Source organism: Neobacillus terrae (assembly GCF_011393025.1).
Taxonomy (GTDB): Bacteria; Bacillota; Bacilli; order Bacillales; family Cytobacillaceae; genus Neobacillus_A; species Neobacillus_A terrae.
On sequence record NZ_JAAOEO010000002.1, the window covers coordinates 57,672 to 173,014 of the forward strand.

Below are 115,343 nucleotides of genomic sequence, written 5' to 3' on the forward strand. Positions count from 1 at the left end.
GTAGCTGGAATGTTTTGCTGCCTTAAATAATAGATAAGCTGCGAATCATAACCACTCCCATTTGGGCCTCCGCAGGCATCAAAAGTAAGAGCAATATATTTGTTTGCTGTATTGAGACTTGTCATAATGCCAGGCAGAAACTCGCCCCAAAGCTTTGGAGTTTGAAATTTATTATATAGGTATGTTTTAAGCTGAGCGTCTGTCATTGTAGTACCTGTATTCATCAAATTAAATTCCTCACTATTTTGGCTGCCCATTTTTTGAGAGTAGTCACTTTCGTTCGGGGGAGGGAGGTTTATTACCTTCTGCGGTTCCGCCCCTAAATCCTTACTTGCTGATGTGTTTTTATTTTTTTGCTTTTCATCTTGAGTACAGCCAGCCAATAATAAAAATACCAGTACAATAATGAAAGTATTCTTACACTTTTTCATTTAAAATTCACCTCTATAGTTATTTTTCTTATAGAGTGGTAAGACTATGGCTAGTAAAAATTTACTGAATACGAAAAAACAGCCTATACTCGTCGCATGGCTGCTCATTAAAGGTTAGCTTTATTATTCCCAAGGTTTTTTTGTGGTTAAGTAATCCGCAAGATCTTTACTCATTTTGCGGTGTGTCTTGCGCTGATCTGCTCTTTCTTTACCTGTTTCATGAAGTTTCTTTTCCTCTTCGGTTTCAGGAATTACAGATGGAACCCTTTTGGGTTTTCCATTTTCATCAAGTGCTACAAAGGTAAAGAATGCAGTTGCCGCAATTCTTCTATTCCCGCCCAGTAGACTTTCTGCAATAATTTTAACAAAAACTTCCATCGAGGACGTTCCAGTGTATGTAACAAATGATTCAAAACACACTGAGGATTCAGGCGTAATAGGACTTAGAAAGTCTACCGAGTCAGTGGAAGCTGTAACGCATTCACTGCGGGAATGCCTTGTTGCCGATATTGATGCAAGCATATCCATATCACTCATCAGTTTTCCCCCAAAAAGGGTATTGTGGTTATTTACGTCGTTGGGAAATATTCTGCTGGTTCTTATAACTCTAGACTCATTGCAAGTTTTTGCTTCCATATGAAATTGCCTCCAAAGCGAGTACTAAACCTTAATTTATTTTATTTTTGCTTCTTCATGAAGCAATTTACTATATCCTTTATCCTAAATATCAAAAGAAAAACCAGATGCTTTCTGCACCTGGCTGCTTACTGGGTTACTATTTTCTAGCTACAGAGCTTAGTGAGTTTTCAGCTTTGTAATGTGCAAAGAGTGTCCATCCCAATCCTCCCTATGATAAGCCAATATCGAAATAGTGCTCCTGCGCCATAGGATATTCGGAGATGCTGCTGATCAGATCGACGCAAAGCTGCTTGATGCTTTTTAAAAGTAGTAATTTTCAGGATGCTATTCAGCATGGGTCTTCGTGTTGTCTAGCTGTAACTCCTAGGGGCTCGTGGCCATAAGCCGTCCTTCGGAAGATTAAAGAACAATCTTCTCACCGGCTCATCTTATGCTTTTGGCCCATGCACAATGTGTTTTCACATTTCATTTTCCCTTTTCATCACCCGAATGGAGGACTGGGCAGGAAGAGAATCAGAAAGGCGTTGCCACAGGAAGTGGCAACGCCTTTCATCAAATCTTAGGTAGCTTAAACAGGCTCTTTGGCTTTTCTCTTATGCCATTACTATTTCATCGAAATTAATTGCTGCTCCTCTAACGATTTCTTCCACTTCAGAGCCTTCAAGTGTTTCTTTCTTCAATAATGCTTCAACCAATTTGAGGTATTGGCTTTGGTTAGATTGAATCAGCATTTCTGATTTTTCAAGTGCTTCCTGGAACAATTCTTGCATCTTTGCTTCCCGTTCGCCTTTGTTAAAGGTGAGGGTAAAGCTATCCTGCAGCATTCCTGTATCAACCATTTGCTCGATCAGGTTTTTAGCCTGTTTTACGTCTCCGCTTACTCCAATACTATGTTCACCAAGGAACATCCGCTCAGCAACCCCTCCTGCAAGTATCATGGATACCCGGTCAAGAAGTTCGCTGGATGTAGACAGGTGCAGTTCTTTAGGAATTGGTGCAACATAACCCAATGCTTCACCACGTGGAATAATGGTGGCTTTCCGGACTGAGCCAGGCTTAGTTAGTTCGGAAACAATAGCATGACCCGCTTCATGAATCGCAACACGGTTTTTCGTTTCATGATCCTGAAGGGCTCTTGAAGAGCTTCCAAGGATTGTCCGATCAAGCGCGTGGTCAAGGTCGCTTTTCTGTATAACTTCAAGACCATTTCGAACTGCTCTTCTGCTTGCTGTTTCAAAAAGCGATTGAAGATCGGCACCGGAAAATCCTGATGTGCTTTCAGCTAAATCGTCAAGTGATCCTTCAACGTCACTGGCAAGAGCCTTGCCTTTTGTATGGATTGCAATAATTTCACGTCTTCCTTTTGTATCTGGAAGAGGGATTTGAAAAGAAAAGTCAATACGTCCGGGACGTAGGAAAGCTTCGTCTAGCATATCTTTACGGTTTGTTGCTGCAACGAAAAGAATTCCATCGTTTGGATAACCGCCATCAAGCTGAACTAGAAGCTCAGTGAGAGTTTTTTCGGCTTCTTCGCCGCCATGCTGTTTACGTCTGCCTGCTAGAGCGTCTACTTCATCAATAAAGATAACAGCGGGTGTCTGCTTGCGTGCATTTTGGAATAGCGCGCGAACACGGCTAGCACCCACACCAACAAAAAGTTCATTAAAAGCAGATCCGCTTGCTGAAAAGAAATTTGCATTCATTTCCTTTGCAATTGCCTGGGCAAGGAGAGTTTTTCCCGTACCAGGAGGTCCATATAAGAGAATTCCTTTAGGAGGTTTTATTCCTAATTTAGCCGATTTTTCTGGCTGTTTTAAAATAGAAAGAGTCTGCATGATTTCCTCTTTTACTTCGTCTCCCAATCCGCCTACATCATGCATTGAGATAGATGGAAGAGGCCTAGCTTTGGACAGGCTGTTTTTCATTGGGTTTGAAAGACCCATGCCGCCGCCTTTTTTATTTTGGAATGCAAGAGCAGCGGCTGCCAATGAAACAAGGACACCGCCCATAATCCATTTACCAAATTTGCTGCTGTTGTTAAACGAATAATCAACATTGTATTTTTCTACTAATTTATCAACCATTTGACTGTTAGGAGGGACATTAGAGACATACTTGCCATCTTTGGTTTGAAGATGCAATGAACCATCTGAGTTTTCTGTCAAGGTAACCGTTTCTCCTTTTTGATTCTGAATTGTTTTCGCCATGGATGAGAAGGGAACAGAGATTTCTTTATTTGATTGTTGGATTATCCAAACAGCTGCACCAATTAACAATATAAATACGCCAATGAGCGGAATAAACTTCGATACTAATTTTGAACTTTGATTCAATGAATTCAGCTCCTTCAAAAGTCTATCTCCATTATATGAAAATCTTAAATACAATAAATAGGTATTATGTAATATTAAACAAGGGAATCGCTGGAAAAGCAAGAAGGCTTGCAGGTTAGTGAGGAAAACTATCTCCGTAAAAGTAGTAATAAAAATAGCAGCCTTAAGGCTGCCAATATTATTTTACTTTACTGATATATTCATATAGGAAGGATTGGCCATTTCGATAAAATCGGGGATCATAAATACCAAGCCTGTGGTGAGTATTAACAATCACCACAAAAGGGCTCCATTGGTATAAGGTTTTCGCCTCAGGTTTTTTTGAAAACAAATTATCTAAATGGGTATTCTCCGCCGAATAAAGTTTATATAATTCCTTCCTTTTTTCAAAAAGGCCGTCCTTGTATATAGTAACATTCGTGTGATCTTTGGCGATAACCGTAAAAGAAGTGGGAACAAAGTCTGCTGAAAGCGCGATTTGTTCGTGCAGTTTTTCATAACTGCTAAATAGAAAATACCCCTGAAGGCTTTGGATAAAAACATGAACGGCAATTAGCACCCAACCAGCCCGGTAGTAGAAAGATGCACGGGTTTGATTCCTTCTAGTTAAAAGAAAAGCCGCCAAAATGATAACCCAAAAAACCAAGTCCACAATCGGAATGGTCCCGAATGATATCCTTTGGTGCGAAAAAGGCTCAAGATAACCGGTTCCCCAAGCGTTGCAGAGGTCACTCGTTATATGTATGAGGACAGCGAGCCACCCGAAGAAAAATAATTTTATATCCCTGGTTTTAAAGAGCCAGATGGCTAAAATATAGAAGAGAAAGGCCCATACAGGTGTAAAGAATAGGGAGTGGGTCAAACCCCGGTGCCACATCTGATATTGGCCATGCAGATCCCATAATTGAGAGACAACATCAATATCCGGAATATGGCTGGCACCGACTGATGTTGCCAGCCAGGCAAGTTTTTGTTTCCGTTCCATTTTCCGTTTATCAACTGAACCATATAAGGCGAGACCGAATAAAGTATGAGTAATTGAATCCATTCAAGGCACCCCTCTTTCTATTATAATCTATCTTTATATGGAAAAAAATAGTTGCTGTTTCCATTAGAAAAATAGTCTGTCTGCTCATTGAAGGATTGCAAAGTTTTGCTTGTAAAGATAAGATTGAAGTTATGGACAAAAATTATTTATTGTCAAAAGAAAGGAAAAGCAAATGAGTAAGAATTTTATAGAAGAAGTAACGTCACGTAGGACGTTTGCGATTATTTCTCACCCGGATGCGGGTAAAACAACACTTACTGAAAAGCTGCTGCTGTTTGGCGGAGCTATTCGTGATGCCGGTACTGTTAAGGCAAAGAAAACTGGTAAATTTGCAACAAGTGACTGGATGGAGATAGAAAAACAGAGAGGAATCTCGGTTACCTCTAGTGTAATGCAGTTTGACTATGATGGATACCGTGTCAACATATTGGATACGCCTGGACACCAGGATTTTAGTGAAGACACCTATCGAACACTTATGGCAGTGGACAGCGCTGTTATGATTATTGACTCTGCCAAGGGTATAGAGGAGCAGACACTTAAGCTTTTTAAGGTTTGCCGTATGCGGGGAATTCCTATTTTTACATTTATAAATAAGCTTGACCGCCAGGGTAAAACACCGCTAGAGCTTTTGGCTGAACTCGAAGAGGTTCTTGGCATTGAATCATATCCAATGAATTGGCCCATCGGAATGGGAAAAGAATTTCTAGGTATTTATGATCGTTTCTATAATCGTGTCGAGCAATTCAGGGTAGATGAGTCAAAAAGATTCATTTCTCTAAATGAAGATGGAGAAATAGAAGGTGACCATCCATTAAAAGTTACTGGCCTTTATGACCAGACTTTAGAAGAGATTATGCTCCTAAATGAAGCGGGAAACGATTTTTCTGCGGAGAGAGTTATGGATGGAAAGCTAATCCCTGTCTTTTTTGGCAGTGCGCTTACAAACTTTGGGGTACAGACCTTCCTGGAAACTTATCTCCAATTTGCGCCACCACCAGCGCCACGCGAATCATCCGCTGGAAAAATTGACCCGATGTCTGATAAATTTTCAGGCTTTGTTTTCAAAATACAGGCCAATATGAATCCTGCCCACCGGGACCGGATTGCTTTTGTAAGAATTTGTTCTGGAAAGTTTGAAAGAGGGATGTCCGTTAATATCCCTCGATTGAGCAAACAGATAAAATTGGCTCAATCCACATCTTTTATGGCCGAAGAACGGAACACGGTTGATGAAGCAGTCAGTGGAGACATTATCGGTCTTTATGATCCAGGCACATACCAGATTGGGGACACGATTACGACAGGAAAAGATGATTTCCAATTTGAACGCCTCCCGCAGTTTACTCCTGAATTATTTGTCAGGGTATCAGCTAAAAACGTTATGAAGCAGAAATCATTCCATAAGGGAATACAGCAGCTTGTACAGGAAGGTGCCATTCAGCTGTTTAAAACAGTAAAGACGGATGATTATTTTCTTGGAGCAGTTGGCCAGCTTCAATTCGAAGTATTTGAACACAGAATGAAAGCAGAATACAATGCGGAAGTTCTAATGGAACGCCAGGGCTCTAAAATAGCTCGCTGGGTTGAAGGAGAAACGGTTGACGAAAATCTTTCAAGCTCACGAAGCCTGCTTGTTAGAGATCGTTTTGACAACTATGTTTTCCTATTTGAAAATGAATTTGCCCTAAGATGGTTCAATGAAAAAAATCCTCAGGTAAAACTATATAACCCTATGGATATGCACGAATAGAAAAGCATTTAAAAACCGGCAAGCCCTAATGGCTTTGCCGGTTTTTCTAACATTCTGGCACATTCAAAGTATCTATTGCTAATGTTTTTTGCTAAAATTATGCAAAATGTAGGTGTTTAGGAGGGTTTTTAAATGAGCTGCATCCAATGTGGAATACCATTTAGTCTTAAAGAAAAAGGTTATTTATATATAAAATCTGCCCAGGATCTAAAAAGGAAGGACTTTTGGGATGCTGGAAAGGGATGGTGGTGCTATGCTTATGAAAGCCATACTGAATTAATTGAAAAAATTGAAGAAATAGGGAACACTTTGCTGGAATCACAATCATCCTTATGCTCCCGCCGAAAGCATCCTTTGTTAACAATAACTCTTGGGAATTTACTTATAAGACTTAAGAATCAAGATATTATATCAATTATTGAATCAGGGGAGCTTATCAGCTATCAGCAGCCAATTATTGATTTACAAAAAGACGAAGAAATCTTTGGATTTGAATCCCTCTTGCGTACACACGGAAACAAACAGATATCTCCCGGGACTCTTTTCTCATTAGCTGAAAAGGCAGGAATGCTTTCCCTGCTGGACCAGCGGGCAAGAGAAGCCGCGATATTAGCGAAAAAACGATTCCTTAAACCAGGAGTAAAAAGTTTTATTAACTTTTTGCCATCAACCATTTATAATCCGGATTTTTGTCTTAGGCATACTTTCAGCCTTGTTGAAAAATATGAGATTGATCCAGCAGATCTTGTTTTTGAAGTGGTTGAATCGGAGGAAATAAAGGATATAAATCATTTGAAAAAGGTTTTAAATACATATAAAAAAGAAGGAATGAAGGTTGCACTTGATGATGTCGGTGCTGGTTTTTCCACCCTCGATGTTCTGAAAGAGCTTCGACCGGATTTTCTGAAAATAGACCGTCAATATATAAGTTACTGTGAGCAGGATGATAGGAAGATGCAGTTTCTCACATTAGTAACTCAATTGGCAAATGAATTAGGTATTATCGTTTTGGCAGAAGGAATTGAAAGATTGGAAGAGCTTGAATATTGCAAGAGCATAGGAGTTAAACTTGCGCAGGGTTACTTAATCGGAAAGCCAGTTTTTGAACCAGCTTACACTCACCCATTTAACGTTGCAAATTTTTAATTTATAAATCGTTTTAGTAATTATCAACTTATAACTATATAGATGCTTTTGCGCTTCTTTGATTGAAGTAAAGGTGAGAGACCGAGCGGGAAAAGGGTTTAAAAGGGACCACAAAGCAACGAAGAGGTCCCTTTTTGCTGCTCCATAGAGACTAGTGTTAGAAGAAGCCAACCTTCAGCTCGTCGCAAAGCAGCAAGTAGCTGTTCGTAATACTTTTCGAAAAGTTATATACAGGCAGTTGCTTGACCGACCAAGGAAAGCGAGCGCCGAGAGTGCAAATTAACATAAATGTTTAACAGCAGCTACTTAAAATAATTTACTATAATAATACTACGGAAAAATTTTTTTGAAAAAAGGCTGAATTTTCTGTCAAAAAATTGACGATTTCTTACTGCTATGGCTAAAATATGAATAACTATTCATTTTTCGGGAGGATTTTCATGGAAAACGGTTATTTTTTCACAGGGTTTCCGGGATTTATTTGTAATCAACTAATTCGCCAAGTATTAAAACAAAGCAACAATCAAGGTTCTGTTTATGTTCTTGTGCTTCCTGCCATGCTACAAAAAGCAGAACTGGAAAAGAAACTAATCATTTCAGAATTTGGAATGCAGGAAGAAAGGTTCCAAATTATTGAAGGGGATATAACAAAAGAAAATCTGGGAGTTTCAGATGCTAAGAGAGAAGAAATATCAGGAAGTATTGCAAACGTCTTCCATCTTGCCGCCATATATGATCTCGCTGTTCCGCGTGATATTGCCTATAAAGTAAATGTAATCGGAACCAAAAATGTGAATGAGTGGATTAGGAGTCTTGCAAATTTAAAAAGGTATACTTATTTCAGTACCGCTTACGTTGCAGGCAATAGAGAAGGCGATTTATATGAAACGGAACTGGTGCTTCCTCAGGCTTTTAAAAACCATTATGAGGAAACAAAATACAAAGCCGAATTGCTCGTAGAGGAAATGAAGCAAGAAGTTCCGGTTACTATTATACGTCCCGGCATTGTAAAAGGGCATTCTAAAACTGGAGAAACAATTAAATTTGATGGACCTTATTTTATCATGAACTTTTTGGACCGTCTTCGTTTTTTGCCTTTAATCCCAACCATAGGACGGGGAGAAGCTGTAGTAAATCTGGTGCCGGTTGATTATATAATTGAAGCTACTACCTATTTGTCATTTCTGGAAAAGGGAGCTGGCAAAACCTATCATTTAACAGATCCTTCTCCTTATACAGTGACTGAACTTTATGCAATGATAATGCAAGAATTAATGAAAAAACAGCCTAAAGGAAGTCTGCCTCTTTCTATGGCAAAGATTGGTCTATCTCTCAAACCAGTGAGAAGATTCCTCGGTGTGGAGAAGGAAGCATTGGATTATTTCACCTGGATGGGAAAATTCGATTGTTCACAAGCACAGGAAGATCTAAAAGGTTCCGGCATTAAATGCCCGGATTTCAGGGAAGGCATTGGACCGATGGTTTCTTTTTATTTAGAAAATAAGACCAATCCAGCTTATCAAATAAAAATCATTTAAAGTTAGGTGAATGAGTATGCATTCAGTTCAGGAAAAGCTTCAAGTATATGCACCGGCAACGGGAAAGTATCTTGGCGCAATTGAAGAGACACCTGCAGAACTTGTAGGGGATTTTTATCAAAGGGGAAGAAACGCTTTTGAAGCATGGAGCCAGCTTTCAGTTCGGGAACGCTTGCAATATTTAAGAAAACTCAAGGAGTATATGGCCGACCATATGGAGGATATTGCAAGGATTATATCCGATGACACCGGAAAAGTGATGACTGAAGCACTTGTTGCCGATATTATGCCTACATTGGATGCAATCAGCCATATATGCTCGCACGGAGAAAAAATATTAAGAAGGCAAAAAGCGGGCACCCCGCTTCTTCTAATTGGTAAAAAGTCGTTTATTGAATACATGCCAAGAGGAGTGGTATTGGTCATTTCCCCTTGGAATTATCCTCTTCAGCTTGCTGTAGTTCCTATGGTTAGTGCGTTAGCTGCAGGTAATTCTGTCATTTTAAAACCTTCCGAAGTTACACCACTGGTCGGGAAATGTATAGAGGAACTGTTTGATAAGATCGGTTTTCCAAAAGGAACCGTTCAGGTGGCACATGGGGGGAAAGAAGTAGGGGCAGCTTTTACAGCCGGGAAACCAGATTATATCTTTTTTACCGGCTCCGTCCGGACAGGAAAAATAATTCAGGAGGCTGCTGCAAAAGAGTTAATCCCTACAACTCTTGAATTAGGTGGAAAAGATCCGATGATAGTTTTTGCAGATGCTAATTTAAAACGGGCAGCAAAGGGTGCAGTTTGGGCAGCATTTACAAACAGCGGCCAGGTATGTATGAGTGCAGAAAGATTATATATCGAACGTTCTGTTTATAAGGAGTTTATGAAGCTTTTAAGAACAGAGGTTGCAGGACTTAAAATGGGGACAGATGAAAATAGTGATATTGGTTCGATGACTTTCCCAGGACAAATACAGATTGTCAGGGAACAGCTTGAAGAAGCGCTCTCCCGTGGGGCATTACTCGAAACAGGAAAACGGCCTGAAGAATGGGAAGAGGGCATGTTTTTGCCGCCAACGGTTGTAACAAATGTTTCACAGGATATGAAGATTATCCAGGAAGAAGCATTTGGACCTATTCTGCCAGTTATTCCTTTTGATACGGAGGAAGAAGCAATTGCCTTAGCAAATGGAACGGAATACGGTCTTAATGCAAGTGTCTGGTCCATGGACATGACAAAAGCGAGAAGAGTTGCATCAAGACTAGTTTCGGGAGCTGTCGTTATAAACGATGCCATTATCACAGTAGCTAATCATGGTCTCCCCTTTGGGGGCGCTAAACAAAGCGGGATCGGCAGATACCATGGTGATGCAGGATTAAGAATTTTTTGCCATGAAAAAGCTATTATCGAGGATAGCGGCAAAAAGGTAAATGAAATCCAATGGTACCCATATGAGGGAAAATACCCGTTATTCTTAAAGCTTTTTAAAAGTTACTTTCAAAGAAAACGGAATTGGACTGAGTTTGGCCGAAATTATTTAAAACTGTTAAAAAAATAGTCAGGGTACAGAGCTGTCCGGAAATGCCTGGGACGGCTTCTTTTTATAAGCTTATTACAAAAATATTGTTAAATCTAACTTGAAATAGTTTTCTATAAAAAGGCTTTAAATTAGCCTCGGAATGGACAACATAGGAATCAGAACAAAAAAACGCCAGGAAAAAAGCAGGTTGGGTCATGAAAAAACTTAGTAAATTAGAAGCCGTGTTATGGAATATCGCTCTGCCGGGATTTAGCCAGCTTTTGGCCGGTAAATATCTCAAGGGAGTTCTATTTATAGCATTGGAGTTTATTATAAATGTTAACAGTCATTTTAATTTAGCCATTCTATATAGTTTTCAAGGACAAATGAAGCTGGCATTTGAGGCTGCCAATCTTCAGTGGCTGATGTTTTATCCTTGTGTATATATGTTTGCGATGTGGGATGCATACCGTTACGCCATGCCACCTGACGAAAAGCTTTCCTTTTTGCCGTTTGTTTTTAGTGCTTATTTTGTAACAGTAGGAACCATATATGGGGGAAAGGCTACTATTTTCGGGATTCAGCCTGGAATAGTCTTTTTCCCTATGCTTTCTTTAATACCTGGCCTTTTATTCGGTTTTCTTATTCGTTCACTTTTACTTAAACGCGGAGTAAAAAAATGGAAGTCTAACACTTAATAAAGTAAATTAACATTATAGGAATGAAGATTCGTACTGTACCTCTCCATTGTGGGGGTATTTTTTTTGTCATTTATTTATTTTTTAAACCCCCACAAACAGGTTTATCTCCTCCGTAATCATTTAGTGAAAAAGCGGCCGCAAAAAATAAATTATGAGGTGAAGGAAATTGAAAAAATTTACAAGCAGTAACGAATTACATAAGATCGCAAAGGGAGCTCTGGCAGTAGTTCTAGCCGGATCCTTTACATTCTCAGCAGGACATGCTTTTGCAGATGAAAATACAACAACTTCTGCTAATACAACTGTTTCTACTAATACCGACAATGTTTCAGCTGACACTGCTGTTACAACTGAAAAAACAGAAACTCCCTCTCTAGTACCTGGTGATTTCTTCTACTTTCTTAAAACTGCTCTTGAGCAAATCAAATTAGCCCTGACTTTTGATGATGCTAAAGAAGCGAAATTACTAGCTGATTTTGCTTCTGAGCGCTTAGGTGAAGCACAAGCTCTTTTTGCAAAGGGTGATGAAGAAGCTGCAGTTAAAACTTTAAAAGAAGCTATTGAAGAAATGAATAGCGCTAATAAAGTTATTGATAGCCAAAAAGAAGACCAAAATAAAGACGAAGATCAAGTGAAAGACGAAGCAAAAACTGAAGACCAAGTAAAAGACGAAGAAAAAACTGAAGACCAAGTAAAAGACGAAGAAAAAACTGAAGACCAAGTGAAAGACGAAGAAAAAACTGAAGATCAAGTGAAAGACGAAGAAAAAACAGAAGATCAAGTAAAAGATGATGAAAAAGCTGAAGACCAAGTAAAAGACCAAGAAAAAACTGAAGATAAAGCAAAAGATGAGCAAAAAACTGAAGACCAAGTTAAAACTGATGATACAGCAGCTATTGAAGATGTAAAAACAGTTTTATCACAAAACATCGTTGCTTTAACTGCTGCATTGGAAAAAGTTCAAAACCCAACTGCAAAAGCTGCTTTACAAAGAAATATTGAAAGAGCTTATGCTCATCTAGCAAAGAAAGCAGATAAGTTAGAAAAACATCTTGCTAAGAAAAATCAAGAAGACACAGTAAAGCCTGAAGCACCAACAACAGAAGAAACTGCACAAAAAGAAGCAGATACTACTACAGCTATTACACCTGTTAATACTGACACAACTGCTCCAACAACAACTACAGCATCTGCAACAACAACAACTACAGCACCTGCAACAACAACAACTACAGCACCTGCAACAACAACAACTACAGCACCTGCAACAACAACTACCGCTCCAGCTCCTAAAGCTGAAGTAAAGAAAACTCCTGTTGTTAAACAACAAGTAAAACAAGCTAAGCAGCAGGTTAAACAAGTTCGCCAGGCAGCAAAACAAGAAGTTAAACAAGTTCGCCAGGAAGCAAAACAACAAGTTAAACAGACTCATCAAGCTGCAAAACAACAAGTTAAACAGACTCATCAAGCTGCAAAACAACAAGTTAAACAAGTAAAGCCTGTTGTTAAACAAGAATTGCATCATGCACACGAAGAAGGTCAGCAAAAAGGTTCAGAACACAGCCATAACTAAGCAGTTGTTTTAAACATGAACAATAAACAGGAAAAGATAGCCTTTCTAGGGGCTATCTTTTCTAAAAGCTTTTACCCCCATAAGTTAATAGAATCATCCGTATGGTATAATTGGGTGATTAGTGAGGTGAGGCAATGCTGGGCTTATTGTTCATGACCAAAAAGAGAAAAACAACATTAGAAGAATCGGTAGCATTAATACAACAGGGAGAAGATTCCCTAAGGAATGAAATAATAGATTCCTATAAACCTTTTATAGCAAAAACAGTTTCGGCTGTTTGTAAAAGGTATATACACGAAACCGACGATGAATTTAGCATCGGCCTTATCGCATTTAATGAAGCAATTGATAAGTATTCTCCAGAGAAAGGCAGTTCCCTGCTGAGTTTTGGAGAAGTCCTGATCAAAAGGCGTGTAATTGATTATATCCGAAAGCAGTCGAGAAACAAAACAATAAGTTTCGAATATAACAGCGACCTTCAGGACGACGATTCGCAAAGTGTTTCGTTTGAAAATGAGCTTTCAATTGATGAATATAATAGAAAAACCGAGCAAGAGCTTCGCAGGGATGAAATTATGCATTTCCAAAAGCTTTTAACCAAGTATGAATTAAGCTTTAATGATTTGCTTGAAAATTCCCCTAAGCATGCTGACGCCAGGAAAAATGCAATAATGGCTGCAAAACTTCTGGTTGAAAAGAAAGAATTGAGGGAAATATTACTTACAAAGAAGAGGCTGCCCATTAAGCAGCTTGAAGAGTTGGTCGATGTAAGCAGAAAAACATTAGAGAGAAATAGAAAATATATTATTGCAATGGCACTTATTTTTACAAGTGATTATGTTTACCTAAAGGATTATATTAAGGGGGTGCTGGAAACATGAAAAAAGGAATCATTATGGAAATAGATGATGTTTTTCTAACATTATTAACTCCTGATGGTGAGTTTTTGCGTGCCCGTAAACAACCAAAACCATATGTTCTTGGAGAAGAGGTACATTTTTATCCTCTTGAAGTGAACGAAGGGAAAAAAAGGTCAATTTCATTAGTAAGATTTTTAAAGGGGAAAGTCTTACTGTCGGCAGCTGCTGCTATATTTCTTCTTGCAGCTTCATACGTACCATTGTACAAGGGCAATCAGGCATATGCTTATATGTCCATTGATGTTAATCCAAGCATTGAACTCGCTTTAAATAAAAAGATGCAGGTTCTGGAATTAACACCGTTTAATAAGGATGGTAAAAAGATCGTAAAGAATCTGAATGACTGGCAAAAAAGGGATGTAGCTGCTGTTGCAGAACAAATTTTAAACGAAATAAAAAAACAAGGTTATACAAAATCAAAGTCACTCGTAGTTATCTCAACTGTGCGGGCTGAAAAAAGCGAAAAGAACGCTGAAATACAGCTGACAGAGAATCTACAGGAAATAAAAGAAACAATAAAAAAAGACGATCTGGAAATTGCAGTTGTCAAAGGAAACAAAAGGGATCTGCAAGCTGCTCATGAGCAGGGGATGACTGCAGGTAAGTACAAGGAAAAAAGTATTCCTATAAGGTTTGAAAAGAAAAAGGATGATAAACCTACAATAAAGGATAAAAGCAAAGAGGCGGCAGTTACCGAACAGCCACAAATAACTCCACCTTCTGTTCCACCTTCTGTCCCAGCTGTTCCTGCTGTACCAGCTCCTCCGCCTGGACAATTAAAGAAAGAACTGAATGCACAGCCACAAACTTCGAATGCGGTTAAGCCAAGTGTACCTGCTAAGGTTAAACCGGTACCACCAGGACAGATTAAGAAGAATAATGGCCAGCAAATTAGGCAGAATCATGAAGTAAATCATGCGCCTGAAAAAAAAAGCACTTTTATCCAAAAACCAAGAAGTAACCCACATACCGCCCCTGGCCAAGTGAAGAAGTATGGCAGTTCAACAGGTGGAGAACATCATCAGTCAGGTAATGCTTTTAAAAATAAAGAAACCCATGGCGGCCAAGAAGGCCAAAAACACGGGAAATAACAAAGTCCGGCTTAGGCCGGACTTTTTCCATTTATATTTAATTTTTATTCTCTTCCTGATAATTGAGCTTGAGCTTGTTGTACCAGTCTCTTTGTGATTTCTCCGCCTACTGAACCGTTAGCGCGTGAAACGGTATCAGATCCCAGCTGAACACCAAATTCCTGAGCAATTTCATACTTTACTTGGTCAAGATATTGCTCAATCCCAGGGACTAGTAGCTTGTTACTGCTTCTTGCCATAAGAATCATCTCCTTTTTGCATTACAGAGAAAATTTCTCTGTATATATATTTTGGTCTTTTATCTTAACTTCATAAGTGGTAATACTTTTCGTTTATGGCAAATCACGTATGCTTAAAAATATCTTAATCTTTCCCGTGACTTACATCCTTGGTCGGGTGCATAAATGGATAAGCCTGAGGTTTCCTTTGGTGTTCAAGAAGATCTCTATTTTCTGCTGAATTCCAGCCGATATCATTCGTTGGATGGACCCATTCCTCTCCTGACATAATAGCTGGGTCTGTCTCACTTGACCAATTTTCCAAAGGGGAATCCGGCGAAGAATAAAGACAGTCCCCGATTTTAACTCCGAACTTGTTTACAAATGGAGGTTTCATGCTAATTCCAGTTCCTTTAAAGCTTGGGGCGTTTATTTGATGCGGAAGGGTTTCATTTAAACTGACCTGATCCTTATTATGCTTCTTACTCATCCCAATCGCTCCTTTTCTTTTTATTTTTTGCTTAATCTTTTGTTTTATGATTAGAAGGAACTAGTAAATCAGGAAGCTGTTTTGGGAATGGTAACTTTCAACCTGTGCAAAATATATTTAGATTTAAATTTTTATGCCTAGGAGGGGTTAAAATGGCGAAACGAAAAGCTGAAAGAAATGCTGTTGAAAAATACACAAAAACACCTCATAAAAATGTACAAGAATCAGAGTTCTCAGCTGAATTTTCACATGGCGAAGAAGCAATAAAGGGTGCAAATCGAAATTCCAAGCTTGGAAAAAAGGGGCGCTCGTAATGAATGAATCGAATAAGGAAAAAGTTCAAAACACCAATGTGGAATTTAGTGTTGAGTTCGGTGATGTAAATGGAATTAAATTATATGAATTACCATATATGAATCAGAAAAATAAAACCAAAAATGAAAAAAGAAAATAAGCCGGCCTGAGCCGGCTTATTTTTATTGGTAAGAAAAATAAAGTTTTACCTTTTAAATTGTCTATCCCCAGCGCCCAGCGAGTTGTCATCCTTGATTAGCTTCCTGGATTATCTTGCATCAAGTATGACCGTTAGGTGATACTTTGGTGCAGCTAGTCCATCCCGCTTCTCCCTACGATAAGTCAACATCGAACTCAAGTGCTCTTGCGCCACAGCTTTTTCAAAGAAGCTTATGTTCAGCTCGTCGCAATGCTGCACGTTGTCTATTCAGAGAAGCCGTTATAGGAAGTTCATTCAGGTAGTTGCTTCGCTGAACGGCGCGTGCGCTTTTCTTACATAGCAAAATTAAATGAAGAGGTTTTCTCATTGGCAGGTTCAAAAAATACTACCAGGCAGGATCTTGTTTTTGAGATTTTTCCTGTTTTTAAATATTTATTAAGGTCAAACGCTAATGACTCTAGCATGGTGTGCTTGTATAGCTCTTTTTCTCCCAGACCTAACTGTACAAAATTCTGACCAGCATTTTCTGGTGTTTCTATTAACAATTTATAAATCCCGGCTCTTTCATCTTTATTAAAGCTTGGCTCCCACCAAGGTTTTCTTGGTTTATATTTTTGGCTTGAGAAATAGTCGTACTTCATTAATCCTTCCGCAATATCCAAGTCCGGAATATTCCGGTACTTTAGAAACTCTAAAAGTCTGCGGTATAAATCTTCAAGCTGATGTCCAATTCTGGACCACCCTTGACTGTCCCAATAGGAACCGAAATCCTGAAAGAAATCAAACGGAGTATCAAACACTTTTGTTACCAGGTATTCAACAGTATAATCCATTCGGTGGTCGTTCCAGTACTTCTCCAACACATCCTCAACCTGTTTGATCTTAATGATATCATCAAAGGAAAGAACATTATTTCCGAGAATTTCATAGGGAGCATTGTCCATAAATGTGTATTGATGTTCATCTGAACGGATCCTTAGCCCCGTGCCTCTTAGCATTTTAAGAAAGCCAAGCTGCAGCTCTTCAGGCCTTAGATCAAAGACATCATTAAAGGTTTTTCTAAAGGAATGGTAATCCTCTTCTGGAAGTCCTGCAATCAAGTCAAGATGCTGATCGATTTTTCCGCCTTCTTTAACCAGGGTTACAGTCCGGGTTAATTTAGTGAAGTTTTGCTTTCTCATGACCAGTTCATTTGTATAATCATTGGTTGACTGAACCCCAATCTCAAATCTAAAAAGGCCTGGAGGGGCTTCAGCATTTAAAAATTCAATTACCTCTGGTCTCATGATGTCGGCAGTAATTTCAAATTGAAAAACGGTCCCAGGAAGGTGTTCATCAATTAAAAAACGGAACATTTCCATGGCATAACTTCTACTAATGTTAAAGGTCCTATCAACGAATTTAAGGGTTTTTGCACCATTAGCCATTAAGAACCGAATATCGTCCTTAATTTTTTCCCTGTCAAAATATCTTACTCCTACTTCTATAGAGGAGAGACAGAACTGGCAGCTAAATGGGCAGCCCCTGCTAGTTTCAATATATGTTACCCGCTTGCCTAAATGGGACAGGTCCTCATCAAAACGATAGGGAGAAGGCAATTCTTTCAAATCCAGCTTATTCATTTGGGGAGTAATACGAATCTTACCTTCATTTCGGAAAGCGATTCCTGGAACTTTATCAAACTGGTTCTCGCCGTCCAATTCGCTAAGAAGCTGTTTAAAGGTTTCTTCACCTTCACCCATTACGATAAAATCTGCACTTGGTACTTTTTCCATCCATTCCAAAGTATCATAAGAAACTTCTGGACCGCCGAGAACTATCTCAATGGAAGGATTAATCTTTTTAATAATATTTATTACTTTGATTGTCTCTTCTATATTCCAAATATAACAGCTGAATCCTATTATATCGGGTTTTTGCTGAATGAGATCGGAAACAATATTCATAACGGGGTCTTTGATTGTATATTCTTTTAGGTTTATTTTGAATTCGGGTTCCGCATATGCTTTTAAATAACGGATCGCCAAATTGGTATGGATATACTTTGCGTTCAAAGTGGAACAAATAATATTCATTTCTATAACTCCTTTTTAGGATAAAACCAATATTCTATTATATCGTTTTTTTTATAAAAAAGAAATAGAGCTCTTTGTTAACAAAAAGAAGATTATTGGAATATTTTCAAGGAATAAGAGATGTTTTTCTTTTCTGTCTATTTGATATTCAGGTATGATTACTAAGAGAGAAGATTCATTGACCACAAAAGAAAACAAATGAAGATTTATGAGGTGAGGAAGATGAAAGTAGCTTTATTTGCTACATGCCTGGTTGATCTTTTTCAGAGCAATGTGGGGAAAGCCACCGTTGAACTGCTTGAGCATCTCGGCTGTGAAGTGGAATTTCCTGAATCCCAGGTTTGCTGCGGGCAGCCCGCTTATAACAGTGGATACTTAAAAGAATCAAAGGAAGCAATGAAAAGGATGATAGAGACTTTTTTGGATGCCGAGTATATAGTTTCTCCTTCCGGGTCTTGCATCGCCATGTTTCGGGAGTATCCTCATATTTTTAAAGGTGACCCTGAATGGGAACCAAAGGCTATTAAGGTAGCTGAAAAATCCTTTGAACTAACTGAGTTTATCGTTGATGTTCTTAAAGTGGAAGATGTTGGTGCTGCTTTTGATGCGTCTGTTACCTATCATACTTCCTGCCATATGACCCGATTGCTGGGGGTCAGGAAAGCACCAATGGTCCTTCTTAAAAACGTAAAAGGGCTTCGTTTCACAGAACTTCCTGGAAAAGAACAATGCTGCGGATTTGGAGGAACTTTTTCAGTGAAAATGGCTCAAATTTCCGAGCAGATGGTAGATGAGAAGGTTTGCCATATTGAAGAAACAGAAGCAGAGTATTTAATTGGCGCAGATGCTGGATGCCTAATGAATATTGGCGGCCGTATACAGAGAAAAGGAAAACCAATAAAAGTTCTTCACATTGCTGAAATTCTAAACAGCCGTTAAAGAATGGGAATGGAGGGAAAGCCATGCCGATGAAAATAGGCTCAAATGACTTTAAAGACAGGGTTGAGGAAGGAATCAATGATTCTTTTATGAGAAAGGCAGTTGCCGGTGCACAAGAAAGGATGGGTTCGAGAAGGCAGGATGCTGCTGATCAGTTGGGGAATTGGGAAGATTGGAGATCCCATGGCGAGGAAATTCGCCAGCATGTATTAGAACATTTGGATTACTATTTGAAGGAATTAAGTGACAATATAGCAAGCAGGGGAGGACATGTCTTTTTTGCCCAAACTCCGGCTGAAGCAAATGAATACATAAAAAACGTGGTGGAAAGCAAAGGAGCAAAAAAGGTAGTTAAATCAAAATCAATGGTAACAGAAGAAATCAATTTGAATTCTTACCTGGAAGAGGCTGGGTGTGAGGTAACGGAAACGGATTTGGGAGAATATATACTCCAGGTTGATGATCATGATCCTCCATCTCATATAGTTGTACCCGCTCTACATAAAAATAAAGAACAGATCAGAGATGTTTTTACAGAAAAACTGGGTTATCAGAAAACTGAAAAGCCTGAAGAATTAGCGGCTCACGCCCGTGCTGTCCTTCGTCAAAAATTTCTTGAAGCAGATATTGGCATTACAGGCTGTAATTTTGCAGTAGCAGAAACCGGGTCCTTTTGCCTTGTTACAAACGAAGGGAATGCAGACCTTGTAACTGCTCTCCCAAAGACACAAATCACTGTAATGGGGATGGAAAGGATTGTTCCTACCTTTGTTGAGCTGGAGGTTCTTGTTAGTTTGCTGACGAGAAGTGCAGTTGGACAGAAACTGACCAGTTATATTACCGTTTTAACAGGTCCGAGGGAACAAAATGAGGCTGATGGGCCGGAGGAATTCCATCTGGTCATAGTTGACAATGGCCGTTCAAATATATTGGGAAGTGAATTTCAGTCCATATTGCAATGTATCCGCTGCGGTGCTTGTATAAATGCATGTCCTGTATACCGTCATATTGGCGGACATTCCTATGGTTCTATTTATTCCGGCCCTATCGGAGCTGTTCTTACACCGCTTCTGGGAGGATATGAGGAAAATAAAGAATTGCCCTATGCCTCAACTCTTTGTGGGGCATGTACCGAGGTATGTCCAGTAAAAATACCGCTACATGGACTGCTTCTGAAGCATCGTGAGCAAATTGTTGAAAAGGAAGGGAAGGCCCCTATCTCAGAAAAGCTTGCTATGAAAGCTTTTGGTCTTGGTGCAGCATCTCCCTTCCTGTATAAACTTGGGACCAAAATGGCTCCTACGGCGATGAATCCATTTGTGTCCGGCAACACCATATCAAAAGGACCAGGACCGCTTAAGGCCTGGACAGAAATTCGTGAATTTCCTGCCCCTCACAAAGAAAGATTCCGGGATTGGTTCAAGAACCGAGAAAAGGATGGCGACGCATAATGACCGGGAGTATTACGAACCGCGAAAAATTTCTAAATCAAATTTCTTCACAGCTTGGCCGTCAGCCTATAACGGGGAAGGTTGAAAGGCCCGTATGGAGGTTTCAGCCCCAAAAAGAAGTTCTAAAGAATGCTTCTCAGGACGAATTGCTGACTATCTTAAAGGATCAGTGCCTCAACATTCATACCAGCCTTTACATTACTGATAAAAATAATCTTTCTGCCGTTTTAAAGAATGAAATTGAGGCATATGGAGGTTCTGTGCTTGCCGGAAAGGATAATAGGTTTAAAGAGTGGGGATTGGATTTCCTTTTAAATTCAGAAATAGAATTTGAAGAATGGGATTATACCCAAGGGCGTGAAAATATTCTCCGGGCTGAAAGAGCAGGGATAGGACTTGTCGTCAGCGAATTAACACTTGCGGAGTCAGGAACAATTGTATTATATGCAGATAAGGATAAAGGAAGAATGGTGAGCTTCCTGCCCGAAAATCTGATTGCCCTAATACCAAAAAGTTCGTTAGTTCCGCGGATGACGCAGGCTGCTGAACAAATGCGGTCAGAACATCTTAAAGGAAATCAGGTATCTTCCTGTGTTCAATTTATTACAGGTCCAAGCAACTCTGCAGATATTGAACTTAATCTTGTGGTAGGTGTCCATGGACCCGTCAGAGCAACATATATCGTTATAAATGATTTATAACTAAAAAAAAGCATGAGCCATTTGGGGTTCATGCTTTTTTAAGTTAAATTCTAAACGTATCAACCATACGGTATACAAATCGCTTGGTCTTTGACATTTTCAATTCAATAAAAGGCTGTGTAATGGAAGTAATAACCTTACTTGAAAGCAGTAAAGTCAATCCAAGCGCCAAACCTGCAAGCAGAATAAAACCTATGCTAGGACTGAAATAATCTTGTAGGTCGCTGTCCCTGAATACCCGTACAAAGAAACCGTGAAGCAAATAAACATATAAAGTATTTTTTCCAAGATTTGTAAAGAAATATCTTTTTTGTGGAATCATAGCCAGAAAGCTTAAAACCATTGCAAAGTTTAAAAGATAGATTCCAAGCCTTTTTAGCATAGCAATTCCCGAAGGTGCACCAAGCTTATCATAAGGCTTCGATCCAAGCAGCCAATCCTCCTGAATTCCTGGAAGGAAGTATAGACCTGCGAATACGATTAAAATCATAACCAGGGAGATTATTTTAATTTTTCGCTGTAAAAGTATATAGACATGTTCTTTTTTCAAGTAGTAGCCAATTAGGAACAATGGGAAAAATACAAAGGTTCTTAAAAGGCTTAGAAAACTGGATGTCCAATCCACATAGCCAATCAGCATTCCTACAGCCAAAGAGATTGAGATGGCTACAGGTGCCTTTAATTTGGTGAAAACGATCAATAAAATGTTCCAGCAGAAAAGGCTGATTAAAAACCATAATGACCAATGCGGATCAAAAGGGTTTACTTCAAATGTAGATTTATGGTGCTGGAAATAATAAAAAATTGAATAGATAAACTGAAATATTAAGTACGGCAAAATGAGCTTTTTGGCAACCTTAGAAATATAACCTTTTTTATTGAAGCCTTTTGAAAAATATCCTGATACAAGAATAAACGCAGGCATATGGAAAGTATAAATTTCCTTGTATACAGCTGAGATGAGATGGTTGTTTTCATTATACGACCATAAAAGATGGCCGAAAACCACAAAAAATATCAAAATGAATTTTACATTATCAAAATAGTAATCCCGCTGCTTCATGTGATCCTCCAGATAAAACCCCTGATTACTTACCTATTTAAATTACCTCTCCATTTTAAAGACAAACAGGAAATACCTTCCAAACCATAGTTTTTCAGAAAATCCCTCTCTGTTATACAACAACTTTATGTCTGTTATATAATTATATATTCGTCTTTAAGCCTTTGTTTTAGGGGGTTTTTGTCACTGGTAAAAAAGTGTTATAAAAATATTTGGTGGAAAATGACTTTTGTCACAGCAGAATAAAAATAGCTGCCATACAATATCAGAGGGGAAGCATTTTTTTTAGAATTTTTTGCATATGTGCAAAAAGCAAATTTGGGAGGGAGAATATGTCTATCTTACCTAGTAAAAATGAACATGGATTTTTTGAAATCCGCCTTGAATCTATCGGTGGATTAGGGGCCAATCTGGCGGGCAAAATGCTTGCTGAATCAGGTGTGCTGGGTTTGGGGTTAAATGGCTCCAACTTTTCATCATATGGATCAGAGAAAAAGGGAACACCAGTGAAAAGCTTCGTACGTTTTTGCGATCCTGATGTAGAAATCAGAGACCATAGTCCAATAGAACAGCCTCATGTTATCGGGATTTTCCATGAAGCACTTTACAAAACAGTTAATGTGCTCAGCGGCCTGAATCCAGATGGAATTGTATTAGTAAATTCGACCAGGGAATCTGATGATATAAAAAAAGACCTTAAGCTTGAATATGGAACATTGGCAGTTATCGATTCTCTGACGATTGCTGTTGAAGAAAAAACAAAGGTAAATACAGCTATGTTGGGAGCTATGTTCCGAATTTGTGATTTTCTTGATCCTGATTCAATGAGAAACGTTATCCGTAAAACATTCGAGAAAAAATACCCTCATCTAGTTGAACCCAATATAAGAACATTTAATAGAGGATATAACGAAGTTAATTTTAAAACCTATAAAAGTCCAGAAGGTGCAGAAGGCAAAAAATTTACCCGGCCGCTACCAAGGCTTGGGTATATGACTCAGGATATTGGAGGTGTAATGGTTGCGCAGGCAAACAGCATCCAGAAGGACTTAAGCGGATCGAGACAGGGATTCCTTCCTGAGTTCAAACAGGAAACATGCATTAATTGTGCCTCTTGTGATACAGTTTGCCCTGATTTTTGCTTTGTTTGGGAAGCTGGAGAAGACAAAAGGGGCAGAAAGCAAATGTTCCTTAAGGGGATTGATTATCAATATTGCAAAGGATGCCTGAAATGCGTTGAGGCATGTCCGACAGATGCACTAAGTGATCTGCGTGAGATGATCGGTTATGCAGATAAACATAGAGTTAAGCAAAACTTTCCTTATGTAGCAGGAGGGCTGGCATAATGGCAATTTTAGAAGAAGATTTAAAAACTATAAATGCAGCGGAACAGGTTTCAACTTTTGAATCAGGAAACGAAATGGCTGCAATGGCTGCTGCGCAGATAAATTATCATATTATGGGATACTTCCCAATTACACCATCAACTGAAGTTGCGCAGTATCTGGATATGATGAAGGCAAGAGGGGAGCACGATATAAAGTTGATTCCTGCTGATGGAGAGCATGGATCGGCAGGTATTTGCTATGGTGCATCTGCAACCGGAGCGAGGGTATTCAATGCCACAAGTGCAAATGGATTTTTATACATGTTGGAGCAAATGCCCGTTCAGGCCGGCACACGTTTCCCAATGGTGCTAAATCTTGTTACACGTGCCATAAGCGGTCCGCTGGATATAAGAGGAGACCATTCGGATTTGTATTATGCACTGAATACTGGCTGGGTTATATTAACGGCTAGAACACCTCAGGCTGTCTATGACATGAACGTTATGGCATTAAAGATTGCTGAACATTCCAAAGTACGTCTGCCGGTCATTGTAGCTTATGACGGTTTCTTTACATCTCATCAAAAGAGACGGGTCGAGTATTTTAAAGACCGTACAGTTGTACAGCAATTTGTTGGAGAATGTCCTGTAGACTACCATTTTGCAAGAGACTTACGTAAACCAGTAACAATTGGCGCCCATATGAATGGTGATGATCTAATCAATAACCACTACCAGCAATCAGAAGCTATTTATCAGGCTGGCGAAGTGTTTAAAGAGGTTGCTGAAGAATATAAAAAATTATCAGGAAGAGAATATCCTGTACTAGACCTATACAAAATGGATGATGCTGAAGTGGCTGTATTCCTTTTGAACTCAGCTGCTGAATCGGCTAAGGACGTTGTCGATCAGCTTCGCGCCAAGGGTATTAAAGCGGGTGTAATCAGTCCCAATATCATTCGTCCCTTCCCTGCTAAGGAAATCAGAGAGGCACTTTCAAATGTTAAAACATTGCTTGTAGGTGAGCGTGCAGATTCTTACGGAGCTAATGGTCCAAACCTCACCCATGAAATTAAATCTTCACTTCAGGATGATAAAGATAATAAAACTGTCGTGTTAAGCAGAGTATTCGGCCTTGGAGGAAAGGATTTTTATGCAAGTGATGCAGAGAAGTTTTTTGAAATCGCCATTGATGCAATGGAAAAGGGATATGCGGAAAAGCCATTCGATTATTATGGCATTGTACCGGGGAATCCTGAAAACATCCTTAAGCCTGTAATAGAGCCACAGCATGGAGACGCATATAAAACGGGGTTAATTGAAGTGGCTATAGATGAGGAAATCAACAAACTTAAGGTGAAACTTCCTCCTCTAAGAGCACTTACCACAAAGCCAAAACGAATTGCTTCTGGCCACGGGGCATGTCCGGGCTGCGGAATTTTTGCAGGACTTGAACTCTTCTTCAAAGGAATTGAAGGAGATATAGTTGTTCTATTCCAGACTGGCTGTGCGTACGTAACGACCACCTCCTATCCGCATAGCTCGCATAAGCAAACCATGATCCATAACTTATTCCAGAATGGAGCCGCTACATTATCAGGTACTCTTGAGGCTTTTATGGAACAGAAACGCCGCGGAGAAATCAATCTATCAGATGATGCAACCTTTGTGATGATCACTGGTGATGGCGGCATGGATATCGGCATGGGCTCGGCAATTGGAACAGCCTTGCGCGGTCATAAGCTGATTATGCTCGAATATGATAATGAAGGCTATATGAATACAGGATCACAAATGTCATACTCCACCCCTATGGGGCATATGACCAGTACGACAAGTATTGGCAAGACACAGAAAGGTAAGGCGTTCCACCATAAAGATACTGCGCAAATAATGGCAGCAACTAATATTCCTTATGTATTTACAGGGTCTGAAGCATTTCCTCAGGATTTGGTTAAAAAAGGCGCCAAGGCTCAATGGTACGCCCAAAATATAGGCACAGTTTATGGGAAAATCCTGATTACCTGCCCGCTAAACTGGAAATCTGAGGACCGATTTGGGGAGAAAATAATGGAAGCAGCGGTTAACTCCTGTTTCTTCCCGCTTTACGAAGTGGAGCAAGGTGTTACATCTATTACTTATAATCCGGACGATAAAAACAAACGTATTGAGCTGTCTGAATGGCTGGAATATATGGGAAAAACAAAACATCTTTTAAAGGAAGAAAATAAACCAATGCTTTCCGAATTTGAAGCAGAGGTTGAAAAAAGATGGCAAAAACTAAAAGCCAAGAATGAAAATCCTTTTTTGTAAAAATAAAAAAGAGAATTAATACTCTAATAGTTTGGCTTAAAAGCATCCTGCGGGGTGCTTTTTTGCTGCCTGCATTTTTCTTAAAAATGAGAGAGTGTTTAACAACTATTAACCGTAAAAATGTTGGTCTGAGATTAGTTTGTTAGAGCTTGAGCTGATTTTTGTCAGATTATGCAATATTATGTTTCCTCATAATTTTTTTTCTATTATAATGAATGAAAAGAATAGTAGAAATATTCAATTTTACATAACTTTAACAGCTTAGGAAACATGAGGGGGAAGTACCAGTGAAGCTATTGCGAAGAAAGTCTGGGACAAAGACAGTCAAGCCCAAAGAGAAAAAAAGAACAAATAGGATTGAAAAAGCAATTGAATCCTTATTTAAGTGGAAATTTTGGCAAAACCTGAAGATAGGGCAGAAATACGGGGCTGCCTTGTTTGTCACAATAGTCCTGTTTGCATTATCGACTATTATTATTTTTGTCCTGTTAACCAGGGTAAGTTCAAGTCTTGACCAGGTGAGAGATACTGGTCAAAGAGCTGTAAAGATTACAGAGGCTGAAGCAATTTTTGAACAAAAGGGCGGGATTATCGGGAACTATATCATTGACTCTAATCCTGGCCACCTTAACCATTTTTATCAACTTACTGCTAAACTCAATACATTAAAAAAAGAGTTTGAAGGATCATTAACATCTGGAAAAAAGAAAAAATTGCTTTCGGAAATTGACAAAAATGACGAAGAATTAAACAAGTTGTTTAAAGACCAAATTATTCCTGGAGTGCGGCTTCAGCATGTCAGGGATTATCGTTCCGGTAAGCTAAGAGCAGACAGATTAATTGAAAATACGATTACTAAACTGGATAAGCTCGGAAATGATTTAAAGCAGGAACAGGAAGGTTCAGTTTCTTCTGCTAAGTCTCAACTGGTGCTTACGATTATTGTGCTTATACTATCAATCTGTATTTCTGCTGCCTTGGGAATCGCATCTATATTAATTATTGGCCGGATTGTTTCCCGAAAACTTGGCCAGATTGTCAATGTATCAAATGAAATTTCATCTGGGAATTTAACCGTTGCTTCTGTCGAATATGATGGAAAGGATGAGGTTGCAGACTTAAGCAGGGCCATAAATACAATGAAAGAAAAACTTCAGGCAATGATTCAGGAAATACAGGGTGTTTCAAGCTATGTAACGAATCAAAGCAGAGAGTTAAATGGAGCAGCAGAGGAAGTTAAAGAAGCGAGCCAGCAGGTTGCTTCCACTATGCAGGAACTTTCAGGGGGAGCAGAAGAACAGGCTAGCACTGCTGCAGACCTTGTTCATTTAATGGAAAAATACCTTTCGAAGGTGGAAGAGGCAGTCCAAAACGGAAATGTCATTCACTCATCTTCAAACCAGGTTCTCGAGCTGACCAACCAGGGTGATCAGCTAATGGAAGCCTCACAGCACCAAATGGTAAAGATTAATGAAATTATGAAACAGTCAGTTGAAAGGGTTAAGGGGCTCGATAATCAGACGAAACAGATTTCGAAATTGGTTCAGGTGATTAATGAGATTGCTGGTCAAACCAATTTGCTTGCTCTAAATGCAGCGATCGAAGCAGCCCGCGCCGGTGAGCATGGAAGAGGCTTCTCTGTGGTTGCTTCAGAGGTAAGAAAGCTTGCTGAACAAGTTTCATTTTCAGTCTCTGATATTACCAAGATTGTTGATGGAATTAAAACTGAGTCACATCAAGTAGTATCTTCGTTGCAAACAGGATATAAAGAGGTAGAGGAAGGTACTGAACAAATTGAGATTACCGGTATGACCTTTAAAAAGATCCATGGTGCAGTCAATTTAATGACAGAAAAAGTTAATGGAATTTCCTCTAATCTTGAGCAGATATCTATAAACTCTGCAAATATGAATTCTTCAATAGAAAATATAGCTTCTGTTTCTGAACAGTCTGCCGCTGGAATTGAACAGACAAGTGCATCCATTTCACAAACCAATTATTCTATGGAAAGCATTTCCGAACATGCCCGTTCACTCTCTGATCTCTCCCAGCAACTGGACGAAATGATATCTAAATTTAAATTATAATCCTATTCTTAACCGCTTCTTATGGGAGCGGTTAATTTATTTACATGAAATTTTATTTTTTGACAAAAATATAAAAGGTTTTTTTTGCAGATTATAGAATAATAGAAATAAAACTTAAGGACCACGGAATTGATACAGGGGAGGGGCATTGTAGTGAGCAAGAACGAGGAAATTGCCATTTTAAAACAAGAAATAGCCCTTTTAAAGCAGGAATATGACGAATTTAAAAAAACGGCACTAGAGAGAGAAATTTCTACTGTTTTTGAATCTGCAGCAGATGCCATCATTTTGTATAAAAAAGATGGTTCAATTGTGGCTGCCAACCAGGCATTTTCCAGGATAACCGATATTCCCCTAGAAGAAATGAAAGGACGATCTCTTAAAGATTTTATTCCAAAAGAAAAAAGATACAAGCTTAAAAGGATTCAAACATTAATAGAACATACCGGAAAGGCACAAGGCATATTACCAATTCAACATTCAAAAGGTACCTTTTATTTTGAAGCAGTGGTTTCCAAGAATGAAAGAATGGATTGCAACTTGGCTATTATGCGTGATGTTACACACAAAAGAATACTCGAGCAAAAAGTAAGAAAAAATGAGCACCTTTTCAAGGAGCTGTTTTTGGAAGCGCTGGATGGAATTATTTTTTGGGATACAAAAGGGCGGATTCTAAATGCCAATTCAGCAGCTTGCAGAATATTGGAATACGATAACTCAGATTTAATAGAAAGACATTTTATGGATCTCCCGATAAAAACTGAAAAAAATCGTTCGCTTTATAAAATAATGGCCGAGTTTAAATCTTCTGGTGCTGTAAGAGATGAGCTTTATTTTAAAGTTCAGGATGGAAGAGAGAAACTGCTTGAATTTACTTGCCGAATGCATTCTGTTGATGGATTGCATATGACCATTTTTCGGGATATTACTGAACGGAACAAAATGGAAAAGGAACTCCGCGAAAGTGAGCAGATTTTTAGAATTATATTTGAAGAAGCTCTCGATGGAATTATTTTATGGGACGAGCATTTTGAAATTATGGATATTAACAGCTCGGCTATTGACATGCTTGGACTGAAAAAGGAGCAAATGGCCGGACAAAGCTTAGTGGATTTAGTCAGCCACTGCGATATAAAAAAAGAGGACCTTTTAAAGCATGTGGATTTGGTTATTCAAAATGGCAAGGATGCCTCTTCGATAAATCTTACCACTTACGATGGCGAGAAACGCCATATTGAATTTTCAACCCAGCATGCCTTGGTAGCAGGATTAAATGTTACTGTTTTTAAAGATATTTCTGAAAGAATTCAAATGGAGGAACAGTTGAGAAAATCCGATACCCTGAATGTACTTGGTGAGCTTGCTGCAGGCATTGCTCATGAAATTCGTAATCCAATGACTGCACTCAAAGGGTTTATTCAGCTATTGCAAGGGAGCATTAAAGAAGAGAACGCCATGTATTATCAGGTTATTACTTCTGAACTTCAAAGAATTGATAGTATTATTAATGAATTCCTCATTCTTGCAAAGCCGCAGGCCGTGAGATTTCAAGAGAAGGATGTTGTGGGAATTATGCAAAAAACAGTTGAACTTTTGAATGCCCAGGCTGTTCTCCACAATGTCCAATTTGAATTGGAACCGGACGCAGGGCTTCCTCCTATTTTTTGCGAACCAAATCAATTAAAAAAGGTTTTTATTAATATCATTAAAAATGCTATTGAAGTAATGCCTAATGGGGGAACAATATCAATAGAAATAAAACAGCAGGAAGATATGGTCCTAATTTCTATAAAAGACCAAGGGGCAGGAATACCTGTGGAAAAAATAAAACGGTTGGGCGAACCATTTTACACAACCAAGGAACGTGGAACAGGACTGGGATTAATGGTTAGCTTCAAAATTATTGAAGAGCACAGGGGAAAAGTAGAAATAGAAAGCAAAATGGGCAAAGGCACTACCTTTCATATTTCACTCCCGATCAAGCCGGCTAAAGGAAAGAAATGAAAACACTTCTTCATGAAGTGTTTTTTGTTTTAGAAGGGTCCTATACTGGGATAATTATTCCAAATTGTGCTTGACGCAAGAAATTTAATTTGATATATATCTAATTAGATGATAATAAAAAAAGAGGTGCACTCGATGCAGTTGGATAAACTAGTGGCTTTTTATAAAACAATGGGAGATCCCACAAGGGTCCGGATTGTATCCTTGCTGGCAAAAGGACCTCTCCATGGCCAGGCAATTGCAGGCAAGCTAGGATTAACTCCGCCTACCATAACTCATCATTTGAAAAAACTACGGGATATCAGTGTGGTTACCGAGAAAAGAGATAAAAACACGATTTATTTTTATCTAAATCAAAAAATGATAAAGCAGCAAGCTAAGGCTCTTACACAGCTGCTAGAGGAAAGAGGAGATGAAATGGAAAATATGGTAGAAGCAAGTCTGGAAAAACAAAAGATACTAGCCAACTTTTTTACAAAAGACGGCAGACTGAAAAGCCTTCCTGCACAGCGTAAAAAAAGACTATATGTATTTGAACATATTGTCAGCGGATTAAAAAAGGGAAAAAAATATCAGGAAAAAGAAATAAATGAGTATATCAAACAATTCCATGAAGATTATGCAACAATACGCCGGGAATTTATCATGAACCATTATATGTACAGGGAAAATGGTATCTATGAGCTTAACCCAGAAGAAATGTGGGCTAAGATAGAAAATTAAAAAGCAGCTGGAGAGGCTGCCTTTTTTAAAAAAATTTAAGGTCTGATTGTTGTTTTAAATTAAGGCTCTTTTCTAAGAGATTGTTGCAAATTGAAGAAACTGTGAGCAAAAATAGGCGAGATCCTCGAAAATGCATTTGCATTTTCTTCGTGCGGTGACGATTCACTGATGCAATCTCAACGTCCTGCGGTAAAAGCAAGCCAGGCAAGACCCCGCAGGTCGTTAGAGACCGAGGAGAAAGAAGAACGGAAGCGCCTTGTTCAGCCCCGACAAGCGCTGGAGGGCCTGACGATGAAGTCGTTCTTTACTTCAAAGTCAGGACTGAAGCGACCTCGAGGGGCTAGGTGCTGAAGTTTGACAGGCTCGCGGATTGCCCGCGAAAAGCGAGTCTATTTTTTGCTTTTATAAACAACAAAGTTTACGAAAAGAGCCTGATTAAATGATTAAGCATAGAATCCGTGACACTCCTCGAAAGTGCATTCGCATTTCCTTCGTGAAGTGTTTATTTGAGGATGCTCATTCAATATTCTAGGGAGATTCTAGTAAATATCAACAATATAGTTAAACCAAAGCCAATAGTTTTAAAGAGGAAAAGGCTTTTTCTTATACAAGCTCCCTTAGCAGCTGGGAAAGCTGTTCGATGCTTTTGATGCTACTGCGATCTTTGATTAATTTTTTTCCTATTTCAAGGGTTTTTCTTTTTGCTGATAATCGTCTTTCATCTTCCGGAATGCTATCCAAATCAGCCACATGAGCAAGTCCTACCGTTCTTCGGATTAATTCGCAACCCGCAAATCCAAGTGAATCAGAAAAGTATTTTTCCAGAATGTAGTTCGAAAATTCATCGCTTACTGCAAAGGCCTCTTTGTTTTCTTCCTTCCACAGGCGGCTGAATTCTTTTACAAATACCTTCCATACTGTTTCAATATGCTGGATGAAAGTATTTCGTTCCTTTTCATTTACGATAACCTGGAATGCCAAATTAGCAAGTACCTGGCCGATATCAAAACCAGCTGGTCCATAAAAAGCAAATTCCGGATCAATTACTTTTGTTTCTTTTAGACCTGCAAAGACACTTCCTGTGTGCAAATCACCATGAAGAAGAACTTCAGCTTCTGTTAAAAAGCTTTTTTTCAAGACAGATGCGTGGAACTTAAGCTCCTCATCATTCCAAAGCTGTTTCACTTCCTTTCTCAATCCTTCTTCGAAAGAGTTATTAGAAGAATTAAAGAATGGATCCGTAAAGATCAGATCCTCTGTAATTTTGCAAAGCTCGGGATTAATAAATTTTTTTGCCCATTCCTTTTTATCGCTTGCTCCAAGGCCGTAATCGGAGGTGTAAAATAAAGTTTTTGCAAGAAATTCCCCCAAGTGCTGTGAAATTAATGGATATGTTTCACCGCTTAAAAAGCCGGTTCTTGCAATGGAAAGGTGCGAAAGGTCTTCCATAATCGTTACAGCCAGTACATCGTCACTGAAATAAACTTCCGGAACATAATTAGGGCAAATCTTTGCAGAAATTTTAAGCGCTTCCGCTTCGATGGTGGCTCTATGAAGTGTAAGAGGCCAGCTTTCTCCGACCACCTTGGCGTATGGCAATGCTTGCTTGATAATTATGCTCTTTCCCGACTGAGAGTCTTTAATTCTAAATACAAGATTTAAATTTCCATCACCGATTTCTTCGCAGGAAAGACTGCTGTTTGGCTGGAAAAGGCCTTTAGAGATTGCAAGATTAAATGCGGCTTCTTCAGTTAATGGTTTATAAGTATTGGCAGTCGTTACACTCATTATAAATTCCTCCTCATTTTTGGAGGCTTTCCGCTGATAAAAGCAAAAAGCCTCTTTCTTATCAGAAAGAGGCTTGAAGAGACGTATCTTCTCACCTCTTATCTTTCAGAAAGAAAATTCTTTCCGTAGGATTTAGCACCGTGCCTTAACGGGATTTTTCCCGGCGCAAATAGCGCCCCATTTCACAATGGAATTACAGTCGGTTGCTGGGCTTCAAAGGGCCAGTCCCTCAGCCAGCTCATAATAAGAGTTTAAAAAAACTATTAATTTCAAACAATGTAAAAATAATAACAGTGAATTTTTGAAACTGTCAACTATTTTTATAAAATTAATAAAATTCAGGTCTTCTATCCGCGAAAATAGGTATAAGTTTTCGAATTTCTCCGACACGGTCAAAGTCAACAGACGCTGTGAGGACTTCCTCAGCTTCTCCAGCCTCTGCGACCACTTCCCCCCATGGGTCAATGATCATTGAATGACCTGCAAATTCGTTATTAGGATCAGAACCAGACCTGTTGCAGGCAATGACAAAGCATTGGTTTTCAATAGCCCGTGCAATAAGCAAGGCACGCCAATGGTTTAAGCGGGGTTTTGGCCACTCGGCTACCACAAAAAGTGCTTCAGCCCCCTGGGAAGTATGGGTTCTGATCCACTCAGGGAACCGGATATCATAGCATATTACCCCGGCTAGCTTTCGGTTTTCTAGTTCAAACATTCCATCTTCTTTACCGGGAACAAGGTAATGATGCTCATCCATCAGTTTAAACAGGTGAAGCTTACTGTACTGTTTTTTTAGTTCCCCTTTGTTATCAATGATGAGAAGAGTGTTTTTTACTTCATCTTGAGTTTGGCCGGCAGCCGAGCCACCAACAAGATGCACATTATATTTGACTGCACTATCTTTTAAAAAGCGGATGGTTTCCCTGCAATCCTGATCAGCGAGTTCATCAAGCCTTGTTAAGTCGTAGCCGGTAGTCCATAGCTCAGGGAGGACCAGAATGTCTGGATTTTCCTTCATAGCTTTCTCAATCAAATCCCTGGCTTTTAAATAATTAGCTTCAGGATCTCCGAAAACAATGTCCATCTGCAGGCAAGCTATTTTGAGTTTCAACGCTCCTCACTCCTTTTGAGTGTTAAAATATTATAGATACAAGTTTTGCTGTATAGTTCATTTACAGCATTGTTTGGTTTTTTTGAAATTTTCACTTTACAAGCCGCCACTATCGTTATATCATTTGTCACTAGATTTTCCAATAAAAAAATGAAAACCAAAGCAGGTGTCGAAATGAAAAACTTTGCACAATCAGATTTACTGAACAGTCTCCCAAAACAATTTTTTGCCTCATTGGTGAAAAGGGTTGGAGAATACATAGAAAATGGACATGATGTTATAAACCTTGGACAGGGCAATCCTGACCAGCCAACACCCGCACACATTGTGGAAAAACTTCAAGAGGCAGCTGCCAATCCGATAAATCATAAATATTCACCTTTTCAGGGCTATAGATACCTAAAGGAAGCTGCAGCCCAATTTTATTTAAGAGAATATGGGGTAAAAGTAGATCCTGAAAAAGAAGTGGCTATCCTGTTCGGAGGAAAAGCCGGGTTAGTGGAAATCCCACAATGTCTTTTAAATCCTGGAGACACCCTGCTGGTTCCAGATCCGGGGTATCCTGATTACTGGTCTGGTGTAGCATTGGCAAAGGCCAAAATGGAGATCATGCCTTTAAGGGAGGAAAACTCCTTTCTGCCGGATTATAACGAATTGTCAACAGAGGTACTTACAAATGCAAAATTGATGTTCCTTAATTATCCTAATAACCCGACAGGTGCCACCGCAACGGCGGAATTTTTTGAAAAGACAGTACAGCTTGCTAATGAGAATGATATTTGCGTTGTACATGACTTTGCATATGGTGCGATTGGCTTTGATGGAGTAAAGCCGCTCAGTTTCCTGCAGATTGAAGGGGCTAAGGAAGTAGGCATAGAGATTTACACTTTATCTAAAACTTACAATATGGCCGGATGGCGGGTAGGATTCGCTGTCGGAAATAAAAGTGTCATTTCTGCTATTGAGCTATTGCAGGACCATTTATATGTGAGTTTGTTTGGGGCAGTTCAGGAAGCCGCTGCAGAAGCTTTAAACGGGTCGCAGGATTGTGTTCGTGAATTGAATGCATTGTACGAAAGACGCAGGAATGCTTTGATCAATGGACTTCAGGATTTAGGATGGGAAGTTAGCGGACCAAAAGGCTCTTTCTTTGCCTGGCTGAAGGTTCCAGAAGGACTGACTTCAGAAGAATTCGCTAATATCCTTCTTGAAAAGGCCCATATTATGGTGGCACCCGGAATTGGTTTTGGAGAATACGGAGAAGGTTTTGTCCGCGTTGGACTGTTAAGCTCCGAGGATAGGCTAAAGGAAGCTGTTGAAAGAATAGGTGCATTACAAATTTTCAAAAAATAGTTGACAGCCTAAAAAATTCTTGCGATAATCCTAATTGAATTTAATTTAAACATTATGAAAATCTAAATAAATTAATTAATTGTTTTCTTATCAAGAGCAGGTGGAGGGACGAGCCCGATGAAGCCCGGCAACCGACTAAACGCTGGTTTAGCACGGTGCTAATTCTTGCAGCAAATAGCTGAAAGATAAGAAGATGTTAGTTTGGTATGCTAACCTCTTCTATCTGAAGAGGTTTTTTTATTGGTTTTGAGAAAGGAAGATTACAACATGAGTGAGTTAATTGCAGTTTATTTATTGCATGATGAAAAAAATCCCGAAAAAAAGGCGGAAGAGATAGCACTTGGTCTAACTGTCGGTTCGTGGACAAACCTCCCGGAACTTGAGAAAAGCCAGCTAAGGAAGCATAAGGGAAGAGTAGTATCGATTGAAGCGGCTCCCTCAGAAAAAGGTGGCCATTCGATTATTAAAATTGCTTATCCTGCCGCTAACTTCTCGGCGGATTTGCCTGCAATCCTGACAACTGTTTTTGGAAAGCTTTCTCTTGATGGGAAAATTAAGCTGCTCGATCTCCAATTTGACAAGAGTCTTAAAAGTAACTTTCCTGGCCCTCGATTTGGAATTGACGGTTTAAGAAAAAAGACAGGTGTTTATGACCGGCCGCTGTTAATGAGCATATTCAAAGGAGTTCTTGGCAAAGATATTGACTTTTTAGTCCGCCAGCTGAAAGAACAGGCTTTAGGCGGGATTGACCTTGTAAAGGACGATGAAATTCTTTTTGAAAATGAATTAACTCCTTTTGAAAAAAGGATTAGCGAAGGAAAAAAAGCTTTGGATGAGGTTTATGAACAGACTGGCCACCGAACCTTGTATGCAGTTAATTTGACAGGAAGAACATCAGAATTGAAGTCGAAAGCACGCATGGCCGCTGAACTGGGAGCCGATTTGCTGCTGTTCAATGTTTTTTCTTACGGGTTGGATGTTCTTCAGGAGCTAAGAGAGGATGATGAGATTGCTTTGCCTTTGATGGCACACCCAGCTGTAAGTGGAGCATTTACCTCATCACCTGTATATGGCATCTCTCATGCGTTGCTTCTTGGAAAACTTCTTCGTTATACCGGTGCTGATTTATCTTTGTTCCCTTCGCCTTATGGATCCGTAGCTCTTGAGAGGGACCGGACATTAGAAATAGCTGAAGAACTAAGAAAACAAGATGAGTTCAAAAGGGTTTTTCCTGTTCCGTCGGCAGGTATTCACCCTGGCCTGGTACCGCTTTTATTCCGTGATTTTGGAATTGACTCTATTATCAATGCTGGTGGAGGGGTTCATGGACATCCGGATGGAGCTCGCGGCGGAGGTATTGCGTTCAGGCAGGCAATTGATGTGAAACTGGAAGGAAAGACTTTAGCTGAAGGGTCACAAAAGTATCCTGAACTGCGAAAGGCACTTGATATCTGGGGAAATGCAGAGGTGAACTCTTTATGGTAAAACCAATTATATATTGTGATTTTGACGGAACCATCACTGAAAAAGATAACATTATTGCTGTAATGAAAGAATTTGCACCGGACGGCTGGGAAGAGATAAAGGACCAAATCCTTTCTCGTCAAATTTCTGTTCGTGAAGGTGTGGGGCGTTTGTTTTCGCTGATACCGAGTTCCAAAAGGGATGAAATTATCAGTTTCGCCATTAAAAATGCCAGAATACGCAAGGGATTTAAGGAGTTTATTAGTTTTGCCAGGGAAGAGAACATTCCGTTATATATAATAAGCGGCGGAATAGACTTTTTTGTATTAGCTGTCTTGGAGGACTTCGGTCCATTTGATGGTATTTATTGCAATGGCTCAAACTTTGAGAAAGAGACTATTGAAATTCTCTGGCCTCATGAGTGTGATTCTTCCTGCCAGAATGACTGTGGATGCTGTAAACCTTCTATTATTCGCGAACTGGGTCATCAGGACGATTTTAAAATCCTCATTGGTGATTCAGTAACAGATCTAGAAGCAGCTAAGCAGGTGGATTTTGTACTAGCCAGGGATCTTTTGCTCGAAAAGTGTCATGAATGGAATATTACCCATGAGCCATTCGAAACTTTTCTTGACTGTATTGAAGTAATAAAAAATAGGATTGAGGTGAAGGAATTAAATGCTAAAGGATAGATGGACTGAACTCGCCGATGTGAAGGATGAATTGTCACAAAGGGATTGGTTTATGGGTACCAGCGGAAACCTTGCTATTAAAGTGAGCGACGAGCCGCTGCAGTTTTTTGTAACAGCTAGCGGAAAGGATAAGCGGAAAAGAACACCTGAGGATTTCCTGTTGGTAGATGAGCATGGCAATTCGGTTGAGGAAACACATTTAAAACCTTCAGCTGAAACCCTCCTTCACGTAGAAATTTACAGAAAGACCAATGCTGGCTGCAGCCTTCACGTTCATACGATTGATAACAATGTAATTTCTGAGGTTTTTGGAGATCGGGGAGAGGTTACTTTTCAGGGGCAAGAGCTAATTAAAGCTTTTGATAAATGGGAGGAAGATGCGGTACTCCGAATACCAATTATAAAAAATTACGCTCATATTCCTACATTGGCCAACGCTTTTTCGAACCATATACACGAAGATAAGGGTGCTGTTCTTATTCGTAACCATGGCATAACAGTGTGGGGGAGAAATGCATTTGAGGCAAAAAAGATATTGGAAGCTTCCGAGTTTTTGTTTAGGTATCAATTACGCCTCCTTGAACATAAGCCGCATCAATTTATTTAAAAAACATATTTATAGAAAGGAAGATAAAAAAATGGCATTTATTAAATTTCAAAGCAGAAAAGAAAAAATTCATGGAACAGAGGAAGTAATTAGCTTTCTAAATAGCCAGGAAGTTATTTATGAAAAATGGGATATTAATAAACTTCCAGAAGCACTTAAGGAAAAATATGCACTTTCTGATGAAGAAAAAGATCAAATTTTAAACGCATTTGAAGTTGAAATTGCTGATATCTCAGAAAGAAGAGGCTACAAAGCCCAGGATGTTATTTCCTTGTCCGAAACTACACCAAATCTTGATCAGCTCTTAAAAAACTTTCAGCAGGAGCACCATCATACTGATGATGAGGTTCGTTTTATTGTAAGCGGCCACGGAGTATTTGTTATTCAGGGAAAAGACGGAGAATTCTTTGATGTATTTTTAGAGCCAGGGGATTTAATTTCAGTTCCTGAGAATGTACGCCATTACTTTACACTTCAGGAAGATCGTAAGGTTGTAGCAATCCGAATTTTTGTAACAACTGAAGGCTGGGTGCCAATTTACGAACAACAGGAAGCTTAATAAAAAAAAAAATCGGCTGATATTCTTATCAGCCGATTTTTTATTATTTAGGAAATGATAGATTTTCACCTTGTGGGTAACTCCGAACTAGGTTATTGTAATCCAGCTCCACAAGGAACGCTTCGTCAGCTATACCTCGCACGAAGAAAAAGCTTTAGCTTTTTCGAGGAGCGCCCAGCCATTTATCCTCTAGAATATTCTTATTTGAATATCTTGTGAGGATCATGACCGATAGGTGATGATTCGAACAGCTCGGCGTCATAAGCCAAATCACTTCAGAAATCAGGGCAAGGAACGCTTCGGAAGCATCCGCCTCGCACGAAGGAAAAGCAAAGCTTTTTCGAGGACGTGGCATTTTAGTCTTTCATTATCTGATCAAGGCGCTTGCGCCTTTTGTTCCGTCAGAGGTATGTATATAAAAAGTAGTTGCCAAAAATATTCCTTTAACGTATTAATAGAAAAACATAATTCAATTTAAACGAACTAGTTTATTTCCTATAAAAGAAAGTTAATTACATATTCAGGAAGCAAAATAGCTAAAATGAATGTCGGAAAAAACATTCTTTTTTTATTTTTGTGTGTCGAAAAATGCTAATTATAGGAAGTTTTGTCTTCTTTTGCGAATGCATTTACAGAGCTAAAAAAAGTTGTCATAATGCATCAGGTAGCCTATTTTTTTCATAGGGCAGGCAATTGGTTTAATTAGGGGGAGAAAAAAGTTGTATCAGAAAAGTAATCGGCGCCTGGGAAGTATGCTATCGGAGATAAACTCCAAAAGAGACGAAATGATAAAAGTGGGAATGAATTATGGTTTTACTGATGAAAAAACTATTAAATGCAGCCAAGAAATAGACCAATTGATTTTTAAATACCAGCAGGCTTCCCAACAATCTTCTTTTGAAGATGTTAAAATGGTTGTACAAAAAATCTTATTCCGACTTTCAAGGGCTGCCTTTTAAAATAAAATATAAGTTTGGCAGAGGCTGTCCGAAATTAAATTGGACAGCCTTTATTTGTTTTTTAAAACTTAAATCTTCAAACCCTTCCTTCAATTATTGGCTTGTTTTTTTTCCCTTTTTGCTTGTCCGCCACTAAAGAAATAATTCTCCTCATTTTTTATGTCCATTTTTTGAAAGTTTTTTGATCTGACGTTTTTCCCTATATAATGTGATTTTTATCATTGTTTATATCTGTATATTTTTTATAGTAATATTGTAGGTTTATTTTTACTATATTTCTCTTCTTCTTCTTTAGACCACAGCATAATGCAATATTAAAAATTCCTGTTTCATGTAAGCGTTATAAGTTACCGCCAGTACATCCTCAGAATTACACAATAAGAAAAAACTTCATAGTTTTGTACTATGCCTATATTGCGATTCATATATCGTAATATCAAGCTTTTTCAAATAAAGGAAAAGAAATCGTTTTCATATTTTTATCCTATTGAGGAGGGAAGTTTAACATGCACATTGTCGTCTGTGTCAAGCAAGTCCCTGATACTAAAATTATTAAAATTAACCCCAAAACCAACACACTCGACCGCCGCAGTGCACCTGCCATTCTTAATCCATACGATGCACACGCGGTCCAGGAGGCAGTAAAAATCATAGAAAAGACAGGCGGAACTATTTCTGTCCTATCCATGGGACCACCCCAGGCGACAGCGGTTATAAAGAAAAGCATCGAAATAGGTGCTGACAGAGGGTATTTAATCTCTGACCGGGCCTTCGCAGGTGCTGACACCCTCGCAACCAGCTATGCGTTATCGAAGGCGCTGGAGAGAATCGGAAAGGACCTTCCTGTGGACATGGTCATTTGCGGTAAACATGCAATTGATGGTGATACAGGCCAGGTTGGACCGGGTATTGCAAGACGGATGGATATTCCTCCTGTTACCAATGTAATTGAAGTAACAGAGGTGAACGAGCAGGAAAAAACAGTTTTAATCAAAAGGAAATCAACAAATGGCAATGAATTGATCCAGGCAGATTTACCTTGTCTGCTGACAGTAGAAAAGGAAATTAATAATATAGAATATTCTCCGCTTCCCAACATGATTAAGGCAGTACGATATGAACCAGTAATATGGACGGTAGCAGATTTGGAAAATGTTGAGTGCACCCAGTTGGGATTAAAGGGCTCTCCAACGATCGTAGGTAAAATGTTTACTCCTCCAAAACCAGAGGGCGGAAAAAGGCTTGAGGGTTCATCAGACGAGCAGGTAAAACAGCTAATGGGGATTTTAATGGAGAAAAAAGAGCTTTTAACTCTTCAATCTTCCAAATAAATTAACAATCGAACTAGCAAGGAGGAGTAACAATGAAACTGGAAGAATACCAGGGGGTCTGGGTATTCATTGAGCAAAACGATAGAGTAATAGAAGGAGTTTCTCTCGAATTGCTTGGTGCAGGCCGAAAACTTGCAGATAAATTAAATGTTTCACTGGCGGGAGTTTTGCTTGGTGAAGGAATAAAGCCTTTGGCTTCGGAGGTTATTACAGGCGGAGCAGATGAAGTTTATGTTATCGATCATCCGGTTCTGAAGGATTACCGGACTGAATCCTATATGAAATGTATAATGCTGCTTGCCGAAAAATATAAACCGGAAATTTTCCTTTATGGTGCTACTCCGAATGGGAAGGATTTGGCCAGCGCAGTAGCGACTGACCTGAATACCGGATTGACAGCAGATACCACTATGCTTGATGTGGATGTAGATAACAGGCTGCTTGAGGCAAGCCGTCCAGCATTTGGCGGTAATATCATGGCAACCATTCTCTGTAAAAAACACCGTCCGCAAATGGCCACTGTAAGGCCCAAGGTTATGAAAGCTCTTGAACCTGATACTGCACGGGCGGGTAAAATTATCGAAGAAACCATATCTCTTGCAGAAGAAGATATGCGGACAAAGGTTTTCCAAATTGTGAAGGATGTAACAAAAAAAGCCAGCCTTGCAGAGGCACATGTCATAGTTTGCGGTGGAAAAGGCATGGGAGACCTCCAAAACTTCGGATTGTTATATGAGCTTGCCGAAACAATTGGTGCTAGTGTTGGCGGAACTCGTGACGTTGTTGAAGCTGGATGGCTTCCTCATCATTTGCAAATCGGGCAGACTGGTGAAACGGTCACACCAAAAATCTACTTCGCTGTTGCCGTGTCAGGGGCAATCCAGCATGTGGTAGGAATGAAAAACTCAGAAATCATTATTGCTATAAATAAAGATCCAAATGCGCCTATATTTGATGTAGCCACATATGGAATTGTAGGAGACGCCATGGAAATCATTCCAAAATTAATCGAGGAATTTAAACAAGTTCCTATCAATCAAGGGGGTGAAATCAGCTATGCCTGAAAAATTTGACGTAATCGTTGTAGGAGCAGGACCTGCAGGCACAGCCTGTGCACTTCAAACCGCTAGGGCAGGGTTAAAAGTTCTTTTAATTGAGAGAGGCGAATACCCGGGAAGCAAGAACGTTATGGGCGGAGTTTTATACCGTAAACAACTAGAGGAACTCATTCCTGAATTTTGGAAAGAGGCTCCATTGGAGAGGCCTATAATTGAGCAGCGTTTCTGGATGCTGGATAAAGAGTCGGTTGTTTCCTTCGGTTATAAAGGATTGGAATGGGGAGCAGAGCCATACAACAACTTTACTATTTTAAGAGCACAGTTTGATCAGTGGTTTGCTCAAAAAGCGGTTGAAGCAGGAGCGCTTCTAATTAATGAAACTGTGGTTACAGAATGTATTGTAGAAAACAGCAAGGTTATTGGGGTTAGGACCGACCGTCCTGATGGAGAGCTCTATGCAGATGTAGTAGTTCTTGCTGATGGCGTAAACTCACTTCTGTCCAAGCAGCTTGGTTTCCATAAGGAATTCAGACCCGATGAGGTAGCACTCACTGTTATGGAAGTTATCAACATGCCAAAAGAAAAAATAAATGACCGGTTTAACTTAGAGGAAAATCAGGGAACAACCATTGAAATTTTTGGTGATTCTACTAAGGGGAATCTTGGTACAGCCTTCCTTTACACAAATAAGGAAAGCTTAAATATTGGGGTTGGAACTACGCTATCGAGCATGATAAAAGCTAGGCTGAAACCGTATGATCTGCTTGATTATCTTAAAAACCATCCATTGGTCAAACCTATTCTTCAGGGAGGCGAGTCAGCGGAATATCTGGCCCACCTTATACCGGAAGGCGGTTTCCGTTCTGTTCCAAAGGTTGCCGGAAATGGTGTCCTCGTAGTTGGGGATGCAGCACAGCTTGTTAATGCGATTCACCGTGAAGGTTCTAATATGGCCATGTATTCTGGTAAATTGGCTGCAGAAGCAGTAATTAAAGCAAAGGAAAGAAATAATTACAGTGAATCAAGCCTGAACAGCTACCGTGAAGCTTTATACGGAAGCTTTATCATGAAGGATCTAGAGAAATATAAAGATGCTGCCCATATCTTTGAAAAGCACCCGCAATATTTTAAAGAATATGTACCAATGATGAATAAAGCAATGAGCAAATTCTTTACGGTAGATGGTACACCAAAACGTGACAAACAAAAACAAATTATGAAGAGCATTACAGCAGAAAGAGGCACAATCCGTGTGATTCAGGACATGTATCGTGCCTGGAAGGCGGTGAAATAAATGTCTACAAAAAACATCGAGGAAAAACAATATCTGCTAAGATTTAAGTGTGATACGAAATCCCATTTAACGATATTGGATCATGATGTTTGCATGACAAATTGCCCCGATAAGCTTTGTACAGTGTTTTGCCCTGCAGAGGTATATAAATGGGAAGGAAAACGTATGCAGGTAGGATATGAGGGCTGCCATGAGTGCGGCAGCTGCCGGATCGGATGCCCGTATCAAAACATCAAATGGGAATATCCAAAAGGCGGACACGGAATCGTTTTCAGAATGGCTTAAAAAACAAAAGGCTTTCCCTCTATAAAAGGAGGGAAGCCTTTTTTGCACACATAAATAACTTTCAGGGAAATACTGAAACGGTAAGAGGGATACGATATTCAAGGTGACTTATTTTCCGGGAAATTTAGCATAAAAGGGGAAAATTGTCATATTAACACTATATGTATGGTTATTCACAAGGAGGTTCAAAAAAGAGGTGAAGCAAGGGGATATTGAAGTGTGGATTAACTTATTTTTTCTTGAAGGCCTGAGGCAAAAATCTCGTCATTTATACTAAAGCTTGCATATGATCTTGCCAGTTCAGCGGCATTATTGAACGAATCAAACAGCTGTGATGAAAAGTAGGGATGTTTCCATGAAAAAGATCCTTCCGAGTCAGCTGGGTATATACTCACCTTCCAATGATAATATTCTGTATCTTCGAACGCTGGCTCACCTTCCAGAGCAATTAGCCAGTGTGTGGAGCGGACCTGATCCGAAGGAGTTATTTCTGCTTCTAAAAGTGCGAGCTGATCTTTTAAGCCAATTGGAATTAATGCTGTCTGATAAAAATCCCGGTAATTAGGATTGTACATAATTTAGCCCTCCCTATAGCTTCTATAACTACATTATATGTGAATTTACAGCATTATTTCGGTTTAAATGTTAAAATTTTAAGAAATTTAAAAACGCTTCCAATGCTTTTGGAAAGGCTTTGTTAATCTTGCCTGTTGATTTCCGCTCCCGGCGCTCGCGTTCCACGGGCGGTCCGGGAGCCTGTCAAACTCAGCGCCTAGCCCCTCGAGGTCGCTTCGGTTTTGACTTTGAAGTAAAGAACGACTTCATTGTCAGGCCTTCCAGCGCTTGTCGGGGCAGAACAAGACGCTTCCGTTCTTTTTTCTCCCCTGGCCCGCTTTTCCCGCAGGACATTGAATAGCTCCCTTGAAATCGCCCCCGCACGAAGGAAATGCGATAGCGTTTCCGAGGAGTCTCGCTCCTTTTGCTTCAATCAAATTAAGGAAAAATCAACAATGAGCTTTACAGAGTCTTTTGTAAAATGTATATCCAATTTTTAAATTTTATTATTAAAGACTTGAAAAGTGACAGGCATCACAACTATTTTTTATTGCCAGCGTTATACTGAGTTCATAAAAGTTTGAGAGGAGCTATATAAATGAACGGCTGTACGAATGCATTTGGCGGTATGCCAACAGGTGAATTATCCGTAGGTTTAAAGCAATTAAAAAGTGAACACCCGTCATTATTAGATAAATTGGAAGTTCAATTTAATCTTGTTCAGCAAATTGAAAAGGATCTAAATAGAGAGAATAATTTTATTGAATTAATTCGCAGGGTGTCAGAGTTTATGGCAGAGCTTGAACCACATTCAAAAAGGGAAGAGGGAGTTCTTTTTCCAATGATGGGTGCCTATATTGGAACCACATCTGGCCCAATTGCAGTGATGGAATATGAGCATGACCAGGCAAAAGGCTATATTGGGTCCTTCCTAAAAACTGCTTTGGAGGATCGTGTCCTATCAATTGATGAAATAAAGGAACAAGCACAATTAATAAAAAGTGCGTATTTCACATTGACCGAGCATTTTGCAAAAGAAGAAAATGTCCTTTTCCCGATGGCGGAAAGAATGCTTTCTGATGAGGAAAAAGAAGAACTTGCAAGGAAAATTAAAGAGATTAAGTAAAGAATGGGACGCCCCATTCTTTTTTTTATTTCTTTATTAAATTTTTCTGAAATTTAAACTATAATTTAACTAATTGGAAGGTATCACCATTCCTGTGAATTAAAAGTAAATTTATTACGCCAAAGGAGGTCAGCAGAGTCTTTTTCTACAGCCTGGCAGTTGCGGGTAATAATTTTCACTACCTTTGTTGCCTGAGAGTACTTTTGCATCTGCTGCAGATGGCAGCTATTTCAGTGGCAGCTTCTATAATACAAAAGGAAGATAGTACAGTAAGAGGGCAGGCCTTAGGTAGCCAGGCTTTTTTTAATCGTTTAGACTTTTTTGTGGGCTTCGATGCAGCGCCGCGGCTTTGCAGGAAACATCTTGCAAGGTATATTGGCATCATGGGTTATATATTTTTATAAGAAGGTAAAGGTGGGGCAATTTGGAAGAAACAGTTGAGAGATTATTTAAAAGTGATATACTTCAAGATTTAATGGCAAGATTTGATGCAGCTGGTGAGTATAAAAAACTGGGAGACTTTGAAAATTATGTTTTTGAAGTTACCTACCGGGGGAAACCTGCTATTCTTCGTGTTACTCACAGCTCACACAGAAAAAAAGAGGAAATCGATTCTGAGCTTGAATGGATGGACTATTTGCAAAAAAACGGAGTCACCTGTCCGGGATGCTTTCGTTCAAAGCAGCAGCTTTTGGTGGAGACTGCTGTAGCTGAGGACGGGTCGAATTTTTATGCCTGCTTATATACTAAAGCCCCAGGTTCTTTGGTTAAAGTTGGATCTGCTGAATTTAATGATAAGCTCTTTTTTTCTTGGGGTGAAGTAATAGGTAAAATGCATGCAGTAACAAAAAATTATAAGCCCTCAGGCCATAAAAGGCCTTCTTGGGACGAAGAAGAGCTTTTGGACATTGAACAATATGTTTCAGAGAATGATATTGTCATGAATACAAACGCCATAATTAAAGAGCTGGAAAGTCTTCCTGCGAATAACAGCAATTATGGGCTTATTCATTCAGATGTACATTCCGGTAATTTTTTCTTTGATGGTGAAACCGTTCATGTATTCGATTTTGATGATTGCAGTTATCACTGGTTTGCTTCTGATATTGCCATTCCACTCTATTATTCTCTTCTTTATGGTTTCACCGGGAACGACGAAGCAGAAGCGAAAAAGTTTTCGGTTAACTTTTACCAGAAGTTCTTAACTGGATATCAGAAACATAACGAACTGCCAGCAGATCTATTCAAACATCTTCCGCTTTTTTTACGGCTCAGGGATATAACCCTGTATTCAGTTCTGGAAAAAAAGATTCCTTTGGAAGAAAGGAATGAATATACCCTTAATATGATGGATAAAATTAGAAATCGGATCCTTTCAAACAGGGCCATCATTGATCTTTCAGAGGATGAAATAATGACGGTAAACTCCTAATCTCAGAAAAAAGTAAAAACCTGCCTTTCATTTGAAGGGCAGCTTTTTATTCTTTAAAGTACTAATTTCCATTAGCAAAGGAGTGGCAGCGAAATAAATACTGTAGTACCCACAGACAGTGTACTTTCAATGGAAATATTACCGCCCATTGATTCAATAATTCGCTTGCAAATCACGAGTCCTAGTCCCGTTCCTGTATCCTTGGAGGTATAAAAAGGATGGAAGATCTTTTCTAAATCTTTTTTTTGTATTCCTTCCCCAGTATCTGCAATTTCTAATTTTGCTTCTTTCTCTGTTTTATATAGGCGGATTGTGAGCGTTCCGCCACTTTTCATTGATTCAAAGGAATTTTTGGAGAGGTTTAAAAGAACCTGTTTAATCTGGTCCTTTATTCCCTCTATCCTTATTGGTTCAGAGGGAACCTCCCAGGAACATACGGAGCTATAGGAATTTCCTTCTGAAATAATGAGAGGCTGCAATTCGCTTACAATTGCGGACATATCGATTATTTCCCTGTTTTGGGCAGTAGGTTTTCCCAGAATTAGAAACTCACTTGCAATTTCATTAATTCGCTGAAGTTCTGTGTCAATGACCTGAAAATAATATTGGTCATTAGCATCTTTATACTTCTCTCCGAGCAGCTGCAGAAGCCCTTTTATGCCTGTAAGAGGGTTCCGGATCTCATGGGCTGTACTGGCTGCAAGTGTGCCAACCAATTCAAGTTTTTGTGCTTCATATTGAAGTCTTTCTTTTTCAGCCTGCCTTTTTAAAAGCACATATTTGATTAATAAATAGAAAACATGGGATATAATTAAAAGAAGAATCAAATTTTTTATTAATGTCTTAATAATCGTACTGTAATCTGGAGCTGGCAGCTGGACATGAATAGTCCAGGGGAGCCTGTTGATTGGTTTTACCAGCCAATCAGTACCTGTAAGCTTACTATCTTTATCAATATTAATCTTAAGAATTGGCTCTTGATCTGCATTTGCTATATAAAGCTTTGCATCCGGAGTTACTAATTTCATAATATTTTTCAAATAGCCTATTCTTAAATAGGCTACAAGAATCGCACTTAGTTCACCTTTATTATCCAAAACTGGAGAAGCAAGCCCGATAATTTCCTGATGATTGCTTATATATTCAGGATGATTCGAAATCACAGTATCTTTGGTCTGTATAAGTTCCTTAATATAATCCTTGTTTGCAAGGAGAGAACTGTCTGGAAGGAAGTTGGAACCAACTAATTTTATTCCTGCACTATCGAGTAAATAAAGTCCGCCATACCGTGAATCTCTTTGCTGAATATCCCTTAATAGTGGCTCGTTTTTCTGAGGAAAACCGCTATTAATTTTGGCGGAAAGGGAGACGATATCCAAGCTGGTATCAGTTTGGGTTATAAACTCGTCCCAGCTTTGCTGATGAATAGTACCTATCCATTCCGCTTTCTCCTTTCGAATCTGCGTATCTTTTTTTAAAAGATCGTGATAAAAATAACCAGTTCCCAGAAGAAAAGGGAGAATCACGAGGAGAATATATACGATAATATTTTTCTGATGTATATTCATAGGTAATATCCTTAGGTCATTAGTAGGTAAATATGAGTCTATTATAGCATTATCAGCAGGTTTAGGGGAGATTCTGTATTGGAATAAATCTGTTCTTTCCCGGTTGATTCCAAGGTAAATTGACAGGATGCATTTATTTTCATATAATAATTTTGAATTCGAGATAATTCTATTACCCAAAAGGATTGATTTCTATGGAAAATGAATCAGTATCACAATCCCTTAAGTTGTTTATCGTATTGTCCAGAGCTTATAAAGCTCTTAATGAACATGTTAATAGATATATACAAGAGCATGGCTTAAACCCTACAGAATTTGCAGTTATGGAGCTTTTATTTCACAAAGGTGATCAGCCGATGCAGCAAATTGGCAGTAAGATCCTTTTAGCCAGTGGCAGTATCACATATGTTGTCGACAAGCTGGAACAAAAGGGAATGCTTAGAAGGATTGCCTGTCCAAAAGACCGAAGGGTAACCTATGCTCAGATAACGGATGAGGGAAAACAATTTATTGAAGGGATTTTTCCTGAACATGCACAGAGAATACATGAATTGATGTCCAGCCTGGACATCCAGGAAAAAGAGGAAGCGATCAGGCTCCTAAAAAAACTTGGGATCCCTGCAGGGAAGTTTTAAAAATACGGTGAAAACCGTATTTTTTTTATTATTTTCGTATATCGAAGGGAATTAGGTGTCTAGTGTCGAATAAGACTCTTGGAACTTAATAAAAGGGGGATTTTAAATGAAATTCGAGGACTATACATACGAACGTCCCAACCTGGAAGAGGTTAGCGAAACTTTCAATGAACTGCTTGTTAAGTTTGAACAGGCTGCTACAGTTGAAGAGCAAAGTGAAGTGATGAATCAAATAAATGGGATTCGTCATGATATTGGAACAATGTTTACATTATGTTCTATCCGCCATTCTATTGATACCAATGATGAATTTTACAAGAATGAACAGGATTACATGGATGAAATTCAGCCAGAGGTAGAAGGTTTGGTAACAAAGTATTACCAGTCTTTAGTAAATTCAAAGTTTCGTGGACAGCTTGAAGAAAAATGGGGAAGACAGTTATTCGCACTTGCTGAAGGACAGCTAAAAACCTTTAAGCCGGAAATTGTGCCACTTTTACAAAAGGAAAATAAGCTCTCGACTGAATATACAAAGCTTGCTGCATCTGCCAAAATTCCTTTTGAGGGTGAAGAGCGGACACTGGCACAGATGGGACCCTTTGCCCAATCCACTGATAGAGAGATGAGGAAAAAAGCTGTTACTGCTACTTCAGGTTTCTTTGCTGAGCACGAAAAAGAGTTCGACCGTATTTATGATGAACTTGTAAAAGTAAGAACAGAAATCGCCTACAAGCTGGGATACAAAAACTTTGTTGAGCTTGGCTATTATCGTATGATGCGTACCGATTATAATGCAGAAATGGTCGCAAAGTTCCGACAGCAGGTGAAGGATTTTATTGTTCCAATCACAACCAAACTTCGTGAACGCCAGCAGCAAAGAATCGGAGTAGAGGAATTAAAGTTTTATGATGAAAACTTTGAATTTCAAACAGGCAACGCTGCGCCAAAAGGAAGCCCTGAGTGGATTATTGAAAATGGGCAGAAAATGTATAATGAATTATCAAAGGAAACCGGCGAGTTTTTCAAATTCATGAATGACAACAATCTGATGGATCTTGTAGCGAAAAAGGGAAAAGCGGGTGGCGGATATTGCACCTATATAGAAAATCATAAATCCCCATTTATTTTCTCTAACTTTAATGGAACTTCAGGGGATATTGATGTTCTTACTCATGAAGCTGGGCATGCATTCCAAGTATATTCCAGCCGTCATTTTGAGATTCCTGAGTATAACTGGCCAACCTATGAGGCATGTGAAATTCATTCTATGAGTATGGAATTCTTTACATGGCCTTGGATGGAGCTCTTCTTCAAAGAAGATGCAGATAAATATAAATTCGCTCACTTAAGCGGTGGTCTGTTATTCCTTCCTTATGGTGTATCTGTTGATGAGTTCCAGCATTGGGTATATGAAAATCCTGATGCTACTCCAGAAGAGCGTAAAAATAAGTGGAGAGAAATTGAGAAGAAGTATCTCCCACACCGCGATTACGATGGTATTGAGTATTTGGAAAATGGTGGCTTCTGGCAGCGTCAAGGCCATATTTACAGCTCTCCGTTCTATTATATTGATTATACGCTTGCCCAAATCTGTGCCTTCCAGTTCTGGAAACGTTCCAGAGAAAACCAGGAGGAAGCATGGAAGGATTATGCACATCTTTGCCAGCTTGGAGGCAGCATGAGTTTCACAAAGCTGGTTGAGGAAGCAAACCTCATTTCTCCGTTTGAAGAAGGCTGTGTAGAGTCTGTAGTAGGTGAAATCGAAAACTGGCTAAGTTCGGTTGAGGATAAAAATTTATAATTAAAAAAAGCGAAGCTATTACCGGCTTCGCTTTCTCTTTTTATTCTGTTCCAAGGCTTTGTTAGGTCAATGGGATTAATTATTTATTTAATTCAACCGGTGCTTTTTCAGTAAAGGTAATTTCATCATTTACAAGCTCAGCTTTTAAGGCAATTGCTTCAGGCTGATCCAGAATAAAATCAGCAATCCTATCTTCAAGCTGCTCCTGGATGACACGGCGTAGAGGACGAGCACCAAAGGCAGGGTGGTAGCCGAGTTCAGCTAAACGTGCTTTCACTCCCTCTGTCACCTCAAGGCATAAACCTTGTTCTTTAAGTGTTTCATGGAGATCACCAAGCATTAGTTCAACAATCTCAAGTAAATGTTCCTTATCAAGAGATTTAAACTCAATGATGCTATCGAAACGGTTTAAAAATTCTGGCTTGAAGAAGCTTCCTAGAGAATCAAGAATGCTTGCTTCTTCGATGGCTTCATTTCGGCCAAATCCTACATGGATAGGTTTAAATGAGGTTCCTGCATTACTTGTCATGATTATCACACTGTCTTTAAAGCTTACTGTTCTTCCCTGGCTGTCAGTTAAGCGGCCGTCTTCCAGAATTTGAAGGAACATATGCTGTACATCCGGATGCGCTTTTTCAATTTCATCCAACAGAATAATACTGTACGGATTTCTGCGCACTTTTTCTGTCAACTGGCCAGCTTCCTCGTGGCCAACATATCCAGGTGGTGAACCAATTAACTTAGATACACTGTGTTTCTCCATGTATTCGCTCATATCAAGGCGGATCATGCTATCCTTTGTACCGAACAGCTCTTCTGCAAGAGTTTTAGTAAGCTCTGTTTTACCGACACCTGTTGGTCCTACAAAGAGGAAGGATCCGATGGGGCGATGCTTCGGCTTCAAGCCTGCACGGCTTCGTTTAATAGCCTTCGCTACCTTTCTTACAGCATCTTCCTGTCCGATTACTTTATGTTTCATTTTATCTTCAAGATTTTTCAATTTAACCTGATCATCTGCCTGAAGTTTACCAACTGGGATGCCAGTTTTATCTTCAATCAGATTTTGAATCATTTCTGCCTCCACTACAGGAAGTCCTGAGGCATTTTCAGTATTTAATTGTTTCTCAATTTTGGCCTCTTCATCCCGTAGTTTTGCAGCTGCTTCGTAATTTTCTTCATTAAGAGCCTTCTCTTTTTCCTGTCCGATTTCCTGAAGACGCAGTTCTAGTTGTTTGCTATCTTTATAATCAGCAGTCAAATTAAGTTTTGAACCGGCTTCATCCAGAAGGTCAATGGCCTTGTCGGGGAGGAAGCGGTCTTGGATGTAACGATGGGAAAGTGTTACACAAGCTTTAATTGCTTCTTCAGAATATTTTACCTGGTGATATTGTTCATATTTAGACTGAATTCCTTTTAGGATTTCAATTGTATCTGCCGTTGATGGTTCATGTACATGAATTGGCTGGAAGCGGCGTTCAAGAGCAGCGTCCTTTTCAATCTTGCGGTACTCTTTAAGAGTAGTGGCACCTAGAACCTGTAACTCACCTCTTGATAAAGCTGGTTTCAGGATATTTCCTGCATCCATAGAGCCCTCAGCAGAACCGGCACCAACGAGAAGATGGATTTCATCAATGAACAGAATAATATTTTTACGCTCTTGCAGCTCTGAGATAAGTTGTTTCATTCTTTCCTCGAATTGGCCGCGGATACCTGTATTTGCAACTAATGAAGCTACATCTAAAAGATATACTTCTTTTTTCTTCAATTTCTCAGGTACATCTCCGGCAACAATTTTTTCTGCCAGCCCTTCAGCTATTGCTGTTTTACCAACACCTGGTTCTCCTATTAAAACTGGATTATTTTTATTTCTTCTATTTAAGACTTCAATCACACGCATAACTTCTTTATCACGGCCAATAACAGGTTCCATTAGGCCCGCTTTGGCCATGTGAGTTATGTTCCGGCCGAATTGATCCAGGAAACCGCCATTACCATTCTGCTGCTGTGCTGCAGGGGATTTTTTAGCGTTACCCATTTGTCCCAGGTTGTTTCCCTTAAATAAATCCTCAAATGGGAAGCCAGAGAACGGGCTCATGCCAGAACCAAAATTTGCTCCGAAAGCTTTCTTTTCTTTCGAGAAACAAGAATTACATATCTGAAGTTCGGTCTTTTGACCATTTATAATCATATTAACGTGAAGGTTGGCTTGGTTTTCATTACACATTTGACATAGCATAAGTAAAAAACCTCCTTAAAATTAAACTAACTTTATAGGTCTTTGTCTTTGACTATATTTGACCTTTATGAACCCAGTATACTCTGACCTTTTTTGACTTTCAAGATATTTGCCTGTGGTATTTTATTCCACGAACAAGATAAAAAGCCATGTCTTTGTTTGTCCATACCTACATATATTGGGAAGGGAGGAGGAATCTATGTGAAGAGAAATTGGGGAGCTGCCTTCCAAGTCGCGGCTGTTTATGTTGGAACAGTAGTAGGTGCAGGCTTTGCAACTGGAAAAGAGATTGTAGAGTTTTTCACGCGATTTGGGCTGGTGGGATTTATTAGTATTTTAGTGAGTGGCTATATACTTGTATATATGGGTTCAAAATTAATGGTGATGTCATTAAGGATAGGGGCAAAGTCCTATCAGGAATTAAATGAATATTTATTTGGCAGGTGGGCTGGCAGCGCCATCAATATAATTATGGGGATTATGCTTTTGGGAGTAACTGCAGTAATGCTGTCAGGAGCAGGGGCAGTTTTTGAGGAACAGCTGGGATTCTCCAAGAATTTGGGTATTATGGTTACCATCATATTATCCTTGCTGACCATGATGGTCGGAACAAAAGGACTTTTTGCTGTTAATTCTTTTGTTGTACCTATAATGATTTCTTTTAGTGTCATGCTGATGTTTTTTTCAGTTGGTAAATCAAATTTTATTGATCAGCTGTTCGTTATTCCGCATGCAGATGATGGCTGGAAATCTGTTGTCGCTCCTTTTTCGTATACAGCATTTAATTTAGGTTTGGCTCAGGCTGTTTTGGTGCCGATTGCAGCAGATATTAAGGATGAATGGGCAATAAAATGGGGGGGGATTCTAGGGGGAGCAGCGCTTACTCTTATCCTGGTTTCAAGCCATTTTACTCTAATTATGCTTCCACGGCTTACATCGTATGAAATTCCTATGGCCATTATGATGAAAGGTGCAGCGTCTCAATTATATTGGATATTTATTCTGGTCGTTTATGGAGAAATTTTTACATCCGTAATTGGTAATATATATGGCCTTGAAAGGCAGCTGAAAAAACATTTTGACATTCCAACTCTTATCACTGTCTCGGCTATCTTTGTTGTCTCATATTTTATTAGCCTGGTTAATTACGGTACATTGCTTTCTTTCCTTTATCCTCTGTTTGGCTACGTGAGTCTTATATTTATCATACTATTATGGATGAAGCCTTATCCTGCCAGATAATCAGGATTATTAAAAAAGCCTCGGTTTTCCGGGGCTTTTGCACATCCTTTTATTATTGTTCAGCAGCCATGGTTTTGGCCATTTCGGTAAAAGCATCCTTGTGGTCAGCGTCTTTTTTAGTATAAATGCTTAATTTGACCTTTAGGTCTTTATTATTAATAAGATAGGAAGTAACGACATCATTATCCTTAGATGTTTCCAATCCGATCGCATTCTGGAATAAACCTTCTGCCGGTGGCTGAACTTCTTTTACATCAGGATTAATGGAAGCAAGCTCTGACTTCATATTTTCCTTTACCATTTTGCTATCGAAATCAGGAGAAAGGGTTTCAATACGCATAAAAATAGAGTCGTCCGACTTAAGAAAAAGAATATCACGATTTGGTTCTTCTGATGATAGTTCATATTCAGGCAGCACATATAGTGAATATGAATTGTTCCCGGACTTCTTTAGAAATGCTGTGTTTTCTTTTTTTGCACCGTTTAACTCATATTGCAGGTTCGTTTCCATTAAACGTACCATAGAATTCTGCTGCTGGGTGTCATCCCTTTTTTCCTCAGGCTTGGCGGATGTATCCTGCTGATCTGCGTTAGCGGTCTGTTTGCTTTGTGAATGTTCCTTGCTTCTGTTATTGCTGGCTGATTTTTCTGCTGTTCCACATCCAGCTAGTATGATAGAAGCAATTCCAACAGATGCCATTAGCCTATTCCATTTCATTTGTACTCCTCCTTGTGTTGCCTATATGTTATATTTGTCGAAAAGAGGAAGTAAAAAGTTACAAGACTTGTTTAAAAGGTTTTATTCAAGTGGATAAAGAACAAAAACCATTGCATCGAAAACAAGGTGAGAGATAATAACAAGAGGCATACTTCGTTTCCATATGTAAAGGAGTCCCCATACTAGACCTGATAGAAATGCTGCAAGGATCAATATCCATTGACCGGAGTAAATATGGACAGATGCATATAATATAGAAGCTGCCGCAACACTTTGAAATTTACCAAAGTATTTACTGACCCTTTTTTGGACAAAGCCGCGCCAGAAAATCTCTTCCCCTGGAACTGCAATTAAAAACAGGGCAAAGTAATGCCAGTACTGATAGGGAGAGAACAAGTTGTACAGTGTATTAACTGATGAGTACACGGGAGGATAGATCCACTGCATGGCCTGAAAACCAGTCCAAAAAAGACCATAAAGAAAAAGTCCTGAAATTATTCCATAAAAAAGATAGGGTATTAACCTAGTTTCATCATCTACTTCTTGCAGAAGGATCGTAAAGGTAATCAAAAGTAAGTACGATGCTGTGAAAATATACCAAAAGACCGACTTGTCCTGAAAAGAAAAATATATAAGGAAGTGAGCTATAAAAAATCCTACTAACAGGAGCCAAAAACTTTTTGTTGCTTTCATTAATTGTAATCCTCCTCTAAGAAACACAAAAATCATTTTATCAAAAAAGAGAAGCAAGCCAAAGCTTTTTGTATTATCGCGTTCCTCCATCCCTAAATGCATTTATGCTTTCAAGGATAAAACCAAATATGATGGAAAAAGCTATTGTTATGAAAGGAGGATTTAATATGAGTAAATCTAAAAGTGAAGAAGAACGGGAATGGACTGTACGCAAACAGGACCAGAAACCGCATGGTAAAGTAAAATCCTTTAATGAATTATCAAAGGATCCAGGTAAAACAAATCGCTAAATCGTAATATTCCCTAAGCCCCGTCAATCTTACTTTGTCGGGGTAAGGGTTCCAAGAAATGTTATGATAAACAAAAAGGAGTGAAACCTAATGGGGAGGACGGCATTAATCCTGGGTGCAACAGGCCTAGTGGGAGGATATTTGCTTGATGATATTCTTGAGAATAATAAGTATGAAAGGGTACGTATTATTAGCAGAAGTGAGGTGCTGAAAAAGCATCCTAAACTAGATACATATATTTTGGATTTATCGCAAATGGAAGATGTAAGGGAAGTTTTTAACGTTTCAGATGTTTTTTGCTGTCTTGGTACAACAATGAAAAATGCGGGTTCCAAAGAAGCATTTAAAAAAGTCGATTTGGATTTTCCGATTTTAGCTGCTAAATTGGCGGCTGAAGAGGAAGCAGAGCAGTTTTTAATTGTTTCTGCAATGGGAGCAAGCCGTAACTCCAGTTTCTTTTATAACCGGGTTAAAGGGGAAATGGAAGAAAGGGTAAAATCTTTTCCATTTAACGGGGTTTATATTTTTAGACCTTCGCTGCTGCTTGGGAACAGGAAAGAATTCAGGCTGGGGGAAAAAACAGCAGAAGTGCTTTCCATTCGCCTTCCCTTTCTCTTTAGGGGCAACCTAAAAAAATATGCTCCAGTAAAGGCAGAACAGGTTGCGAAGTTTATGGCCGAAAAAGCAATCAAAGGAGAAAAAGGCATATTTATTTATGAATCAGACGAAATGAACCGCTTACAAAAACAGGAGCAGTCCTAATGGCTGCTCCTGTTTAATAGATTAATTGGCTTTTTCTTTAATAATTCTATAATTTTTGTGATTGATAACAGTTCTTTGTTCAAGCTCCAAATCCCTGTAATTATCCATATATGTTAAATCTACAATTACCGAGTTTTCATTTACCTTTTCCACAACTCCCTGAAGGCCTTCACGAAATTCTATAATATTTCCCACTTCAGCTTTTTTCATTTTATTCTTTCTCCTTTCCCCTGGAAGCGTATTTATCTTTTATAAGTTACAGTTTGCACTACTTTTTTTCGTTCGTAAAGGCTTTTGTGTGACAATTTTAATAATTTGTTAGTAATTAATCTGAAAATTCTTTTTCTTATATATTTTATTTGTTAGCTTTACCTAAAAAAAATTTTACAATAGTATTAATAGGAAGATAGGGGGAATCCATATGACTGAACAATTCGTAAACGAAGTACTTGACCGGCTGGCTTCAGGTGAGTTGTCGGAGTATTTTGTGAAAAAGGATGACTTTTTGCCATTTCGGCAGGTGATTGTGAAAAGGAACGATTTTAAGCATTTTCGCGGAATTGCCCAGCGCGGAGGAGATGTTTTATATGTTTATTTGGAAACTCCAAGAAGCTAGGTTTAAGCTAATAAAGAGTTAATATGAATTATTCCTAATATATTGTTAATTAATCGATGATATAGTAAAATAGTCATGAGGCAAAGGAGGGGTGAATGGTGAAACGGTTTGATAGTTATAAGTACCTTATTCATGAGATAGAGCAGAAAAGGGAAGAAATGATTCTAGCTGCCTTCTGTACAGGTTTTACAAGTTGTGAAACAGTGAAAAAAAGTGAGGAACTTGATAACCTTTTAAATCTTCATCAACAATTTGCCATTAATACAAATTATGATTATGGATTTAACCATTAATAATATTTCAAAGACGTATTCCAAACAGGCGATGCGTCTTTTTTGTTTTGAAAGACCTTTTTTTGGGGAAATTTAAAAGGATAAATCAGTTGCAAGGGAGGGTCAGACGTATGGTATATAAAAACAAAACAGTAATAGTTACAGGCGCTGCCCACGGTATTGGAAGAGCAGTGGCAGAGATGTATTCTAAGCAGGGAGCCAATGTAATCATTGCGGATGTTGATGAAGAAAGAGGAAGACAAGCAGAAGAGGAACTAAAAGCAGATGGTAGCGGGGCGGTATTTATTAAAACAGATGTAAAAGATGAAGAAAATATAAAGGCCCTTTTTCAAACCGCTGCAGAGAAATTTGAGAAAATTGATATATTAATTAATAATGCTGGTATCTCAAAGTTCATTCCTTTCATGGAACTGACTTCTCCTCAATGGGATGAGATTATTAATACTAATCTTAAAAGCGTATTTTTATGTTCAAAAGAGGCGGCGAAATATATGAAGGAAACCGGAGGTCATATTATAAATATAGCCTCCACCCGTGCCTTTATGTCCGAGCCAAATACTGAAGCATATTCTGCTTCAAAGGGAGGGATTATAGCTCTGACGCATGCTTTGGCAAGAACACTTGGACCAGATAAAATACTTGTTAATAGTATAAGCCCGGGTTGGATCCAGACTGAAAAGTACGATGAATTATCTCGTTTAGACCATGAACAGCATCTATCGGGAAGAGTGGGAAAACCAGAGGATGTTGCAAGATGCTGTTTATTTTTGACCGACCCGAAAAATGATTTTATAACGGCAGAAAATATTGTCCTGGATGGCGGGATGACAAGGAAAATGATCTACGAAGAATTATAAAGCCCTTTCACTTTATTTAATTTTTAATCTATTGCTGGTTTAGTTGACTAAAAAGATGAAATTGTATAAGTTAATGAAGCAAGCATCAATTTATGCAGTAGATTATATTTCATTCATTATAATAAAGGAGTTTGATTAGAATGGAAAAACAATTTAAAGTAACAGCCGAAACTGGAATCCATGCAAGACCTGCTACTCTTTTAGTACAGACAGCAAGTAAATTTGATTCCGAAATTCATTTAGAATATAAAGGCAAAAAAGTAAACCTTAAATCAATTATGGGAGTAATGTCTCTAGGTGTTGGCCAGGGTGCAGATATTACTATCAGCGCTGAAGGCAGTGATGCAGAAGAGGCCTTAAGAACTCTTGAAGAAACTTTGAAAAAAGAAGGTTTGGCAGAGTAATGACTTTTTTACAAGGAATTGCTGCCTCTAATGGCATAGCTATTGCCAAGGCTTACAAACTGGTAGAACCAGATTTGTCTTTTGAAAAGAAGACAGTCGAAAATACCGAAGAAGAGGCCGGACGTTTCCATGCAGCTCTTGAGAAATCAAAAGATGAACTTTCACAAATTCGTGATCGTGCAATGGTGGATCTTGGCGCTGATAAAGCAGCTATTTTTGAGGCACATCTTCTAGTTCTGAGCGACCCTGAGCTTGTAACTCCAATTGAAGATAAAATTAAATCTGAAAATGTTAACGCAGAGCATGCACTAAAAGAAACAGCTGACATGTTTATTACGATGTTCGAACAAATGGACAATGAGTATATGAAAGAAAGGGCAGCTGATATCCGTGATGTCACTAAGCGTGTCCTTTCCCATCTTCTTGGTGTTCATATTGTTAATCCAAGCATGATAGCTGAAGAAGTTATTATTATTGCAGAAGATTTAACCCCATCTGATACTGCTCAATTAAACCGTAACTTTGTTAAAGGTTTTACTACAGATATCGGCGGACGTACATCACATTCAGCAATTATGGCACGTTCAATGGAGATTCCTGCGGTTGTTGGTACAAAAACGGCAACTGAAGATATTCAAAATGGCGACTTAGTAATTGTTGATGGCCTTAAAGGAGAGGTTCATATTAATCCTACTCCTGAAGCTGTGGAAGAGTATCGGCGTGTAAATGACCAATATGAGGCCCAAAAAGCAGAGTGGGCCAAGCTTGTCAATGAGAAAACTGTTTCTTCTGACGGCCACCACGTTGAGCTTGCTGCCAATATCGGTACACCAAAGGACTTGAAGGGTGTAGTTGAAAATGGCGGAGAGGGAGTTGGTCTGTACAGAACTGAGTTCCTCTATATGGGACGTGACCAGATGCCAACGGAAGAAGAACAATTTGAGGCATATAAAGCTGTTCTTGAAGGAATGGAAGGAAAGCCTGTTGTTGTTCGTACTCTAGATATCGGTGGAGATAAGGAATTGCCTTATTTAAACCTGCCTAAGGAGTTAAACCCCTTCCTTGGTTTTAGGGCAATTCGTCTTTGTCTTGAAGAACAATCTATTTTCCGTACCCAGCTTAGAGCATTATTAAGAGCAAGCATTTATGGAAACCTGAAAATTATGTTCCCTATGATTGCAACTCTTGATGAGTTCCGTGCTGCTAAAGCAATCCTCGACGAAGAAAGAACTAAGCTTGAATCTGAGGGCCAACAGGTTTCAGAAAAAATTGAGCTAGGAATCATGGTTGAAATTCCTTCAACAGCAGTTCTTGCTGACCAGTTTGCAAAGGAAGTTGATTTCTTCAGTATCGGTACAAACGATCTTATTCAATACACAATGGCAGCTGACCGTATGAACGAGCGTGTTTCTTATTTGTATCAGCCATACAGCCCTTCAATTCTAAGGCTTGTAAAAATGGTCATTGATGCTGCGCATGCTGAAGGAAAATGGGCTGGCATGTGTGGGGAAATGGCTGGGGATGAAACAGCAATTCCTTTGCTTCTTGGACTTGGACTTGATGAGTTCTCCATGAGTGCAACTTCTATTCTTAAAGCACGCTCACAAATCAGCAAGCTTGGAAAAGCCCAAATGGAAAAGTTAGCAAAAGAAGTTCTTAATATGAGAACAACTGAAGAAGTAATAAACGCTGTAAAAAAAGCAACACAAATGTAATGATTTTGTAACATTAAAAAATGTTTGAAGGATGTTTATAGGGGTAAAGATAAGTAAGCACTTTGAAATGACTAAGTGTATGCTAATCATTCTCATTTTCCCCCAATTTTGGCCGGCTGTGAAAACAGCCGGTCCTTTTTTGTGTTAACAAGAATTTATAACTATAAACGCACGATTGACAGGAAAAGGAAGGCTTCCTAAGATATTACTTCGTACGATGAAAAGCATCTGATTTTCCTAGGATGTCCTAGTCAGGAAAAAGGCTCTAAGACAAGGAAAACTTTCTCAGCTTGGTTTCGCATGAAGAAAAAGCTGTGCTTTTCGATTTTAGCGTGATAAGCCAAACTTGGGCTTCCACCTTGGGGAAAGCCAAGTTTTTCTAAAGTCTAATCAAATTTACAACCAAACCCTTAAAGTTTTGCCAAAGTCAGTTTTCTCTATATAAAGCTTTAAAGGAGGTTGTTGATTGACGGGAAAAATATATGTAGGGAAAGGTTTAAAAAAAGGCGTTATTTTGATGGCTTCTGTATAATAGAGATAACATTTGATAAAGGAGGATACATATGGATTTCAATCTTAAGGGAAAGACAGCTTTAATTGCTGCCTCAAGTCAGGGTTTGGGGCTGGCCATTGCAGAGCAGCTTTTAAAAGAGGGAGCAAATGTCATGCTTTCCGGACGTGTAGAAGAGAAATTAAGGGAAAAGGCAGTTCAGCTGGAGTCGATTGGCAGTGGTAAGGTATCCTATCAAACAACTGATATTACTAAGAAAGAGGATATTCAGCAGCTTGTTGCTAAGACAGCTGAGACATTTGGGCGGATTGACATTCTTGTTAATAATGCAGGCGGTCCTCCTGCAGGATCATTCGAAACAATGACGGATGATGACTGGCAGAATTCCTTCGAGCTCAATTTGCTGTCCTATATTAGGATGATAAGGGAGGCTCTGCCTCATCTGAAGCAACAGGGTGGAAAGATCCTTAATATTGCTTCCTCTTCCATTAAGGAACCTATTCCTGGCCTTATTTTATCTAATACATTCAGAACCGGGATAGTCGGTTTAACCAAGACTCTCGCACAGGAATTTGCTTCTTATAATATTCTCGTTAATACAATTGCACCAGGAAGAATAGCTACAGACAGAGTAAAACATCTTGATCAGGTTAATGCAGACAAAATTGGTATTGAAAGAGAAGAAGTGGAAAGTCGGGTGAAGGAAACGATTCCTCTTAAAAGATATGGCGAGCCAGAAGAGTTTGCAAAGGTTGCTTCTTTTTTAGTCTCGGATGCAAATTCCTATATGACAGGCAGTTCTTTCCTCGTAGATGGCGGTATGGTTAAATCTATTTAATATGACATGTTTTTTCCTTAAAAATATAAAACTTTTTAAGGCTTAATATTGGATTAAAACACCATGATGAGGTTAGAATAGTAAAGTGCATAAATTGGAGATTAGCACTTTGTCCGGGACTTCTGTTCCGGGCTTTTTTTATTTAAAGTTTCTGCCTATTAGGTTCAAAGTGTTAAAATGGAATAAAAAGATGAGGGATGGGATTTTTGTGTTAACACCTGAAAATACTGTTATTGCTTTTATTGGAACTGGAGTGATGGGGAAAAGCATGGCCGGACATTTGCTTGAAGCAGGCTTTCCTCTTATCGTCTATAACCGTACAAAAGAAAAAGCAGAAGAGCTTCTTAAAAAAGGGGCACAATGGGCTGATTCTCCCAAGGAAGCTGCCAAAAAGGCAAATGTAATATTTACAATAGTTGGCTACCCATATGATGTGGAAGAAGTTTATTTGGGAGAAGACGGATTGGTTTCCAATGCTAAAGAAAACAGCTACATAATTGATATGACCACCTCAACGCCTTCATTGGCGAAAAGGATTTATGAGGAAGCCTTAAAGAGAGGCATTTATGCCATTGATGCACCCGTTTCCGGAGGAGATATTGGGGCTAGGGAAGCCCGTCTCGCTATTATGGCCGGAGGGGATAAGGAGTCATTTGATGAGGTAAGGCCTCTGTTGGAAAAGCTGGGGACTAACATCGTCTATCAAGGGCCGGCAGGTTCAGGACAGCATACAAAAATGTGTAATCAAATTGCCATTGCAACGAATATGATTGGTGTTTCTGAGGCACTTGTTTATGCTAAAAAAGCGGGTCTGGACCCGGAAACCGTCCTCAAAAGCATTTCTACAGGAGCAGCTGGAAGCTTTTCTCTGAGCAATTTAGCTCCAAGAATGCTGAAGGGTGATTTTGAACCAGGATTTTATATAAAGCACTTTATTAAGGATATGAAAATTGCATTGGATGAAGCCGAAAAGATGGAAGTAGACTTTCCTGGACTGTCACTGGCAAAGTCTATGTATGAGCAATTGGCTGAAAGCGGAGAATCCGAAAGCGGTACCCAAGCCCTTTATAAATATTGGAAAGAGTAAGAATAAGAGGGATCTGTCCGATTCGGACAGGTCTTTTTACTGTTAATTTTTAGATGAATAAATATTCCCCGAAGAAATGATACTATTTACGATATTTCAGAAGGGAGATTAAAACATGGCAAAAAGAACAAAGAAGAATGACCCACAGCAGAAAAATAAGAAGGGCTTTGATTCCGCAGTTTTAAATGCTGAGTTTGCGCATGAAACAGGAGCAGCGGCAACAAATAAAATTCATAAGGATAAAGCTAAAAAAGAAAAAGCGCCTAAAAATAATGGTGAATATAAAGGCTAAAAAACAGGGTGCCCGTTTAAGAATGGGCACCCTTTAATTTTTATTTCCAGTAAACGAAGATATCTTTAATTTTTCTGTTTGTTAAAGTAATTTTCAATCCGATTTAGACCTTTTTCAAGGGTACTCATAGAACATGCGAAAGAAAGTCTGAAATATCCTTCACCGAGGCTGGAAAAAGCACTTCCTGGAACAACTGCCACTTTTTCTTCCTTTACTAAGTCAAGGGCAAAATCAAAGGAGTTCATTGAAATAAATTCAGGGATTTTTACAAAGAAATAAAACGCTCCATCCGGCTTCACTGTCTCGAGACCTGTTTCAGTTAACCGCTTATGGACATAGTCTCTTCTTTTCTCATATTCATTTCTCATTGGAATGGCATCATTTATACCAGTTGTCAAAGCTTCCAAAGCAGCCACTTGGGATACAGAAGCAGCACAGGTTACGTTATATTGATGAACCTTTAAAATATGCTTTGAAAGGTATTCTGGTGCATATAAAAGCCCAATTCTCCAGCCAGTCATAGAGTGGGATTTCGATAAACCGTTAATAACGATTGTCTTCTCGCGTAAAAATGAAGCAATGGAATAATGTTTATTTCCATAAACTAGCTCGCTGTATATTTCATCTGCAAGAATAAAAACTTCCTTATCCTTAAGCAGAGCAGCAATCTTCTCGAGTTCATCATATGATAGGCTTACCCCAGTAGGATTGGAGGGATAAGGAAGAACGACACATCGTGTGTTATCTGTCAGATAGCTTTCAATTACTTCTGCAGTAAAACGAAAATGATTCTTCCTAATGTCTGCGTGTACTGGAATTCCTCCACATAGGCGAATAATTGGCTCGTAACCCGGATAAACAGGTCCTGGCAGGATAACCTCAGACCCTTCGGTCAAAATAGTTCGGAGAGCAATATCAATTGCTTCACTTGCTCCTGTTGTAACAATAACTTCGGAAGCTGGATTGTAATCCAGGCCATATTTTTGCTTCACAAAATTGGCTGCTGAAGCTCTTAATTCCAGCATCCCGGCATTATGGGTGTACGAGGTGAAATTATCCTCTATAGCTTTCACCCCTGCGTTTTTTACATGCTCCGGGGTAGGAAAGTCAGGCTGGCCAATCGTTAAAGATATCATATCCTCTGTGTTTGAAACCATATTAAAAAACTTGCGAATACCTGAAATTTCTATATTTTTAACTCTCTCATTAATCAAGTGTTCCACGTCACTAATTCATCCTTCCCATTTATCGTAACCTCATTTTATCATTTTTTTCTCAAAGAGTGGAAAGAAGCATGTAAATTAAAAACAGCACAGGAAATCCATGCTGTTTTTAGGGGGAAGGGGAGTGATTTATTTTTTTAGGATTGAATTAATCATTTGTAAGGCTTTTATTTTTTAGTAGCCATAATCCCAGTCAACTTCATCTTCATGCCAGAAGACAGGAGAGACTGATCCAAAATCTACTAATTTATTTTCCAGTCTGCAATTGCAATGACTGCAGCCGCACTGTTCTTTAATTTCCTCAAAAATGGAATGATCAACATTTTCAATAAAGGTAACTGTATCCTCCTGAAAAAGAATAGCCGTTCCTTTCATATCACTGCACCTCTTTTTTTATTTTCTTACTCTTATTTACAGTTTTATTGTAAACCTATAAAAGCATCAGGTCCATGGTTTGTGAGAATGTTCACAAAAAGTTAGATATTTAAACCCTAAGGGCTAAATAACTGATGGGATTTTAATCTCATCAGTTATGAACGAAACTCTTATTTGTTTAAATCATACAAAAAATGAAGTGAGCAAGGTTAATTCTCATGGTATAGTATATGGTAACAGGCTGCTTTTCTCGGTGAAGCATCTAATTATTTACATAGACTAAAGGAGTAACAGCAATGGAAATAGGTAAAGGAATTTTGCTGGAAAGTGGCACCAACGAACTCGAAATCGTCGAGTTTCATATCGGGCCCAATAAATACGGCATCAATGTGATAAAGGTTAAGGAGATTATAAATCCGGTTAAGGTCGTTACAATTCCTCACTCTCATCCACATATTGAAGGGATTATAGAAATGTGGGGAGAGGTTCTTCCGGTAATTGATGTAGCTAAGGCTCTTGGTTTTCAGGGACCTCCGCCAAATCCGCTGCTTGAAAAATTCATTCTGACAGAATTTAATAAGCAGAAGATTGTTTTTCAAGTTCACAATGTCTCCCAAATTCACCGCATTTCCTGGCAGGATATCGAAAAACCATCTGAAATGTATAATGATGGACAAATAGTAGGTGTGGTCAAAATAAATGGAGAAATGTGTCTCCTTCTGGATTTCGAGAAGATTATTGTGGAAATTAACCCTGACTCCGGAATTAATGTGAAGGAAGTAAAGAAGCTGGGACCAAGAAATCGGTCAGATAAGAAATTACTTGTTGCTGAGGACTCACCCTTATTGAGGAAATTGCTGCATGATACCTTATCAGAAGCCGGATATCAGAATGTGGAGTTTTTTGAAAACGGTGCCGATGCTTTTGATTACCTAGATAGCCTTGCAGCAGAAGGCAGAAACATAACGGAAGAAGTTCAATTAATCATTACTGACGTGGAAATGCCTAAAATGGACGGGCATCATTTTACTAAAAAGGTTAAAGAAGACTCCCGGATGGCTAAACTCCCGGTCATTATTTTTTCTTCACTAATCACAGAGGATCTTCTCCATAAAGGTAAAATGGTCGGAGCAGAAGAACAGATCAGCAAGCCGGAAATTTCGAAGTTGATTCTTGCTATTGATAAACATATTTTATAAAAAAACAAAAGTAAAAATTTAAAAGCAAAAGCAAAAAAAAGCCGGAAAACCGGCTTTTTTATTATGGATTTTTTAAAAAATATTAATATCTTTCCCCAAGTTTTTTAAATATAGGTTTTTGGAAGGCTTTTGTGTGATTATGCGCCCTCCGGCTTTCCGGCTCTTGGCTTGATATTCCTGTATAAGACTGTAACAGGCTTTTTGCCATTGGCAGAGAGAGGGAAGATTTCGGGTTCCTGGAAAGCCCGTCCAATTTTCCTAAATGAGGCAGATCAGTAAAGTCGCTTTTTACTGGAGGAATATGAAACGTGTAATTTCCGCATTCCACAAGCACATCCGATCGCTGTTGGCTATTTCCCGGATTCTCTGAGAAATGAAGACCCACTTTTTTAGCCTTGCCTTCACCAATCAATTTGTTAAGAGCTTCTTTTTTTAAATGATATAAGGATTTTGGATTGGGAGCTGTTTTAGCATGTCTGTTGACGACATAGATAGCCTGGGAGAGGTTTTCTACAGTTAAATTTAATTTTGATGGGGGAGTATTGCCTTGGTGTGCCAACATTATAACTCCTTTCATTTTCATTGAATAAGGTCTATTATAACTCGTAACTCTCAAAAATAGAAATTAAAGTAAGAAGAGGTTTTATTAAGCTCTCATTGAAGTCTATTATATTAAAGGCGGACTGAATCCACAAAAAATAAAACAGGCCAGAATCGGCCTGCTTTGCTGCTTTTATTGAACGATATATTGTTGGGATGCCACATTAATTGGGGGTGCATAGGATACAGCACCTTAGATTGCTCCGCCATATGGAACTGCCCCGGGTATTGCACCGCCATATGGAAATGTACCTGGCATAAATCCGCCGTACATTCCGAATCCAGGATAGCCAGGGTAGGCCGGGTATATAGGTGGATAAAAAGGCCTGTTATAAAGAAATGGCAAGGCAAGTAGTCCTCCTGTTGCCAATCCTGCTACGAATGGAAAAAAGGGAAAAAATCTTGTATCTTCCTGGTTGCGGTAATAGGCAGGCGGCAAGTAATAAGGGTTCATCTGCTAGTACCTCCTCATTTTATTTTTCTTCTCCCACTATTTTATGGAATAAGCTATTGATTGAGCCTGTCTATATCAGGATTGGGTGAGCTAGCTGCAGGGATGATAAAATTTTACTATTTTCCTTGCCGAAAAGACTTGGCGAATACCAAGTTTTTCTAAAAAATTATTTTTATTTTGTACCGTCCGAGGTAAAATGAATGAAAGAATTTATATTTTAATATATTTTGCTGCTCTTATTTTAAATCTTTGGAGGTTATGATGAACAATCTAATAAGTCTCCTGGCAACGGAAAACCAAAAGAACTCTAGCTATGAAAAAATGAAATCAATCATATTTGATATAATATTTCAGCATATTCAGGACATGGTTTTTATAATGAAAGCACATTCTTCCGGTTTTACATATATATTTGTAAATGAGGCTGGTCTGCGTAATGCAGGACTCTCAGCAAATGTAATTGGGATGACAATACAGGAGGCACTTCCCTTACATCATGCTCATCTTCTGCTGCCGCATTATAATGAGGTGTTAAAGGAAAAAAAGACATTGGCATTTTCAAGTGAGTTTTTTCCCGATACAGGCGATATTTATTTTGGAGAAACAATTCTTACTCCTATAATAGACGACCAAGAAGTAAGATACATAATAGCCGTTACCAGGGATGTGACCGAGACAGTCAAAGAGAAGCAGGAACTGGTTGAAAGTGAACAGCGTTTTAGGTCAATAGTGGAGAATAATATGGATGCCATTTTTTCTCTAAGTCTTGATGGACAGATTCTTTATTCAAATCCCGCTGCTTCAAAGCTTACAGGATTTACAGAAAAACAAATAGCTTACCGCTCCTTTTATGACTTTATCGCGGACCCAGATATCAGCACGTTTAGGGATCTTTTAGTGAAAGCTGAGGCAGGATATGCCCTTGAAACAATGGACTGCAGGCTTATACATCGAAAGGGCTTTTTACTAACCATGAGCTTGAAAACGGTGCCAATAGTTATTGATGAGGAGGTAAAAGGTCTCTATGTGATCGGGAGAGACGTTACCGAGCAGGCGAGAAATGCGGAAACTATAAAATTTATGGCCTTTCATGATCAATTAACAGGATTATTAAATAGGAGGGCGCTGTTAGAACATCTAAATGAAGAAATTCAATACTGTAAGAAGCAACGGAATGAATTTGCCTTGATTTCAATTGATCTTGACCGATTTAAATTACTTAATGATTCATTGGGCCACTTGGCTGGTGATGAAATACTAAAAAAGGTTGCCGGCCGTCTTATCGATATACAAAATCAGAATTGCAGAATTTATCGCCAGGGCGGTGATGAATTTAATTTTTTGCTGACAAAGACTAACCGGAAGGGAACGGCGCTCTTTGCACAAAAAATTCTTTCTCAGTTCACAGATTCCTTTTATCTTAATTCAAATGAGTATTATATATCACCGAGTATTGGGATAAGTATTTATCCAAACGATGGAAGGGATGCTGAAACTCTTATAAAAAATGCTGATGAAGCCTTGTACCGTGTAAAGAGGAAGGGAAAGGCGCATTATCAGTTTTATCGCTCTGAAATGAATGCAGTTATGACGAATATTGTTAACCTTGAAACCAATTTGCGTAAAGCAATTGATCGGGAAGAATTAAAGCTTTATTTTCAGCCACAATTTGATTTAAGAACACAGGAAACAAAAAGCTTTGAAGCGCTGCTTCGCTGGAACAGCCCTGAATTGGGGAATATTCCGCCTGGAGACTTTATCCCTCTTGCTGAAGATACCGGACTTATTGTTCCTATTGGCCATTGGGTAATTGAAACTGCCTGCAGACAAATTAGAGAATGGAATGATAAGGGATACAAGGATATCCGTGTTGCTGTTAATATCTCTCCTAAACAATTTCAGCAGCCTTCCTTTACAAAGAGTATACAAGCCAGACTCGAAAAATATCGTTTACACCCTTCATCACTTGAAATAGAAATTACTGAAGGAGCCATGAGAGATACAAAAGAAACAATTCCTATTTTAAAAAGGCTGAGAGAAATGGGCGTAACTATCTCAATTGATGATTTTGGAACTGGCTATTCTTCACTAAATTATTTAAAGGAATCCCCGATTGATGTTCTTAAAATAGACCAATCTTTTGTAAGGGATATTTTAATAAATGAAAAGAACGCAGCTATTACCTCCACGATCATCCACTTGGGCCAAAGCCTTGGAATGGAAGTTATTGCTGAAGGGGTGGAAACAAAACAACAGGCTGATTTTTTAATTAATGCTAATTGCCATAAAGTACAAGGCTATTATTATGGAAAACCACTTCCTGAATATGAAGTGGAAAGCAAGTTTTTGAAAAAAAAATAAAATTGCCAAGTCGGTCCCTAGTCTTCTGGATAGGGACTTTATTTATAATGATAGAATATAAAATTTAGAATATTCATATTTTAAGTGGTACAATATAAATGAACAATCATTCACTTAAAGGGGGATTTGTATGAAGGGAAAGGTAGTTATTGTTACTGGCGGTTCCAATGGAATGGGAAAGTATATGGCAAAAAAGTTCTCCGAGGCGGGGGCAAAAGTTGCCATTACAGGAAGGTCAGCTGAAAGACTTGAAGAAGCTAAAAAGGAAATAGAAACAGAAGCGGGCCAGGTGCTCACCATCCAAATGGACGTTAGGGAAATTGAAGATGTAAAAAGAATGGTTAAAGAAACAGATGAACACTTTGGATCAATTGATCATCTCGTTAATAATGCAGCGGGAAATTTTATTTGCCCAGCTGAGAAATTAAGTGCAAATGGCTGGAATTCGGTGATAAATATTGTATTAAACGGGACTTTTTATTGCAGCAGTGAGGTTGGAAAGTATTGGATTGAAAAGGGGATAAAGGGCAGTATTATCAATATGGTAGCTACATATGCCTGGGGTGCTGGTGCTGGAGTTATTCATTCTGCCGCTGCAAAAGCAGGAGTTTTATCCATAACAAGAACACTGGCTGTAGAGTGGGGCAAAAAGTATGGCATCCGAGTAAATGCTATAGCACCAGGGCCCATTGAAAGAACAGGCGGTGCTGATAAACTTTGGGAATCTGAAGAGGCTGCAAAACGGACACTTAACAGCGTTCCTCTTGGCAGGCTTGGCAAGCCTGAAGAAATTGCGGAGCTTGCTCACTTTCTTTTTAGAGATGCAGCTGCATATATAAATGGCGAGTGTATCACAATGGACGGTGGGCAATGGCTGAATCAGCATCCGTTCTAACTTCTAAAAAGGGCTGACTCATTTCTAGAGTCAGCCCTTTTTAGTTAATCAAAATTTATATCCATAAATTCTCAACTCACGACAAGGAGGGCTTCGTCATTTACCACTAGGCATTTGCCGAGCTTTCTTTATTTATAAGAAACAGCTCTTGATTTTAATGCATGCCACGAATTGATAAATTGGCTCTTATTTACACGTACTTGTTTTTTACCAGAAAGCGGATCGTTTAAATAAACAGACTGGCTGTCATATCCAACTAGAAGAACGGCATGCAGGTCTAGTGGCGTCCGAATTAATTGCTGACCGTGATACCAGGATTCCCATCGGTCCGGCAAGCGAAAGTCACCGGTAGTCCATACAACAACAGGACGTCCCGTGGAAACATGAGCCAAAACTTCTTCAAAAGGGCAGCCTGTTAAATTAACAGCTCTGCCTGGAAGGTATTGGTTGACAATGTTTTCAATAGGTTTATCAAACACTGCATATCCAGCCCTTTTTCCAGTCATATCCCCAACGAAACCATCGTGTGGGTTACCCCAGCGTAAAATATCACCATTACGTGACCTAACAAGAGGGTCGGAGTCTTTTTTTACCACCTGAAACAATTCCATTTTATTGGTTTTGACTCCTGCATATGAAAGCATCATGGCCAAACTAGTTATTTCACAGCCATACTTTAGTTCCGGGTTCTGGTTGATTTGGATAACATTGAGCAATTGTCTGCCTTTGACTGGCTCCTTACTAGGTCCCGGTGCCGGAGATTGCTGGACTTCTGCAGCTTTAAAAGGAGCAGAAGTTTTCTTCTCACTCTTTTGAGTTGGGGAAGAAGGGTGACTCGTTTTTATTTCGGGTGTACTTTTAGTGCTATCCTCTTGGGGTTCGCTGCAGCCGATTAAAATTGGAAACAGTAGAGCCAACAGGTACCTTTTCAAAGAAACTCCCCTTTCAAACAGGTCTATCCTTATGTTTTGTTATAGTGTCAGAAATATAAAGCCTTGTTATTGGAAAGGAATGAAATCGAGGTAAATATGTTATAATTAAACATATTTTACGAGTGGAGGTACCGGCCATGGATGCTTTGGACATCCTTACAAATTTGGATAAAGTCGTACCTTACTATCAGCCAATTCTTAGTGCAGATGAACAAATCATTATTGGTTATGAGATTTTAGGACGATATATCCAAGGGGAACAAATAAACAGTTTGGGTCCTTTTTTTAATGACAAGGAAATTCCAGAGGAATATAAATTTGAGGTGGATCAGCTTTTACTTGAAAGAGCGTCCTTAATCGCATCACAGTTCGAACCCGGACAAAAATTATTTATTAATCGGTCAGTAGACCAATTGATGTATCAAGATGGTGAACCGTTTTTGGAACAGCTTCTGGCATTGGAGAAAAAGGGCTTACCATTAAACAAGTTTGTTCTTGAAATTGAATACGACAGCTATTCCGGGGATATACAGCAGGTTGTTCATTTGCTTAGTTATTACCGTACATACGGCATTCAAATTGCGGTATCAAAAAAAGAATTTGAAAAGAGTACTGTTGACCTTTTAGGTTTATTGGAACCTGATATCTTAAAGGTCAATTTGGCTGCGTTAAGATTAACCGGTACATCAGCCTCTTTCCAGGACATAATGTTTACTTTGTCGCTGCTGGCAAGAAAAATTGGTGCAGAGCTTTTATTTGAAAATATTGAAATGGATTATCAGCTTCAGTTCGCATGGAAAAATGGCGGCAGATATTATCAGGGATTTTATTTATCACACCCAGCCCCTAAGTTAGTTTCACCTTTTATGCTAAAGGAGAGATTGAAGCAGGAATTTCATGGATTTATTCTTTCAGAAAAGAAAAAAATTCAGGCTATTTACTCGGCTGCCGAATCTTTTCATCATAAGGTTCAGTCAATTGTTGTTAAACAAAAGAAACCATCCTACGAGGACTTGTTTTTACAAATAAAGCGTGAAATGGACCCTGCAGCATTCAGAATGTACGTATGTGATGAAGATGGTTTTCAACTTTCTGCAAACTACTTTAAAAACCCTGAAAGCGGGTGGGTTGTTCAGTCTGAATATCTTCATAAAAATTGGAGCTGGAGACCGTATTTTCTTGAAAATATAATCAAGATGAGAAATGAAAATAAAGGGATTTTGTCAGACCTGTATAGTGATATTGAAACAGGTGAACCCGTAAGGACTTTTTCTTATCCGGTCAGCTCCCAGGAATTTCTGTTTATTGATATTTCCCATCATTTTCTATTTGACTCCAATCTCATCCTTTGATAGCTGAATATAAAAATCGAACGGGAGGAAGGTTAAAATTAAACGAATTTAAGGGGGATAACCCATGAGTTTAATGTTTCTTTCCGTTGCTGTTATAGGAATTTTGGCCGTTTCGCTTATTTACACCTGGGTCCTGGCTAGACGGCATAATACGGCGGGGAATGGACTTGATACAGAGCTTGCTAAGCCAGTTAAGCGCCACGTATATCTCATTAATCCTGTTTTTTTATCCTATGGGATTTTCTTCGCTTTGCTTTTGCTGATCATTGTTTTTATATTCTTTGGCTGGTCCCGTTAGGTCTCTTTTAAGAGGCCTATTTTTTTGTTGTTAATGTAAAAAGGGAAGTTTTTAAGTTTTTTCCATTTATAAGGTTAAAAGGACAAGGAAGTGGGTATTAAAAATATAACGAAAATTATGTCTAATTGTGAGGTTATTTTACGAACGAAGTATAGAAAACATTAGCAAAAATATTGATAAAATGAAAGAATAACGGCTTGTCCAGAAAGAGAGGATAGAAAATTGAAAAAATTCCTGCTATTATTAATTTTTGCTTGTCTGTTTATACCGATATCCCCTCAAAACCCCCATGCCAATATGGAATTAAAAGACCGTGGAGAAGTTTTTAGCTTTCTGAAAGAAGCATTTAAGGCACAGGCTGCTTTAAGTGAAAAAGAGAGGACAAAAGAAGAAGTTGATGGGATTTTAAGTCCTTATTTTTCAGAAGAATACCAAAAGGCGTTTTTTAAGGAAAATTTAAAAGAGACAAATGGTAAGTATCTTACATACGCTTCTGATTTCGCGAAATATTATATTCCCTTTTACCAATATTCAAATGATACCCGTGTGGTCATTAAACCTGATAAAATTTATGTTTTTGAATATTTCCCTGAAAGTAATGAGGGGCCAGTAGGATATAAAAGCCATTATGAAGGCATACTGCTTGAAAACTTCTCGGGAGTTTGGAAGGTTTCAAAGTATCTTGATGATGAAATTCCTGAAGAAGTTATTAAAGAATCCCTATAAAACAAAAAGAAACCGCTCAGAGGGCGGTTTCTTTTTGTTTTTTAATCTCCAGTTTGGAGAAGTATTCAATTAGTCCCATTGAGGATACGGATAAATCTAAATTAAGGATAGTAAAAAAATCATCATTACTAGGAATGCGTATCTCCCTTAAAGATTCGGATATAAGAGTATAAAGGGAATTCTTGAGCTGCAATGCTCCTTTTTTAGGGTCTGCCATTGATGAAAATACTTTCTGAGTTTCATTAAGAAAAATTGGAAGCCAATACCGGATTTGACGATAAACTTCTTCTGGATTGCTGGTGGCACCAAAATGTCCAAAAAAGATTGACTCCACTTCCATTCCCTCATATAATCCAATCGAATCGAGCATCTTAATAGGATCAAACTGATTTGGGGAAGTAGAAGGAAGAAATAATTCAGCTCCATATTTATTCAGCTGAGGATAGGATACGCCTGCAGTATCTCCGGTGAAAATTAATTTTCTCTTTTCATCATAAATGCTCATATGATGATTGGCATGGCCGGGAGTGTCGAAAAAAGAAAGGATGGAATCTTGGCCAATTTGAAGTGTATCACCATGGTCTTTAATCAGAATTTTTTCTTCAGGAACGGGAAGAACAGGATGGAAAAGCTCATCAAATCTTTCGCCATATACAGCTTTTGCGCCAGCAATTAGCTTTTCTGGGTTTGCTAAATGTCGGGCTCCTTTTGGATGAACAATAATCTTTGCATTTGGACAATAACTTAACAATAGTCCTGCTCCGCCTGCATGGTCCAGATGGATATGAGTAACAATAATATGTTTGACCTCTTCCGGGCTTTTCCCAAGCTCTTTTAGTCCTTCAAGAATATAGGGGATGGACCGGCTGGTACAGGTTTCAATAATTGTTAGCTCTTCTTCAGCCAATACATAACTACCAGTTCTTTGAGGCAGCCCTAAATCAAAGTCATCAATCAAGTATATATTTTCTGCCATAAAAATAGTTTTTTTCAAAAAAATCCTCCTTTTATTTATTTTTACTTGGACAAATACCTGTCATTATTTTATGCTGTTAATATTGGGATGTAAAGAATTCGATTTAAATATTCTGAAAATAATTCATCAGGATAGAAACATGCCAAATGCGAAACCTATGGGTATACGCTTTTTTGTGTGAAAGGAGAGAGAGCATTGTCACAACTTCAAGGAATATTAACACGATTAAAAAACCTTCAGGAACAAGCTAGTTCTGGAGAACCTGCTCAGCGTTATTTCGAGGTTGAGGGTGAAAGAAAATGCCAGGTAACATTCCATCCTAAAACTGAAACGTTTGAATTGGAAGTATACAGCGAAAAAGAAAAGCCAAAACGCTATCAATTTGATAATATCGATATGATCACAATTGAAATCTTTGACTTAATTCAATAAGGAGCCATTATGGTTCCTTATTTTTTTTGCTTTTTACTCTCAGGATTAACGGAAACGGAAGGGTGCCTCCACTTTTGAAGTCCTGCTCCTACTCCCAAAGGGTTTTCATCCTTGCGGCTTATTTGAGTAGCTTACGGCTTAGTTACTAGCAAAACGGCATGATTACTATTTATTAGGTAATTACTATGATGTTACTCAATGGGTTACTTTGCTCCCTCTTTTAATTGAATGTACGAGCGGGGAGTTTGGCATTCTAACTTAAAGAGGTGAATAAAAATGATGCCAATAGTCATTTGTCCCAAATGCCAGAAGACTTCGGAGTTAAAAAATGTCCTTACGGCCCAGTCAAACCAAAATGTCATTTATGAATGTCCAAATTGCCATATGACTTTAAAAAATATTGAAACAAGCAAGGGTTAATATAATCTTAATTAGGACAGTACCCCGGAAACTGTGTTAGAATATATATGTGGTAAAACAAACATTGAGGAGTTTTCGGTGATGATAAGTCTTCATAGTGGGGAATTTTTGGAGGTTAGTCTTCAAGCTCTGATTATTCCTTCAGAACGTGTTGCGCATGTGCAACTCGGCAACAATCTTGAACATGCTTTATTGGTTTTAACAAAGAGTGGTTATACTGCAATTCCCGTTTTGGATCCGCATTATAAACTTCATGGATTGATCAGCACTCCTTTAATTATGGACTCGATTCTTGGTCTTGAGAGAATTGAATTTGAGAAGCTAGAAGAAAAACGGGTAGAGGAAATTATGAACACAAGCGTAAAGCGGGTTAAACTTACTGCATCGATAAAAGAATGCCTTGAATTATTGATTAATCATCCGTTTCTCTGTGTGGAAAATGAAGAAGGATATTTTGAGGGGATTCTTCCAAGAAGCACAGTCCTAAACCAATTAAATAGGCATATCAGAAAAGTAAATAAACATGAAGCTTAGGCTCCCTTTAGGGAGCCATTTTAAATCAAGAGGTGTTGTTATGGGTGCCCCATTAAAAAAGGCTCTTGCTAAAAATGATGAAAAACAAACGAATCGGCCGCTTGTATTAATATCCGTAATGCTTGCTATGTTCATGGGGGCTATAGAAGCGACAATTGTTTCAACTGCCATGCCGGCAATTGTAGGAGAATTGGGTGGCTTTACTCTTTATAGCTGGGTGTTCTCTGCTTATCTGCTTATGAATTCAGTAACAGTCCTTATCTATGGCAAGCTTTCCGATTTGTTTGGCAGAAAACCGATCTTATTTGTCGGAATATTCATATTTCTTGTTGGGTCAATATTATGCGGCTTTGCGGATTCCATGAAAATGCTAATTATTTTTAGGCTGATTCAGGGATTTGGTGCCGGGGCTGTTACCCCAATAGCAACTACCATAGTAGGAGATATTTATACTCAGGAGGAAAGAGCAAAAATCCAGGGATACCTATCAAGTGTATGGGGGATTTCAGCAGTTTTAGGCCCTGCAATTGGAGGATTTCTTGTTCAATACGTGAGCTGGCACTATGTTTTTTGGATCAACATTCCTTTAGGTATCCTCTCAATTGCTGGGTTGTATTTTTTCCTAAATGAAAAAGTTGATAAAAGACAGCATAAGATTGATTATCTTGGTGCCGTTCTGTTAACTGCGGCCATATCTTCCCTTATGCTTATTCTTGTAGAGGGAGGCGCTCACTGGGCCTGGACCTCATTTCAGTCCCTTGCATTATTTACTTTGTGTGCAGTTTCGCTGTTCTGGTTTGTTCTGCAGGAAAATCGGGCTGCTGAACCAATGATGCCATTTAATATCTGGAAAGAGCGATCTATTTTTATTGCTAATCTTACCTCGTTGACAACAGGAATTATACTGATTGGAATTTCGAGTTTTCTTCCGGCTTATGTTCAGGGTGTCATGGGAAAGACTCCAATTATAGCAGGTTTTACGCTTACTGCAATGTCAATCGGCTGGCCTATTGCTTCTTCCTTATCAGGCAGAATGCTTATCACAATAGGCTATCGTATGACTTCTATTATAGGCGGAGGGTTTCTTATAGCAGGCAGCCTTTTCTTTGCATTGATGACAGCTGATTCTGGACCCCTTTGGGCAGCTGCAGGTTCCTTTCTAGTAGGAGTAGGAATGGGGCTTACCTCTACGGCATTCATCGTTTCTATCCAAAGCACAGTGAACTGGCAGCAAAGAGGGATAGCAACAGCATCTAATATGTTTATGCGCAATCTTGGAAATACAATAGGAGCTGCATTGTTAGGCGGAATTTTGAATAGCCGGCTGAGCAATTATTTTTCTGGACATGCTGTTGATGGAGGGAAAAAGCTCCATGTAGATTCCGCCAATCAGCTTCTAAAGGGCAAAGGAAAAAATGAGCTTACCCTTAAGGCAAGAGAAGTACTGCAGGATGGATTGACACTATCGCTTCATACTGTCTATTATGCTGTACTTGCTGCAGCTGTTATTAGTTTAATCTTAATTATGTTCCTCCCAAGAAAAAGTAAGGGCTCCGTTTAAAATGGAGCTCTTTTTGCTTATTAAGTGAACTCCTAAAAGAAATCTTTTATAATTAATGAAAAAATATAAAAAGAGGAATTTGATGTCATCACTAAGTGAATTTCAATTATTATCAGTGCTTGCCCAGGAGATGAATATGAGGAAGGCGGCAGAAAGGCTGTTTGTCTCCCAGCCTGCTTTATCTCAGCGTCTCCAGACGATAGAAAAAGATTGGGGAGCCAAATTATTTATCCGCTCTCAAAAAGGATTGACTCTGACACCTGCTGGTGAGCATGTCATCCAGTTTGTAGACGAAGTCCTTTTCAAGCAGGAAAGAGTAAGGGAAACAATCCATTCCCTTCAGTCGGAAGTGGCTGGCACACTAAAGATTGCAGTAGCTTCAATAGTGGGGCTCAACTGGCTTCCACAGGTTTTAAAAAAATTTATAGAGAGATATCCTCAGGCGAAAATATCGCTTATAACAGGATGGAGCAGCGAAATTCTTAAATGCATATATGATGATCAAGTACAAATTGGCATAATAAGAGGAACTCCCGATTGGAAGGGGAGAAAAATACATTTATTTCAGGACAGCCTTTATTTGGTGGATAAAGAAATAACAAGTCCAGAACAGGTCCTCGAAACTGAACGTCCTTTTATTCAGTTTAAAAGTGATTCCAATTATTTTCAGGAGATTCAGGACTGGTGGCTTCGGCATTTTAAAACTCCTCCAAGAAGAACGGTTGTGGTAGACCAAATTGAAACCTGTAAACAAATGGCTTTCAATGGCATTGGATACGCAATCCTGCCTGCTATTACACTTAACGGAGCTGAAAAAGATATTTTTAAAATCCCGCTTCATGATGAGCATGGTTTGCCTCTTAAACGAGACACATGGCTTTTGGGATATGAATCTTCTTTTCAGCTAAAACAGGTCCAGGCTTTTGTAGAGGTTGTTAAAGAACATATTGAAGAAACAGAAAAGATGCAGTAATTTATCTTGTTTTAACTTCTTTTATTTGTTAAAGTGTTTTTTAGCAAATCAGATTTTTTTACACCAATTGTTGTGAAGAAAAACTGGGTATTTTATACATAATGGAGGGTTTTGCATGAAAATGATGGATGCAAATGAGATAATTTCTTTTATACAAAACAGCAAAAAAGCAACACCTGTAAAGGTTTATGTTAAGGGTGAGCTTGACGGGCTTGATTTCGGAAGTTCCGCAAAAACTTTTATAACTGGAAATACTGGAGTAGTTTTTGGAGAGTGGTCAGAGATTGCTCCGGTTCTTGAAGAAAATCAGTCAAAAATTGAGGATTATGTTGTGGAAAATGACCGCCGTAATTCTGCTATTCCTCTGCTAGATATGAAAAATATTAAGGCTCGCATTGAACCGGGCGCTATTATCCGAGATCAAGTAGAAATCGGCGAAAATGCTGTAATTATGATGGGGGCATCTATTAATATTGGTGCTATAATTGGAGAAGGTACCATGATTGACATGAATGTTGTTCTTGGAGGCCGTGCTACTGTAGGTAAAAACTGCCACATCGGCGCAGGAACAGTTCTTGCAGGTGTAATTGAGCCGCCTTCTGCCAAGCCGGTTATCGTGGAAGATGATGTCCTGATTGGGGCAAATGCAGTGGTACTTGAAGGAGTAACAATTGGTAAAGGGGCTGTTGTAGCAGCTGGTGCGATTGTTATTGATGATGTAGCTCCTTATACAGTGGTTGCGGGTACACCGGCAAGAAAAATAAAAGACATTGACGAAAAAACCAAGTCAAAAACAGAAATTAAGCAGGAACTTCGTCAGCTTTAATAGAAACTAAAATATGGCTTAAGCGAGGGCCAGATAAAGCGTGGAAGCTCTCCACGCTTTATTTTCGTTTAGGAAATTACACATTTTTACCTTGTGGATAACTCCGAACTAGGTTATTGTAATCTAGCTCCAGCGCCCAGCCCCTCGGGGTCATAAGCCAAATCACTTCAGAAATCAGGATTTCCTACGTGATTTGTCTTATGCCTGTTGGGGCTAACCAGGGCGCTTGCGCCTTTTGTTCTTATATTGAAAAATATTTTTAAGGTGCGCTAAACAGCGCCCGCATTTATCTTGAAAGTGGGAATACATATGGACACTTTTGTAAAAATAAGAAGAGACCTTCATCAAATACCGGAGCTTGGATTTAGGGAGTTTAAAACACAGGAGTATCTTCTATCATACCTTCAGAAACTTCCACAGGACAGAATGGTAATTAAAAAATGGAAAACCGGATTGTTTGTTATGCTTCACGGTTTAAAACCAACAAAAACAATTGGATACAGGGCAGATATTGATGGACTGCCAATTGAAGAAGAGACCGGATTATCCTTTTCTTCAACTCATTTAGGCCAAATGCATGCCTGTGGCCATGATTTTCATATGAGCATCGCGCTGGGAATCCTATCCTTTTTCGCTGAAAATCCAATTAAAGACAATCTTCTCTTTATCTTTCAGCCGGCCGAAGAAGGGCCAGGCGGAGCCGAACCGATGCTCCAATCAGATATTATGGATGCATGGAAGCCTGATATGATTATGGCTCTGCATATTGCCCCAGAGTACCCGGCAGGGACCATTGCGCTGAAGGAAGGGCTTTTGTTTGCTAATACATCAGAGCTTTTTATAGATTTAAAAGGAAAAGGCGGACATGCGGCCTATCCTCATCAGACAAACGATATGGTTATTGCTGCTTGTTCACTTGTCACTCAGCTCCAGACCATTGTTTCACGAAATATTGATCCTCTAGATAGTGCAGTTGTAACTGTTGGAAAAATAACAGGGGGCACAGTCCAAAATATTATTGCCGAACGGGCAAGGCTGGAAGGTACAATTAGAACACTATCCCCTGATTCCATGGCAAAGGTTAAAAAGAGAATTGAAGCATTGGTAAAAGGGATTGAAGCTGGCTATGAATGTGAATGTACTATCGATTATGGTGCAATGTATTACCAGGTGTATAATGACCATCAGCTTACCAAAGAATTTATGGATTTTGCCAAAAAGAATCCTGATATGGAGTTAGTTGAATGTAAGGAAGCAATGACTGGTGAGGATTTTGGATACATGCTTAAAGAAATTCCAGGCTTTATGTTTTGGCTTGGAGTCAATTCACCATTCGGCCTTCATCATTCAAAACTGAATCCGGATGAAACGGCCATTGAAAAAGCGGTTGCTTTTATATCCTCCTACTTAATGGACAAAGGAAACTAAGGTTGGGATATGCATATTATTTTCCTATTTTGCCTTAGAGTGGTAGAATTTAAGGGAAATATGTAACACAAAATCTTTCATTTATTTCGTTTATTTAAATTAAAAATAGGGCAAACCAATAAATGGAGTTTTAAATTGTAATTGATAATAAATACTTATTTAAATTAATTATAATTTAATATTGACTCAAAATAATTGTTGTTCTATAATGAATTTGTCCAGTAGTGGTAATCAAATTTGCCATAAAAAATTTTTGGAGGGATAAACATGCCAGAACGTATGGTTGCAAAACAAGCACCAAGATTTGAAATGGATGCAGTAATGCCTAATAAGGAATTTGGAAAAGTAAGTCTTGAAGAAAACATGAAAAACGATAAATGGACTGTATTATTCTTCTATCCAATGGACTTCACATTTGTATGTCCAACAGAAATCACAGCTCTTTCTGATCGTTTTGATGAATTCGAAGATCTTGATGCAGTAGTTATTGGTGCATCAACTGATACTATCCACACACACTTAGCTTGGATTAACACAGACCGCAAAGAAAACGGACTAGGAGACGTTAAATATCCGCTTGCTGCTGATACTAACCATGTTGTAGCTCGTGATTACGGCGTTTTAATCGAAGAAGAAGGTGTTGCACTTCGTGGCTTGTTCATTATCAGCCCAGAAGGCGAACTAATGTATTCTGTAGTTAACCACAATAATATCGGACGTGACGTTGACGAAACATTGCGTGTGCTTCAAGCGCTTCAAACAGGCGGCCTTTGCCCTGCAAACTGGAAGCCAGGACAAGCTACATTAAACGTTTAATTTGTTTTGCTGGGCCTAACCCGAATGTGTTAGGCCCTTCTTTGTAATAAAGAAAGGGAGGGTACAAGATGAAATTACGTGAGCCAATGCCTGAACTTGCCGGAGCTACAGAGTGGCTGAACGGACAAGTGTCAAAAGATGAGTTGATCGGTGAAAAGCCTACATTAATCCACTTCTGGTCTATCAGCTGCCACCTTTGTAAGGAAGCTATGCCTCAGGTTAACCAATTCCGGGATGATTACAAGGAAAAGCTTAATGTTGTTGCAGTTCATATGCCAAGATCTGAAAACGACCTTAACATAGAGGATATAAAGAAGGTCGCTGCCGAGCATGGGATTACACAGCCAATTTTCGTTGACAGCGAGCATAAGCTGACTGAAACCTTTGAAAATCAATATGTACCTGCATACTATGTATTTGATCGTGAAGGAAACCTTCGCCATTTCCAGGCCGGAGGAAGCGGTATGAAAATGCTTGAAAAAAGAGTAAACCGTGTCTTGGACGAATTGGAGAAAACCGAATAAGGATTTTTTAAAAGTTGTCTGTGCAAAACAGGCAACTTTTATTTTTTGTATGGATGTAACTTTCACCCCTTGGTTTCGTCATTATAAATAAATGATAACAGGGGTGCCAATGTGAAAAGACTTTTCTCTATCTTTATTTTGGTGTTTTTAATGCTTTCAGGCTGTAGTTCTAATCAGGAAGATAGTAAAGTATCCACTGAGAAAATGGATAAGGCAGGAAGCAGTTCAAAATCATCATTACAGAATTCTGCACCACCAAAAGAACAGCAGCAGGAAGAAAAAAAAGAAATGCCAAATCGAATGGTCATTTATCATGCAGAATTGGAGCTCCGGGTAAAGAATTTCGAAAAAACTGTCACATGGCTTGAACAACGTGCAACTGCTTTTGGCGGCTATGTCATTGACTCCAATGTATCAAAAGAGGGCAAAGAGCAGATTAATGGCACTCTTACAATTCGAGTACCACAAAAACATTTCCAGGAGTTTTTGAATGATGCCGAGGGTAAATCAGAAGTTCTTAATCGGCAGGTGACAGGGCAGGATGTTTCGGAGGAATATGTTGATCTGGAATCAAGGCTGAGATCGAAGAAGGCGGTGGAAGCCCGGTTGTTGGAGTTTATGAAAAACGCCGCTAAAACGGAGGACTTATTGAAAATATCGTCTGATCTTTCTTCGGTCCAGGAGGAAATAGAAAAACTGGAAGGGAAAATCAATTTTCTTAGAAACCAAACGGATTATTCAACTGTCACCATCACTTTAAATGAATCTAAAGTCATTGTGCCTCACCTCGATAAAAAATTAAATACATGGGAAAGAATTAAAAAACAATTTGTATTGAGTGCCAATGGTTTATTGACAGTGTTATCAGGGCTTGCTGTATTCTTGATCGGGAATATTCCTGTATTTACAGTTCTTTTTATCTTGGTCGCAAGCATGTTTCTCTTTTATAAAAAAATAAAGAAAAAGAATAATTAGAAAACTTATTCTTATTGTTTAGGTCCTTTAGTTTAGCACGACCTTCCGCGGGTATTTCTATACTGGAGGGCCTATTCTTGCTTAATGGACTTGTGAAAGATATCACAGTTGCTAGTCTACATAAGCATTTTTTATGACAGGGGGAATTTGAATATGGAATTGGACAGTGTAAGCCTGAGCAGGATGCTGACTACAATGACGTTGGCGTTCCACATTATTTTTGCGACAATTGGTGTCGGTGTTCCAGTGATGATATCCATCGCAGAATGGATTGGAATCAGGAAAAATGATGCTCATTACACACTGCTCGCGAGAAGATGGGCAAGAGGTTTTACTATTACAGTTGCTGTTGGTGTTGTTACTGGAACATGTATCGGACTCCAGTTATCAATGCTTTGGCCGAGCTTTATGAGAATTGCAGGTAAAGTGATAAGTCTCCCATTGTTTATGGAAACATTTGCGTTCTTCTTTGAAGCTATCTTTCTTGGAATATATTTATATACTTGGGATCGCTTCAAAAAACCTCTGTACCATTGGCTAATTTCAATTCCCGTTATTCTCGGTTCTTCAGCTTCTGCTGTATTCATTACTTGTGTAAATGCCTTTATGAATACACCTCAGGGATTTAAGCTGAAGGATGGAGCTATTGTAAATATCGAACCTTTTCGTGCCATGTTTAATCCCGCCGCACCATCAAAAATTTTCCATGTATTAACATCCTCTTATATGACAGCAGCGTTTATATTAGCTTCAATTGCAGCTGCGGCTATAATTAGAGGAAAAAAAAGTACTTATTACTATAAATCATTAAAACTTTCTTTGGCAATGGGACTGCTCTTCTCCCTTGCAACAGCCTTAGCAGGGGATGAGTCCGCAAAGTTTCTTGCTGAAAAACAGCCTGAAAAGCTTGCAGCTGCTGAGTGGCATTTTGAGACTGGCAAGGGGGCTGACCTTGTTTTATTTGGTTCTCTGGCAGGCGGGCATAGAGTAGAAAATGCTATTAGAATACCAAAAATGCTAAGTTTTTTAGCTGGTGGTTCTTTAAATACGAAAGTAACGGGACTCGATAAAATACCAGATGACGAGCAGCCTCCTTTATGGATTCATTACATGTTTGATCTGATGGTAAGTATCGGCATGTTTGGCATTGGCATATCTGCCCTTTATTTCATTCTTTTGAAATTCGGAAAGAGCTTTTGTGCGAAATGGCTTTTATGCCTGATAATAGCCTCTGGGCCGCTTTCCATGATTGCTGTTGAATTAGGATGGATCCTGGCAGAAGTGGGAAGACAGCCATGGATTTTAAGGGGATACATGAAGGTGGCAGAAGGTGCAACAAAAGCTGATAATGTCGGTTTAACGTTTGTTATGTTCTTTTTGCTTTATTTAGTTCTTGGAGTTATGTCTGTTTATGTACTGATAAAAATGTTTCGTAATAAACCTGCAGAAGAAGAGTTTGCCAGCCGGTATTCGCGTGTTTCCTGATTGGACAGACCTACTGTTGGGAGGAATAGAAAATGAGGCTTCAAATTTTAGGAATAGTAGTATTATGGATATTTTTATACGGTTATTTAATAGTCGCTTCCGTTGACTTTGGAGCTGGTTTTTTTGCATACTATGGAAAATTAACGAATAAAGACCATATTATTAATCATATTATCAGCCGATACCTTTCTCCAGTTTGGGAGGTTACCAACGTTTTTTTTGTTTTCTTTTTTGTAGGGCTTGTCGGTTTTTTCCCTGAAACGGCTTACTATTATGGAACAGCTTTGTTAATTCCGGGAAGCATTGCCTTGATCCTTCTGGCTATCAGGGGTTCATTTTATGCGTTTGGCAATTATGGTCCAAAATCCAATAGATTTTATTTATTTCTGTATGGTGCTACGGGCCTCTTAATCCCCGCGTCCTTATCTACAGCCCTTACCATTTCAGAAGGAGGCTTCCTGAAAAAGAATGGAGATTCTGTTCAATTCCTTACTGGAGAACTATTCAGAAGCCCTTATTCCTGGTCAGTTGTACTTTTGGCGATTGTATCAGTATTGTTTATAAGTGCCTCTTTTCTGACCTATTATGCAGGCAGGGCAAAAGACGGTGGGGCTATGGAATTATTAAGAAATTTTGCGCTGTTTTGGAGTTTTCCTACTATTATTGCAAGCCTGTTAGTTTTTTTATCTTTAAGGGAGCATAATCCTAAACACTTTCAGAACAGCCTTGAAATATGGTGGATGTTTGCTTTCTCTTTTTTATTCTTTTTAGCCGCAGTCTACCTGATTTATAAGAGAAAGTTACTGGGAACAGCATTTATCCTGGTTATGCTTCAGTTTTTCTTTGCATTCTTTGGATATGGCGCATCTCATCTTCCGTATATACTGTATCCGTATATTACCGTATATTCAGCCTACACAAGTGATACGATGGGAATCACTCTTGTAACAGTTTTTATTGCAGGCCTGGCTTTACTGGTGCCTTCATTAATATTGCTAATGCGCCTCTTTTTATTTAATGCAGATTATGTAAGGGGTCAAAAGTAAGATATTTGCATACAATTGTTTTATACTAAGATGGAAGAGTAATAATCATGTCTTTGTTGGGGGAATCCTTGTGAAAAAGAATTTTGCGGTTATTGGCCTGGGCCGTTTTGGCGGAAGTATCTGCCGGGCTCTTTCAGAACAAGGGCTTGAGGTCTTGGCCATTGACAGCGATGAAGATAGAGTAAATGAATACTCTGCTATTGCTTCTCATGCAGTAGTAGGAGATTCAACAGATGAGGCAGTATTAAAAAGTCTTGGAATACGCAACTTTGACCATGTAATTGTTGCAATTGGAGATAGTATACAAAACAGTATCCTAACTACTCTTATTTTGAAAGAGTTGGGAGTAAGGAATGTTACTGCCAAAGCGCAAAACGACTATCATGAAAAGGTATTGAAAAAGATAGGAGCAGACAAGGTGGTTCATCCTGAGAGGGATATGGGGAGAAGAATTGCTAATAACATTGCTTCCAGCAGCGTATTGGACTACCTTGAGCTTTCCGACAAACATAGCATTGTTGAAATTATAGCGAATGAGAAGCTGGGCGGTCATACGATTCTTCAATTGGATATAAGAGCACGTTATGGCCTTAATATTGTTGCCATAAAAAGAGGCAGTAATATTATTGTCTCTCCACAGGCAAGTGAAACTATTCTATCTGAAGATGTCTTGATCGTAATTGGAACCGATGAAGATATTAACCGTTTTGAAAAGAAAGTAATGAAATAAAGAAAAGTGGAGGCGCCCGTTAAGCGCCTAAATAGTCCTAATCTCATCCAAACCACAAAAAAAGAAGCAGGCACGCGGCCTGCTTCTTTTTTTATACCTCCATGATGATCGGAAGGATCATAGGGCGGCGTTTCGTTTTTTCATAAAGGAATGGAGCCAATGTATCTGTAATTTCATTTTTGATTTCGGACCATTGGGTTGTTTTTCTTTCCATAACTTTGTTTAGATGTTTGGTTATTAAAGTTTGTGCGTCATTGATAAGGTCACCGGATTCTCTCATATAAACAAATCCTCTTGAGATAAGATCAGGGCCGGCTGCAATTTTAAAGTCTTTCATATTAATGCTGACCACTACAACCACTAGGCCTTCCTCAGAGAGGATTCTGCGGTCACGCAACACGATATTACCGATATCACCAATACCGCTTCCGTCAATATAAACATTGCCTGAAGGGATTTTTCCTGCAACTTGAGCAGTATCCTGAGAAAGAGCAAGAACTTCGCCATTATCCATTATAAAACAATTTTCTCCAGCAACTCCGCAATCAACAGCAAGCTTTGTATGCATTTTTTGCATGCGGTATTCACCGTGTATCGGCATAAAGAATTTTGGCTTTATTAAACGAAGCATAAGCTTTTGCTCTTCCTGCCCGCCGTGTCCTGAAGTGTGAATATCGCTTAGTTTGCCATGAATAACCTCTGCACCAGCTCTAAAAAGAGAGTTAATGGTACGGCTGACACTGATGGTATTGCCAGGGATAGGAGAAGATGAGAAAACAACTGTATCCCCAGGAATGATCTGGATTTGTCTATGCGTTCCGTTTGCAATTCTGGACAGGGCTGCCATTGGTTCACCCTGGCTGCCAGTACAAAGTATAGTAACCTTATTGGCCGGCAGTCGGTTGATTTGCTGAGAATCAACAAATGTATCTTTTGGAGCCCTTATATATCCTAAATCTAATCCGATTTCTATAGCGGCTTCCATGCTGCGTCCAAAAACGGCAACTTTTCTTCCATTTGTCACCGCAGCTTCTACGACCTGCTGAAGACGGTGAATATTTGAAGCAAAGGTTGCAAAGATAACCCTTCCATCCACTTTCCGGAAAATATCCTGAATGCTTTCACCAACTCGGCGTTCAGACATGGTGAAATCAGGAACTTCACTGTTTGTACTGTCAGAAAGGAGACAAAGAACTCCCTCTTTACCGATTTCAGCCATTTTGGTCAGGTTGGCTGGCTCACCCACTGGTGTAAAATCGAATTTAAAATCTCCCGTATGAACTATTTGGCCAGGAGGGGTTTTTACTACGATTCCGTAAGAATCAGGGATGCTGTGGGTAGTTCGGAAAAAAGTAACAGAAGTTTTTCTGAACTTGATAATGTCATCTTCTTTAATTTCAATCAGCTTAGTCGTACGGAGAAGCCCATGCTCTTCAAGCTTATTTCTAATTAAGCCCAAAGCAAGCTTGCCTCCGTAAATAGGTACATTTATTTGTTTTAGTAAATACGGAATTCCGCCAATGTGGTCTTCATGTCCATGAGTTACAAAAAGGCCTTTAATTTTTTCCTCGTTTTTAACCAGATATGTATAATCCGGTATTACGTAATCAATACCAAGGAGTTCATCTTCAGGAAACTTGATTCCTGCATCAATTAAAATTATCTCGTCCTGAAATTGAACTCCGTAAGTATTCTTACCGATTTCACCAAGACCACCCAGTGCGAAAACGGCAGTTTGATCGTTTTTAACAAATTTCATAAATTATCAAATCTCCAATACTTTAAAGTCTTCATTTTGTTGTTCATATTCTAAAAAAGCTCCTTTGACTGCTTGTACAAATTCAACATTATAGTCATAGTTAGCCAATTTCTTTCTAACATCTCTTTCAGATTCGCCTTCCACGAATACTGATTTTGTGTTTTCTCTTACAGGTACCTGTCTAATGCTTTCTTGAAAATAAACTTTAAAAATCATTTAAATCGCTCCTTAATCCACATAACTTTTTCTATTATATAAAATTTTTATAACTTTTTCATTTATTTTATTTAATAAGGATGATTACCATCAAATGGATAGAGATGAAAATGCAAGCAAAACGGCTGCTGTTTACAAATTTACAATAAGGAAGGAGCCCTTCGCAAGTTTGAAGGGCTCAAAGTTTCAGGCAATCGTTTTTTTTCTGAGCAATTCTTTCCACTGTTTCAAAAGCTTTTCTCTTAGCTTCCTTAACATTGTGGATCATCTCCTTACTTCTTATTTTATACCATCCTTGTCCAATGTAAAGTGGGCAGGATACCGAAAAGAAGTTTTTTAAAAAATAAAAGTATCTATATATCACTATTATATGATGAATCAATTAAGAATTTCATGGGTAAACATGGAAAAACTTGTCCCGTTAATAAATTGACAATTTTAAAGAGAAGGTTTACTGTTTTTGATATTATATAGGTACACATTTAAAAATGAAGTTTTAAAGGCATTAAGTGGCTTTGCTGCGGGCTTATTTAAGCTTCCTCAAAGAAATTATTAAACATATTTTTAAAAAAACACCGGAGGGATGGGGATGAGCAAATTATATGGTGCCTTAATAGTTCTGAGTCTAATATGGGGCACTTCTTTTTTATTTATGAAAATTTTGCTTGAAGCGCTTGATCCAGCTGTTATTGTTTTTGGACGCTGTTTCTTTGGATTTTTAATCCTGGGAATTATTTATATGATAGTGAAGAGAGGCCAAATGAACGGAAGAAAGTTGCCCTGGGGAAAAATAACTTTTGTCGCTTTGATGAATAATGTAATTCCCTGGCTATTTATTTGCTCAAGTGAGACAAAAATTTCTTCTAGCCTTGCCTCCATTATTAATGCCATTACACCTATATGGACTTTGGTAATTGGCTTCTTAATTTTTTCTTCCCCTCTGAGAAAGAATCAATGGGTAGGTATAATAGTAGGCTTTATTGGAATTTTTATATTATCGGAAATAAAACCGGGTGATTTTAACGCGGGTCACTTATCTGGCGTTCTATTAATGTCTTGTGCCACCTTTTGCTATGGAGTAGGTTCACATCTTTCCAAGAAGTTCTTAAGCCATTTGTCTGTATTGGAAACATCATTTTTAACAATGGCCATTTCGGCTGCAATGAGCCTTGTTTGGGTGCTATTAACAGGACCGGGCCGCTTGGCAGGATTATTCGATGCCTCTGTCATTTTGCCCTTTGTAGGTCTTGGTGTCCTGGGATCGGGAATTGCTTACTTGCTTTATTACTTCCTAGTTCAAAAGGGAAGCCCGGAATTTGCATCCTTGGTTACTTACTTGGCGCCTGTTTCCGCAATACTGTGGGGAGCGTTGCTTTTAAATGAAGAGATCCATGCCTCAATGATAATTGGATTGGCTGTTATCTTCGCAGGTGTTTATATTTCTTCTCTTAAAGTAAAAGGGAAAACGGGAAAAAAAGCAGCAGCTTAGTTTTAAATCAACAAGAAAAGGAGCTTTTCATGAAAAAAATTGTCTTTTTTGATATAGATGGTACACTGCTTGATCATGACAAAAATTTGCCCTCAAGTACGAAAGAGGCTATAGAAGAACTGAAAAAAAATGGAGTTTTTGTGGCTATTGCTACAGGAAGAGCTCCATTTATGTTTGAAAACCTTCGTAAGGAATTGGATATTGATTCATTTGTGAGTTTTAACGGACAGTATGTTGTATTCGAAAATCAGGTTATTTATGAAAATCCGCTTAATGAAACAGAAATGGAAAAACTCTTGGAATTATCAATGCACAATTCGCATCCAGTTGTATTCATGAATGAAAAAACAATGAAAGCAAACGTTTCTCAGCACCCCTATATTGAGGAAAGCTTAGGGACATTAAAATTTACTCATCCTGAAGAGGATGCTGGTTTTTATAAAGGCAGAAAGCTCTATCAGTCCCTTTTATTTTGTGAGGAAGGTACAGAAAACCAGTATAGAAACGAATTTTCTTCTTTCCATTTTATAAGATGGCATCCATATTCAGTGGATATTCTTCCTGCGGGTGGGTCCAAAGCAGAAGGAATTAAAAAAATGATTTCCAGGCTTGGTTTTCAAATGAAAGATGTATACGCATTTGGTGATGGTTTGAATGATATTGAAATGTTAAAAGCTGTTGGTACAGGTGTAGCAATGGGAAATGGCGAGAATGAAGCCAAGAAGCATGCAGATCTAGTGACTAGTGACGTTGCAGAAGACGGCATACGAAACGGCTTGATAAAATTGAAATTAATATAAAGCTTTAATGGAGAATAGAAGCGAATTGTAGGAACTTGGCATTAGGCAATTGCTTTTGGCGGAAGCCTTAGTTTTTCTTATAGTATTGATCATGAGCTTATTCAATGTCATGCGGGGTTAGCAGGACTGGCTCAACGCCGCCCCGCGGAAACCGATTGCCTGGTAATGGAAATCAATAGGCCTCTTTACAAAAATAAAGCCGCCAGCTGGCGGCTTTATTTTTGGGATTAAGTATGGTTAAATTTATGTCTTATCTTTCTATCGCAATAGCGTTTTCAATTGGTTTGTAGGGGTCATTCTTATCGATTAGATCATAGAACATAATTCCGTTCAAATGGTCAATTTCGTGTTGAAAACAAATTGCCGGAAGCCCCTTTAAACGAAGTTTCACTTCTTTTCCTTCGAGGTTATAGCCCTTTACTGTAACACGTGCAAACCGAGGCACATATCCCTCTATAACTTCATCAACTGATAGGCAGCCCTCACCTGAAAGTAAATAGGAACGCTCTACTGAATGGCTGGCTATTTTTGGATTGAAAAGAGCATAGCTATACAATACACCTTTATTATCATAGACATGAACGGCGATCATTCTTTTTGAAACATTAATTTGTGGGGCCGCAAGTCCGATTCCTGGCCGCAAACCATATTGAGCTGCAATTTCAGCGTTTTGGCTGTTTTGCACATATTCCATTATATCCAATAAAGTTTTTTTATCTTCTTCCGATGGCGGCATTGGAACTTCTTCAGCTGTTTTTCTTAGTGTTGGATGGCCATCTCGGATTATATCCTCCATCGTTAACATGATCATTTCACTCCTGTATAAAAACTTGCTAATATATGTCTTCCATATTCATAATACTATCAAACAATTTATAAAAAGTTAATAATGGTGAACTATTTCTTGGGAAGGTTAACTCGTTAGGATTTAAATTACGGAGTAGAATTAAAAAGGGAGAAGAATTCCCCTCCTCCCTACTCCTATTATTTCCAGCAGGCACAGCCAACAATAATTAATAAAATAAATAGAACGACAATTAAAGCAAAGCCCCCGCCCAATCCAAATCCGCAGCCGCCTGCAGCTGGGTAAGCGTAACCACCGCATCCACCATAACCACCGCATCCACCATAACCATACATAAGAATAACCTCCTCCTATTTTTCCGCCACCGGTTTTCTATTATGTCTTGCCGGGTCAGTAGTATAAATTATGAACCTAGGCAATAGTCTGTATAGGCCCCTGCCCAGTAATAAAAATAAAAAATATTTATAAAATAAGTTGGAGGGACAAGTATTATTTCAGCGCCGGCTTGTTCAAAAACAGAGGATTGTCAAACAGATTTATAATAGATATAGTTAGAAAGTATTAAATGTTAGGGGGATTAGCTGGTGTCGTTTTTACTGAAATTTCGTTTAGCGTTAGCAATCTTTACAGCTATCATTATAGCCGCGGGCTGTGGACAGCAAAAAACGCCTGAGGATAAAATCTACAGTATACTGGAAAAGGTAGTTACAGCAGAAAAAGGGTTTGAGGATCAGCAGAATCCCCTTACCGCGTTAGAGAAACAGGAGAAGGAACTTTTTGATAAGATCATGGGGCTGGGCATGAAAAAGAATGAAGAAGTTTCTAAGCTGTCTGATCAAGCTCTTTCATTGGCAGAAGAGAGAAAAAACCATATAGATAAGGAACAAAAAAGTATCGAGGCATCAAAAAATGAATTCAAAAAGACAGATGATGTTATAGACGAGTTAAAGGATAAAGAATTAAAAGCAAGCGCATTAAAACTTTCCAATATTATGATGGACAGATATGCTGCTCATGACCAGCTCTACCTTGAATATTTAAATGGCATTCAGCAGGATGAAGATCTATACCGTTTATTAAAGAAAGATAATGTTTCGCTGGATGAACTTGAAGCTCAAATTAATAAAATTAATAAAACGTATCGAAATATACTTGTGATCAACGATAAATTCAATGATTTAACCGAGAAATATAACAAGCAAAAAGAACTTTTTTATAAAAAAGCGGGTTTTAAGGTAAAAGAGAATAGTTAATAAGAAAATCGGCTTCGGCCGATTTTCTTATCGTTTAGGAAATTATAGATTTTTACCTTGTGGATAACTTGAACTAGGTTATTGTAATCCAGCTCCAGCGCCCAGCCCCTCGGGGTCATAAGCCAAATCACTTCAGAAATCAGGATTTCCTACGTGATTCGTCTTATGCCTGTTGGGGCTAACCCGGGGCGCTTGCGCCTTTTGTTCTTTTTGGCTAATCAGAATATATATCCATAAATTCTGAAGGCATAAGAAAAAATAGGGCATCAGCCAAAAGGGCTTAGCGAATGCCAAGTTTTTCTAATAGTTTTTATTACGTTTTTGTTGGCAGGGAATCCGCGACATTCCTCTAAAAAGCATTCGTGTTTACTTCGACCAGTGCCTATTCTAGGAAGCTTGTTAAATGTCCTATGGAAAAAAGGGCTGCCCGGCCTAAAGGCCCTGGAATCGCCGAGTTTTCTATTAAAGAAGTTAACAGATACTAATGCAAAAAAATTGGCAACACAAATAAATGGAATAAAAGCTATTCACAGTTATTCCAGGGTAGAGCCATTTTTTTTAAAACGAGAGTGGGTGTGTTAAAACAGTGAACAATTAGTAATACAGTTTTGTTAATTATTGTAGTACAGTTCACTAAAAAAGTTTATTTTGTTTCCAACTTGGGTATGATGAAAAATTTATGTGCAATGTAATTGACGGGGTTTAACTCTTGATGTAAACTCAGAATGTAAAAAAAACATTGTATTAATATATTTACATAAACTACTGATACAGTATTTTCGGCGTTTAATTCCAAAATTGTGTTTTTGGCGGCATGAAGTGTGGAAAACTATAAAGTGCCGTTTTTTTGGACTACGAGTGCAGGAACGTTAGGGAACAACGCCGCTGCCTGATAAAGTGAGAATCGGCACCATAAAATCTTCAGCATTATTTGCTTTTTTGGGCAATCTAAAAGAGTGTATGTAAATTACTTTAATGTCTTTTAAGAAAGGAAGAGGTGACCCAGATGGCTTCTAATACAAAGAAGGCACAAAAGTTCGATGCGAAAAAGTCGCTCGAGACTGTAGAAGAACAATTTCAGACGCTTCAAATTTTAAACGAGGAAGGCGAAGTCGTTAATGAGGCGGCAATGCCTGAGTTAAGCGATGAACAACTTCAGGAATTAATGAGACGCATGGTTTATACTCGTATCCTTGACCAGCGTTCCATTTCGCTCAATCGTCAGGGCAGACTTGGTTTTTACGCACCAACTGCAGGGCAGGAAGCATCACAGCTTGCATCTCAATTCGCACTTGAAAAGGAAGACTTTATTTTACCTGGATACCGTGATGTTCCTCAGTTAATTTGGCATGGACTTCCGCTTTATCAGGCATTCTTATTCTCACGCGGGCACTTCCAGGGCAACCAGATTCCTGAGGGTGTAAACGTAATTTCTCCACAAATCATCATTGGCGCTCAGTATGTTCAGGCTGCTGGTGTTGCTTTAGGAATGAAAAAGAACGGTTCAAAATCGGTTGCTATCACATATACAGGTGACGGCGGTGCGTCACAGGGAGACTTCTACGAAGGAATTAACTTTGCGGGTGCTTTTAAAGCTCCAGCTATTTTCATTGTTCAAAATAACCGTTTCGCAATCTCTACTCCTGTTGAAAAGCAATCTGCCGCAAAGACAGTTGCTCAAAAAGCAGTTGCAGCAGGTATTCCTGGAATTCAGGTTGATGGCATGGATCCATTGGCAGTTTATGCAGCAGTACGTGAAGCACGTGAACGTGCTGTTAACGGAGAAGGCCCAACACTAATTGAAACTTTAACTTACCGTTATGGCCCTCATACAATGGCTGGGGATGACCCTACTCGTTATCGTACTTCTGAGCTTGATAACGAATGGGAAAAGAAGGATCCACTTGTACGTTTCCGTAAATTCCTTGAAAACAAAGGACTATGGAATGAAGAAAAAGAGAACGAAGTAATTGAAAAAGCAAAAGAAGAAATTAAAGAAGCAATTAAAAAAGCAGATGCGGCACCAAAACAAAAGGTAACAGACCTAATGTCTATTATGTTTGAAGAAATGCCTCAAAACCTTAAAGAACAATATGAAATTTACAAAGCAAAGGAGTCGAAGTAAGTCATGGCTCAAATGACAATGATTCAAGCAATTACTGATGCGTTGCGTACAGAGCTGCGCAACGATCCTAAAACCCTAGTGTTCGGAGAAGACGTTGGCGTAAATGGCGGCGTATTCCGTGCAACTGAAGGACTTCATAAAGAATTTGGGGAAGACCGGGTATTTGATACTCCTCTTGCTGAATCAGGTATCGGAGGTCTTTCAATCGGGCTTGCTTTAACAGGTTTCCGTCCTATCCCTGAAATTCAGTTCTTTGGCTTTGTTTTTGAAGTAATGGACTCTATTGCCGGCCAAATGTCACGTGCGCGCTACCGTTCAGGCGGTCGCTATAATATGCCAATTACAGTTCGTTCACCATTTGGCGGTGGGGTGCACACTCCTGAGCTCCACTCAGACAGCTTAGAAGGTTTAATGGCGCAAACTCCTGGATTAAAAGTAGTTGTACCTTCAACTCCTTATGATGCAAAGGGATTATTGCTTTCTGCAATCCGAGATAATGACCCTGTAATTTTCCTTGAGCACTTAAAGCTGTACCGTGCTTTCCGCCAGGAAGTTCCTGAAGAAGAATACACTATTCCACTTGGAAAAGCAGATGTTAAGCGTGAAGGTACTGATTTGTCAATCATTACTTACGGTGCAATGGTTCATGAATCATTAAAAGCTGCCGAAGAGCTTGAAAAAGAAGGACATTCAGTAGAGGTAATAGACCTTCGTACCATCAGTCCGCTTGATATTGATACTATTATCGCTTCGGTTGAAAAAACAGGCCGTGCGATGGTGGTTCAGGAAGCTCAAAAGCAAGCCGGAGTAGCAGCAAACGTTGTTGCTGAAATTAATGACCGTGCTATTTTAAGTCTGGAAGCACCTGTTTTACGTGTAGCCGCAGCTGACACAGTGTACCCATTCTCACAGGCAGAATCTGTATGGCTTCCAAATTACAAAGATGTAATCGAAACAGCTAAAAAAGTTCTAACTTTCTAATAGCAACTGGGAAATAGGAAACTGTTTCCCTCCTGTTTTTTTACAATCATAAAGAAATTAACGTTAAATAGGAGGATGAATCATAGTGTCATTCCAATTTAAAATGCCTGACATTGGTGAAGGTATTCATGAAGGCGAAATCGTCAAATGGTTTATAAAAGCCGGCGATAAGGTTCAGGAAGATGACGTTCTTTGCGAAATCCAAAATGATAAAGCTGTCGTTGAAATTCCATCTCCAGTAGAAGGTACTGTTATTGAAGTATTAATAGGTGAAGGAACTGTCGCTACTGTTGGACAGGTACTTGTAACCTTCGACGCACCTGGATATGAAGATCTTCAGTTTAAAGGTGACGAAGCAGCAAACGAAGAAAAAACAGAAGCTCAGGTTCAATCTACACTTGAAGCTGGCCAGGATATTAAAAAAGAGGCAGCGGCTCCTCAGGCAGCCGACACAGCAACAGGAGCCGGTGCACAGCCCCAGGCTGACGTTGACCCAGACCGCCGTATTATTGCGATGCCTTCTGTACGTAAATATGCACGTGAAAAAGGCGTAGATATTCGCCTTGTTGCAGGTACAGGCAAAAATGGCCGGGTTATGAAAAACGATGTAGATGCGTTCTTGACTGGAGGGGCTGCCGCTCCAACTGCTCAAGCAGCATCGGCTGAAGCTGCACCACAAACTGTAACTGAAACAGTACCTCCTGCTGCATCAATTCCACAGGGTGAATATCCTGAAACTCGTGAAAAAATGAGTGGAATTCGTAAAGCAATTGCTAAGGCTATGGTTAACTCCAAGCATACTGCACCACACGTTACTTTAATGGATGAAGTAGATGTAACAAAACTAGTTACTCACCGCAAGAAATTCAAAGAAGTTGCTGCTCAAAAGGGCATCAAGCTTACATTCTTGCCTTATATCGTAAAGGCATTAACAAGCGCGCTTCGTGAATTTCCTGCGTTAAATACATCTTTGGATGATGCAACAAGTGAGATTGTCCATAAGCATTACTATAATATTGGTATTGCAGCGGATACTGAAAAAGGTTTATTAGTACCAGTTGTTAAGGATGCAGACCGTAAATCAATCTTCTCCATCTCAAATGAAATTAATGAACTTGCAGGAAAAGCACGTGAAGGTAAACTTGCACCAAACGAAATGAAAGGTGCTTCATGTACGATTTCCAATATTGGTTCTGCAGGCGGCCAATGGTTTACTCCAGTAATTAATCATCCTGAAGTGGCTATTCTTGGCGTTGGACGTATTGCAGAGAAGCCAATTGTTAGAGATGGTGAAATTGTCGCTGCTCCAGTTCTTGCATTATCATTAAGCTTTGACCACAGAATGATTGATGGAGCTACTGCTCAAAATGCATTGAACCATATTAAGCGTTTATTGAACGACCCAGAACTATTGTTAATGGAGGGATAATAAATGGTAGTAGGAGATTTTCCAATCGAAACTGAAACTATAGTCATTGGTGCCGGACCTGGCGGTTATGTTGCCGCAATCCGTGCTGCACAGCTTGGACAAAAAGTAACGATTGTCGAAAAAGCAACCGTTGGTGGCGTCTGCTTGAACGTAGGATGTATTCCATCAAAAGCTCTAATTTCAGCTGGCCATCGTTTTGAGAATGCTAAGCATTCCGAAAACATGGGTGTAATTGCTGAAAATGTATCCCTTGATTTCTCGAAGGTACAGGCTTTTAAAGAAAGCGTTGTAAAGAAATTGACTGGCGGTGTTGGTGGCCTTTTAAAGGGAAATAAAGTGGATATCGTGCAAGGTGAAGCTTATTTCGTTGATTCCAATACACTTAAGGTTATGGATGAAAAATCATCCCAGACTTATACATTTAAAAATGCTATTGTTGCAACAGGTTCCCGTCCGATTGAAATCCCAGCTTTCAAATATTCAAAACGTGTTTTGGATTCAACTGGCGCTCTAAATCTTCAGGAACTTCCAAAGAGCATTGTCGTAATTGGTGGTGGTTATATTGGAACTGAGCTCGGCGGAGCATACGCAAGCTTTGGAACAAAAGTAACAATCCTTGAGGGTGCGGATGAAATCCTGAATGGATTTGAAAAGCAAATGTCTGCTCTTGTAAAGCGTAACCTTAAGAAAAAGGGTGCGGAAGTAATTACAAAAGCATTGGCTAAAGGTGTAGAAGAGAGAGAAGACGGCGTAACAATTACTTTTGAAGTAAAAGGCGAAGAACAAAAAATTGATGCAGATTATGTATTCGTCATGGTTGGCCGCCGTCCGAACACTGATGAGCTAGGTCTGGAACAGGCAGGCGTGGAACTAAGTGAGCGCGGGCTCATCAAGATTGACAAACAATGCCGTACAAATGTGAGCAGCATATATGCAATTGGTGACATTGTTGCAGGACCGCCTCTTGCACATAAAGCATCTTATGAAGCGAAAGTTGCAGCTGAAGCAATTGCCGGCCATACTTCTGAAATCGATTATCTTGCCATTCCTGCAGTTGTATTCTCTGACCCAGAATTGGCCTCAGTAGGTTACACTGAACAGCAAGCTAAGGAAGAGGGCATTGAAATTGTTGCTGCTAAATTCCCATTCGCAGCGAATGGACGTGCTCTTTCCTTAGACGAGCCAGATGGTTTTATGAAGCTAGTGACCCGCAAAGAAGATGGATTATTAATCGGTGCACAGATTGCTGGTACAGGTGCGTCTGATATGATAGCTGAGATGGGTCTTGCGATTGAAGCAGGAATGACAGCAGAAGATGTTGCCATGACAATTCACGCACATCCAACTCTTGGAGAGATTTCTATGGAAGCAGCCGAAGTTGTTCTTGGCAGCCCAATCCACATCATGAAGTAAGAGAAAAAAGCCTTTCCGGCAACGGAAAGGCTTTTTAATTTGTTTGTAAAACTCTCGACACAGGCTGTGTTATCTGTTCTTTTGAAACTGCACCATTTATATTTATCATCACTTGATTTTTATAGATTACCAATAAAGCAGGACGTGTCTGATCATGGTAAGAAGTTATATATTCCTCCTTTTCATCAGCGGGAAGAACCTGCATCGAATGCATTTCTTCTGGGAAGTCCTTTTTTAATTCAAGTAAAGCATCATAATATGCCGCTTCCTGATTAATTTCTTTTTCGTTGGAAAAGAAAATTATCTGTTTTATATCTTTATTTATCTCAATGTTTTTTTCAGTATGTCTTTTATCGCAAGAGGCGTTAAGAACCAATAAAGAAACCATCACAATATAAGGAAGTATTTTCATTACTCGGATAGCCCTCGCTTTGTATTTTTTTAAAATCTGCCACTGCCTTTGGATTAGAAACGAGAAAATTCCAGGGTAAATAATTGACCTAAATTAAATAATTCCCTCTTTTTGTATATTCATTTTATCATGGCAATATTTCTAATTTTGGCTTGTCACCCAAATGTTATATAAATGAAAAATAACTTATCGATTCACAACATATAATCATAAAACATCAGGGTCCGGCAAAGAGATATAAATCCGTGGCGGTGGTATAATGAAAATTTATGTGGTTATTCTTCTGCAATTAATTCTTTGGAGTGGGTATACGCTTACCTCATGGCTATCAAAGCATGACCAGCCCGTTTTCAATATCATTATGTTTTTTATTTTCTTTTACTTGGCTTTTCAGATAGGGAACTCAATTACAAAATCAGCCAGGATGACTTTATTTATAACTGCTTTCAGTCTTGCTTTGTATGGGTCGTTCCATATGACAATGACCCTTATTTCCCATTAAAAAAACACAGCTTATTGCTGTGTTCTGTTTTTCGACAAAACGGGGTTCAGAAAGCTTAATTCCGACCCCCTATTTTAATTAATAAGAAGTAATAAAGTTTTCTCTTTTAAATTGTCTAGCTCAAGCGCCCAGCGAAATTCAGTGCGATGTAAATTTCTGTATGCTTTCCTTGTGCTATCGCATGTCCTTCGTGAGGTGTTGATTCCAGAGGCTTACTCAATGTCCTGCGGGATTAGCGGGACAGGTGAGACCCCACAGGCGTATGCGCCGAGGAGAAAGAAGAACGGAGGTGTCTTGTTCAGCCCCGACAAGCGCTGAATTATGCCAGGCTCCCCGCGCCCCGCGTGGGAATGGAAATCAACAGGCGTCCTCTACTAAAATAAATAGACTGTAGGCAAGCTCGATTTTCATCGAGTTTTTCTACAGTCTGAACCTTACTTATAGCCTGTGTTATTTTTTGTATGGAATATCCTTTTTAAAAAAGCGAATAATGATGCTGATCAGTGAAAATAAAAGAGCAAACAGGATTATAAATGAAATGATAAAAGGCACAAAGCTAAAATCAGTTTTCTTTTTTATAGGGGATTGAAACTTCACTTCCAATGGATATTGTTTATCTACATCAGGAAGAACCACAGTTTGTCCAACAAAAGGGATAGGCCCACCGAAATGAACCGTTTGATTCAAATCTGTAGGTTTCTTCTCAAAATAGCTTTTAAAATAATAGGGAGAAGCAATCGTGAGCCCCAGGCTGATAATAAATACAATGATGAATTTTCCTTTAGACATTAAAATCCTCCGTATTAAAATAACTTAAGTTCTTAAAATAAAGAACAGCCGGCTAGCTGTTCTTTAAAAGAATTTTTGTGGTCTTACTTCTTTCTTGGATTATAATACATTACTCTGCCATTAAACAAATGAAGCTCTGCTTGAAGCTTCTTGCCGAGGAATTTACAAAATTCATTAGCTTTCCCTTTGTCCCCATAGGTACAGCCTTCAGGAAGTGTGACCTGGACGAACGATTGTTCCCGCACTGTGCCGTCTTCATCCTGAACATTTTCCTTATCGACACCTAGAAGAATGGCGTAGTATTTTTCATGGTCGGAGTGAAGATAGAACCACTTACCTTTACCTTCAGCTGTTTCTTTTATTTCATATGGAAAAGCCATTTCACTATAGGACCAATCGACCTGATTGCCAGTTTTACTGGTTATTTGTTTATAATACAAAAAAAGTTCCTTTACTTCATCAACCGATATATCAGTTTTTGCTGATGAAGGTACGAGTTTAATATATGCATTTTCAGCCATGTCCAGTTCCCCCTAAACACTTTTACTCCTTACTTACATTCTAGCACTCTGTAAAAAAGAATGACAACAGGTTGCCAGAAGAAAATCCATAATTATTGCTTTATATTGAAATTTGAATTATAATAATATTCTAACAATTTATAAAGGAGGAGTGAAATGAATTTCTTCGAAAAGCTCTATGACGAGCATGAAAATGTTAAAGTACGCTTTGTCGGATTTGCCACTGATGAAGCAAGATATGACTTTGGGATCGTCTTTACAAATATGTTTTTCGGAAAGCCTCTGGTAGTATGTATGCAAACAGGCCGTTCAACTCTCCTTGACTCCCATGATATAAAAGACACTGAACATTTGCAGAAAGTTTTTAAAATAAATAGTAAAAAACAGGCTGCAGAATTAAGTGAATTTTTCTCTGAAACCATTCCTTCTATCCCATTTGAGACCCAATATGAATAATATTTAAAAAGGCAGACCTTTAAAGGTCTGCTTTTTTAGTATGTTTTATTAAATATGTTATACAATTTAGGCTTGATATTATAATAATGTTATATTATTATTAATATATGAATCATAAAGCGCTTTCAAATAAATCAATTGGAAAAGGGGATTGATAAAATGGGTACTATCGTATGTCAGGCTTGCAACTCTACTATTGATCATTTTGAAGATGAAAAAGTGACCGTCCTATATTCCAACTGTAAAACGTGCAGCAGCCACAACCATTCAGATGAAGAAGATATAATGAATTAATAAAAAACATATTTAAAACAGGGCTCCCATTGCGGAAGCCCTGTTTTTTTAGCGAACGACACTTTTGCTTATTGAATTATCGTATGGCTTTGTATTCTTTAATTACATGTATCATTTTAAGCTCATCATCTTCAGGCCCCTGGACCGGAAGCCCTACTTCAAGGTTTTTCTTAATATAATGTAAATTTTCCTTTGTAATGATTTCACCCGGGATAAAAATTGGAATTCCTGGAGGGTATACCATTACAAACTCCGCAATAATACGTCCTTCAGATTCTGCAAAAGGTATAATCTCTGTTTCCGCATAGAATGCATCTCTTGGTGTGAGTGCCAGAACAGGAATATCAGGGAGTAGAACCTGAAGGGGAGCAACCTTCTCAGCCCGATGGGCACATTCATCTTCAAGTGCTTTTAATGCCTCTACCAGGATATCTCCCTCGCGGTCAGTATCACCTAAAGTGATAATACAAAGAATATTGTAAATATCCGATAATTCCACTTCAATATTAAACTTTTCACGAAGCCAATTTTCCACTTCATAACCAGTGAGACCCAGATCCTTAACTGAAATAATTAATTTGGTTGGATCATAGTCGAAAGCAGCTTTTGAACCCAAAATTTCTTCACCAACACAATAAATATGTTCGAATTCATTGATTCGTTTTCTTATTGACTGTGCCAAATTTATTGTTTTGTCAATCAGCTTACGGCCTTCTGTTGCGAGTCTTCTTCTTGCTACATCTAATGAGGCTAAGAGAAGGTAGGAAGTAGAAGTGGTTGTCAGCATGCTTAAAATGGACTGAACGCGATTTGCTGAGACTAGGCCTTCTCGAACATTTAAAATCGAGCTTTGAGTCATGGATCCGCCTAGTTTATGAACACTCGTTGCTGCCATATCTGCACCTGCCTGCATGGCTGACAATGGAAGATCCTCATGGAAATGAATGTGCACCCCGTGTGCCTCATCAACCAAAACAGGAACACTGTAGGAGTGTGCAATTTCAACTATCTTCCTAAGATCGGCTGAAACACCGAAATAAGTTGGATTAATAACAAGTACCCCTTTAGCATCAGGATGTTGTGAAAGAGCCTTCTCTACAGCATCTGTTGTAATTCCATGAGAAATACCAAGCTCCACATCAATCGCCGGATGAATGAAGACTGGGATTGCCCCTGAAAAAACAATGGCTGACATTACTGATTTATGAACATTTCTTGGGACAATAATTTTGTCCCCAGGTCCGCAGACAGCCATTACCATGGTCATGATAGCGCCGCTTGTTCCCTGTACCGAAAAAAATGTATGATCTGCCCCAAAAGCTTCAGCAGCAAGGTCCTGAGCTTTTTTTATTATCCCTTTTGGGGAATGCAGGTCATCCAATGGGCCAATATTAATTAAATCGATTGAAAGGGCATTATCACCAATAAAATTACGGAATTCAGGATCAATTCCTGCTCCTTTTTTATGTCCGGGTATGTGAAATTGTACCGGTTCTTTTTTCGCATGTTCAACTAATCCGCTAAATAACGGTGTTTCAAATTGTGACAATATAGCTTCACACCTCTTTACATCAAATTGCAATTCATAATAAAAAGTCATAAAACAAATGAATTATAGCATTATTAGCTTTCATTGCATAGAAATATGTTACTTTGTTAACCTGTGTCGATTTTAGTTTTTCTTCTTAAAAGGAAATTTAACCTTGAAAGACGAAATTACAGTAAACCACTAGTTAGCAGGAGGAGAAATATGAACTGGAATACAAGAGTAACAGAACTTTTAAACATTAAATATCCAATTATTCAAGGGGGGCTTGCCCATCTTGCCTATTCGGAGCTTGCAGCTGCTGTTTCAATTGCAGGCGGATTAGGCCAAATTACGGCAATGTCTCTTAATGAACCGGCAGAACTACGGGAAGAAATCAGGAAAGTAAGAAAATTGACAGACAAGCCTTTTGGGGTTAATTTTGCCATTGGCCAGCACGGAAGGCCATTTGAGGACTTTGTTAATATTGCCGTAGAGGAAAAAGTTCCAGTCATTTCAATGACAGGAGGCAATCCTGCACCAGTATTTGACTTGCTTAAAGGAAGTAAGGCAAAAAAATTAGTTTTGGTTGCCGCGAGAAGGCAGGCAATAAAGGCGGAGCAATTAGGAGCAGATGCGGTAATGGTTGTAGGTCAGGAAGGTGGTGGACATCTGGGAAAAGATGATATTGGGACAATGGTTCTTATACCAAGAGTAGTTGATTCCGTTTCTATTCCTGTAATAGCTTCAGGAGGCATTGGGGATGGCAGAGGTTTAATGGCTTCACTTGCACTGGGTGCAGAAGGAATTGAGATGGGTACCAGATTTATTGCTACCAAAGAATGCGTTCATGCCAGCGAGGTCTATAAAAAACTTCTTATTGAAGGTACTGAGTCAGATACCACTATTATAAAACGATCTTTAGGGGCTCCAGCCAGGGCGATTGCCAGCCAATGGACGAATAAAATCCTCGAGCTTGAAAGCGAAAACCGTGGTTATGAAGAATTAAAGGACTATGTTAGCGGGAAAGCCAATAAAAAATTAATTTATGAAGGCAGTTTAGATGAAGGCTTTGGATGGGCTGGCCAGGTTATGGGATTAATAAATGATATTCCCAGTGTCGCTGAACTGTTTCAAAGAACTATAGGAGAAGCGGAGAGAATCAGAGGCAAATGGGGGAATAGGTAAATTGAAATTAGGACTAAAAATCAGTAAAATGGTTTCATTGACTGAAAGCAGGTGAACAGAATGGAATATCAATACCCTATTGATTATCATTGGTCTACAGATGAAATAGTGGATGTAATCAAATTTTACGAAAGCATCGAGAAAGCCTACGAAAAAGGTGTTGGCAGAGAAGATCTAATGGCAGCATACAGAAGGTTCAAGGAAATTGTTCCTGGGAAATCGGAGGAAAAAAAGCTTTGCGGTGAATTTGAAGACATTAGTGGGTACTCTCCGTATCGAACAGTAAAAAAAGCTAAGGAAGCCTCTTCAAACGAGAAAATTATAATGCGAAACTAAAAATATTTATTACAAAAGAAGCTCCCTGGTAAATTTCAAGGGAGCTTTTCTATTTAGATAAAACGCAAAGTCTGTACCATTAGTATCTGCCTAATAATTTGCCAGTATTTATATAAGATAGAAAGTTTCTATTTCAATCCCTTGCTATTTAAGGTTTATGACAATTTATATAGGGGTAATAATTTTCTAAACACATTATCAATTTCCTTGAGCAGCAAAGATGGGCCCATCTTAACAACTTCATCCCGGTCAATTTGCAAACCACAAAGAATCTCAGCTTTTTTGACCGTTTTCAAGCGTTTAAAAAGGGCAGCTAAGTCTTCTTTTGATAGCTCGCTGTGCTTCACAGCTCCAGGCTTTGTATGATCGCTAGACCAGGAAAAGCGGCCCGGTATCTTTGAATATAAGCTATCAATGTGTTTCTCAAAAGCTTCGCCGATTTTCTCCTTTTGTGGAGACTCATAAATGACTGCAAACCATATAAATAAATGAGTTTCCCAAAGGCCGATTTGGAAATGCGGAAGCATCTTATATCCGCGTGGATTATTCGCAAATGCAACCCAGGTGTCTTTAGGAGGATTAACTGTACGACGTGCATGTTTAGCAACATGAACGAACATTTCATCGCCAGCCATTACGGATAAAACAGGTCCGAAGGTATCACCTAAACTTTCAAGCTTGGGACGAATTTTTCCCTTAATTGCATCCATTCTGGCGTCTAATCCATCTATAGTAAAAACATCGAAATCATCATGAGTAAAACCTGTAAAATCCATCTTGTCCTCCTGTATTCGAATTTCATCATTATTTTAGCATAATACAGGACCAACAAGAAATTTTGAAGCATTCAAAGAAATTGGGTAAAAACACAAATTAGTTGCAACCTGGGAGGGTTGCTCATACTATAATAGTAAAAAATCTGAAAAATCAGATTGAAAACTAGGAAAGGGTGCATTTAAATGAAACAATTAATTAGTTCAACCAGAAAGAAAGCAGTGGAGAAAGAAAGGACAACGATTTTACGATTAGAGATGGACTATGAGCTGGCAACATTATTCGAAGCAATGAACGAAAATAATGAAGAACAAAAGAAAAGCTGCAAGCAAAGGCTGGAAAGAATCAGACAGGAACTTCTGAGGTTAAAAGCCCTTTAATATAAAATATTAATATAGGCTCCGCCTTCTTCCAGGATAAAATGGGGCTAAGGGGATTCTGGATTAACATGAATAGAAGTAAACTAGGACACTGTCCATCATAAAACGAACTCTTGCTGATCATCGAGAGTTCGTTTATTATTTTTAGATTTTATTTTTTTCCGGTTTTCTCCAATTCCTTAAATAAAAATGTCGCTTTTTTCATTGCAAGAAAGTAAAAATAAATTAAGCAGGGTAGTATAAAATTTGCCGGGATTATATATTTTTAATAAGCTAAAAATAGACAGTAGCAAATGTTTTTTACATAAAAAGATATAAGAACAAGTGGAGGGCTGGAAATGAATTGGGATAATATTGATACACATGCTAAAAACTGGGTAAAGGAAGCTGGAGAAAAAATTCGTTCTTCCTTTGATAAAACATTAGATATCAGAACGAAGTCCAACCCAAACGATCTTGTTACTAATATAGATCAGGAAATTGAACAATTTTTTATTAAAAAAGTCAGGGAAACTTTTCCGGAACATAAGATCCTTGGTGAAGAGGGTTTTGGAGATAAATTTGAATCACTCGATGGAATTGTATGGATCATTGATCCAATTGATGGTACTATGAATTTCGTTCATCAGCAAAGAAATTTTGCTATTTCTCTGGGTGTATATGAAAATGGCGTTGGCAAAATTGGCATGATTTATGATGTTGTTCATGATGAGCTTTATCATGCTATGAGTGGACAGGGTGCTTACATGAATGGTGAAAAGCTTCCGGTAAGTGAAGACAGAACCGTTAAAGAAGCGATTATCGCCCTGAATGCGACATGGGTTATGGAAAACCGGAGAATAGACCATAATCTTCTTATCCCGCTTGCCAGAGAAGTACGGGGGACCAGATCTTATGGATCTGCTGCTTTGGAATTGGTTTTTGTAGCAACAGGAAGGCTTGATGCTTATATTTCACTTCGTCTCGCACCGTGGGATGTTGCAGGCGGGGCTGTCATAGTGGAAGAACTTGGAGGCAAGGTAACCAACATGCGGGGCGAAAAACTTGATTTCCTAACTCAGGATACCTTGCTTGTTGCCAGGCCAGGCCTGCACGAAACCATTCTAAGGGACTATCTTATGAATGGGCAATGGGAAAAAAACTCGGACTCTGAATGAGGAACAAATACCTTTTCCTTCAACAATCATATTTCCAAAAAAGCTGCCAAAAACTAAAGGTTTTGGCAGCTTTCTTTATTATCCTGAAAAGGACAGGTTATCATTTTCTTATAATTGTCCATTTTCCCTCAATTTCTTCTTTGTTTTAAAACCAAATCCCATAATTAGAATCAAAGCTATAATACAGCCGATTCCACCTAGGATGCTTTTTTCTGCTATTGCAACACCTATACCCATAATTGCACAAGCTGCTAAAATTGCAAACGCGAGCATATTCCATTTAATTTGTTTCATATTAGACATCCCCTTAAAAAAATGCTTTAACGCAAAATAAGGCAAACCAAAAATTTCTAAAAAAATTTTGCTTTCATTAATTTCTATTGTACAATAAAATGATTTTAGGTTTCTACTGTAAATATGGTATAATGTTTTAGTTGTGAATGGGAAGCTTAAAAAATAAGGTTATAACCATTTCATATATAAAAGGTAGGAGTGACATTTTTGAATATTAGAGAAGGTATACGTAACATCGCGATTATCGCCCACGTTGACCACGGAAAAACAACTTTGGTGGACCAATTATTGAAGCAATCTGGAACTTTCCGTTTGAATGAGCATGTTGAAGAGCGTGCCATGGATTCAAACGATTTGGAAAGGGAACGCGGAATCACAATTTTGGCTAAAAATACAGCCATTCAATATAAGGATACAAGAATTAACATTCTTGACACACCGGGACACGCTGACTTTGGCGGCGAGGTAGAACGTATCATGAAAATGGTTGACGGTGTTCTTTTAGTAGTAGACGCATATGAAGGATGTATGCCGCAAACACGTTTCGTTTTAAAGAAAGCATTGGAACAAAACTTAACTCCAATTGTTGTTGTAAATAAAATCGACCGTGACTTTGCACGTCCTGCAGAAGTTATTGATGAAGTAATTGACTTATTCATTGAACTTGATGCAACAGAAGAGCAGCTTGAATTCCCTGTTATATATGCATCAGCAATCAATGGAACTGCTAGTACAAGTCCCGAAAAACAGGACGAAAACATGCAGTCATTATACGAAGCTATCGTTGAGCACATTCCTGCTCCTATCGATAACCGTGAAGAGCCGCTTCAATTCCAGGTTGCATTGCTTGATTATAATGATTATGTTGGACGTATTGGTATTGGCCGTGTTTTCCGCGGTACTATGAAGGTTGGCCAGCAGGTTGCATTAATGAAACTTGATGGTTCTGTAAAACAGTTCCGTGTGACTAAGATATTCGGTTTCTTCGGGTTGAAGCGCCAGGAAATCGAAGAAGCTGTGGCTGGAGATTTAATTGCCGTATCTGGAATGGAAGATATTAATGTTGGGGAAACAGTTTGCCCAGTTGAGCATCAGGATGCACTTCCGGTTCTTAGAATTGATGAGCCTACACTGCAAATGACATTCCTCGTTAATAACAGTCCGTTTGCTGGCAGAGAAGGCAAATACCTAACTTCAAGGAAGATTGAAGAAAGACTTCGTGCACAGCTGCAAACTGATGTCAGCTTGCGTGTAGAAAATACAGACTCTCCAGATGCTTGGATTGTTTCTGGCCGAGGAGAACTTCATTTATCCATTCTTATTGAAAACATGCGCCGCGAAGGCTATGAACTTCAAGTTTCAAAGCCAGAGGTTATTGTTAAAGATGTTGATGGAGTCCGTTGTGAGCCTGTAGAAAGAGTTCAAATTGATGTTCCTGAAGAGCATACTGGTGCAGTAATGGAATCAATCGGTGCCCGAAAAGGTGAGATGATTGATATGATCAATAATGGTTCAGGACAAGTTCGCCTGATATTTAATGTTCCGGCACGCGGATTGATTGGATATACGACTGAATTTTTAACAATGACCCGTGGATATGGAATTATCAACCATACATTTGACAGCTACCAGCCAATGGCACAGGGACAAGTTGGTGGAAGACGTGAAGGTGTACTTGTTTCTATGGAATCCGGTAAAGCTTCTACGTACGGCATCATGCAGGTTGAGGACCGTGGGACTATATTTGTTGAACCAGGAACTGAAATATACGAAGGCATGATTGTCGGACAACACACTCGTGAAAACGACATTACAGTTAATATCACGAAGGTGAAGCAGGCAACAAATGTCCGTTCAGCAAACAAAGACCAAACTTCGGTCATTAAAAAACCTCGCATTATGACACTTGAAGAATCGCTTGAATATCTAAATGAAGATGAGTATTGTGAAGTAACTCCGGAGTCAATCCGTCTGCGCAAGAAAATCCTTGATAAAAATGAACGTGAAAGAATGTCTAAAAAGAAAAAGTTTGCTTAAACGAATTAATCCCAAGGGAGGTTTGCGAAAATGAATGTGACAGAACATCTGTCTTTTTTCGCCGCGCTCTATCGTGTAGAGGAACAGCCAGAAATAGGAATGTGGCTTCTATATCTAACTATTGTGGCTCTTTCGATCGTTGTGTACAAGCTGGGGTTTGCAAAGAAACTGCCAGTGGGACAATCGATTATCATCTATATATTCCTGATTTTAGGCTGTACCCTCTTTACCTTTCTAGGAATTTTCCTTCCAATCGGGGAAGGCCTTGTAGTCGCAGCTGCAATCCTTATTATTTATAAGATTCGGCTGCATCAGCAGAAAAAACAGCAGGCTGAAGCCAAGTAACGGAGGGACCTAAATGAAATCAGTTCAGGATGCTCTTTATAATTGGCTGACCATTAGAGCTGTAGTTGACGCCCGCCCGGAAGATACTGCAGCAATAGAAACAGAAAAAATGTTCTCGGATATATTAAAAAACCAGCATGGAGTCACTGACATTGCAATAAAAAGAGATGAATCCATGTACGAGGTTTCATATAAACAAAATGGTGAAAGTAAATCTACACGCTTCCCAACAGAGCTAATTGAAGTTCTTTTAAACCAGATTAACCTTGAGCCTGAAAAATACGAAAATTATCCTGACGAATAAAAAATACCCTCTGCCCAAAAGGCGGAGGGTATTTTTTTAGTACGGAAAGGATCATCAAGGCTATGAACGACCAAAGTTGGATTAGTTCTACCCTCATGATCATTTAACAGACTGAAAGGCTGAAATATATTCTGGAATACAAAAGGTCTTTGGATCAACAAAGCCCCATAACCAATGGCGAAGAGGGCTTTTTGTGATAGGTAATGTGTTCCTGAGCTGATGCTGAACCCTAGAATCTAGGGTTCGGCTTAACGAAAAGCAGTATCCGGTATTCCAATCAGTAAGTTCATTACGTTTATCAGGCACTTTCCTACCATTCGTCTTCTTCTGATTTGGAGCGGTATAGCCTGAAATTTCCTGTATCGATTCTTTCCTGAGTTTTTTCAGAAATTCTATCATGACAGTCCGAACACATATATGTATGAATAGGCCTGTTGCGAAGTCTTTTGGCCACCAGTGTTTCATCATTAATCGATTCGATTTTATCGCAAATTACACATTTGACTCTCATTTTAACACCTCAATGTCTTTTAACGACAATTATTTTATGAATAATTTATATAATAGTATATCATACCGAATTTTGGATGGTTAGCCATTTCCGTTTAAGTTGATGAAAATTAGGTATAGTAGTAATATGAGTATAGAATTTTCAGAAGAGCTTAAAAGCAAAAGGAGTTGGGAAGATGGCAAACCAGGTTGAGCCAAAATTGATTGAGCCGTTATATAATGCTATGCAAAAAGAACGATTTGTTACATTAGCAACTGTAGACCATGAAACGGGGGGACCTAATGTCAGCGCTATTTCATGGGTATTGGCTAAAGATAACAGCACGATTTATTTTGCTGTTGATAACCGGTCGAGAATTGTACAGAATATCACTAAAAACGATCAAATTATCCTTAATATCATAGCAAATGAATCTACATATTCCATTGGCGGAAAAGCAGCCTTTAAAGAGGAAAAGTTAAGCGGTGTTCCTTTAAAGCTTGCTTTAATTGAATTGAAAATTAGTGAAGTACGTGACGTAATGTTTTATGGTTCTAAAATTACACAAGAGCCCGTATATGATAAAACCTATGATAAAGTTGCTGCGGCACGACTTGATAATCAAGTAATGGAAGCTATGAAAAAAGCTTAGCAAATGCTAAGCTTTTTATTTTTGCTGATTGGACTCTTTTTCCTGCCGTCTTTCAAGCTGCTTTCTTTGACCCTTGTCAAGGGTCTTTTTCGGCTGCTCCATTCCGTTCCTCGGATTCGGCTTGATAATATCGCCCGGCACTTCAGGCATTAAACGGCCTGTAATATCAGCCAACTCGTTTACAATACCCTGAACTGGCCTTCCATTATTAATATCCTGGGAAATCTCCCGCAGCCTTGCTGTTGTATCAGGATCAGCAATTACAATAGCTCTAGCCCCGTGAGGATCCTTTTTTAAGCTTTCGGCAACCGAATATTTTGTGGTGTCTACCTGTGATCTTTCCATGTTAGCATCAACATCAATGCCAACAATGGCATACCTTCCAAGAACCACAGCGGCTGCGTCGTTTACATTTGGCGTCCTGTTGGCCAAATCGACAAGATGTCTTGATATCTCCTGTCCTGATTTTCTGTCAACATCCTGAATATAGCTGTTTTTTACCTTTACAAATTCAGGGTCAGCATTTCTATTTTCTCCTGAATTGTTAGAACTGCAGCCACTTAAAATGAATATTCCCAAAAGAAATAAGCCAAGCTTTTTCATTATTTCCCCCCGATTCATGCTTTAGGTTTAGGCTGAAGCATATTTTGTATTCACCATGTTGATTGGTGCAAAGCCGTGACTCCTCAAAAATGCAATTGCATTTCCTTTGTGCGTGAGCGGCTTCCATGATGCCACCTCCATTTCCAGCGGTAAAAGCGGGCCATTGAGAGACCCTGCAGGCGCAGAATGCAGAGGAGGTTCCCGGGTCGACCGCGGAAAGCGGGAGCCGGAGTGAAAATCAACAGTCAAGAATAACTTCGCCTTGTTTTAAACCGCTATTTTGGAAAAGGGTATAAATAGCAGTTAACAAATCCTCTCATTATTGTGCGGAAATTCTTCTATCTTTATCCCAATAAACATATATTTTACCAATGTCCAATGCCTTTTAAATAAGGGTACCTAAACCAACTAAAAGAACAAGAGAAACAGGAGGCATCAGATTGAAGAAAATATATGTATTAGACACAAATGTCCTGTTGCAGGACCCAAATTCGATTTTCTCATTTGAAGAAAACGAAGTTGTTATTCCGGCAGTGGTCCTTGAAGAGGTCGATTCAAAAAAGAGGTATATGGATGAAATCGGAAGGAACGCAAGGCAGGTATCAAGACTAATTGACAGCTTAAGAACCTCTGGTAAGCTGCACGAAAAAATAAAGCTTGAAAACGGAGGAAGTTTAAAAATAGAAATAAATCATAGGTCGTTCCACGAGCTGCAAGATATTTTTACGGAAAAAACAAATGATAATCGGATTCTTGCTGTCGCTAAGAACCTTTTTCTCGAGGAACAAACAAAAGAAAATGGAAAACCGGTTATTCTAGTTAGTAAAGATGCTCTTGTCCGTGTTAAGGCAGATGCTCTCGGTCTAATATCAGAGGATTTTTTAAGTGACCGGGTTGTGGACTCGGAACAAATTTATACTGGCTTCCAGGAAGTCTTATTATCCGCTGAAAAAATAGCTCAATTCTATGAAAAAGGAGAAATGGTGCTTTCGGAGATATCTAAGGTGCCCTTCTACCCAAATGAATCGCTAATTATGCGTGACGTATTAGGAGGAAAAGCTTCAGCTCTTGGAATGGTAGAGCCGACAGGCAAGAGAGTAAGGAAATTAATTTTTAATCAGGAGCATGTTTGGGGCATACATCCAAGGAATGTTCAGCAAACCCTGGCGGTGGAACTTCTATTAAGAAAGGATATCCCCCTTGTCACACTAATAGGAAAAGCAGGGACTGGAAAAACCCTTTTGGCACTTGCTGCCGGGCTTATGCAGACTGAGGATCTGAGGGAATATAAAAAATTGCTGGTAGCAAGGCCTATTGTTCCGGTAGGCAAGGATCTTGGCTTTTTGCCGGGTGAGAAGCAGGAAAAACTAAAACCGTGGATGCAGCCTATTTTTGATAATCTTGAATTTCTTTTTAATACAAAAAAACCAGGGGAACTGGATGCTATTTTAGCAGGAATGAATTCAATTGAGGTAGAGGCCTTAACATATATTCGAGGCAGAAGCCTTCCGGATCAATTCATAATTATTGATGAAGCCCAGAACCTTACAAAGCACGAGGTGAAAACGATTCTGACTAGGGTAGGAGAGCGAAGCAAAATAGTGCTAATGGGTGACCCGGACCAAATTGACCATCCTTATCTGGATGCTTACAATAATGGATTAACTTATGTTGTAGAAAAGTTTAAGGAGCAATCTGTCTCTGGCAATATCCGGCTGATGAAGGGTGAAAGATCGGGACTCGCAAGGCTTGCAGCCGATCTTTTATAAGAAAAGGGGCGGTCCAGCCGCCCTTTTGGATTAACTAATTACCATTTCTTTGACGCCTTTTATCGGATTGTTTTTGTTGGAGCCATCTCCAAAATAAATATGGACAGGCCCATCTTCAAGGAGTGGCTTGCCGTTATTCGAGAACCCTAGAATTAGGTCAAAGGCAGTTTCAAGCGGAATAGAATACTCTTCCTCAGCTGTCTTTAGAATTAGCACAGATGCATCCTCTTTAGGAGAAGCGTTTTGAAGAAACGGTTTAAGAGCGATTCCAAATGTCCCCGTCATTACTTGTTCCTTTTTAAACTTTTTCTCTGATTTCAAAGTAGGAGGAACAATAGCTCCTTCTATAATTTCCCGATCCCAGTGCTTAGAAATCTCTTTTGTGTACTCCTGGAGTTTATCGGACTCTTTTTTTTCTTCATCGAAGTAAGTAGTTAGGTCAATACGCCTATCATCAAAAATCCATACACTTGGATCAAGTGTAATGGTATATTGTGTGTTCCCCTTAATTGGTATAATTCTTTCCATAGTTGAATCCCCCATTCCATTTCTTCACTAGTAAAGTATAGCCCCAATTTAAAAGAATGTCATACAATCCTTTCGAAATAGTGTATCTTAACCAAAAAGAGCCGTATTTTTTTCTTGCCTGTTATTTTCACCCCATTGGCTCGCTTTCCCAGATTGTCCGAAAGAAATACGATTGTAAAAGCTAATATCCATGAATTTAGTATCATTAACCGGAAGCATAATTGAGCGGTTTCCCACCTGCCGCTTCCATCAAAAGTTGCAAATTAACAATGAAAACTTTAACCCACTAGATATCGCGCTGAATTAAATAGTTTGTTTTAGTTATTCCTTCTAATGTTCTTGCAATTTCGTGTTTCAAACGGTAAAATTTATAGATAAGTTGGTTAAACGCTCGGAAACGGGGGGATCCATGTTGGCGTCTGAAATGATTATTAATCACCAGGAAAAAGCATACGCCTTGCTTCAGGCGGACGCTGAAAAAATATTGAGGCTGATCAAAGTGCAAATGGATAACCTAACTATGCCACAATGTCCTCTTTACGAAGAGGTGCTTGATACGCAAATGTTTGGTCTATCAAGAGAAATAGATTTTGCAGTTCGGCTGGGCTTAATAGAAGAAAAGGATGGAAAAGCGATCCTGGATAAACTCGAGAGAGAATTATCTTCGCTTCACGATGCATCCATAAAAAAATAATTCAAAAACAAATGGCTTTCGCCAAGGCGGGTGTCATTTGTTTTTTCTTATAGAACTATTGGCATCTGTCAATTATTTCTATTACTTTTAAAAAAAACTCAAACAATGCAGCTTATTGTTTGAGTTTTTTTGTTATAGGGTTTAAGGTTATTAAAAAATATTGATAAAATGCCTTTTTCCCCAAGTAATAATCTATTTTTTCTATTATAATGAACCTAATAAGACGAATCAAATTAAGGAAGAGGTCAGATGCTAAAAAAAATTATCAAATCCTATGATTATACTTTGATCATTGCTATCGTACTGCTTGCTTGTTTTGGACTGGTAATGGTCTATAGTGCCAGTATGGTAACAGCCATGCAGCGATACGGTTATGACAGTGATTTTTTCTATCAAAAACAAAAGCTCCATCTTATTCTCGCAGCATTCGTGTTCATTTTAACAGCTCTCTTTCCTTATAAAGCAATGAAAAGTACAAAATTACTATTTCCGATGGTTATCTTTTCTTTAATAGGTCTTGGGGCACTTTTTGTTTTCGGTCATGTTGCCGGAAATGCGCAGAGCTGGTTTAAGGTTGGAACCAGCAGTCTGCAGCCATCAGAGTTTGTAAAACTATGCGTAATCATTTATATGTCAGCTGTATACGCTAAGAAGCAATCCTACATAAATGAGTTTAACAAAGGGGTAGTTCCTCCCTTGGCTTATCTTTTCTTAGTTTGCTTGTTTGTTGCCATTCAGCCCGATTTTGGTACAGCTGGAATCATTTTTCTAATAGCTGTAACGATTATTATTTCTTCAGGGATGAACATGAAGAATATTTTACGACTTATCGTCATAGGGGCTATTACAGCTTTACCATTAGTGCTGATACTTGCAGGAAAGATTTTTTCAAAGACCCGGATGGGCCGATTCCAGGCATATTCAGATCCATTTTCGGTTGAACAAGGAGTTGGCTACCATATTGCAAACTCCTATTATGCAATTGGATCCGGAGGTATAAATGGACTGGGACTGGGCAAAAGTATTCAAAAGCTTGGGTATTTGCCTGAACCGCACACAGACTTTATAATGGCTGTTATAGCTGAAGAGCTTGGTGTTTGGGGAGTTGGCTTTGTAGTAGTTCTCTTAAGCTATATTGTTTTAAGGGGTTTATATGTTTCCATGAAGTGTAAGGATCCT

The 115,343-nt window shown here is 38.9% G+C and carries 117 protein-coding genes and 2 riboswitches (2 of these 119 cut by a window edge); of the genes, 82 read left to right on the forward strand and 35 right to left on the reverse strand.

The window, feature by feature from the left end; all coding sequences use genetic code 11:
* The 4 genes from G8761_RS02765 to G8761_RS02780 form a co-directional block, all read right to left on the reverse strand.
* On the reverse strand, positions 1-431 hold the 5' end (the start) of the coding sequence (locus G8761_RS02765) for a polysaccharide deacetylase family protein (protein WP_166023443.1). The gene continues 508 nt to the left of window position 1, outside the view; 431 of the gene's 939 nt are visible here — the first part of the coding sequence; the start codon lies at positions 429-431; the stop codon falls past the left edge of the window.
* A gap of 123 nt (positions 432-554) precedes the next feature.
* On the reverse strand, positions 555-1,067 hold the full coding sequence (locus G8761_RS02770) for an acyl-CoA thioesterase (RefSeq protein WP_166023445.1): 513 nt from the start codon (positions 1,065-1,067) through the stop codon (positions 555-557).
* Between the two features lie 596 nt (positions 1,068-1,663).
* The gene (locus tag G8761_RS02775; protein ID WP_166023447.1) at positions 1,664-3,403 is read right to left on the reverse strand and encodes an AAA family ATPase; all 1,740 of its coding nucleotides are present in this window, start codon (positions 3,401-3,403) and stop codon (positions 1,664-1,666) included.
* Positions 3,404-3,581: 178 nt separating this feature from the next.
* Entirely contained in the window at positions 3,582-4,451 is an 870-nt protein-coding gene (locus G8761_RS02780) for a metal-dependent hydrolase (protein WP_166023449.1), read from the reverse strand.
* A 172-nt stretch (positions 4,452-4,623) separates the two neighbouring features.
* On the opposite strand from G8761_RS02780, the gene G8761_RS02785 reads away from it, so the two are divergent.
* From G8761_RS02785 to G8761_RS02820, 8 genes are all read left to right on the forward strand, one after another.
* The gene (locus tag G8761_RS02785; RefSeq protein ID WP_166023451.1) at positions 4,624-6,204 is read left to right on the forward strand and encodes a peptide chain release factor 3; all 1,581 of its coding nucleotides are present in this window, start codon (positions 4,624-4,626) and stop codon (positions 6,202-6,204) included.
* Between the two features lie 132 nt (positions 6,205-6,336).
* Positions 6,337-7,350, forward strand: coding sequence for an EAL domain-containing protein (locus G8761_RS02790; RefSeq protein WP_166023454.1), 1,014 nt, complete (start codon positions 6,337-6,339; stop codon positions 7,348-7,350).
* A 440-nt stretch (positions 7,351-7,790) separates the two neighbouring features.
* A complete protein-coding gene (locus G8761_RS02795) occupies positions 7,791-8,888 on the forward strand; it encodes an SDR family oxidoreductase (RefSeq protein WP_166023456.1) in 1,098 nt (365 codons plus the stop codon).
* 16 nt (positions 8,889-8,904) lie between these two features.
* Positions 8,905-10,440 (forward strand): aldehyde dehydrogenase family protein, encoded by a 1,536-nt coding sequence (locus G8761_RS02800; RefSeq protein ID WP_166023458.1) that lies wholly within the window; start codon positions 8,905-8,907, stop codon positions 10,438-10,440.
* Between the two features lie 176 nt (positions 10,441-10,616).
* Positions 10,617-11,099 (forward strand): hypothetical protein, encoded by a 483-nt coding sequence (locus G8761_RS02805; RefSeq protein WP_166023460.1) that lies wholly within the window; start codon positions 10,617-10,619, stop codon positions 11,097-11,099.
* Between the two features lie 169 nt (positions 11,100-11,268).
* The gene (locus G8761_RS02810) at positions 11,269-12,675 is read left to right on the forward strand and encodes a DUF5667 domain-containing protein (protein ID WP_166023462.1); all 1,407 of its coding nucleotides are present in this window, start codon (positions 11,269-11,271) and stop codon (positions 12,673-12,675) included.
* 134 nt (positions 12,676-12,809) lie between these two features.
* Positions 12,810-13,556, forward strand: coding sequence for an RNA polymerase sigma factor SigI (gene sigI / locus G8761_RS02815; RefSeq protein ID WP_166023464.1), 747 nt, complete (start codon positions 12,810-12,812; stop codon positions 13,554-13,556).
* Positions 13,553-14,686 carry an anti-sigma factor domain-containing protein gene (locus G8761_RS02820; protein WP_166023466.1) on the forward strand — a complete coding sequence of 378 codons (1,134 nt, stop codon included), beginning with the start codon at positions 13,553-13,555 and terminating at the stop codon, positions 14,684-14,686. The genes sigI and G8761_RS02820 overlap by 4 nt, the downstream gene beginning before the upstream one ends.
* 44 nt (positions 14,687-14,730) lie before the next feature.
* On the opposite strand, the gene G8761_RS02825 is transcribed toward G8761_RS02820, so the two are convergent.
* Together G8761_RS02825 and G8761_RS02830 are read right to left on the reverse strand one after the other, a co-directional pair.
* Positions 14,731-14,925, reverse strand: a complete 195-nt coding sequence (locus tag G8761_RS02825; protein ID WP_027323152.1) for an alpha/beta-type small acid-soluble spore protein — start codon at positions 14,923-14,925, stop codon at positions 14,731-14,733.
* A gap of 124 nt (positions 14,926-15,049) precedes the next feature.
* On the reverse strand, positions 15,050-15,394 hold the full coding sequence (locus tag G8761_RS02830; RefSeq protein ID WP_166023468.1) for a DUF3905 domain-containing protein: 345 nt from the start codon (positions 15,392-15,394) through the stop codon (positions 15,050-15,052).
* Positions 15,395-15,546: 152 nt separating this feature from the next.
* On the opposite strand from G8761_RS02830, the gene G8761_RS02835 reads away from it, so the two are divergent.
* Both G8761_RS02835 and G8761_RS02840 read left to right on the forward strand, forming a co-directional pair.
* Positions 15,547-15,708 (forward strand): hypothetical protein, encoded by a 162-nt coding sequence (locus G8761_RS02835; protein WP_166023470.1) that lies wholly within the window; start codon positions 15,547-15,549, stop codon positions 15,706-15,708.
* Complete coding sequence (locus G8761_RS02840) at positions 15,708-15,848, forward strand: hypothetical protein (RefSeq protein WP_166023472.1); 141 nt, start codon at positions 15,708-15,710, stop codon at positions 15,846-15,848. The genes G8761_RS02835 and G8761_RS02840 overlap by 1 nt, the downstream gene beginning before the upstream one ends.
* 332 nt (positions 15,849-16,180) lie before the next feature.
* Here the strand turns inward: G8761_RS02840 and G8761_RS02845 are convergent, their stop codons facing one another.
* The gene (locus G8761_RS02845) at positions 16,181-17,923 is read right to left on the reverse strand and encodes a B12-binding domain-containing radical SAM protein (protein WP_166023474.1); all 1,743 of its coding nucleotides are present in this window, start codon (positions 17,921-17,923) and stop codon (positions 16,181-16,183) included.
* A gap of 222 nt (positions 17,924-18,145) precedes the next feature.
* On the opposite strand from G8761_RS02845, the gene G8761_RS02850 reads away from it, so the two are divergent.
* Genes G8761_RS02850 through G8761_RS02860 form a run of 3 tightly spaced genes read left to right on the forward strand, consistent with a single transcriptional unit; the run spans position 18,146 to position 21,014 of the window.
* Positions 18,146-18,862, forward strand: coding sequence for a (Fe-S)-binding protein (locus G8761_RS02850; RefSeq protein WP_166023476.1), 717 nt, complete (start codon positions 18,146-18,148; stop codon positions 18,860-18,862).
* Positions 18,863-18,885: 23 nt separating this feature from the next.
* Positions 18,886-20,313, forward strand: a complete 1,428-nt coding sequence (locus G8761_RS02855; RefSeq protein ID WP_166023479.1) for a LutB/LldF family L-lactate oxidation iron-sulfur protein — start codon at positions 18,886-18,888, stop codon at positions 20,311-20,313.
* Complete coding sequence (locus G8761_RS02860) at positions 20,313-21,014, forward strand: LutC/YkgG family protein (RefSeq protein ID WP_166023481.1); 702 nt, start codon at positions 20,313-20,315, stop codon at positions 21,012-21,014. Before G8761_RS02855 ends, G8761_RS02860 begins: the two co-directional genes overlap by 1 nt.
* Positions 21,015-21,057: 43 nt before the next feature.
* Here the strand turns inward: G8761_RS02860 and G8761_RS02865 are convergent, their stop codons facing one another.
* Positions 21,058-22,077 (reverse strand): acyltransferase family protein, encoded by a 1,020-nt coding sequence (locus G8761_RS02865; protein ID WP_166023483.1) that lies wholly within the window; start codon positions 22,075-22,077, stop codon positions 21,058-21,060.
* Positions 22,078-22,409: 332 nt separating this feature from the next.
* Here G8761_RS02865 and G8761_RS02870 point away from each other — a divergent pair, with 332 nt between their 5' ends.
* From G8761_RS02870 to G8761_RS02890, 5 genes are all read left to right on the forward strand, one after another.
* Positions 22,410-23,423 carry a 2-oxoacid:acceptor oxidoreductase family protein gene (locus G8761_RS02870; RefSeq protein WP_166023485.1) on the forward strand — a complete coding sequence of 338 codons (1,014 nt, stop codon included), beginning with the start codon at positions 22,410-22,412 and terminating at the stop codon, positions 23,421-23,423.
* A complete protein-coding gene (locus tag G8761_RS02875) occupies positions 23,423-25,717 on the forward strand; it encodes a thiamine pyrophosphate-dependent enzyme (protein ID WP_166023487.1) in 2,295 nt (764 codons plus the stop codon). The genes G8761_RS02870 and G8761_RS02875 overlap by 1 nt, the downstream gene beginning before the upstream one ends.
* A 287-nt stretch (positions 25,718-26,004) precedes the next feature.
* Positions 26,005-27,804 (forward strand): methyl-accepting chemotaxis protein, encoded by a 1,800-nt coding sequence (locus G8761_RS02880; protein ID WP_166023489.1) that lies wholly within the window; start codon positions 26,005-26,007, stop codon positions 27,802-27,804.
* Positions 27,805-27,957: 153 nt separating this feature from the next.
* Positions 27,958-29,808, forward strand: coding sequence for a PAS domain S-box protein (locus tag G8761_RS02885; RefSeq protein WP_166023491.1), 1,851 nt, complete (start codon positions 27,958-27,960; stop codon positions 29,806-29,808).
* 135 nt (positions 29,809-29,943) lie between these two features.
* Positions 29,944-30,531, forward strand: a complete 588-nt coding sequence (locus G8761_RS02890) for a DUF2087 domain-containing protein (protein ID WP_166023493.1) — start codon at positions 29,944-29,946, stop codon at positions 30,529-30,531.
* 603 nt (positions 30,532-31,134) lie between these two features.
* Here G8761_RS02890 and mtnK read toward each other — a convergent pair.
* Positions 31,135-32,319, reverse strand: a complete 1,185-nt coding sequence (gene mtnK, locus G8761_RS02895) for an S-methyl-5-thioribose kinase (RefSeq protein ID WP_166023495.1) — start codon at positions 32,317-32,319, stop codon at positions 31,135-31,137.
* Between the two features lie 95 nt (positions 32,320-32,414).
* Positions 32,415-32,569: riboswitch (SAM riboswitch) on the reverse strand.
* A 78-nt stretch (positions 32,570-32,647) separates the two neighbouring features.
* Entirely contained in the window at positions 32,648-33,430 is a 783-nt protein-coding gene (locus G8761_RS02900) for a carbon-nitrogen family hydrolase (RefSeq protein ID WP_166023497.1), read from the reverse strand.
* Positions 33,431-33,604: 174 nt separating this feature from the next.
* Between G8761_RS02900 and G8761_RS02905 the strand changes: the two genes are divergently transcribed.
* The 10 genes from G8761_RS02905 to G8761_RS02950 all read left to right on the forward strand — a co-directional run bounded on the left by G8761_RS02905 (position 33,605) and on the right by G8761_RS02950 (position 43,032).
* On the forward strand, positions 33,605-34,783 hold the full coding sequence (locus G8761_RS02905; protein WP_166023499.1) for a pyridoxal phosphate-dependent aminotransferase: 1,179 nt from the start codon (positions 33,605-33,607) through the stop codon (positions 34,781-34,783).
* Between the two features lie 84 nt (positions 34,784-34,867).
* Positions 34,868-34,975, forward strand: a riboswitch (SAM riboswitch).
* 75 nt (positions 34,976-35,050) lie between these two features.
* Complete coding sequence (mtnW, locus tag G8761_RS02910) at positions 35,051-36,268, forward strand: 2,3-diketo-5-methylthiopentyl-1-phosphate enolase (RefSeq protein ID WP_166023501.1); 1,218 nt, start codon at positions 35,051-35,053, stop codon at positions 36,266-36,268.
* Complete coding sequence (locus G8761_RS02915) at positions 36,262-36,939, forward strand: 2-hydroxy-3-keto-5-methylthiopentenyl-1-phosphate phosphatase (RefSeq protein WP_166023503.1); 678 nt, start codon at positions 36,262-36,264, stop codon at positions 36,937-36,939. Before mtnW ends, G8761_RS02915 begins: the two co-directional genes overlap by 7 nt.
* Positions 36,926-37,546, forward strand: a complete 621-nt coding sequence (locus G8761_RS02920) for a methylthioribulose 1-phosphate dehydratase (protein ID WP_166023505.1) — start codon at positions 36,926-36,928, stop codon at positions 37,544-37,546. The genes G8761_RS02915 and G8761_RS02920 overlap by 14 nt, the downstream gene beginning before the upstream one ends.
* Before the next feature lie 31 nt (positions 37,547-37,577).
* Complete coding sequence (locus G8761_RS02925) at positions 37,578-38,105, forward strand: 1,2-dihydroxy-3-keto-5-methylthiopentene dioxygenase (protein ID WP_166023507.1); 528 nt, start codon at positions 37,578-37,580, stop codon at positions 38,103-38,105.
* A gap of 719 nt (positions 38,106-38,824) precedes the next feature.
* A complete protein-coding gene (locus tag G8761_RS02930; protein WP_243449877.1) occupies positions 38,825-39,064 on the forward strand; it encodes an aspartyl-phosphate phosphatase Spo0E family protein in 240 nt (79 codons plus the stop codon).
* A 506-nt stretch (positions 39,065-39,570) separates the two neighbouring features.
* On the forward strand, positions 39,571-40,395 hold the full coding sequence (locus G8761_RS02935; RefSeq protein WP_166023509.1) for an electron transfer flavoprotein subunit beta/FixA family protein: 825 nt from the start codon (positions 39,571-39,573) through the stop codon (positions 40,393-40,395).
* A gap of 32 nt (positions 40,396-40,427) precedes the next feature.
* Entirely contained in the window at positions 40,428-41,459 is a 1,032-nt protein-coding gene (locus tag G8761_RS02940) for an electron transfer flavoprotein subunit alpha/FixB family protein (protein WP_166023511.1), read from the forward strand.
* The gene (locus G8761_RS02945) at positions 41,452-42,747 is read left to right on the forward strand and encodes an FAD-dependent oxidoreductase (protein WP_166023514.1); all 1,296 of its coding nucleotides are present in this window, start codon (positions 41,452-41,454) and stop codon (positions 42,745-42,747) included. Before G8761_RS02940 ends, G8761_RS02945 begins: the two co-directional genes overlap by 8 nt.
* Positions 42,748-43,032, forward strand: a complete 285-nt coding sequence (locus G8761_RS02950; RefSeq protein ID WP_166023515.1) for a ferredoxin family protein — start codon at positions 42,748-42,750, stop codon at positions 43,030-43,032. It abuts the gene before it with no gap.
* A gap of 224 nt (positions 43,033-43,256) precedes the next feature.
* Here the strand turns inward: G8761_RS02950 and G8761_RS02955 are convergent, their stop codons facing one another.
* Complete coding sequence (locus tag G8761_RS02955; RefSeq protein WP_166023517.1) at positions 43,257-43,607, reverse strand: hypothetical protein; 351 nt, start codon at positions 43,605-43,607, stop codon at positions 43,257-43,259.
* Between the two features lie 578 nt (positions 43,608-44,185).
* Here G8761_RS02955 and G8761_RS02960 point away from each other — a divergent pair.
* Positions 44,186-44,713 (forward strand): hemerythrin domain-containing protein, encoded by a 528-nt coding sequence (locus G8761_RS02960; protein ID WP_166023519.1) that lies wholly within the window; start codon positions 44,186-44,188, stop codon positions 44,711-44,713.
* A 424-nt stretch (positions 44,714-45,137) separates the two neighbouring features.
* Positions 45,138-46,145 (forward strand): phosphotransferase enzyme family protein, encoded by a 1,008-nt coding sequence (locus G8761_RS02965; protein ID WP_166023521.1) that lies wholly within the window; start codon positions 45,138-45,140, stop codon positions 46,143-46,145.
* A gap of 71 nt (positions 46,146-46,216) precedes the next feature.
* Here the strand turns inward: G8761_RS02965 and G8761_RS02970 are convergent, their stop codons facing one another.
* Positions 46,217-47,713, reverse strand: coding sequence for an ATP-binding protein (locus tag G8761_RS02970; RefSeq protein ID WP_166023523.1), 1,497 nt, complete (start codon positions 47,711-47,713; stop codon positions 46,217-46,219).
* 194 nt (positions 47,714-47,907) lie between these two features.
* Between G8761_RS02970 and G8761_RS02975 the strand changes: the two genes are divergently transcribed.
* Entirely contained in the window at positions 47,908-48,348 is a 441-nt protein-coding gene (locus G8761_RS02975; protein ID WP_027323179.1) for a MarR family winged helix-turn-helix transcriptional regulator, read from the forward strand.
* Between the two features lie 106 nt (positions 48,349-48,454).
* Positions 48,455-50,149, forward strand: a complete 1,695-nt coding sequence (locus G8761_RS02980; RefSeq protein WP_166023525.1) for a M3 family oligoendopeptidase — start codon at positions 48,455-48,457, stop codon at positions 50,147-50,149.
* Between the two features lie 79 nt (positions 50,150-50,228).
* Here the strand turns inward: G8761_RS02980 and G8761_RS02985 are convergent, their stop codons facing one another.
* A complete protein-coding gene (locus tag G8761_RS02985) occupies positions 50,229-52,385 on the reverse strand; it encodes an ATP-dependent Clp protease ATP-binding subunit (protein ID WP_166023527.1) in 2,157 nt (718 codons plus the stop codon).
* Positions 52,386-52,586: 201 nt separating this feature from the next.
* Between G8761_RS02985 and G8761_RS02990 the strand changes: the two genes are divergently transcribed.
* Complete coding sequence (locus G8761_RS02990) at positions 52,587-53,627, forward strand: GerAB/ArcD/ProY family transporter (RefSeq protein WP_166023528.1); 1,041 nt, start codon at positions 52,587-52,589, stop codon at positions 53,625-53,627.
* Between the two features lie 52 nt (positions 53,628-53,679).
* On the opposite strand, the gene G8761_RS02995 is transcribed toward G8761_RS02990, so the two are convergent.
* Both G8761_RS02995 and G8761_RS03000 read right to left on the reverse strand, forming a co-directional pair.
* A complete protein-coding gene (locus tag G8761_RS02995) occupies positions 53,680-54,345 on the reverse strand; it encodes a hypothetical protein (RefSeq protein WP_166023530.1) in 666 nt (221 codons plus the stop codon).
* Between the two features lie 81 nt (positions 54,346-54,426).
* Entirely contained in the window at positions 54,427-55,038 is a 612-nt protein-coding gene (locus G8761_RS03000; protein ID WP_166023532.1) for a CPBP family intramembrane glutamic endopeptidase, read from the reverse strand.
* 167 nt (positions 55,039-55,205) lie between these two features.
* Here G8761_RS03000 and G8761_RS26960 point away from each other — a divergent pair, with 167 nt between their 5' ends.
* A complete protein-coding gene (locus G8761_RS26960) occupies positions 55,206-55,328 on the forward strand; it encodes a DUF6254 family protein (protein WP_243449878.1) in 123 nt (40 codons plus the stop codon).
* Positions 55,329-55,418: 90 nt separating this feature from the next.
* Positions 55,419-56,090 (forward strand): NAD(P)H-binding protein, encoded by a 672-nt coding sequence (locus tag G8761_RS03005; protein ID WP_166023534.1) that lies wholly within the window; start codon positions 55,419-55,421, stop codon positions 56,088-56,090.
* Positions 56,091-56,111: 21 nt separating this feature from the next.
* On the opposite strand, the gene G8761_RS03010 is transcribed toward G8761_RS03005, so the two are convergent.
* Positions 56,112-56,300, reverse strand: coding sequence for a YkvS family protein (locus G8761_RS03010; protein WP_166023536.1), 189 nt, complete (start codon positions 56,298-56,300; stop codon positions 56,112-56,114).
* 211 nt (positions 56,301-56,511) lie between these two features.
* Here G8761_RS03010 and G8761_RS03015 point away from each other — a divergent pair, with 211 nt between their 5' ends.
* The 8 genes from G8761_RS03015 (at position 56,512) to G8761_RS03050 (ending at position 62,703) form a co-directional block, all read left to right on the forward strand.
* On the forward strand, positions 56,512-56,706 hold the full coding sequence (locus G8761_RS03015; protein ID WP_166023538.1) for a hypothetical protein: 195 nt from the start codon (positions 56,512-56,514) through the stop codon (positions 56,704-56,706).
* A 95-nt stretch (positions 56,707-56,801) separates the two neighbouring features.
* On the forward strand, positions 56,802-56,999 hold the full coding sequence (locus tag G8761_RS03020; protein WP_166023540.1) for an aspartyl-phosphate phosphatase Spo0E family protein: 198 nt from the start codon (positions 56,802-56,804) through the stop codon (positions 56,997-56,999).
* Between the two features lie 110 nt (positions 57,000-57,109).
* Positions 57,110-57,856 (forward strand): SDR family oxidoreductase, encoded by a 747-nt coding sequence (locus G8761_RS03025; protein ID WP_166023542.1) that lies wholly within the window; start codon positions 57,110-57,112, stop codon positions 57,854-57,856.
* Positions 57,857-57,996: 140 nt separating this feature from the next.
* A complete protein-coding gene (locus G8761_RS03030; protein ID WP_166023544.1) occupies positions 57,997-58,260 on the forward strand; it encodes a phosphocarrier protein HPr in 264 nt (87 codons plus the stop codon).
* Positions 58,260-59,975, forward strand: coding sequence for a phosphoenolpyruvate--protein phosphotransferase (gene ptsP / locus G8761_RS03035; RefSeq protein WP_166023546.1), 1,716 nt, complete (start codon positions 58,260-58,262; stop codon positions 59,973-59,975). Before G8761_RS03030 ends, ptsP begins: the two co-directional genes overlap by 1 nt.
* A 563-nt stretch (positions 59,976-60,538) precedes the next feature.
* A complete protein-coding gene (locus G8761_RS03040; RefSeq protein ID WP_166023548.1) occupies positions 60,539-61,324 on the forward strand; it encodes an SDR family oxidoreductase in 786 nt (261 codons plus the stop codon).
* A 190-nt stretch (positions 61,325-61,514) separates the two neighbouring features.
* A complete protein-coding gene (locus G8761_RS03045; RefSeq protein WP_207789084.1) occupies positions 61,515-62,411 on the forward strand; it encodes an NAD(P)-dependent oxidoreductase in 897 nt (298 codons plus the stop codon).
* A 115-nt stretch (positions 62,412-62,526) separates the two neighbouring features.
* The gene (locus G8761_RS03050; protein ID WP_166023552.1) at positions 62,527-62,703 is read left to right on the forward strand and encodes a hypothetical protein; all 177 of its coding nucleotides are present in this window, start codon (positions 62,527-62,529) and stop codon (positions 62,701-62,703) included.
* A 65-nt stretch (positions 62,704-62,768) separates the two neighbouring features.
* On the opposite strand, the gene G8761_RS03055 is transcribed toward G8761_RS03050, so the two are convergent.
* Together G8761_RS03055 and G8761_RS03060 are read right to left on the reverse strand one after the other, a co-directional pair.
* Entirely contained in the window at positions 62,769-63,926 is a 1,158-nt protein-coding gene (locus G8761_RS03055) for an aminotransferase A (RefSeq protein WP_166023554.1), read from the reverse strand.
* 174 nt (positions 63,927-64,100) lie between these two features.
* Complete coding sequence (locus tag G8761_RS03060) at positions 64,101-64,301, reverse strand: hypothetical protein (RefSeq protein ID WP_166023556.1); 201 nt, start codon at positions 64,299-64,301, stop codon at positions 64,101-64,103.
* Positions 64,302-64,597: 296 nt separating this feature from the next.
* Here G8761_RS03060 and G8761_RS03065 point away from each other — a divergent pair, with 296 nt between their 5' ends.
* Positions 64,598-65,500 carry a chemotaxis protein gene (locus G8761_RS03065; protein WP_166023558.1) on the forward strand — a complete coding sequence of 301 codons (903 nt, stop codon included), beginning with the start codon at positions 64,598-64,600 and terminating at the stop codon, positions 65,498-65,500.
* An 82-nt stretch (positions 65,501-65,582) separates the two neighbouring features.
* On the opposite strand, the gene G8761_RS03070 is transcribed toward G8761_RS03065, so the two are convergent.
* Together G8761_RS03070 and G8761_RS26795 are read right to left on the reverse strand one after the other, a co-directional pair.
* Positions 65,583-66,062, reverse strand: a complete 480-nt coding sequence (locus G8761_RS03070; RefSeq protein ID WP_166023560.1) for a YkyB family protein — start codon at positions 66,060-66,062, stop codon at positions 65,583-65,585.
* 231 nt (positions 66,063-66,293) lie between these two features.
* Positions 66,294-66,554 (reverse strand): hypothetical protein, encoded by a 261-nt coding sequence (locus G8761_RS26795; RefSeq protein WP_207789074.1) that lies wholly within the window; start codon positions 66,552-66,554, stop codon positions 66,294-66,296.
* A 261-nt stretch (positions 66,555-66,815) separates the two neighbouring features.
* Here G8761_RS26795 and G8761_RS03080 point away from each other — a divergent pair, with 261 nt between their 5' ends.
* Positions 66,816-68,915 (forward strand): EAL domain-containing protein, encoded by a 2,100-nt coding sequence (locus G8761_RS03080; RefSeq protein WP_243449879.1) that lies wholly within the window; start codon positions 66,816-66,818, stop codon positions 68,913-68,915.
* A gap of 130 nt (positions 68,916-69,045) precedes the next feature.
* A complete protein-coding gene (gene fadH / locus G8761_RS03085; protein WP_166023562.1) occupies positions 69,046-69,810 on the forward strand; it encodes a 2,4-dienoyl-CoA reductase in 765 nt (254 codons plus the stop codon).
* 128 nt (positions 69,811-69,938) lie between these two features.
* Here fadH and G8761_RS03090 read toward each other — a convergent pair whose 3' ends face one another.
* Positions 69,939-70,742, reverse strand: coding sequence for a C39 family peptidase (locus G8761_RS03090; protein WP_166023564.1), 804 nt, complete (start codon positions 70,740-70,742; stop codon positions 69,939-69,941).
* Positions 70,743-70,879: 137 nt separating this feature from the next.
* Between G8761_RS03090 and G8761_RS03095 the strand changes: the two genes are divergently transcribed.
* The 3 genes from G8761_RS03095 to G8761_RS03105 all read left to right on the forward strand — a co-directional run bounded on the left by G8761_RS03095 (position 70,880) and on the right by G8761_RS03105 (position 73,118).
* The gene (locus G8761_RS03095; RefSeq protein WP_166023566.1) at positions 70,880-72,094 is read left to right on the forward strand and encodes an EAL domain-containing protein; all 1,215 of its coding nucleotides are present in this window, start codon (positions 70,880-70,882) and stop codon (positions 72,092-72,094) included.
* A gap of 64 nt (positions 72,095-72,158) precedes the next feature.
* Complete coding sequence (locus G8761_RS03100) at positions 72,159-72,392, forward strand: hypothetical protein (protein WP_166023568.1); 234 nt, start codon at positions 72,159-72,161, stop codon at positions 72,390-72,392.
* A gap of 297 nt (positions 72,393-72,689) precedes the next feature.
* Positions 72,690-73,118: a DUF3993 domain-containing protein gene (locus G8761_RS03105; protein WP_166023570.1), complete on the forward strand. Its 429-nt coding sequence runs from the start codon at positions 72,690-72,692 to the stop codon at positions 73,116-73,118.
* Positions 73,119-73,134: 16 nt separating this feature from the next.
* Here the strand turns inward: G8761_RS03105 and G8761_RS03110 are convergent, their stop codons facing one another.
* A complete protein-coding gene (locus tag G8761_RS03110; RefSeq protein ID WP_243449880.1) occupies positions 73,135-74,112 on the reverse strand; it encodes an MBL fold metallo-hydrolase in 978 nt (325 codons plus the stop codon).
* Between the two features lie 177 nt (positions 74,113-74,289).
* On the opposite strand from G8761_RS03110, the gene G8761_RS03115 reads away from it, so the two are divergent.
* From G8761_RS03115 to G8761_RS03170, 12 genes are all read left to right on the forward strand, one after another.
* The gene (locus G8761_RS03115) at positions 74,290-74,526 is read left to right on the forward strand and encodes a YkuJ family protein (protein WP_027323203.1); all 237 of its coding nucleotides are present in this window, start codon (positions 74,290-74,292) and stop codon (positions 74,524-74,526) included.
* A gap of 501 nt (positions 74,527-75,027) precedes the next feature.
* Entirely contained in the window at positions 75,028-75,480 is a 453-nt protein-coding gene (gene cbpB / locus G8761_RS03120) for a cyclic-di-AMP-binding protein CbpB (RefSeq protein ID WP_166023572.1), read from the forward strand.
* Positions 75,481-75,520: 40 nt separating this feature from the next.
* Entirely contained in the window at positions 75,521-77,041 is a 1,521-nt protein-coding gene (locus G8761_RS03125; RefSeq protein ID WP_166023574.1) for an MDR family MFS transporter, read from the forward strand.
* Positions 77,042-77,123: 82 nt separating this feature from the next.
* Positions 77,124-78,014, forward strand: a complete 891-nt coding sequence (locus G8761_RS03130) for a LysR family transcriptional regulator (RefSeq protein WP_166023576.1) — start codon at positions 77,124-77,126, stop codon at positions 78,012-78,014.
* Between the two features lie 115 nt (positions 78,015-78,129).
* Positions 78,130-78,840, forward strand: coding sequence for a 2,3,4,5-tetrahydropyridine-2,6-dicarboxylate N-acetyltransferase (gene dapD / locus G8761_RS03135; RefSeq protein WP_166023578.1), 711 nt, complete (start codon positions 78,130-78,132; stop codon positions 78,838-78,840).
* 309 nt (positions 78,841-79,149) lie between these two features.
* Positions 79,150-80,268 (forward strand): N-acetyldiaminopimelate deacetylase, encoded by a 1,119-nt coding sequence (locus G8761_RS03140; RefSeq protein WP_166023580.1) that lies wholly within the window; start codon positions 79,150-79,152, stop codon positions 80,266-80,268.
* A 267-nt stretch (positions 80,269-80,535) separates the two neighbouring features.
* Positions 80,536-81,084 carry a peroxiredoxin gene (locus G8761_RS03145; protein WP_166023582.1) on the forward strand — a complete coding sequence of 183 codons (549 nt, stop codon included), beginning with the start codon at positions 80,536-80,538 and terminating at the stop codon, positions 81,082-81,084.
* A 68-nt stretch (positions 81,085-81,152) separates the two neighbouring features.
* Entirely contained in the window at positions 81,153-81,608 is a 456-nt protein-coding gene (locus G8761_RS03150; RefSeq protein ID WP_166023584.1) for a TlpA family protein disulfide reductase, read from the forward strand.
* Positions 81,609-81,719: 111 nt separating this feature from the next.
* A complete protein-coding gene (locus G8761_RS03155) occupies positions 81,720-82,583 on the forward strand; it encodes a DUF4349 domain-containing protein (RefSeq protein ID WP_338000908.1) in 864 nt (287 codons plus the stop codon).
* Positions 82,584-82,736: 153 nt separating this feature from the next.
* Positions 82,737-84,068 carry a cytochrome ubiquinol oxidase subunit I gene (locus tag G8761_RS03160; protein ID WP_166023586.1) on the forward strand — a complete coding sequence of 444 codons (1,332 nt, stop codon included), beginning with the start codon at positions 82,737-82,739 and terminating at the stop codon, positions 84,066-84,068.
* 32 nt (positions 84,069-84,100) lie between these two features.
* Positions 84,101-85,114 carry a cytochrome d ubiquinol oxidase subunit II gene (locus G8761_RS03165; protein ID WP_166023588.1) on the forward strand — a complete coding sequence of 338 codons (1,014 nt, stop codon included), beginning with the start codon at positions 84,101-84,103 and terminating at the stop codon, positions 85,112-85,114.
* Positions 85,115-85,184: 70 nt separating this feature from the next.
* Positions 85,185-85,844 carry an NAD-binding protein gene (locus G8761_RS03170; RefSeq protein WP_166023590.1) on the forward strand — a complete coding sequence of 220 codons (660 nt, stop codon included), beginning with the start codon at positions 85,185-85,187 and terminating at the stop codon, positions 85,842-85,844.
* Positions 85,845-85,935: 91 nt separating this feature from the next.
* Here the strand turns inward: G8761_RS03170 and rnjA are convergent, their stop codons facing one another.
* Positions 85,936-87,603: a ribonuclease J1 gene (rnjA, locus tag G8761_RS03175; protein WP_166023592.1), complete on the reverse strand. Its 1,668-nt coding sequence runs from the start codon at positions 87,601-87,603 to the stop codon at positions 85,936-85,938.
* Positions 87,604-87,609: 6 nt separating this feature from the next.
* A complete protein-coding gene (locus G8761_RS03180) occupies positions 87,610-87,819 on the reverse strand; it encodes a DNA-dependent RNA polymerase subunit epsilon (protein WP_166023594.1) in 210 nt (69 codons plus the stop codon).
* 589 nt (positions 87,820-88,408) lie between these two features.
* Between G8761_RS03180 and G8761_RS03185 the strand changes: the two genes are divergently transcribed.
* Together G8761_RS03185 and G8761_RS03190 are read left to right on the forward strand one after the other, a co-directional pair.
* A complete protein-coding gene (locus G8761_RS03185; RefSeq protein WP_166023596.1) occupies positions 88,409-89,308 on the forward strand; it encodes a DMT family transporter in 900 nt (299 codons plus the stop codon).
* A gap of 29 nt (positions 89,309-89,337) precedes the next feature.
* A complete protein-coding gene (locus tag G8761_RS03190; RefSeq protein ID WP_166023598.1) occupies positions 89,338-90,108 on the forward strand; it encodes a Cof-type HAD-IIB family hydrolase in 771 nt (256 codons plus the stop codon).
* Between the two features lie 250 nt (positions 90,109-90,358).
* On the opposite strand, the gene def is transcribed toward G8761_RS03190, so the two are convergent.
* Positions 90,359-90,913 carry a peptide deformylase gene (gene def / locus G8761_RS03195; protein ID WP_166023601.1) on the reverse strand — a complete coding sequence of 185 codons (555 nt, stop codon included), beginning with the start codon at positions 90,911-90,913 and terminating at the stop codon, positions 90,359-90,361.
* A gap of 179 nt (positions 90,914-91,092) precedes the next feature.
* Positions 91,093-91,248 carry a YjcZ family sporulation protein gene (locus G8761_RS03200; RefSeq protein WP_166023603.1) on the reverse strand — a complete coding sequence of 52 codons (156 nt, stop codon included), beginning with the start codon at positions 91,246-91,248 and terminating at the stop codon, positions 91,093-91,095.
* Between the two features lie 249 nt (positions 91,249-91,497).
* Here G8761_RS03200 and G8761_RS03205 point away from each other — a divergent pair, with 249 nt between their 5' ends.
* The 5 genes from G8761_RS03205 to lpdA all read left to right on the forward strand — a co-directional run bounded on the left by G8761_RS03205 (position 91,498) and on the right by lpdA (position 98,114).
* Positions 91,498-92,166 (forward strand): YkyA family protein, encoded by a 669-nt coding sequence (locus G8761_RS03205; RefSeq protein WP_166023605.1) that lies wholly within the window; start codon positions 91,498-91,500, stop codon positions 92,164-92,166.
* Positions 92,167-93,172: 1,006 nt separating this feature from the next.
* Positions 93,173-94,291 carry a pyruvate dehydrogenase (acetyl-transferring) E1 component subunit alpha gene (pdhA, locus tag G8761_RS03210; protein WP_166023607.1) on the forward strand — a complete coding sequence of 373 codons (1,119 nt, stop codon included), beginning with the start codon at positions 93,173-93,175 and terminating at the stop codon, positions 94,289-94,291.
* Positions 94,292-94,294: 3 nt separating this feature from the next.
* Complete coding sequence (locus G8761_RS03215; protein WP_166023609.1) at positions 94,295-95,272, forward strand: alpha-ketoacid dehydrogenase subunit beta; 978 nt, start codon at positions 94,295-94,297, stop codon at positions 95,270-95,272.
* A gap of 85 nt (positions 95,273-95,357) precedes the next feature.
* Entirely contained in the window at positions 95,358-96,701 is a 1,344-nt protein-coding gene (locus G8761_RS03220; RefSeq protein WP_166023611.1) for a 2-oxo acid dehydrogenase subunit E2, read from the forward strand.
* A 3-nt stretch (positions 96,702-96,704) separates the two neighbouring features.
* On the forward strand, positions 96,705-98,114 hold the full coding sequence (lpdA, locus tag G8761_RS03225; RefSeq protein WP_166023613.1) for a dihydrolipoyl dehydrogenase: 1,410 nt from the start codon (positions 96,705-96,707) through the stop codon (positions 98,112-98,114).
* 34 nt (positions 98,115-98,148) lie between these two features.
* On the opposite strand, the gene G8761_RS03230 is transcribed toward lpdA, so the two are convergent.
* The gene (locus tag G8761_RS03230; protein WP_166023615.1) at positions 98,149-98,526 is read right to left on the reverse strand and encodes a small peptidoglycan-associated lipoprotein; all 378 of its coding nucleotides are present in this window, start codon (positions 98,524-98,526) and stop codon (positions 98,149-98,151) included.
* A 259-nt stretch (positions 98,527-98,785) separates the two neighbouring features.
* Here G8761_RS03230 and G8761_RS03235 point away from each other — a divergent pair, with 259 nt between their 5' ends.
* Positions 98,786-99,028: a hypothetical protein gene (locus G8761_RS03235; protein WP_166023617.1), complete on the forward strand. Its 243-nt coding sequence runs from the start codon at positions 98,786-98,788 to the stop codon at positions 99,026-99,028.
* 450 nt (positions 99,029-99,478) lie between these two features.
* Here G8761_RS03235 and G8761_RS03240 read toward each other — a convergent pair whose 3' ends face one another.
* Complete coding sequence (locus G8761_RS03240; RefSeq protein ID WP_166023618.1) at positions 99,479-99,817, reverse strand: hypothetical protein; 339 nt, start codon at positions 99,815-99,817, stop codon at positions 99,479-99,481.
* Between the two features lie 83 nt (positions 99,818-99,900).
* Positions 99,901-100,338: a DUF1885 family protein gene (locus G8761_RS03245; protein ID WP_166023620.1), complete on the reverse strand. Its 438-nt coding sequence runs from the start codon at positions 100,336-100,338 to the stop codon at positions 99,901-99,903.
* A gap of 156 nt (positions 100,339-100,494) precedes the next feature.
* Here G8761_RS03245 and G8761_RS03250 point away from each other — a divergent pair, with 156 nt between their 5' ends.
* Positions 100,495-100,794, forward strand: a complete 300-nt coding sequence (locus tag G8761_RS03250; RefSeq protein ID WP_166023623.1) for a DUF3055 domain-containing protein — start codon at positions 100,495-100,497, stop codon at positions 100,792-100,794.
* Between the two features lie 159 nt (positions 100,795-100,953).
* Complete coding sequence (locus G8761_RS03255) at positions 100,954-101,088, forward strand: GapA-binding peptide SR1P (protein WP_166023625.1); 135 nt, start codon at positions 100,954-100,956, stop codon at positions 101,086-101,088.
* 76 nt (positions 101,089-101,164) lie between these two features.
* On the opposite strand, the gene G8761_RS03260 is transcribed toward G8761_RS03255, so the two are convergent.
* Positions 101,165-102,637 (reverse strand): aminotransferase class I/II-fold pyridoxal phosphate-dependent enzyme, encoded by a 1,473-nt coding sequence (locus tag G8761_RS03260; RefSeq protein WP_166023627.1) that lies wholly within the window; start codon positions 102,635-102,637, stop codon positions 101,165-101,167.
* A 201-nt stretch (positions 102,638-102,838) separates the two neighbouring features.
* Between G8761_RS03260 and G8761_RS03265 the strand changes: the two genes are divergently transcribed.
* Complete coding sequence (locus G8761_RS03265; protein WP_166023628.1) at positions 102,839-103,801, forward strand: NAD(P)H-dependent flavin oxidoreductase; 963 nt, start codon at positions 102,839-102,841, stop codon at positions 103,799-103,801.
* Positions 103,802-103,861: 60 nt separating this feature from the next.
* Complete coding sequence (locus tag G8761_RS03270; RefSeq protein ID WP_166023630.1) at positions 103,862-104,137, forward strand: UPF0223 family protein; 276 nt, start codon at positions 103,862-103,864, stop codon at positions 104,135-104,137.
* Positions 104,138-104,292: 155 nt separating this feature from the next.
* Here G8761_RS03270 and G8761_RS03275 read toward each other — a convergent pair whose 3' ends face one another.
* A complete protein-coding gene (locus tag G8761_RS03275) occupies positions 104,293-104,913 on the reverse strand; it encodes a YktB family protein (RefSeq protein ID WP_166023632.1) in 621 nt (206 codons plus the stop codon).
* 183 nt (positions 104,914-105,096) lie between these two features.
* Between G8761_RS03275 and G8761_RS03280 the strand changes: the two genes are divergently transcribed.
* Both G8761_RS03280 and G8761_RS03285 read left to right on the forward strand, forming a co-directional pair.
* Positions 105,097-105,291 (forward strand): hypothetical protein, encoded by a 195-nt coding sequence (locus G8761_RS03280; protein WP_166023634.1) that lies wholly within the window; start codon positions 105,097-105,099, stop codon positions 105,289-105,291.
* Between the two features lie 338 nt (positions 105,292-105,629).
* Complete coding sequence (locus tag G8761_RS03285) at positions 105,630-106,448, forward strand: inositol monophosphatase family protein (protein ID WP_166023636.1); 819 nt, start codon at positions 105,630-105,632, stop codon at positions 106,446-106,448.
* 108 nt (positions 106,449-106,556) lie between these two features.
* On the opposite strand, the gene G8761_RS03290 is transcribed toward G8761_RS03285, so the two are convergent.
* On the reverse strand, positions 106,557-106,742 hold the full coding sequence (locus G8761_RS03290; RefSeq protein WP_166023638.1) for a YlaF family protein: 186 nt from the start codon (positions 106,740-106,742) through the stop codon (positions 106,557-106,559).
* 207 nt (positions 106,743-106,949) lie between these two features.
* Here G8761_RS03290 and typA point away from each other — a divergent pair, with 207 nt between their 5' ends.
* The 3 genes from typA to G8761_RS03305 are packed head-to-tail and all read left to right on the forward strand — an operon-like array spanning position 106,950 to position 109,428.
* Positions 106,950-108,779 carry a translational GTPase TypA gene (gene typA, locus G8761_RS03295; protein ID WP_166023640.1) on the forward strand — a complete coding sequence of 610 codons (1,830 nt, stop codon included), beginning with the start codon at positions 106,950-106,952 and terminating at the stop codon, positions 108,777-108,779.
* A gap of 30 nt (positions 108,780-108,809) precedes the next feature.
* A complete protein-coding gene (locus G8761_RS03300) occupies positions 108,810-109,124 on the forward strand; it encodes a YlaH-like family protein (RefSeq protein ID WP_166023642.1) in 315 nt (104 codons plus the stop codon).
* Positions 109,125-109,137: 13 nt separating this feature from the next.
* Positions 109,138-109,428, forward strand: a complete 291-nt coding sequence (locus G8761_RS03305; protein WP_166023645.1) for a hypothetical protein — start codon at positions 109,138-109,140, stop codon at positions 109,426-109,428.
* Positions 109,429-109,738: 310 nt separating this feature from the next.
* On the opposite strand, the gene G8761_RS03310 is transcribed toward G8761_RS03305, so the two are convergent.
* The gene (locus G8761_RS03310) at positions 109,739-109,939 is read right to left on the reverse strand and encodes a YlaI family protein (protein ID WP_166023647.1); all 201 of its coding nucleotides are present in this window, start codon (positions 109,937-109,939) and stop codon (positions 109,739-109,741) included.
* A gap of 175 nt (positions 109,940-110,114) precedes the next feature.
* On the opposite strand from G8761_RS03310, the gene G8761_RS03315 reads away from it, so the two are divergent.
* Positions 110,115-110,570 carry a pyridoxamine 5'-phosphate oxidase family protein gene (locus G8761_RS03315; RefSeq protein ID WP_166023649.1) on the forward strand — a complete coding sequence of 152 codons (456 nt, stop codon included), beginning with the start codon at positions 110,115-110,117 and terminating at the stop codon, positions 110,568-110,570.
* 15 nt (positions 110,571-110,585) lie between these two features.
* Here the strand turns inward: G8761_RS03315 and G8761_RS03320 are convergent, their stop codons facing one another.
* A complete protein-coding gene (locus G8761_RS03320) occupies positions 110,586-111,173 on the reverse strand; it encodes a YhcN/YlaJ family sporulation lipoprotein (protein ID WP_166023651.1) in 588 nt (195 codons plus the stop codon).
* Between the two features lie 440 nt (positions 111,174-111,613).
* Here G8761_RS03320 and G8761_RS03325 point away from each other — a divergent pair, with 440 nt between their 5' ends.
* A complete protein-coding gene (locus tag G8761_RS03325) occupies positions 111,614-112,942 on the forward strand; it encodes a PhoH family protein (protein ID WP_166023653.1) in 1,329 nt (442 codons plus the stop codon).
* A 30-nt stretch (positions 112,943-112,972) separates the two neighbouring features.
* On the opposite strand, the gene G8761_RS03330 is transcribed toward G8761_RS03325, so the two are convergent.
* Positions 112,973-113,470 (reverse strand): peptidyl-prolyl cis-trans isomerase, encoded by a 498-nt coding sequence (locus G8761_RS03330; protein ID WP_166023655.1) that lies wholly within the window; start codon positions 113,468-113,470, stop codon positions 112,973-112,975.
* A gap of 412 nt (positions 113,471-113,882) precedes the next feature.
* Here G8761_RS03330 and G8761_RS03335 point away from each other — a divergent pair, with 412 nt between their 5' ends.
* On the forward strand, positions 113,883-114,164 hold the full coding sequence (locus G8761_RS03335; RefSeq protein ID WP_166024185.1) for an Fpa/YlaN family protein: 282 nt from the start codon (positions 113,883-113,885) through the stop codon (positions 114,162-114,164).
* A 249-nt stretch (positions 114,165-114,413) separates the two neighbouring features.
* Positions 114,414-115,343 carry the 5' portion of an FtsW/RodA/SpoVE family cell cycle protein gene (locus tag G8761_RS03340; RefSeq protein ID WP_166023657.1) on the forward strand. The gene runs 276 nt beyond the window's last position, so the window shows 930 of its 1,206 coding nt (coding positions 1-930); its start codon is at positions 114,414-114,416; the stop codon falls past the right edge of the window.

What these genes read in the sequence shown, in the direction of transcription:
- G8761_RS02770 (WP_166023445.1), bottom strand. Translation starts at nt 1,067, where the DNA reads ATGGAAGCAAAAACTTGCAATGAGTCTAGAGTTATAAGAACCAGCAGA.
- G8761_RS02780 (WP_166023449.1), bottom strand. Translation starts at nt 4,451, where the DNA reads ATGGATTCAATTACTCATACTTTATTCGGTCTCGCCTTATATGGTTCA.
- G8761_RS02785 (WP_166023451.1), top strand. Translation starts at nt 4,624, where the DNA reads ATGAGTAAGAATTTTATAGAAGAAGTAACGTCACGTAGGACGTTTGCG.
- G8761_RS02790 (WP_166023454.1), top strand. Translation starts at nt 6,337, where the DNA reads ATGAGCTGCATCCAATGTGGAATACCATTTAGTCTTAAAGAAAAAGGT.
- G8761_RS02795 (WP_166023456.1), top strand. Translation starts at nt 7,791, where the DNA reads ATGGAAAACGGTTATTTTTTCACAGGGTTTCCGGGATTTATTTGTAAT.
- G8761_RS02800 (WP_166023458.1), top strand. Translation starts at nt 8,905, where the DNA reads ATGCATTCAGTTCAGGAAAAGCTTCAAGTATATGCACCGGCAACGGGA.
- G8761_RS02805 (WP_166023460.1), top strand. Translation starts at nt 10,617, where the DNA reads ATGAAAAAACTTAGTAAATTAGAAGCCGTGTTATGGAATATCGCTCTG.
- sigI (WP_166023464.1), top strand. Translation starts at nt 12,810, where the DNA reads ATGCTGGGCTTATTGTTCATGACCAAAAAGAGAAAAACAACATTAGAA.
- G8761_RS02820 (WP_166023466.1), top strand. Translation starts at nt 13,553, where the DNA reads ATGAAAAAAGGAATCATTATGGAAATAGATGATGTTTTTCTAACATTA.
- G8761_RS02825 (WP_027323152.1), bottom strand. Translation starts at nt 14,925, where the DNA reads ATGGCAAGAAGCAGTAACAAGCTACTAGTCCCTGGGATTGAGCAATAT.
- G8761_RS02830 (WP_166023468.1), bottom strand. Translation starts at nt 15,394, where the DNA reads ATGAGTAAGAAGCATAATAAGGATCAGGTCAGTTTAAATGAAACCCTT.
- G8761_RS02835 (WP_166023470.1), top strand. Translation starts at nt 15,547, where the DNA reads ATGGCGAAACGAAAAGCTGAAAGAAATGCTGTTGAAAAATACACAAAA.
- G8761_RS02840 (WP_166023472.1), top strand. Translation starts at nt 15,708, where the DNA reads ATGAATGAATCGAATAAGGAAAAAGTTCAAAACACCAATGTGGAATTT.
- G8761_RS02845 (WP_166023474.1), bottom strand. Translation starts at nt 17,923, where the DNA reads ATGAATATTATTTGTTCCACTTTGAACGCAAAGTATATCCATACCAAT.
- G8761_RS02850 (WP_166023476.1), top strand. Translation starts at nt 18,146, where the DNA reads ATGAAAGTAGCTTTATTTGCTACATGCCTGGTTGATCTTTTTCAGAGC.
- G8761_RS02855 (WP_166023479.1), top strand. Translation starts at nt 18,886, where the DNA reads ATGCCGATGAAAATAGGCTCAAATGACTTTAAAGACAGGGTTGAGGAA.
- G8761_RS02860 (WP_166023481.1), top strand. Translation starts at nt 20,313, where the DNA reads ATGACCGGGAGTATTACGAACCGCGAAAAATTTCTAAATCAAATTTCT.
- G8761_RS02865 (WP_166023483.1), bottom strand. Translation starts at nt 22,077, where the DNA reads ATGAAGCAGCGGGATTACTATTTTGATAATGTAAAATTCATTTTGATA.
- G8761_RS02870 (WP_166023485.1), top strand. Translation starts at nt 22,410, where the DNA reads ATGTCTATCTTACCTAGTAAAAATGAACATGGATTTTTTGAAATCCGC.
- G8761_RS02875 (WP_166023487.1), top strand. Translation starts at nt 23,423, where the DNA reads ATGGCAATTTTAGAAGAAGATTTAAAAACTATAAATGCAGCGGAACAG.
- G8761_RS02890 (WP_166023493.1), top strand. Translation starts at nt 29,944, where the DNA reads ATGCAGTTGGATAAACTAGTGGCTTTTTATAAAACAATGGGAGATCCC.
- mtnK (WP_166023495.1), bottom strand. Translation starts at nt 32,319, where the DNA reads ATGAGTGTAACGACTGCCAATACTTATAAACCATTAACTGAAGAAGCC.
- G8761_RS02905 (WP_166023499.1), top strand. Translation starts at nt 33,605, where the DNA reads ATGAAAAACTTTGCACAATCAGATTTACTGAACAGTCTCCCAAAACAA.
- mtnW (WP_166023501.1), top strand. Translation starts at nt 35,051, where the DNA reads ATGAGTGAGTTAATTGCAGTTTATTTATTGCATGATGAAAAAAATCCC.
- G8761_RS02915 (WP_166023503.1), top strand. Translation starts at nt 36,262, where the DNA reads ATGGTAAAACCAATTATATATTGTGATTTTGACGGAACCATCACTGAA.
- G8761_RS02920 (WP_166023505.1), top strand. Translation starts at nt 36,926, where the DNA reads ATGCTAAAGGATAGATGGACTGAACTCGCCGATGTGAAGGATGAATTG.
- G8761_RS02925 (WP_166023507.1), top strand. Translation starts at nt 37,578, where the DNA reads ATGGCATTTATTAAATTTCAAAGCAGAAAAGAAAAAATTCATGGAACA.
- G8761_RS02935 (WP_166023509.1), top strand. Translation starts at nt 39,571, where the DNA reads ATGCACATTGTCGTCTGTGTCAAGCAAGTCCCTGATACTAAAATTATT.
- G8761_RS02940 (WP_166023511.1), top strand. Translation starts at nt 40,428, where the DNA reads ATGAAACTGGAAGAATACCAGGGGGTCTGGGTATTCATTGAGCAAAAC.
- G8761_RS02945 (WP_166023514.1), top strand. Translation starts at nt 41,452, where the DNA reads ATGCCTGAAAAATTTGACGTAATCGTTGTAGGAGCAGGACCTGCAGGC.
- G8761_RS02950 (WP_166023515.1), top strand. Translation starts at nt 42,748, where the DNA reads ATGTCTACAAAAAACATCGAGGAAAAACAATATCTGCTAAGATTTAAG.
- G8761_RS02955 (WP_166023517.1), bottom strand. Translation starts at nt 43,607, where the DNA reads ATGTACAATCCTAATTACCGGGATTTTTATCAGACAGCATTAATTCCA.
- G8761_RS02960 (WP_166023519.1), top strand. Translation starts at nt 44,186, where the DNA reads ATGAACGGCTGTACGAATGCATTTGGCGGTATGCCAACAGGTGAATTA.
- G8761_RS02970 (WP_166023523.1), bottom strand. Translation starts at nt 47,713, where the DNA reads ATGAATATACATCAGAAAAATATTATCGTATATATTCTCCTCGTGATT.
- G8761_RS02975 (WP_027323179.1), top strand. Translation starts at nt 47,908, where the DNA reads ATGGAAAATGAATCAGTATCACAATCCCTTAAGTTGTTTATCGTATTG.
- G8761_RS02980 (WP_166023525.1), top strand. Translation starts at nt 48,455, where the DNA reads ATGAAATTCGAGGACTATACATACGAACGTCCCAACCTGGAAGAGGTT.
- G8761_RS02985 (WP_166023527.1), bottom strand. Translation starts at nt 52,385, where the DNA reads ATGCTATGTCAAATGTGTAATGAAAACCAAGCCAACCTTCACGTTAAT.
- G8761_RS02995 (WP_166023530.1), bottom strand. Translation starts at nt 54,345, where the DNA reads ATGAAATGGAATAGGCTAATGGCATCTGTTGGAATTGCTTCTATCATA.
- G8761_RS03000 (WP_166023532.1), bottom strand. Translation starts at nt 55,038, where the DNA reads ATGAAAGCAACAAAAAGTTTTTGGCTCCTGTTAGTAGGATTTTTTATA.
- G8761_RS26960 (WP_243449878.1), top strand. Translation starts at nt 55,206, where the DNA reads ATGAGTAAATCTAAAAGTGAAGAAGAACGGGAATGGACTGTACGCAAA.
- G8761_RS03005 (WP_166023534.1), top strand. Translation starts at nt 55,419, where the DNA reads ATGGGGAGGACGGCATTAATCCTGGGTGCAACAGGCCTAGTGGGAGGA.
- G8761_RS03010 (WP_166023536.1), bottom strand. Translation starts at nt 56,300, where the DNA reads ATGAAAAAAGCTGAAGTGGGAAATATTATAGAATTTCGTGAAGGCCTT.
- G8761_RS03015 (WP_166023538.1), top strand. Translation starts at nt 56,512, where the DNA reads ATGACTGAACAATTCGTAAACGAAGTACTTGACCGGCTGGCTTCAGGT.
- G8761_RS03020 (WP_166023540.1), top strand. Translation starts at nt 56,802, where the DNA reads ATGGTGAAACGGTTTGATAGTTATAAGTACCTTATTCATGAGATAGAG.
- G8761_RS03025 (WP_166023542.1), top strand. Translation starts at nt 57,110, where the DNA reads ATGGTATATAAAAACAAAACAGTAATAGTTACAGGCGCTGCCCACGGT.
- G8761_RS03030 (WP_166023544.1), top strand. Translation starts at nt 57,997, where the DNA reads ATGGAAAAACAATTTAAAGTAACAGCCGAAACTGGAATCCATGCAAGA.
- ptsP (WP_166023546.1), top strand. Translation starts at nt 58,260, where the DNA reads ATGACTTTTTTACAAGGAATTGCTGCCTCTAATGGCATAGCTATTGCC.
- G8761_RS03040 (WP_166023548.1), top strand. Translation starts at nt 60,539, where the DNA reads ATGGATTTCAATCTTAAGGGAAAGACAGCTTTAATTGCTGCCTCAAGT.
- G8761_RS03045 (WP_207789084.1), top strand. Translation starts at nt 61,515, where the DNA reads ATGAGGGATGGGATTTTTGTGTTAACACCTGAAAATACTGTTATTGCT.
- G8761_RS03050 (WP_166023552.1), top strand. Translation starts at nt 62,527, where the DNA reads ATGGCAAAAAGAACAAAGAAGAATGACCCACAGCAGAAAAATAAGAAG.
- G8761_RS03060 (WP_166023556.1), bottom strand. Translation starts at nt 64,301, where the DNA reads ATGAAAGGAACGGCTATTCTTTTTCAGGAGGATACAGTTACCTTTATT.
- G8761_RS03065 (WP_166023558.1), top strand. Translation starts at nt 64,598, where the DNA reads ATGGAAATAGGTAAAGGAATTTTGCTGGAAAGTGGCACCAACGAACTC.
- G8761_RS03070 (WP_166023560.1), bottom strand. Translation starts at nt 66,062, where the DNA reads ATGTTGGCACACCAAGGCAATACTCCCCCATCAAAATTAAATTTAACT.
- G8761_RS26795 (WP_207789074.1), bottom strand. Translation starts at nt 66,554, where the DNA reads ATGAACCCTTATTACTTGCCGCCTGCCTATTACCGCAACCAGGAAGAT.
- G8761_RS03080 (WP_243449879.1), top strand. Translation starts at nt 66,816, where the DNA reads ATGAACAATCTAATAAGTCTCCTGGCAACGGAAAACCAAAAGAACTCT.
- fadH (WP_166023562.1), top strand. Translation starts at nt 69,046, where the DNA reads ATGAAGGGAAAGGTAGTTATTGTTACTGGCGGTTCCAATGGAATGGGA.
- G8761_RS03095 (WP_166023566.1), top strand. Translation starts at nt 70,880, where the DNA reads ATGGATGCTTTGGACATCCTTACAAATTTGGATAAAGTCGTACCTTAC.
- G8761_RS03100 (WP_166023568.1), top strand. Translation starts at nt 72,159, where the DNA reads ATGAGTTTAATGTTTCTTTCCGTTGCTGTTATAGGAATTTTGGCCGTT.
- G8761_RS03105 (WP_166023570.1), top strand. Translation starts at nt 72,690, where the DNA reads ATGGAATTAAAAGACCGTGGAGAAGTTTTTAGCTTTCTGAAAGAAGCA.
- cbpB (WP_166023572.1), top strand. Translation starts at nt 75,028, where the DNA reads ATGATAAGTCTTCATAGTGGGGAATTTTTGGAGGTTAGTCTTCAAGCT.
- G8761_RS03125 (WP_166023574.1), top strand. Translation starts at nt 75,521, where the DNA reads ATGGGTGCCCCATTAAAAAAGGCTCTTGCTAAAAATGATGAAAAACAA.
- G8761_RS03130 (WP_166023576.1), top strand. Translation starts at nt 77,124, where the DNA reads ATGTCATCACTAAGTGAATTTCAATTATTATCAGTGCTTGCCCAGGAG.
- dapD (WP_166023578.1), top strand. Translation starts at nt 78,130, where the DNA reads ATGAAAATGATGGATGCAAATGAGATAATTTCTTTTATACAAAACAGC.
- G8761_RS03140 (WP_166023580.1), top strand. Translation starts at nt 79,150, where the DNA reads ATGGACACTTTTGTAAAAATAAGAAGAGACCTTCATCAAATACCGGAG.
- G8761_RS03145 (WP_166023582.1), top strand. Translation starts at nt 80,536, where the DNA reads ATGCCAGAACGTATGGTTGCAAAACAAGCACCAAGATTTGAAATGGAT.
- G8761_RS03150 (WP_166023584.1), top strand. Translation starts at nt 81,153, where the DNA reads ATGAAATTACGTGAGCCAATGCCTGAACTTGCCGGAGCTACAGAGTGG.
- G8761_RS03160 (WP_166023586.1), top strand. Translation starts at nt 82,737, where the DNA reads ATGGAATTGGACAGTGTAAGCCTGAGCAGGATGCTGACTACAATGACG.
- G8761_RS03165 (WP_166023588.1), top strand. Translation starts at nt 84,101, where the DNA reads ATGAGGCTTCAAATTTTAGGAATAGTAGTATTATGGATATTTTTATAC.
- rnjA (WP_166023592.1), bottom strand. Translation starts at nt 87,603, where the DNA reads ATGAAATTTGTTAAAAACGATCAAACTGCCGTTTTCGCACTGGGTGGT.
- G8761_RS03180 (WP_166023594.1), bottom strand. Translation starts at nt 87,819, where the DNA reads ATGATTTTTAAAGTTTATTTTCAAGAAAGCATTAGACAGGTACCTGTA.
- G8761_RS03185 (WP_166023596.1), top strand. Translation starts at nt 88,409, where the DNA reads ATGAGCAAATTATATGGTGCCTTAATAGTTCTGAGTCTAATATGGGGC.
- G8761_RS03190 (WP_166023598.1), top strand. Translation starts at nt 89,338, where the DNA reads ATGAAAAAAATTGTCTTTTTTGATATAGATGGTACACTGCTTGATCAT.
- def (WP_166023601.1), bottom strand. Translation starts at nt 90,913, where the DNA reads ATGTTAACGATGGAGGATATAATCCGAGATGGCCATCCAACACTAAGA.
- G8761_RS03200 (WP_166023603.1), bottom strand. Translation starts at nt 91,248, where the DNA reads ATGTATGGTTATGGTGGATGCGGTGGTTATGGTGGATGCGGTGGTTAC.
- pdhA (WP_166023607.1), top strand. Translation starts at nt 93,173, where the DNA reads ATGGCTTCTAATACAAAGAAGGCACAAAAGTTCGATGCGAAAAAGTCG.
- G8761_RS03215 (WP_166023609.1), top strand. Translation starts at nt 94,295, where the DNA reads ATGGCTCAAATGACAATGATTCAAGCAATTACTGATGCGTTGCGTACA.
- lpdA (WP_166023613.1), top strand. Translation starts at nt 96,705, where the DNA reads ATGGTAGTAGGAGATTTTCCAATCGAAACTGAAACTATAGTCATTGGT.
- G8761_RS03230 (WP_166023615.1), bottom strand. Translation starts at nt 98,526, where the DNA reads ATGAAAATACTTCCTTATATTGTGATGGTTTCTTTATTGGTTCTTAAC.
- G8761_RS03235 (WP_166023617.1), top strand. Translation starts at nt 98,786, where the DNA reads ATGAAAATTTATGTGGTTATTCTTCTGCAATTAATTCTTTGGAGTGGG.
- G8761_RS03240 (WP_166023618.1), bottom strand. Translation starts at nt 99,817, where the DNA reads ATGTCTAAAGGAAAATTCATCATTGTATTTATTATCAGCCTGGGGCTC.
- G8761_RS03245 (WP_166023620.1), bottom strand. Translation starts at nt 100,338, where the DNA reads ATGGCTGAAAATGCATATATTAAACTCGTACCTTCATCAGCAAAAACT.
- G8761_RS03250 (WP_166023623.1), top strand. Translation starts at nt 100,495, where the DNA reads ATGAATTTCTTCGAAAAGCTCTATGACGAGCATGAAAATGTTAAAGTA.
- G8761_RS03255 (WP_166023625.1), top strand. Translation starts at nt 100,954, where the DNA reads ATGGGTACTATCGTATGTCAGGCTTGCAACTCTACTATTGATCATTTT.
- G8761_RS03265 (WP_166023628.1), top strand. Translation starts at nt 102,839, where the DNA reads ATGAACTGGAATACAAGAGTAACAGAACTTTTAAACATTAAATATCCA.
- G8761_RS03270 (WP_166023630.1), top strand. Translation starts at nt 103,862, where the DNA reads ATGGAATATCAATACCCTATTGATTATCATTGGTCTACAGATGAAATA.
- G8761_RS03275 (WP_166023632.1), bottom strand. Translation starts at nt 104,913, where the DNA reads ATGGATTTTACAGGTTTTACTCATGATGATTTCGATGTTTTTACTATA.
- G8761_RS03280 (WP_166023634.1), top strand. Translation starts at nt 105,097, where the DNA reads ATGAAACAATTAATTAGTTCAACCAGAAAGAAAGCAGTGGAGAAAGAA.
- G8761_RS03285 (WP_166023636.1), top strand. Translation starts at nt 105,630, where the DNA reads ATGAATTGGGATAATATTGATACACATGCTAAAAACTGGGTAAAGGAA.
- G8761_RS03290 (WP_166023638.1), bottom strand. Translation starts at nt 106,742, where the DNA reads ATGAAACAAATTAAATGGAATATGCTCGCGTTTGCAATTTTAGCAGCT.
- G8761_RS03300 (WP_166023642.1), top strand. Translation starts at nt 108,810, where the DNA reads ATGAATGTGACAGAACATCTGTCTTTTTTCGCCGCGCTCTATCGTGTA.
- G8761_RS03305 (WP_166023645.1), top strand. Translation starts at nt 109,138, where the DNA reads ATGAAATCAGTTCAGGATGCTCTTTATAATTGGCTGACCATTAGAGCT.
- G8761_RS03310 (WP_166023647.1), bottom strand. Translation starts at nt 109,939, where the DNA reads ATGAGAGTCAAATGTGTAATTTGCGATAAAATCGAATCGATTAATGAT.
- G8761_RS03315 (WP_166023649.1), top strand. Translation starts at nt 110,115, where the DNA reads ATGGCAAACCAGGTTGAGCCAAAATTGATTGAGCCGTTATATAATGCT.
- G8761_RS03320 (WP_166023651.1), bottom strand. Translation starts at nt 111,173, where the DNA reads ATGAAAAAGCTTGGCTTATTTCTTTTGGGAATATTCATTTTAAGTGGC.
- G8761_RS03330 (WP_166023655.1), bottom strand. Translation starts at nt 113,470, where the DNA reads ATGGAAAGAATTATACCAATTAAGGGGAACACACAATATACCATTACA.